Annotated in this window: 98 protein-coding genes (1 of these 98 cut by a window edge); 36 read left to right on the top strand and 62 right to left on the bottom strand. The window is 38.8% G+C overall.

Going from position 1 to position 115,343, the window contains the following annotated elements; all coding sequences use genetic code 11:
* Nucleotides 1-82: 82 nt before the first annotated feature.
* The 13 genes from AC012T_RS19055 to AC012T_RS18995 form a co-directional block, all read right to left on the bottom strand.
* On the bottom strand, nt 83-1,531 hold the full coding sequence (locus tag AC012T_RS19055) for a Ni/Fe hydrogenase subunit alpha (protein WP_487060304.1): 1,449 nt from the start codon (nt 1,529-1,531) through the stop codon (nt 83-85).
* A gap of 208 nt (nt 1,532-1,739) precedes the next feature.
* Nucleotides 1,740-2,141, bottom strand: coding sequence for a CP12 domain-containing protein (locus AC012T_RS19050; protein WP_487060303.1), 402 nt, complete (start codon nt 2,139-2,141; stop codon nt 1,740-1,742).
* Nucleotides 2,142-2,275: 134 nt separating this feature from the next.
* The gene (locus AC012T_RS19045; RefSeq protein WP_487060302.1) at nt 2,276-2,821 is read right to left on the bottom strand and encodes an NADH-quinone oxidoreductase subunit B family protein; all 546 of its coding nucleotides are present in this window, start codon (nt 2,819-2,821) and stop codon (nt 2,276-2,278) included.
* A gap of 81 nt (nt 2,822-2,902) precedes the next feature.
* Nucleotides 2,903-3,427 carry a DUF3122 domain-containing protein gene (locus AC012T_RS19040; protein WP_487060301.1) on the bottom strand — a complete coding sequence of 175 codons (525 nt, stop codon included), beginning with the start codon at nt 3,425-3,427 and terminating at the stop codon, nt 2,903-2,905.
* 69 nt (nt 3,428-3,496) lie between these two features.
* Nucleotides 3,497-4,213: a bidirectional hydrogenase complex protein HoxU gene (gene hoxU, locus AC012T_RS19035; protein ID WP_487060300.1), complete on the bottom strand. Its 717-nt coding sequence runs from the start codon at nt 4,211-4,213 to the stop codon at nt 3,497-3,499.
* A gap of 84 nt (nt 4,214-4,297) precedes the next feature.
* Nucleotides 4,298-5,899 carry a NuoF family protein gene (locus AC012T_RS19030; RefSeq protein WP_487066662.1) on the bottom strand — a complete coding sequence of 534 codons (1,602 nt, stop codon included), beginning with the start codon at nt 5,897-5,899 and terminating at the stop codon, nt 4,298-4,300.
* A gap of 66 nt (nt 5,900-5,965) precedes the next feature.
* Nucleotides 5,966-6,490: a bidirectional hydrogenase complex protein HoxE gene (gene hoxE / locus AC012T_RS19025; RefSeq protein ID WP_487060299.1), complete on the bottom strand. Its 525-nt coding sequence runs from the start codon at nt 6,488-6,490 to the stop codon at nt 5,966-5,968.
* A gap of 24 nt (nt 6,491-6,514) precedes the next feature.
* Entirely contained in the window at nt 6,515-7,045 is a 531-nt protein-coding gene (locus AC012T_RS19020) for a universal stress protein (RefSeq protein WP_487060298.1), read from the bottom strand.
* 319 nt (nt 7,046-7,364) lie between these two features.
* The gene (locus tag AC012T_RS19015) at nt 7,365-9,158 is read right to left on the bottom strand and encodes an ABC transporter ATP-binding protein (RefSeq protein ID WP_487060297.1); all 1,794 of its coding nucleotides are present in this window, start codon (nt 9,156-9,158) and stop codon (nt 7,365-7,367) included.
* A gap of 154 nt (nt 9,159-9,312) precedes the next feature.
* Entirely contained in the window at nt 9,313-10,353 is a 1,041-nt protein-coding gene (locus AC012T_RS19010; RefSeq protein WP_487060296.1) for an iron-siderophore ABC transporter substrate-binding protein, read from the bottom strand.
* A 1-nt stretch (nt 10,354) separates the two neighbouring features.
* Nucleotides 10,355-12,976 carry a TonB-dependent siderophore receptor gene (locus AC012T_RS19005; RefSeq protein WP_487060295.1) on the bottom strand — a complete coding sequence of 874 codons (2,622 nt, stop codon included), beginning with the start codon at nt 12,974-12,976 and terminating at the stop codon, nt 10,355-10,357.
* 130 nt (nt 12,977-13,106) lie between these two features.
* The gene (locus tag AC012T_RS19000; RefSeq protein ID WP_487060294.1) at nt 13,107-14,084 is read right to left on the bottom strand and encodes a helix-turn-helix transcriptional regulator; all 978 of its coding nucleotides are present in this window, start codon (nt 14,082-14,084) and stop codon (nt 13,107-13,109) included.
* A gap of 12 nt (nt 14,085-14,096) precedes the next feature.
* Entirely contained in the window at nt 14,097-14,234 is a 138-nt protein-coding gene (locus AC012T_RS18995; protein ID WP_487060293.1) for a hypothetical protein, read from the bottom strand.
* 113 nt (nt 14,235-14,347) lie between these two features.
* On the opposite strand from AC012T_RS18995, the gene AC012T_RS18990 reads away from it, so the two are divergent.
* Together AC012T_RS18990 and AC012T_RS18985 are read left to right on the top strand one after the other, a co-directional pair.
* The gene (locus AC012T_RS18990; RefSeq protein ID WP_487060292.1) at nt 14,348-18,775 is read left to right on the top strand and encodes a response regulator; all 4,428 of its coding nucleotides are present in this window, start codon (nt 14,348-14,350) and stop codon (nt 18,773-18,775) included.
* 87 nt (nt 18,776-18,862) lie between these two features.
* Nucleotides 18,863-19,249: a response regulator gene (locus AC012T_RS18985; RefSeq protein WP_487060291.1), complete on the top strand. Its 387-nt coding sequence runs from the start codon at nt 18,863-18,865 to the stop codon at nt 19,247-19,249.
* Nucleotides 19,250-19,519: 270 nt separating this feature from the next.
* On the opposite strand, the gene AC012T_RS18980 is transcribed toward AC012T_RS18985, so the two are convergent.
* A complete protein-coding gene (locus AC012T_RS18980; RefSeq protein WP_487060290.1) occupies nt 19,520-20,155 on the bottom strand; it encodes a MotA/TolQ/ExbB proton channel family protein in 636 nt (211 codons plus the stop codon).
* Nucleotides 20,156-20,700: 545 nt separating this feature from the next.
* On the opposite strand from AC012T_RS18980, the gene AC012T_RS18975 reads away from it, so the two are divergent.
* Both AC012T_RS18975 and AC012T_RS18970 read left to right on the top strand, forming a co-directional pair.
* Entirely contained in the window at nt 20,701-21,132 is a 432-nt protein-coding gene (locus AC012T_RS18975; protein WP_487060289.1) for a DUF6932 family protein, read from the top strand.
* A gap of 146 nt (nt 21,133-21,278) precedes the next feature.
* The gene (locus tag AC012T_RS18970) at nt 21,279-21,716 is read left to right on the top strand and encodes a helix-turn-helix transcriptional regulator (RefSeq protein WP_487060288.1); all 438 of its coding nucleotides are present in this window, start codon (nt 21,279-21,281) and stop codon (nt 21,714-21,716) included.
* Nucleotides 21,717-21,723: 7 nt separating this feature from the next.
* Here the strand turns inward: AC012T_RS18970 and AC012T_RS18965 are convergent, their stop codons facing one another.
* The 5 genes from AC012T_RS18965 to AC012T_RS18945 all read right to left on the bottom strand — a co-directional run bounded on the left by AC012T_RS18965 (nt 21,724) and on the right by AC012T_RS18945 (nt 26,119).
* Complete coding sequence (locus AC012T_RS18965; protein WP_487060287.1) at nt 21,724-22,461, bottom strand: DevA family ABC transporter ATP-binding protein; 738 nt, start codon at nt 22,459-22,461, stop codon at nt 21,724-21,726.
* A gap of 79 nt (nt 22,462-22,540) precedes the next feature.
* On the bottom strand, nt 22,541-23,722 hold the full coding sequence (gene devC / locus AC012T_RS18960) for an ABC transporter permease DevC (RefSeq protein ID WP_487060286.1): 1,182 nt from the start codon (nt 23,720-23,722) through the stop codon (nt 22,541-22,543).
* A 14-nt stretch (nt 23,723-23,736) separates the two neighbouring features.
* Nucleotides 23,737-24,072: a DUF2834 domain-containing protein gene (locus AC012T_RS18955; protein ID WP_487060285.1), complete on the bottom strand. Its 336-nt coding sequence runs from the start codon at nt 24,070-24,072 to the stop codon at nt 23,737-23,739.
* Nucleotides 24,073-24,158: 86 nt separating this feature from the next.
* Nucleotides 24,159-25,448, bottom strand: a complete 1,290-nt coding sequence (locus AC012T_RS18950; RefSeq protein WP_487060284.1) for an ABC exporter membrane fusion protein — start codon at nt 25,446-25,448, stop codon at nt 24,159-24,161.
* Between the two features lie 95 nt (nt 25,449-25,543).
* On the bottom strand, nt 25,544-26,119 hold the full coding sequence (locus tag AC012T_RS18945) for a TetR/AcrR family transcriptional regulator (RefSeq protein WP_487060283.1): 576 nt from the start codon (nt 26,117-26,119) through the stop codon (nt 25,544-25,546).
* A gap of 295 nt (nt 26,120-26,414) precedes the next feature.
* On the opposite strand from AC012T_RS18945, the gene AC012T_RS18940 reads away from it, so the two are divergent.
* Both AC012T_RS18940 and AC012T_RS18935 read left to right on the top strand, forming a co-directional pair.
* On the top strand, nt 26,415-27,638 hold the full coding sequence (locus tag AC012T_RS18940; RefSeq protein WP_487060282.1) for an RNA-guided endonuclease InsQ/TnpB family protein: 1,224 nt from the start codon (nt 26,415-26,417) through the stop codon (nt 27,636-27,638).
* Between the two features lie 141 nt (nt 27,639-27,779).
* A complete protein-coding gene (locus AC012T_RS18935) occupies nt 27,780-29,018 on the top strand; it encodes an HhoA/HhoB/HtrA family serine endopeptidase (protein WP_487060281.1) in 1,239 nt (412 codons plus the stop codon).
* Between the two features lie 534 nt (nt 29,019-29,552).
* Here the strand turns inward: AC012T_RS18935 and AC012T_RS18930 are convergent.
* The 3 genes from AC012T_RS18930 to AC012T_RS18920 form a co-directional block, all read right to left on the bottom strand.
* Complete coding sequence (locus AC012T_RS18930) at nt 29,553-29,828, bottom strand: hypothetical protein (RefSeq protein WP_487060280.1); 276 nt, start codon at nt 29,826-29,828, stop codon at nt 29,553-29,555.
* A gap of 627 nt (nt 29,829-30,455) precedes the next feature.
* A complete protein-coding gene (locus tag AC012T_RS18925; RefSeq protein ID WP_487060279.1) occupies nt 30,456-31,142 on the bottom strand; it encodes a LabA-like NYN domain-containing protein in 687 nt (228 codons plus the stop codon).
* Nucleotides 31,143-31,470: 328 nt separating this feature from the next.
* Nucleotides 31,471-31,998 (bottom strand): universal stress protein, encoded by a 528-nt coding sequence (locus tag AC012T_RS18920; RefSeq protein WP_487066660.1) that lies wholly within the window; start codon nt 31,996-31,998, stop codon nt 31,471-31,473.
* 439 nt (nt 31,999-32,437) lie between these two features.
* On the opposite strand from AC012T_RS18920, the gene AC012T_RS18915 reads away from it, so the two are divergent.
* The 6 genes from AC012T_RS18915 to AC012T_RS18890 all read left to right on the top strand — a co-directional run bounded on the left by AC012T_RS18915 (nt 32,438) and on the right by AC012T_RS18890 (nt 38,331).
* Nucleotides 32,438-33,121, top strand: a complete 684-nt coding sequence (locus AC012T_RS18915) for a phosphoribosyltransferase (protein WP_487060278.1) — start codon at nt 32,438-32,440, stop codon at nt 33,119-33,121.
* Between the two features lie 520 nt (nt 33,122-33,641).
* Nucleotides 33,642-34,508: a phosphate ABC transporter substrate-binding protein gene (locus AC012T_RS18910; protein ID WP_487066658.1), complete on the top strand. Its 867-nt coding sequence runs from the start codon at nt 33,642-33,644 to the stop codon at nt 34,506-34,508.
* A gap of 159 nt (nt 34,509-34,667) precedes the next feature.
* Entirely contained in the window at nt 34,668-36,680 is a 2,013-nt protein-coding gene (locus tag AC012T_RS18905; protein WP_487060277.1) for a HAMP domain-containing sensor histidine kinase, read from the top strand.
* 80 nt (nt 36,681-36,760) lie between these two features.
* Nucleotides 36,761-37,165 carry an ExbD/TolR family protein gene (locus tag AC012T_RS18900; RefSeq protein ID WP_487060276.1) on the top strand — a complete coding sequence of 135 codons (405 nt, stop codon included), beginning with the start codon at nt 36,761-36,763 and terminating at the stop codon, nt 37,163-37,165.
* Nucleotides 37,166-37,405: 240 nt separating this feature from the next.
* A complete protein-coding gene (locus AC012T_RS18895) occupies nt 37,406-37,612 on the top strand; it encodes a glycogen debranching protein (protein WP_487060275.1) in 207 nt (68 codons plus the stop codon).
* A 155-nt stretch (nt 37,613-37,767) separates the two neighbouring features.
* Complete coding sequence (locus AC012T_RS18890; protein WP_487060274.1) at nt 37,768-38,331, top strand: methylmalonic aciduria and homocystinuria type D protein; 564 nt, start codon at nt 37,768-37,770, stop codon at nt 38,329-38,331.
* On the opposite strand, the gene kdpC is transcribed toward AC012T_RS18890, so the two are convergent.
* From kdpC to kdpA, 4 genes are all read right to left on the bottom strand, one after another.
* On the bottom strand, nt 38,328-38,936 hold the full coding sequence (gene kdpC / locus AC012T_RS18885; protein WP_487060273.1) for a K(+)-transporting ATPase subunit C: 609 nt from the start codon (nt 38,934-38,936) through the stop codon (nt 38,328-38,330). The two genes, AC012T_RS18890 and kdpC, sit on opposite strands and share 4 nt — an antisense overlap.
* A gap of 151 nt (nt 38,937-39,087) precedes the next feature.
* Entirely contained in the window at nt 39,088-39,312 is a 225-nt protein-coding gene (gene kdpF, locus AC012T_RS18880) for a K(+)-transporting ATPase subunit F (RefSeq protein WP_487060272.1), read from the bottom strand.
* A 140-nt stretch (nt 39,313-39,452) separates the two neighbouring features.
* The gene (gene kdpB / locus AC012T_RS18875; protein ID WP_487060271.1) at nt 39,453-41,519 is read right to left on the bottom strand and encodes a potassium-transporting ATPase subunit KdpB; all 2,067 of its coding nucleotides are present in this window, start codon (nt 41,517-41,519) and stop codon (nt 39,453-39,455) included.
* A gap of 291 nt (nt 41,520-41,810) precedes the next feature.
* Entirely contained in the window at nt 41,811-43,496 is a 1,686-nt protein-coding gene (gene kdpA / locus AC012T_RS18870) for a potassium-transporting ATPase subunit KdpA (protein WP_487060270.1), read from the bottom strand.
* A 426-nt stretch (nt 43,497-43,922) separates the two neighbouring features.
* Between kdpA and AC012T_RS18865 the strand changes: the two genes are divergently transcribed.
* The 3 genes from AC012T_RS18865 to AC012T_RS18855 all read left to right on the top strand — a co-directional run bounded on the left by AC012T_RS18865 (nt 43,923) and on the right by AC012T_RS18855 (nt 46,226).
* Nucleotides 43,923-44,054, top strand: coding sequence for a hypothetical protein (locus tag AC012T_RS18865; RefSeq protein ID WP_487060269.1), 132 nt, complete (start codon nt 43,923-43,925; stop codon nt 44,052-44,054).
* Nucleotides 44,055-44,456: 402 nt separating this feature from the next.
* Complete coding sequence (locus AC012T_RS18860; RefSeq protein ID WP_487060268.1) at nt 44,457-45,551, top strand: sensor histidine kinase; 1,095 nt, start codon at nt 44,457-44,459, stop codon at nt 45,549-45,551.
* 9 nt (nt 45,552-45,560) lie between these two features.
* Complete coding sequence (locus tag AC012T_RS18855; RefSeq protein WP_487060267.1) at nt 45,561-46,226, top strand: response regulator transcription factor; 666 nt, start codon at nt 45,561-45,563, stop codon at nt 46,224-46,226.
* A 142-nt stretch (nt 46,227-46,368) separates the two neighbouring features.
* Here the strand turns inward: AC012T_RS18855 and AC012T_RS18850 are convergent, their stop codons facing one another.
* The gene (locus AC012T_RS18850) at nt 46,369-47,433 is read right to left on the bottom strand and encodes a potassium channel family protein (RefSeq protein ID WP_487060266.1); all 1,065 of its coding nucleotides are present in this window, start codon (nt 47,431-47,433) and stop codon (nt 46,369-46,371) included.
* A 156-nt stretch (nt 47,434-47,589) separates the two neighbouring features.
* Between AC012T_RS18850 and AC012T_RS18845 the strand changes: the two genes are divergently transcribed.
* The 3 genes from AC012T_RS18845 to AC012T_RS18835 all read left to right on the top strand — a co-directional run bounded on the left by AC012T_RS18845 (nt 47,590) and on the right by AC012T_RS18835 (nt 51,320).
* Nucleotides 47,590-48,873: an acetylornithine/succinylornithine family transaminase gene (locus AC012T_RS18845; protein WP_487060265.1), complete on the top strand. Its 1,284-nt coding sequence runs from the start codon at nt 47,590-47,592 to the stop codon at nt 48,871-48,873.
* A 144-nt stretch (nt 48,874-49,017) separates the two neighbouring features.
* Nucleotides 49,018-50,073, top strand: a complete 1,056-nt coding sequence (locus tag AC012T_RS18840) for a YwqG family protein (protein ID WP_487060264.1) — start codon at nt 49,018-49,020, stop codon at nt 50,071-50,073.
* A gap of 182 nt (nt 50,074-50,255) precedes the next feature.
* Nucleotides 50,256-51,320: a YwqG family protein gene (locus tag AC012T_RS18835; protein WP_487060263.1), complete on the top strand. Its 1,065-nt coding sequence runs from the start codon at nt 50,256-50,258 to the stop codon at nt 51,318-51,320.
* Nucleotides 51,321-51,373: 53 nt separating this feature from the next.
* Here the strand turns inward: AC012T_RS18835 and AC012T_RS18830 are convergent, their stop codons facing one another.
* Entirely contained in the window at nt 51,374-53,425 is a 2,052-nt protein-coding gene (locus AC012T_RS18830; protein ID WP_487060262.1) for an amylo-alpha-1,6-glucosidase, read from the bottom strand.
* 139 nt (nt 53,426-53,564) lie between these two features.
* Between AC012T_RS18830 and AC012T_RS18825 the strand changes: the two genes are divergently transcribed.
* The 3 genes from AC012T_RS18825 (at nt 53,565) to AC012T_RS18815 (ending at nt 56,542) form a co-directional block, all read left to right on the top strand.
* Nucleotides 53,565-54,176, top strand: a complete 612-nt coding sequence (locus AC012T_RS18825) for a peroxiredoxin (RefSeq protein WP_438891548.1) — start codon at nt 53,565-53,567, stop codon at nt 54,174-54,176.
* Nucleotides 54,177-54,274: 98 nt separating this feature from the next.
* Nucleotides 54,275-54,811, top strand: a complete 537-nt coding sequence (locus tag AC012T_RS18820; RefSeq protein ID WP_487060261.1) for a peroxiredoxin family protein — start codon at nt 54,275-54,277, stop codon at nt 54,809-54,811.
* A gap of 1,041 nt (nt 54,812-55,852) precedes the next feature.
* Nucleotides 55,853-56,542, top strand: coding sequence for an Npun_F0296 family exosortase-dependent surface protein (locus tag AC012T_RS18815; RefSeq protein WP_487060260.1), 690 nt, complete (start codon nt 55,853-55,855; stop codon nt 56,540-56,542).
* 146 nt (nt 56,543-56,688) lie between these two features.
* Here AC012T_RS18815 and AC012T_RS18810 read toward each other — a convergent pair whose 3' ends face one another.
* The 11 genes from AC012T_RS18810 to alaS form a co-directional block, all read right to left on the bottom strand.
* Nucleotides 56,689-57,678: a DnaJ C-terminal domain-containing protein gene (locus tag AC012T_RS18810; RefSeq protein ID WP_487060259.1), complete on the bottom strand. Its 990-nt coding sequence runs from the start codon at nt 57,676-57,678 to the stop codon at nt 56,689-56,691.
* Nucleotides 57,679-57,839: 161 nt separating this feature from the next.
* Nucleotides 57,840-58,385: an AAA family ATPase gene (locus AC012T_RS18805; RefSeq protein WP_487060258.1), complete on the bottom strand. Its 546-nt coding sequence runs from the start codon at nt 58,383-58,385 to the stop codon at nt 57,840-57,842.
* A gap of 34 nt (nt 58,386-58,419) precedes the next feature.
* Complete coding sequence (locus AC012T_RS18800) at nt 58,420-59,709, bottom strand: glucose-1-phosphate adenylyltransferase (protein WP_487060257.1); 1,290 nt, start codon at nt 59,707-59,709, stop codon at nt 58,420-58,422.
* Between the two features lie 240 nt (nt 59,710-59,949).
* On the bottom strand, nt 59,950-60,642 hold the full coding sequence (locus AC012T_RS18795) for a class I SAM-dependent methyltransferase (protein ID WP_487060256.1): 693 nt from the start codon (nt 60,640-60,642) through the stop codon (nt 59,950-59,952).
* Nucleotides 60,639-61,016, bottom strand: a complete 378-nt coding sequence (locus tag AC012T_RS18790) for a VanZ family protein (RefSeq protein WP_487060255.1) — start codon at nt 61,014-61,016, stop codon at nt 60,639-60,641. Before AC012T_RS18790 ends, AC012T_RS18795 begins: the two co-directional genes overlap by 4 nt.
* 99 nt (nt 61,017-61,115) lie before the next feature.
* Entirely contained in the window at nt 61,116-61,376 is a 261-nt protein-coding gene (locus AC012T_RS18785) for a hypothetical protein (protein ID WP_015215350.1), read from the bottom strand.
* 87 nt (nt 61,377-61,463) lie between these two features.
* Entirely contained in the window at nt 61,464-62,048 is a 585-nt protein-coding gene (locus AC012T_RS18780; protein ID WP_487060254.1) for a Uma2 family endonuclease, read from the bottom strand.
* A gap of 52 nt (nt 62,049-62,100) precedes the next feature.
* On the bottom strand, nt 62,101-62,838 hold the full coding sequence (locus AC012T_RS18775) for a hypothetical protein (protein ID WP_487060253.1): 738 nt from the start codon (nt 62,836-62,838) through the stop codon (nt 62,101-62,103).
* 7 nt (nt 62,839-62,845) lie between these two features.
* Nucleotides 62,846-63,211, bottom strand: coding sequence for a hypothetical protein (locus AC012T_RS18770; RefSeq protein ID WP_487060252.1), 366 nt, complete (start codon nt 63,209-63,211; stop codon nt 62,846-62,848).
* Between the two features lie 10 nt (nt 63,212-63,221).
* Entirely contained in the window at nt 63,222-64,325 is a 1,104-nt protein-coding gene (locus AC012T_RS18765) for a hypothetical protein (protein WP_487060251.1), read from the bottom strand.
* Nucleotides 64,326-64,424: 99 nt separating this feature from the next.
* Nucleotides 64,425-67,067, bottom strand: coding sequence for an alanine--tRNA ligase (alaS, locus tag AC012T_RS18760; RefSeq protein WP_487060250.1), 2,643 nt, complete (start codon nt 67,065-67,067; stop codon nt 64,425-64,427).
* A 170-nt stretch (nt 67,068-67,237) separates the two neighbouring features.
* Here alaS and AC012T_RS18755 point away from each other — a divergent pair, with 170 nt between their 5' ends.
* From AC012T_RS18755 to AC012T_RS18745, 3 genes are read left to right on the top strand one after another with little or no spacing between them, the layout of a single operon-like run.
* Entirely contained in the window at nt 67,238-67,468 is a 231-nt protein-coding gene (locus tag AC012T_RS18755; protein ID WP_487060249.1) for a type II toxin-antitoxin system HicA family toxin, read from the top strand.
* Nucleotides 67,465-67,692, top strand: coding sequence for a type II toxin-antitoxin system HicB family antitoxin (locus AC012T_RS18750; RefSeq protein ID WP_487060248.1), 228 nt, complete (start codon nt 67,465-67,467; stop codon nt 67,690-67,692). The genes AC012T_RS18755 and AC012T_RS18750 overlap by 4 nt, the downstream gene beginning before the upstream one ends.
* Nucleotides 67,693-67,699: 7 nt before the next feature.
* Complete coding sequence (locus AC012T_RS18745) at nt 67,700-67,909, top strand: hypothetical protein (RefSeq protein ID WP_487060247.1); 210 nt, start codon at nt 67,700-67,702, stop codon at nt 67,907-67,909.
* Nucleotides 67,910-67,918: 9 nt separating this feature from the next.
* Here AC012T_RS18745 and AC012T_RS18740 read toward each other — a convergent pair whose 3' ends face one another.
* The 3 genes from AC012T_RS18740 to AC012T_RS18730 form a co-directional block, all read right to left on the bottom strand.
* Nucleotides 67,919-68,668 (bottom strand): Uma2 family endonuclease, encoded by a 750-nt coding sequence (locus AC012T_RS18740; protein ID WP_487060246.1) that lies wholly within the window; start codon nt 68,666-68,668, stop codon nt 67,919-67,921.
* Nucleotides 68,669-68,703: 35 nt separating this feature from the next.
* Entirely contained in the window at nt 68,704-69,384 is a 681-nt protein-coding gene (locus AC012T_RS18735) for an ATP-dependent Zn protease (protein ID WP_487060244.1), read from the bottom strand.
* A 226-nt stretch (nt 69,385-69,610) separates the two neighbouring features.
* Nucleotides 69,611-70,873: a hypothetical protein gene (locus AC012T_RS18730; protein ID WP_487060243.1), complete on the bottom strand. Its 1,263-nt coding sequence runs from the start codon at nt 70,871-70,873 to the stop codon at nt 69,611-69,613.
* Nucleotides 70,874-71,337: 464 nt separating this feature from the next.
* Here AC012T_RS18730 and AC012T_RS18725 point away from each other — a divergent pair, with 464 nt between their 5' ends.
* Nucleotides 71,338-72,120 (top strand): SDR family NAD(P)-dependent oxidoreductase, encoded by a 783-nt coding sequence (locus AC012T_RS18725; protein WP_487060241.1) that lies wholly within the window; start codon nt 71,338-71,340, stop codon nt 72,118-72,120.
* Nucleotides 72,121-72,226: 106 nt separating this feature from the next.
* On the opposite strand, the gene AC012T_RS18720 is transcribed toward AC012T_RS18725, so the two are convergent.
* From AC012T_RS18720 to AC012T_RS18690, 7 genes are all read right to left on the bottom strand, one after another.
* On the bottom strand, nt 72,227-73,006 hold the full coding sequence (locus AC012T_RS18720; RefSeq protein ID WP_487060240.1) for a photosystem II electron transport protein, Sll1252 family: 780 nt from the start codon (nt 73,004-73,006) through the stop codon (nt 72,227-72,229).
* A 69-nt stretch (nt 73,007-73,075) separates the two neighbouring features.
* Nucleotides 73,076-73,576 (bottom strand): hypothetical protein, encoded by a 501-nt coding sequence (locus tag AC012T_RS18715; protein ID WP_015215366.1) that lies wholly within the window; start codon nt 73,574-73,576, stop codon nt 73,076-73,078.
* A 61-nt stretch (nt 73,577-73,637) separates the two neighbouring features.
* A complete protein-coding gene (locus AC012T_RS18710) occupies nt 73,638-74,015 on the bottom strand; it encodes a hypothetical protein (protein ID WP_438891523.1) in 378 nt (125 codons plus the stop codon).
* Between the two features lie 344 nt (nt 74,016-74,359).
* Nucleotides 74,360-76,264, bottom strand: a complete 1,905-nt coding sequence (locus AC012T_RS18705) for a TolC family protein (protein ID WP_487060239.1) — start codon at nt 76,262-76,264, stop codon at nt 74,360-74,362.
* 118 nt (nt 76,265-76,382) lie between these two features.
* Nucleotides 76,383-77,927, bottom strand: a complete 1,545-nt coding sequence (gene kaiC, locus AC012T_RS18700) for a circadian clock protein KaiC (protein ID WP_487060238.1) — start codon at nt 77,925-77,927, stop codon at nt 76,383-76,385.
* Between the two features lie 70 nt (nt 77,928-77,997).
* Nucleotides 77,998-78,312 (bottom strand): circadian clock protein KaiB, encoded by a 315-nt coding sequence (kaiB, locus tag AC012T_RS18695; protein ID WP_323313817.1) that lies wholly within the window; start codon nt 78,310-78,312, stop codon nt 77,998-78,000.
* Between the two features lie 92 nt (nt 78,313-78,404).
* Nucleotides 78,405-78,989 carry a KaiA family protein gene (locus AC012T_RS18690; RefSeq protein WP_487060237.1) on the bottom strand — a complete coding sequence of 195 codons (585 nt, stop codon included), beginning with the start codon at nt 78,987-78,989 and terminating at the stop codon, nt 78,405-78,407.
* A 654-nt stretch (nt 78,990-79,643) separates the two neighbouring features.
* On the opposite strand from AC012T_RS18690, the gene AC012T_RS18685 reads away from it, so the two are divergent.
* On the top strand, nt 79,644-82,994 hold the full coding sequence (locus AC012T_RS18685; protein WP_487060236.1) for an ATP-binding protein: 3,351 nt from the start codon (nt 79,644-79,646) through the stop codon (nt 82,992-82,994).
* A gap of 158 nt (nt 82,995-83,152) precedes the next feature.
* Here AC012T_RS18685 and AC012T_RS18680 read toward each other — a convergent pair whose 3' ends face one another.
* From AC012T_RS18680 to AC012T_RS18665, 4 genes are all read right to left on the bottom strand, one after another.
* Nucleotides 83,153-84,970: an ArnT family glycosyltransferase gene (locus AC012T_RS18680; RefSeq protein WP_487060235.1), complete on the bottom strand. Its 1,818-nt coding sequence runs from the start codon at nt 84,968-84,970 to the stop codon at nt 83,153-83,155.
* 101 nt (nt 84,971-85,071) lie between these two features.
* Nucleotides 85,072-85,515 carry an HNH endonuclease gene (locus AC012T_RS18675; protein ID WP_487060234.1) on the bottom strand — a complete coding sequence of 148 codons (444 nt, stop codon included), beginning with the start codon at nt 85,513-85,515 and terminating at the stop codon, nt 85,072-85,074.
* Nucleotides 85,516-85,527: 12 nt separating this feature from the next.
* Nucleotides 85,528-85,782 carry a hypothetical protein gene (locus AC012T_RS18670; RefSeq protein ID WP_487060233.1) on the bottom strand — a complete coding sequence of 85 codons (255 nt, stop codon included), beginning with the start codon at nt 85,780-85,782 and terminating at the stop codon, nt 85,528-85,530.
* A gap of 246 nt (nt 85,783-86,028) precedes the next feature.
* Complete coding sequence (locus AC012T_RS18665) at nt 86,029-86,655, bottom strand: hypothetical protein (RefSeq protein ID WP_487060232.1); 627 nt, start codon at nt 86,653-86,655, stop codon at nt 86,029-86,031.
* Between the two features lie 228 nt (nt 86,656-86,883).
* Here AC012T_RS18665 and AC012T_RS18660 point away from each other — a divergent pair, with 228 nt between their 5' ends.
* The 4 genes from AC012T_RS18660 (at nt 86,884) to AC012T_RS18645 (ending at nt 92,478) form a co-directional block, all read left to right on the top strand.
* Nucleotides 86,884-87,216 (top strand): DUF565 domain-containing protein, encoded by a 333-nt coding sequence (locus AC012T_RS18660; RefSeq protein ID WP_487060231.1) that lies wholly within the window; start codon nt 86,884-86,886, stop codon nt 87,214-87,216.
* A gap of 23 nt (nt 87,217-87,239) precedes the next feature.
* Nucleotides 87,240-88,292, top strand: coding sequence for a glycerate kinase (locus AC012T_RS18655; RefSeq protein WP_487060229.1), 1,053 nt, complete (start codon nt 87,240-87,242; stop codon nt 88,290-88,292).
* A 172-nt stretch (nt 88,293-88,464) separates the two neighbouring features.
* Nucleotides 88,465-91,455 (top strand): ATP-binding protein, encoded by a 2,991-nt coding sequence (locus AC012T_RS18650; protein ID WP_487060228.1) that lies wholly within the window; start codon nt 88,465-88,467, stop codon nt 91,453-91,455.
* A 9-nt stretch (nt 91,456-91,464) separates the two neighbouring features.
* Nucleotides 91,465-92,478 carry a diguanylate cyclase domain-containing protein gene (locus AC012T_RS18645; RefSeq protein WP_487060227.1) on the top strand — a complete coding sequence of 338 codons (1,014 nt, stop codon included), beginning with the start codon at nt 91,465-91,467 and terminating at the stop codon, nt 92,476-92,478.
* Nucleotides 92,479-92,615: 137 nt separating this feature from the next.
* On the opposite strand, the gene AC012T_RS18640 is transcribed toward AC012T_RS18645, so the two are convergent.
* Both AC012T_RS18640 and AC012T_RS18635 read right to left on the bottom strand, forming a co-directional pair.
* Complete coding sequence (locus AC012T_RS18640) at nt 92,616-94,067, bottom strand: protein adenylyltransferase SelO (protein ID WP_487060226.1); 1,452 nt, start codon at nt 94,065-94,067, stop codon at nt 92,616-92,618.
* Between the two features lie 225 nt (nt 94,068-94,292).
* Entirely contained in the window at nt 94,293-94,859 is a 567-nt protein-coding gene (locus AC012T_RS18635) for a GNAT family N-acetyltransferase (RefSeq protein WP_487060225.1), read from the bottom strand.
* Nucleotides 94,860-95,006: 147 nt separating this feature from the next.
* Between AC012T_RS18635 and bioB the strand changes: the two genes are divergently transcribed.
* A complete protein-coding gene (gene bioB, locus AC012T_RS18630; protein ID WP_487060224.1) occupies nt 95,007-96,011 on the top strand; it encodes a biotin synthase BioB in 1,005 nt (334 codons plus the stop codon).
* A gap of 143 nt (nt 96,012-96,154) precedes the next feature.
* Here the strand turns inward: bioB and petL are convergent, their stop codons facing one another.
* Nucleotides 96,155-96,247: a cytochrome b6-f complex subunit PetL gene (petL, locus tag AC012T_RS18625; protein ID WP_487060223.1), complete on the bottom strand. Its 93-nt coding sequence runs from the start codon at nt 96,245-96,247 to the stop codon at nt 96,155-96,157.
* Nucleotides 96,248-96,464: 217 nt separating this feature from the next.
* On the opposite strand from petL, the gene aroB reads away from it, so the two are divergent.
* The gene (aroB, locus tag AC012T_RS18620; RefSeq protein ID WP_487060222.1) at nt 96,465-97,562 is read left to right on the top strand and encodes a 3-dehydroquinate synthase; all 1,098 of its coding nucleotides are present in this window, start codon (nt 96,465-96,467) and stop codon (nt 97,560-97,562) included.
* Between the two features lie 207 nt (nt 97,563-97,769).
* Here aroB and AC012T_RS18615 read toward each other — a convergent pair whose 3' ends face one another.
* The 3 genes from AC012T_RS18615 to AC012T_RS18605 all read right to left on the bottom strand — a co-directional run bounded on the left by AC012T_RS18615 (nt 97,770) and on the right by AC012T_RS18605 (nt 102,535).
* Nucleotides 97,770-99,026 (bottom strand): cytochrome P450, encoded by a 1,257-nt coding sequence (locus AC012T_RS18615; protein WP_487060221.1) that lies wholly within the window; start codon nt 99,024-99,026, stop codon nt 97,770-97,772.
* Between the two features lie 32 nt (nt 99,027-99,058).
* On the bottom strand, nt 99,059-99,742 hold the full coding sequence (locus AC012T_RS18610) for a hypothetical protein (RefSeq protein WP_487060220.1): 684 nt from the start codon (nt 99,740-99,742) through the stop codon (nt 99,059-99,061).
* Nucleotides 99,743-100,312: 570 nt separating this feature from the next.
* The gene (locus tag AC012T_RS18605; RefSeq protein ID WP_487060219.1) at nt 100,313-102,535 is read right to left on the bottom strand and encodes an ATP-binding protein; all 2,223 of its coding nucleotides are present in this window, start codon (nt 102,533-102,535) and stop codon (nt 100,313-100,315) included.
* A 453-nt stretch (nt 102,536-102,988) separates the two neighbouring features.
* Here AC012T_RS18605 and AC012T_RS18600 point away from each other — a divergent pair, with 453 nt between their 5' ends.
* The 3 genes from AC012T_RS18600 (at nt 102,989) to AC012T_RS18590 (ending at nt 106,088) form a co-directional block, all read left to right on the top strand.
* Complete coding sequence (locus tag AC012T_RS18600; RefSeq protein WP_487060218.1) at nt 102,989-103,774, top strand: HAD family hydrolase; 786 nt, start codon at nt 102,989-102,991, stop codon at nt 103,772-103,774.
* 163 nt (nt 103,775-103,937) lie between these two features.
* Nucleotides 103,938-105,113 carry a DNA double-strand break repair nuclease NurA gene (locus AC012T_RS18595; RefSeq protein WP_487060217.1) on the top strand — a complete coding sequence of 392 codons (1,176 nt, stop codon included), beginning with the start codon at nt 103,938-103,940 and terminating at the stop codon, nt 105,111-105,113.
* Between the two features lie 69 nt (nt 105,114-105,182).
* Nucleotides 105,183-106,088 carry a hypothetical protein gene (locus AC012T_RS18590; RefSeq protein WP_487060216.1) on the top strand — a complete coding sequence of 302 codons (906 nt, stop codon included), beginning with the start codon at nt 105,183-105,185 and terminating at the stop codon, nt 106,086-106,088.
* A 232-nt stretch (nt 106,089-106,320) separates the two neighbouring features.
* On the opposite strand, the gene ychF is transcribed toward AC012T_RS18590, so the two are convergent.
* Genes ychF through AC012T_RS18575 form a run of 3 tightly spaced genes read right to left on the bottom strand, consistent with a single transcriptional unit; the run spans nt 106,321 to nt 112,992 of the window.
* Nucleotides 106,321-107,412, bottom strand: a complete 1,092-nt coding sequence (gene ychF / locus AC012T_RS18585) for a redox-regulated ATPase YchF (protein ID WP_487060215.1) — start codon at nt 107,410-107,412, stop codon at nt 106,321-106,323.
* A gap of 38 nt (nt 107,413-107,450) precedes the next feature.
* Complete coding sequence (locus tag AC012T_RS18580) at nt 107,451-107,597, bottom strand: hypothetical protein (protein ID WP_487060214.1); 147 nt, start codon at nt 107,595-107,597, stop codon at nt 107,451-107,453.
* A complete protein-coding gene (locus tag AC012T_RS18575; protein WP_487060213.1) occupies nt 107,578-112,992 on the bottom strand; it encodes a trifunctional serine/threonine-protein kinase/ATP-binding protein/sensor histidine kinase in 5,415 nt (1,804 codons plus the stop codon). The genes AC012T_RS18580 and AC012T_RS18575 overlap by 20 nt, the downstream gene beginning before the upstream one ends.
* Nucleotides 112,993-113,980: 988 nt before the next feature.
* Here AC012T_RS18575 and AC012T_RS18570 point away from each other — a divergent pair.
* Nucleotides 113,981-115,343 carry the 5' portion of an MBL fold metallo-hydrolase gene (locus AC012T_RS18570; RefSeq protein ID WP_487060212.1) on the top strand. 323 nt of this gene lie beyond the right edge of the window, so the window shows 1,363 of its 1,686 coding nt (coding positions 1-1,363); its start codon is at nt 113,981-113,983; the stop codon falls past the right edge of the window.

Below are 115,343 nucleotides of genomic sequence, written 5' to 3'. Positions count from 1 at the left end.
GAGTAATGATTTTATCTCACGCAGAGGCGCAGAGACACGGAGAGCAAGAGTTTGAGAAGTAGAAGTTTTAACTTCCATGTAATTAATTTCGGTAAATTTTATTAACTACAGTTCCATCTTTAGACACTATTTCAACCAATAAAGGCATTTGTCCCATTGCATGAGTTGAGCAACTTAAACAAGGATCAAAAGCCCGAATACCAGCCTCTACACGATTTAACATTCCTTCTTTAATCTCATCACCTTGGATAAAATGACGGGCAATTTGAGCTACTGTACGATTCATGGCTAAGTTATTTTGACCAGTCGCAATAATCAAATTGACTTTCTGCATTAAACCATTTTCATCAACACGATAATGATGAAATAATGTTCCTCTTGGTGCTTCACTTACACCCACAGCTTCTAATTGATTAATACCAGCTTCGGCACGGAGATGAGTTGATAAAATATCAGGGTCATCAAGTAAAATCTCTATTTGTTCAATACTAGCTAAAATTTCAATTAAACGAGCATAGTGATAGAAAAAAGATGATTTAACAGTTCCAGTTCCATGACTGCGAAACTCTTTTAATTCTTTATCAGCTAAAGATGTACCAATGTGACTGCAAATATTCAATCTTGCTAATGGTCCGACGCGATACATTCCACTATCTAAACGACAATGATCCTGAGTATCGGGATAACCTAAAGGACGATAGTAAGGAGATTTCAAATAAGAATCTGCTTGAACTGCTTCACCGATAAATTCATGATAGTTACTGGGGTCAAGTTTATCAGCAACAATATTACCAGCACTATCAACAAAACGGAGATGTCCATCGTAAGTTTCCCATAAACCTTCAGAAGTCACTAACCCCATAAATAAACTCGGAAAATTACCAAAAGTTTGCGCTTCTTTTGCATATTTTTCCAGCAGCTTTTTAAATAAATCTATGGCATTAATAATAGTACTGCGTGCTTCAGGAATGCGTTGTTGAATATGGGTGCGATTTTCTGCTGTTAAAGGGTCACTAACTCCACCAGGAACTGCCCAGGAAGGATGGACTTTTTTACCTCCTAATAATTCAATTATTTCTTGACCAAATTGACGTAATCGAATCCCACCTCTAGCTAATTCTGGTTCAGCAGCAATTAAACCAAATACGTTGCGGTTGGCTGGTTCGCTATCCATACCTAATAATAGGTCTGGGGCGCTCAGGTGAAAGAAGCTGAGGGCATGGGATTGGACAATTTGACCTAAGTTCATCAACCGCCGGAGTTTGGTGGCTGTTGGTGGTATTGTGACAGAGAGAATGCGATCGCCTGTTTTTGCTGATGCTAACAAATGACTCACCGGACAAATACCACAAATCCGTGCGGTAATTCCAGGCATTTCGGCTAAAGGACGACCAACACAGAACTTTTCAAAACCGCGAAATTCTGTTACATGAAACCGTGCATCATTAACTTGTCCATCATCATCTAAATAGATGCTTATTTTCGCGTGTCCTTCAATGCGAGTAACCGGATCAATAATTATTTTTTTCATACAAAATAGGTAATAGGTAATTGGTAATTGGTAATTGGGTAAGGATTCAGGATACAGAATGTTTGATATAGGAGGGAACAGAAGAGAAAAATATTCTTATCATTCTTTCTTTCTAACTCCTGACTCCTGACTCCTGACTCCTGACTCCTGACTCCTGACTCCGAACTCCTGACTCCGAACTCCGAACTCCTGACTCCTGACTTACGAATTACAACTCATAAATTCTTGCTTCTGCTGCTTCTGGATACTCATCACAGTAATCTTCAAAAGCAGTTTTTAAAGGCTTCTCGGCTCGTTGGTGGGCAATTTCGGCTTGTATTTCTTCTACTACATCCCAAGCAGCTTCTAAACCTAATTCAGGATTCACAACAATACAAGGTTTAGTCATGATTTCATAAACACGGACTTTATTCGGATCTTTGCTATAAGCAATTACCTTATAAACAATATCGCTTTCTGTGATGATTCCATAAGCATCTTGTTCATGGCGACGATCTACAATTAATGCTCGCCAATCTCTAGCTTGCATTAATTTCACTGCTTCTGTTACTGTTGCTGAACTGCGAATCATGGCAACATCTTTGGTCATTACGTCTGCTGCTGTTAACATATTTTACCTCTGAAGAATATGGATTATAATGAACCGCGTAAAGCCTTCGGCATAGCTTCGCTTACCGCGTAGCATCTCGAAGAGAAGGCGCGAAGGAAGAAAGAAGAAGAGAAGAAAAATAATTTATGCTGATATTAGCCGAATTTAATCATTTCTCGTCCTTCCATTTGGGGTTTTTCTCCTTTCAATAATGGTTCTAAGGTGGCACGAATGCGGGGGGCTGAAGGCGGACAACCGGGTAAATAAATATCAACTGGTATGACTTGATGTACAGGTACGACTTTATCTAGTAAGGGTGGAACTATTCCCGGTGCGTGGGGAATTTGCTGGTTAACATCGGCTGATTGAATATAAGCAAGTTGGAGGACAGGTTCAGCACCACCTAAGGGATTACGCAAAGCGGTGACGTTTCCAGTAACAGCACAATCACCGAAGGAAATTACTGTTTTAGTGCGTTCTCTAATTTTGTAAATTAGTTCTAAATGTTCTTCATTTGCGATCGCACCTTCAACCAATACCAAATCTACACCTTCTGGATATTCCTTAATATCAGCTATGGGACTATAAACTACATCTACTTGCGCGGCTAAATCTATTAACCATTCATCTAAATCGAGAAAAGACATATGACAACCAGAACACCCACCTAACCATACTGTCGCTAATTTCAATCGAGTCATTTTTCTGTTCTCAAAATCTGATTTTTGGGTAAATTAATTACGTTTTTTTATCACGCAGAGGCGCAGAGGCACAGAGAGGAATCAAGAGTTTGAACTACTCAGAACTGTAATCCATTCCTTGACTACAGATGCGGGAACTGAGATATTGATAAAGTTTGAACCAGGTAGAGGTATTCCCAGTGTTAACTTTTCATTTGGTAATTCTGGTAAAATATTTGTCAAATCATATTGACCTATGGTTGGTGCTGGGGCTTCATCTAAAAATACATCAGTAGCGTTCCAAATTTTACCTGTTGCTGAGGTGATTTTTAAAGGTTGGGGATGAATTAATTCGGCAGAACCGGGAAAGCCAATTAATCTAAGATTTACATTAGATGCTTGACCAGGATATATTTGTTTAAATAAGACAACCTGCCAAACTTTTCCTGATTGATCATCTAATTTTACTTGTGAGCGATAAAGAATTTCTCCCGGTGCTTCTTCTAATTGAGTGACAGCAGCATTTGCTTTCTGGGATGTGAGGTTTCCTAAATCCAGGAATATAAATGTTGTCAAAATCCCTAAAAATAGCATCTGCCAAAATATTTTCCCAATCCAGTTTAACATTATGTTCCTCTTTTAGTAATTGGTATTTACTGACAGATAATTCTTTGTTTTCTTCCATTTTCAAATATTCTAAAAATTCCATTGTTTTTTCTCCCTGGCTGTAACTAAAAATTCGATTTTGCCACGATCATGTTTCATTTCCCCTACACTTGAACCTTTATCAAATAATGCCCCTGTGGGACAGGCATTAACACATTTACCGCAAGAGGTACAAGTTTGAGAAGTTCCCCAAGGCTGATTTAAATCGGTAATAACGTGCGATTTGTAACCTCTTCCTGCCATATCCCAAGTATGTGCGCCTTCGATTTCATCACAAACACGAACGCATCTGGTACAAAGCACACAACGATTATGATCAATGCCAAAAAGATGATGAGAAGTATCAACAGCACGTTTAGGAAATTGATATTCTAACCGGACATGATCCATGCCCATTTCTATTGCTAAATCTTGGAGTTCACAATTACCGTTAGCAACGCAAACCGAGCAAATGTGATTACCTTCGGCAAATAGCATTTCAATAATGGTACGACGGTATCGTTGTAAGCGATCGCTATTTGTATTCACCTCCATCCCTTCAGAAACCTTTGTCACACAAGCCGGTTGCAATTTATTACTCCCAGAAATTTCCACCAAACACAACCGACAAGCACCCACATCCCCCACACCTTCTAAATGACACAGTGTAGGAATATGGATACCAGCCTCCTGCGCTGTTGTCAGTAAGGTTTCATCCTCACGGGCGCTGACTAATTCACCATTTATCGTTAAAGTTTTTACAGTCATAAGGGTAATTCGTAATTCGTAATTTTCAGATTGGTGATTAGTGAAATTCTTACCTGTTCCCTATTCCCTTCTTACTGTCACCTGTCACCTAATCAAAGCCAAATACTCATCGTGAAAATAACGCAAAGTGCTAAAAACCGGATTTGGTGCAGACTGTCCTAAACCACATAAACTAGTTTGTTTCACCATGTCGCAAAGTTCCTCCAGTAATTCCAAATCAGTCTGTGCAGCTTCCCCTTTGCTAATCTTCGTTAATAACTGATATAACTGCACAGTTCCCACCCGACAGGGAATGCACTTACCGCAAGATTCATCCATGCAAAATTCCATAAAAAAGCGGGCGACATCCACCATATTCGTACTTTGATCCATGACAATCATTCCGCCAGAACCCATCATGGAACCTAACGCAGTCAAGGATTCGTAATCTACAGGTGTAGCAAATGCTGACGCAGGTATACATCCCCCGGAAGGGCCACCCGTTTGTACTGCTTTAGCAATACCATTATCAGGAACCCCTCCCCCCATTTCTTCTACTATCTGCTGTAAGGATGTCCCCATAGGAACTTCAATTAAACCAGTATTGCGGATTTTCCCAGCTAAAGCGAAAACCTTTGTACCTTTACTTTTCGCAGTACCGATATTCGCAAACCAATCTGCACCTTTACGGATAATTGGCGCAATATTGGCAAAGGTTTCCACATTGTTTATTAACGTTGGATAGCCCCATAAACCGGACTCAGCGGGGTACGGTGGACGGGGATGAGGGACACCGCGTTTACCTTCAATAGAAGCCATTAACGCCGTTTCTTCACCGCACACATAAGCCCCTGCACCAATGCGAATATCAATTTTAAAATCAAAAGGTGATTCAAAGATTTGCGAACCGAGAAGTCCGAGGCGTTGACTTTGGCGAATTGCAGTTTCGAGACGATGAATAGCAATGGGATATTCTGCCCTTACATAAATATAACCTTGGGTTGCACCGATCGCATAAGCTGCGATCGCCATTCCTTCTAAAACTCGATGAGGATCACTCTCTAGTACACTCCTATCCATGAATGCACCAGGATCACCTTCATCCGCATTACAAATGACAAACTTTTTCTCACCCGCAGACTTAGCCACCGTAGCCCATTTTAAACCCGTGGGATAACCAGCACCACCTCGTCCCCGCAAACCACTTTTAGTAATTGTCTCAACTACCTCACTGGGTTTCATTTCTCGCAGAACTTGGTAAAGCGCCTGATAACCCTCTGCTGCAATGTAAGATTGAATCCGTTCTGGATCAATTTTGCCACTGTTTTCCAACACAATCGGTAATTGATTTGTAAAAAATGGTTGAGTTAAATCACCCGGTTGTAAGTTGGTTGCTTCCCCATTTACACCAGCAATAATCTGTGTTGCATCTTCTGGAGTGACTTTTTCATAAAGTTTTGACGCTGTGTGGTTTTCTGAGATATCCACCTGAACTAACGGCCCTTGACAGCACAGACGCATACAACCGACACCCGTAACTTGGATAGTATCTTCCAACCCCGCAGCTTTCACAGATGTATCAAGATTGTCTTTGATAGCTTGGGAATTAGAAGAGAGACAACCCGCCGCCGTACAACAACGAATCTGTACAGGTTTAGTTTGGGAACGTTCTGTTTGACTTATTTCTAATAATTCATGTAGTTCCATTTGACATCGACCAAATTTAAATATGTGTCTTCCAGAATCCTTGTAGAGACGTTCCATGGAACGTCTCTACTTTGTTACCAGATGTCCATTTTTCAGCCATTCTCCCACTTTCTCGCAGACTGATTCCGGGGTTTGATGACCTAAAACAGCACCATCAAACACCACCGCTGGCGCAATTCCACAAGCACCCAAACACCTAGCTGTCATCAGAGAAATTTGACCATTTGGAGTTGTTTCCCCCGCGTGAATTTGGGTAGACTTCTCCAAACTAGCTAAAATCGCCTGAGCGCCTTTTACATAACAAGCAGTACCCGTACATACCACACAGTTATGCACGCCCTTGGGTGCTAGGGAAAACAAATGATAGAAAGTTGCCACCCCATATACCCGACTAGGTGGTAATTTGAGGCTATGGGCAATGTAAAGTAATAAATCCAGTTCTAAATAACCAAACAGTTCCGAAGCCCGATGGAGAATTTCAATCAGTGCATCCTGTTGATACTGATGACGCTTGATAGTTGCATCTAGCATCTTCAAACGTTTATCTCCACTAGGATGACTAGAAGATGGCGATGAAAGAGAAGTTTTCATATTACCAAATTACCAATTACCGCTTTAACTAACTGCGGTGGTAGCTTCTGTGAACATTTCTGCTGATTTGGCACGAACGGGAAGATGGATAACATGGACTGAACAAGGAGCATGATGCAAAACATAGTTACTCACACTACCCATAAATAACTCCGTCAGTCCAGAATGGCCACGCCGCCCCATTATTATTATGTCAGCATTCCAAGCTTTAGCCAAATCACAAATCATCCGACCTGGACTACCAGAATTTTGGGTAAATTCCGTATTGATACCTAAGGTATTTGCTTGGGAAGAAAAAGACTGTAACATTTGTAAACTTTCTGTTTTAAATGCTTCCCAGTTTTGCTGATATAGTTTAAAGTTCTGCTCGTTCCAACCTGGATAGTAGTCAACATGAGGAGCAATCATAATATCAGGACTACCACTTTCTTCCAGAGAGAGGACGTGTAAGAGCATTAATTTAGCTGATGTTAACTTTGCTAATCCCAAGGCTTGCTCAAAAACATCTCTACCCATTTCTGAGCGATCTAATGCAACTAAAATTTTATTAAACATACAATACCTCTATTTTGATAATTACTCATAATTGCTGTTTGTGCTTTTTAGTTAAAGACTTGGTTCCAATACTGTTATTGACCGTGCTTTGATCACATCTTTTTTGTGGGCAGTTATTTTCGCCATACTTTACGACTCTGTAACTTCTTCCTACGCTTACTATTTATACGCAAACAATTTGAGGAACTTGTGAGGATAAGTAAAAATCCGGCAGCTATTCCCATACATTAGACATAGGATTGAAAAAGAATGTAGAGACGTTCTATGGAACGTCTCTACAAGGGTTATAGAAAACGCACATTTAATTCTCACCAGATGTCTAATGAATCCCAGATTGTACGCGCCACAAAAGAGTATAAATACCATCAAGCGCGAGTAACTCCTCATGCTTACCATGCTCAACAATTTGACCATGATCCATCACATATATGCAATGACTGTGACGAATTGTGGAAAGACGGTGAGCGATCGCAATAGTTGTTCGATTTACAGTAATTTTATCTAAAGAGCGTTGAATAGCTGCTTCAGTTTCATTATCCACCGCAGATGTCGCCTCATCCAAAATCAAAATCGGCGGATTTTTCAAAACTGCTCTGGCTATAGCTATCCGCTGGCGTTGTCCTCCAGATAACTTTTGTCCACGTTCCCCAACTATTGTTTCATAACCTTGGGGTAGCTGGATAATAAAATCATGTGCCTCAGCAATTTTCGCTGCATTAATTATTGCCTCATCAGTAGCATTAAAAGTACCGTAGGCAATATTTTCAGCCACCGTACCATGAAATAAAAATACATCTTGACTAACTAAGCCAATAGTACGACGCAAATCAGATAAATTCAACTTTTGAATATCCATTCCATCAATACTAATTGAACCATTAGCAACATCATAAAATCGCAATAACAATTTAACTAATGTGCTTTTACCAGAACCAGTAGAACCAACAACCGCAATAGTTTTTCCAGCAGAAATGTGTAAGGATAAATCCTTAATTATTGTTGTACTATTTCGATAAGCAAAAGTAACATTTTTAAACTCAACTTCTCCCTGTACTTCCTCAACAACTAAAGGCATATCTCCCGTAATAACTTGGATAGGAGTATCTAACAAATCCATCACTCGTTTTGTGGAAGCCATCGCCCGTTGATAGCGGTCAAAAGTTTCTCCTAAAAATACCAATGGCCACAATAATCTTTGGACTAAAACTAATAAAACACTATAATTACCGATAGATATCCTACCAGAATAGGCTGCCATACCTCCTAGAAATAATAAAGCCGTAAACCCAACTAAAACCAACATTCTAATTACAGGCACAAAAGCCGCAGAAAGTTTAATTGCTTTGGCATTACTTTTTTTATAAGCTTCGCTTTCTGTTGCTAATCTGGCACTTTCATAATTTTCGGCTGTGAAACTTTTAATTGTGGTAATACCACTAATATTATTAGCTAACCGAGAATTTAGGAAACTTACTTTTTCTCTAACATCAGCATAACGAGGTTCAAGACACTTTTGATATACTAATGAACCCCAAATAATAAACGGCATTGGTAGCATTGCTGCTAAGGTGATATTGAGAGGTAAAATGAAGAATGCACCACCAATTAAAATTATAAATGAAGTGGTGACTTGGATAATTTCATTAGCTCCCCCATTTAAAAAGTCTTCAAGTTGATTGATATCATCACCAAGAATAGACATCAAACCGCCTGTGCTACTGTCTTCAAAATAAGCTGATTCTAATTCTTGTAAATGATTGTAGGCATCTAAACGTAAATTATGTTGAATATTTTGGGCTAAGTTACGCCAAATTCTATCATAAGCATACTGAGAGAGTGATTCAAATATCCAAACAATCACTGTGATTAATGAAAGTAGAGCAAATTGCCATATTACTTCTTGAATGCCTAATTTGCCAATCAAAGAATCTTGCTTTTGGACTAATATATCTACTGCAACACCAATTAACCAAGGTGGTGCTAAATCTAAAATTGTATTAATTACAGAGTAGGTAGAGGCTTGATAAATTTGTCCCTGATATTTTTGTCCGTAGTGGAGTAATCTTTGGAGGGAAGAGCGTTTATTTGATAAAGGATGGAATTTTGATGTCATTGTCAGAGTTAAAATTTAATGATTTAGGTTTTTTAGTGAGTCATTGCAATGGCAGTTGAGCAAAAATTGAGTATGATTCCAAGCATTTCAAAGCCAACTAATAACTTTTAATTTTTATTATTGACGGGTGATTAAAAAGTTAATAAATATTAACTTATTTAGCTAAGGGTGAGAGTTGCTCTTGTAAAGATTTGAGAGTTATCTGTGTACCACTAGGTGAAGGTAAACCCAGACAAATATAAGTAGGAATAAAATAGACTTGGTTTTTTTTACTAGCACTTAATGACTGAGCTAGAGTATTAGTTTTCCAAGACTCTTTGACAGATTGTAATTGAGTTTTGGCAAAATTATGAGTATTATCTATTCTGCTTAACTCAACAATATTATGTCCTTGAACAATAATTAAATCGGCATCTAGTTGGGGTAAAACCTCTAATGAGATCGGTTGAGTAATATTTGTGGGTGTAGAGTTAGAAATAGTAACCAGTTTAAATCCAATATCCTCTAATAAACCCCCACAAAAATCTAAAGGAGTAACCAGATTAATTGAAGAGTTGAGTTGTTCTGAGGACACCATGAGGACTTTTGGATAGGCTTTAACAACGGGTGCTAAGATTTGACGGGTGGTTACTATTTGCTGTTCATGGTCTGCTATGACTTTTTTTGCCTGATGAGTGCGTCCTAATACTTGAGCGATCGCTTGTAGAGAATCTTGCCATTTATTGCTGCTGCCAACATAATCAAACAGCAATGTAGGAGCAATTTGTGATAATTGACTATACTGTGGCTGATTTCCCCGAATATCCCCCAAAATTAAATCTGGCTTAAGTCTGATGATAGCTTCTAGGGATGGATTACTACTCATCCCCAGGTTAGCGATCACGTGCGTGATGCGATCGCCTAAATAAGGAATCTGTTCTTGAGGACGATCGAAATCACCGCGACGATTGCTAAATATTTCAGCGTAGCCAATGGGCTGCACATCTAATGATAGTAAGATATCTAACATCTTCGGATTGAGAACTACAATCCGTTGCGGTTGACCACAAACCTTTGTTTCACCCCCCAAATGTCCCACTGTTTGACAATTACCTGCGGGGGTGCGATGGGTAAATAATACCTTAGTCGATTGGTGATGACAACCTATAATTGACACCAAACTACCTAATAGCAATAATCTCAAAATTCCTCTCATCCTAAAAACTCACCGAAATTGAACCCACAACTGTAAATGGTTCTCCAGGAAGTCCTGCATTAGTGCGGCTACCAAATCCCCCCCGACTGTTTATATATTCAATATCAAACAAATTGCGGAAATTAAGGGCAAATTTCCAGTTATCTCGACGGTAAAATAATGCTGCATTGGTGAGGAAATAGCTATCTAGGGTAAAACTGTTATCTAAATTTCCCGGACGTTCCCCAACGTAATTAATCCCGATTCCTCCACCCAACCCTTTTAAATTCCCGCTTTGAATTTCGTAGGTTGTCCACAGACTGGCTTTATGTTGAGGAATTCCTGTTAATCTGCTACCCACAGGAATAGTATTATCTTTAGTTACCGTTGCATCCGTATAACTGTAGGAAGCAATAATATTCCAACCAGGTAAAATTTTTCCTGTCAAGTCTAATTCTAAACCTTGGCTACGCTGTTCACCTGTGGCAATGGAAATACCAAAACCTGGAAAATTCGGATCTTCCGTAGCAACATTCTGTTTGGTAACGTCGAAATAAGCTAATGTCGCTAACAAATTTCCATTTAATAGTTCCGTTTTCACCCCTAATTCAAATCCTTCTCCTAGTTCAGGTTCTAAGGGATTACCATCTGCGTCAATGTCATCCACACTGGGGTTAAAGGATTGGGAATAACTGCCGTATAGGGAAACATTAGGAATTGGTTGATAAACAATACCGATTCTTGGTGTCCAAGCAGAATCATTTTGATTTGTATCACCACCTGGATAGAATAAAGCGGGTACATTCTCATTTCTTTGTGCGACTGTTTCATAGCGCAACCCTAGCAAAAGATTCAATTTGTCAAAAATTTCGATTTGATCTTGTAGATAAATTCCTAAGCGGTCAATTTCGGAGTTGCGATCAAATAGTAAGGTATCAAATTCTGGTCGATTTACGCCATAGGTGGGATTAAAAACATTGATGGGGAATAACGTAAAGTTAGCCAAAGCAAACCGACTGGTATTAGTGCGACTCAAATCTGCACCAAATAGTAAAGTGTGTTTGAGTCCCCCAGTGGTAAATTTGCCGACAACGTTAGTTTGTAATGAGTAATTGCGAGAATTGAAATCATCTAAAGCAAAAATTCGCTGGAGTTCGCCAGTTGTTTCATCAAACCCCAGAAATATGCTGAGTTTATCAGAGAAAATGGTAGAATCTGTAAAGCGAAAAGCATTGCGAATTGACCAATTATCGCTAAATTTGTGGTCTACAGATAAATTCAGACTCAAGAAATCACGCCGGAGGAAATCATCTGGTTCATTGAAAATCCTACTACGCGGAGTATTAACAACGCCATCCCCAAAAGCCACTGTACCTGAATCCCAAGGCTGTTCCCGGTTGGAGACTTGTAAATCAAAAGCTAACTGAGTGCGATCGCTAATTTCCCAAGTTAACGCCGGTGCGATAAAAAATTGCTTAAATTCTTGATCAAAATCTCTAAAACCATCTCGCTGAGAATAAACAGCATTCAAGCGATATAGTAGCCGTTTATCATCTGTTAAAGGCCCAGAAATATCTATCTGTGGACGAATTAAGCCATCAGAACCAAATTGTAATTCTCCTTGATAAAAGGGTTCAGATAGAGGTTTTTTAGTGACTACATTAATTAAACCTCCAGGCTGAATCTCACCATAGAGTATGGATGCTGGCCCTTTTAACACCTCAATTTGTTCTATGTTGGCGACTTCGGGAATTTCAGCAAAATCATACTGACGAAAGCCATTTTGCAACACAGGTGCTTGGTCAAATCCCCGAATACTATAGTTTAAATCGCTAAAGGTATCTGTACCGTTATAGACAACACTACTAGAATTTTGTAAAGCTTCCTCCAGGCGTGTTACTTGCTGCTCTTCTAATACTTGGCGAGGAATCACCTGAATTGATTGGGGAATTTTCAAAATCGGTGTATCCGTTCGCGTGGCCGTAGTAGCATTTGGTGCGAAATACTGGTCTTGTTCTCCCGTGACTACTAACTCAATTGGCTCATCCTGCGGGGCTATTGGTTCTTCTTGCTGTGTCTGTGTCGCAGTTATCATAGATGCTATGGCAAAAATCAATCCTTCTTCCCCATCAAACAACTCAACTGTAGGCAAAACTTGCTCACCCACCACGATCAAGCGCACACCATTAGCATCAATATTTGTAACTATAATTTCCGTAATTCCCGACATCGGTTTTTCTGAACGGAATGTGAAAGCTTCTCCCGATGCTAAACGCAACTGAACATTAGGGATATCTGCAATAAAGCTACTACCATCACTGCGATTTGTGACTTGCAGTTGTTCCCCTTGGGTTGTTTCTAAAATTACTTCCACACCTTTATCCGTGGGATTTGCCTTGACTCCTGTAATTAGCACGGTTTGAGTATCAGGAATTGGTGATTGAGAGAGTAAACTGTTAACTCTGGTGCTGAAAGACTCTGTTTCGCTTGGTATTTTACTTCTATTGTCAACTGTATCTTGTTGCTTTTCTGAGGCCAATACCTGTCTAGGTTGGTGGAATACACCAGAAATGATCCCAAATAAACTGACTACCAGCCAAAGATAAATCTTGAGCGATAGTGCCAACCACTTGCTACTTTTCATACCACTCCTCACACCACTATAAGAATCCTACTTATTGCATATCTTTCTTAATTGCAATAAACCAGAGTGTAGAAGAGTAGAGCTAATTTAGTCTATCCCCAAACAGTCTTAATAGTCCTGAAACAAGCTTTTAGCCCAAACAACATTCCCGTGGGGTGATGCCAAATTTGCGTTTAAAGGCAGCAGAGAAATGTCCCAAATGAGAATAACCCACAATATTAGCCACTTCAGCAACTGTGAAACTACGATTCTGTAACAGTTGATGTGCTTGTTCCATACGCTGATTTGTCAAATAACCAAATACGGTTGTACCGAATTGTATTTGAAAACCTCTTTGCAGGGTACTTTCACTCACACCTACCTGTTGTGCCAACTCTGACAATAGTGGTGGATTTTCCAATCTTGCTTGTAAAATTTCTTGAGCATGATGAATCTTGGCAATAGTTTCTTGTTTCAATCGTGGTGGTAATTGCCTGAGCGGATGATCTTGCAAAACGGGAGCTAACTGCAAAGCTATTAATTCAATGACTTTACCTTGCAAATACATCCGCTTGGTTATTCCTTGATAGGGACAATTAATTATTTGCAGCAGCACACCTTGAATGGCTGGATGAGTTTTGGAGTAAAGTAATGTTTGGCGATCGCTTTCTTTGGCGAGAAATTTCAACTGAGGTAGCATTTCTCCATCCTTTCCAGGGAAAAAAGTCTTCAATAACTGGGGTGGCATTTCTATGTCAACACCTATCATCCTTTGGGAATGGGGATAGAGTACATCCATTTTGTGCTGAACCCCACCGCCAGAAATCAAGGTATGCCCTTCCCCAATATGCCCATAAGTATCTGTATACATCCCTAAAGCTAAAGCACCAAACTGGAGAGGATGATTACTAACTGGAATTTTCAGTACAATATCCTGATGATATTGCTTATCGAAAATACTTAGTAAAAGTTGAGGATAAACTTCAATTGCTCGATAATAGCCTCTACCGAGATGTTTGGGCATTTCATCAAGATATTCAAATGCGTCTAAAGCTGATTTGGCGGTATGATTTCCCTTACTTGCCTTCCACAGTTCATTGTAGTCTTTGATGGTGAGGGCAATAGTCATTACTGGCAAATGTTAAAATTTAATGATAAATACTATCAATAATTTTACCACCAAATTGAGTGAGAGTAATGCTGAAGAGAAAGACTTGAGCGATCGCTCATCCCGACGATCTGTGACAGCATTTCCGAGTTCGTTAATATCTCTGTTCAACCCTACTTTTACCCCATTTAGTGTAATCTGTTTGAACTAACTCATTTCTGTGGCTATTGAATTTTTGCCTTTTTAGCAACTATAAAAACCATTACTTCAGGAAAGCTTTTAAAATGAAAATTTTAGTTGTCGAGGATGATGAGTTAAACGCCTATGCACTTACTGCTGTTCTCACTGACCAAAATTACGCCGTTGAAGTAGCAGCTGATGGTGATGCAGCTTGGGATTTAATCGAAACATATGATTATGATTTAATTCTTTTAGATGTCATGTTACCCAAACTTGACGGTATTAGTCTATGTCGGCAGATCCGGTCTAGTGGCAGACAAGTACCAATTTTATTATTAACAGGGTGCGATCGCTCTCACGAAAAAGCCACAGGTTTAGATGCAGGTGCAGATGACTATGTAGTTAAACCTTTTGACCAAGAAGAGTTAGTAGCTCGTGTCCGAGCATTATTACGCCGGGGTAGTGTAACTTTAGCACCCATCTTAGAATGGGGTAACTTACAACTAGATCCTAGTAGCTGTGAAGTCACCTATGGCCAAAATCTCATCTCCCTCACCCCCAAAGAATATGCACTCTTAGAACTATTCTTGCGAAATCAGCGCCGGGTATTTAGCTGTGGGATGATTTTAGAGCATCTTTGGTCCTATGAAGACACACCAGGAGAAGAAGCCGTCCGCACCCATATCAAAGGACTGCGAATGAAGCTCAGAAACGCGAATGCACCGCAAGATTTAATCGAAACTGTATATGGCATTGGCTATCGCCTCAAACCCCAAAAAGAAGACAGCAAAGAAGACAATTCTCAATCACAACAGCAAACACTCACAGCTATTGCAGATATTTGGCAGCGATTTCGGGAACGGGTAGATGAGCAGGTAAGTATATTAGAGCAAGCCGCACAGACTTTAACTCCAGAATTGCTTTCCCAAGCATCCCCAGAAGCTCACACCCTCGCCGGCTCATTAGGTACATTTGGTTTACCTCTTGGTTCAGAGTTAGCCAGAAAAATTGAAAAATTACTGAAATCAGGAAAAACATTCACCAAAACAGACATTACCAATCTGCAAAATTGGGTAAAGTTACTGCGTCAAGAAATTGCAGTCAAAAACGCAGAAAATGTACCCCCATCATCAACTAACAATGAACTCCCTTGGTTATTAGTAATTGAGGATGATGCCAATTTAGCAGAGCAAATCAAAACAGAAGCGATTAATTGGGGGTTAAACGTCTCAATTGCCACCAGCTTAAATGCAGCGAAAAATCAATTTTACCGACTGAATCCTAGTGTGGTGTTACTAGACCCTCAAGTGGGAGCAAACCAAGAAAATAGCGGTAAATTTCTGGCTGAAATTTGCCAATCTAAACCCACAATTCCAGTATTAGTATTTACTGATCAGACTAATTTTAGCGATTCCTACGGAGCGCTGCGCTATCGCTTGCAAATTGCTCGCAATGGCAAACACACTTTTTTACAAAAGCCAATGCCACCCCAACAGATATTAGCCGCAGTTCAGCAAGTCCGGCAAAACTCCCCCCATACAGAAGCAAAAATCTTAGTCGTAGATGATGACCCGCAGATTCTAGCACTACTACAAACCTTACTCACCCCTTGGGGTCTAAAAATCATCCCTCTGAGCGATCCCCGTCAATTCTGGCCAACCCTAGAAACACAAAAGCCAGATCTGCTCATATTAGATGTAGAAATGCCCTACATCAACGGCATTGAACTTTGCCAAGTAGTTAGGAACGATCCCCAACATCATGAGTTACCAATTCTCTTTCTCACCGTCCATAACGATGCAGAAATTATCAATCAGATATTTAGCTCCGGTGCTGATGATTTCGTCAGCAAACCCATCATTGAATCAGAATTAGTTACCCGCATTATCAATCGCTTAGAAAGGGTGAGACTATCACGACAAATGGCTCAAACCCACAATACCCAAATCAGCAATATTACCCAACAAAAACACATAGAAATAGAAATTCAGCGCATAAATCGCACCTTGCAAACATTAACTGCTTGTAATCAGGCACTAGTCCGCGCTAAAAATGAATCTGACTTACTCCAACAAATTTGTCACATTATTGTCGAAATTGGCGGTTATCGTCTGGCCTGGGTGGGTTTTGCCCAACAAGATCTCACCCAAAGCATCCTACCCGTAGCTCAAGCAGGTTATGACGCAGGATATTTAGAATCTCTGAACCTCACTTGGGCTGATACAATCCGAGGACAAGGGCCTACAGCTACAGCAATTCGCACAGGAAAAACCTCTATTATCGAAAATATTCTCTCAGATCCCAGTTATCAGCTTTGGAAGTGTCAAGCTCATGAACGGGGTTATGCCTCCTCAATTGCTTTACCTTTAATTGCTGATCATCAACAAACTTTTGGAGCTTTGAATATTTACGCCACATCTACAGAAGCTTTTGATGCAGATGAAGTCAAACTACTCCAAGAACTAGCCGCTGATTTAGCTTATGGGATAGTGGCTTTGCGAAATCAGCAACAACGACAAACAGTAGAGTTAGCGCTCCACAAAATTCAAGATGAACTAGAATTAAGAGTAGCAAAACGCACTGCTGAATTAATTACAGTCAATTACAAGTTGCAGTCAGAATTAAGTGAGCGACAACGGACACAAGAAGCACTCATTATTTCCCAAACCCGATTTGAAGGAATTTTGAGTATTGCTGATGATGCCATTATTTCTATTGATGGTCATCAATGTATTACTTTATTTAACCAAGGTGCAGAAAAGATTTTTGGCTACTCTGCCGAAGAGGTTCTCGGAAAACAGCTAGATTTACTTTTACCCATGCGTTTTTCTGAACAACATCGCCATCATGTCACTGATTTTGGTAAATCTCCCAGTCCGGCTCGGAGAATGGGAGAAAGACGTGAAATATTTGGTCGCCACAAAGATGGTACTGAATTTCCGGCTGAAGCATCTATTTCTAAATTAAATGTTGGCTCGGAATCGGTTTATACGGTTATCCTGCGTGATATAACTGAACGTAAGCAAGTAGACCGAATGAAGGATGAGTTTGTATCTGTAGTCAGTCATGAACTTCGTACTCCCCTCACTTCAATTCACGGTTCTTTGGGAATGTTAACCAGCGGTTTGTTACCAACAGATTCAGAACAAGGTAAACGTTTACTGCAAATTGCTACCGATAGTACTGATCGCTTGGTGAGGTTGATTAATGACATTCTTGACATCGAGCGCATCGAATCGGGTAAGGTGAAGATGGAGCGAGAAAACTGCAATTTAGATGAACTAATTAATTCAGCTTTGAATATAATGCAGCCTTTAGCTAATAAAGCGGGGGTAAATTTATCTATTTCTAGTTTATCTGTCCAACTTTGGGCTGATCCAGATCGTATTGTCCAAACTTTAACTAATTTATTGAGTAATGCCATTAAATTTTCTACTTCAGGTTCTACTGTTTGGCTCACAGTACAACAACAAAAAGATGAAGTTATTTTAACAGTTAAAGATACTGGTCGAGGAATACCATCTGATAAATTAGATAGTATTTTTGAGCGATTTCAACAAGTTGATTCTTCAGATTCACGTAACCATGAAGGTACGGGTTTAGGTTTGGCAATCTCTAAGAGTATTGTGCAGCAACATGGTGGCAAAATTTGGGTAGAAAGTGTTTTAAATGAGGGCAGTAGTTTTTACTTAACTCTACCAATTTGGCAATTTGCTCAACCTGAATTAGAAAATTCTGATTCTGAAGAAATGCTAATTAATAATCAATATTCTCCTTTGGTGTTAGTTTGTGATGATGATGTTGTGATTCGCACTGAATTACAAACTTTGCTGGAGCAAGGAGGATATCAGGTCATGACCGTTGCTACAGGTGAAGAAGCAATCTCTACAGCAATTACTCAACATCCAGATGTTATTCTACTAGATTTGCTCATGCCGGGAATGAATGGCTGGGAAACAATGGCAGTATTGAAAGCACGGGAAGATACTCAAAATATCCCCATTGTGATTTGCAGTGTTTACCAACCCAGTAACAATAATCAAGCTAGTGCTAATTTTGTGGATTGGTTGAGTAAACCTGTAGAAGAAATATCTCTGTTACATTCTTTGAAAAAAGTAGTAGCTGAACCTGCGAGAAAAGTCAGGATTTTAATTGTTGAAGATGATAATGATCTCGTCGATTTGTTGGTAACTTTATTTAAAAGGCATGATGATATTGAGACCTTCTTTGCTAAAACAGGTAAGGAAGCTATTCACCTTAGCCAAAAAGTTAATCCTGATTTACTAATTCTGGATTTAATTTTACCGGAAAGCGATGGGTTTACAGTAGTAGATTGGCTTAAACAACATAATCAACTTTGTACTATTCCCGTGGTTGTTTATTCAGCTAAAGATTTAGATGATTCGGAACGCCATCGACTAAAATTGGGGCATACAGAATTTTTAACTAAAGGAAGAGTTTCAACTTATGAAGTTGAACAAAGGGTGCTGTATTTGTTGCAAAAAATTACTGGAGGAATTGGTAATAGGTGATTGGTGATTGGTGATTGGTAAACTTCCTTCTTTTCCCACTCCCCAAGATGAGATAAAATTTAAAATTGATGAGGGGTGATAGTAAAAATGACGAACAAGCGAATATTAATAGTTGATAATGAGCAATATATTCAAGAAGTGGCAAAGATTTGCTTGGAAACTGTTGCTGGTTGGGAAGTATTTACGGCTGGTTCTGGAAAAGAAGGAATACTAAAGGCTGAAAATTATCAACCAGATGCTATTCTTTTGGATGTGATGATGCCTGATATGGATGGACTGGCTGCTTTTGAAAATTTACAGGCTAATCCAGCTACAAAGGCAATTCCGGTGATTTTTTTAACTGCAAAAATTCAAATAGCTGATCGTCGTCGTTATGCTCAATTGGGAATTAAAAGTGCGATCGCTAAACCGTTCGATCCGCTATCATTAGCAGGACAGGTAGCAGCAGCTTTGGGCTGGAGTTTGAAAAATTAGATGCAACGAAACCAGAGAATTTAAGATATCAAGAATAATTAACCGCAGATAAACGCAGATAAACGCAGATAAAGACGGATAATTCAATTAATATCAACGTGAGTTCGACATAAGATAATTTGTGGAAAACTCGCCACAAGTAGGAGTCTCAAACCCTTATTCTCTCGCCCTTAAAAATCATAACTCCGTTCGCGTAGCGTCTCCGAACTCCTAACACCGAACTCACGTTAATATCATCATTCTGTGCAGCCTCACATCAAATTAGTCTGTTTAACGATCCCTTCTTTCATAACGACGACGGTAGAGTAATTCTAACTGTCCACCATATTCTTGAATCCAAGCAATCTGACGTATATATAATCCCCGAAAGGTATTCGCAAAGAAAAGCGTAAAAATAGCCACGACTAATCCTGATGCTGTGGATACTAATGCTTCACTAATTCCCGCTGTCACACCCGCTGTTTTACTACCACCCACATCACCAATATTTAAAGAAGCAAAAGAAGTAATTAACCCCAAAACTGTACCAAGTAAGCCTAACAGAGGTGCAAGACCAATAATTGTATCAAAAATGTTTTGGAATCTTTTCAGTAAAGGAATCTCTCCCTGTGCTTCACTTTCTAAAGCCAAGCGGAATTCTTCTGGGGTTGGTTCTTCCAATTCTAAAGCAGCTAAAAAAATGCGGGCGATGGGTAAATCAATATTTTTCTGCAAATTATCTAAAGCACTAACTACATTACCTTGACGATAAAAATTTAGCACTTCCCTGACCACCCGATTTTGACGACCACTCAGCTTTACCCAAAAGGTGATCCTTTCCATAATTAGTGCGACTGCTAACACGGAAAAAAACAGCAGTGGCAACATGACAACGCCACCGGCTTGAAACAGATTACTAATTTCCATTTACTATCTTGTAAATCCTGCACACAGCTAGATTAACAGATTGTTGCCCAGAAACAAGTATCGGTAGGGGATGTCTCAATACTTATCGGTTAAGCTCAAAAAATAGAATTACGTAGGTTGGGTTGACGCTAGGAAACCCAACATTTGTGAGCATTTGTTGGGTTGCGCTGTCGCTTAACCGAACAGTATTGGGGGATGTATGGGGTTTGGAGTGCGTTATTTTACAATCCTGTCTGTATTTCTGGGTTAATGGCTGCGAGTTTTTTGGTAGAGATTAATTTTGAATTTCTTGTTAGATTATATATTGACACAACAATTTTGTTGTTATACTATTAAGGGTAGAATAATTTTGTTGTATTCAACTGCAAAATTGTTTTATTAACCTTCTACTAGTGCCGATATATTAATCTATAAATTATTATCAAAGTCTTGTAAATAACAAGCCAATGTTTGATTTATGTTTAAGTATAATCGGTTAATTTTAATGGATATTATCTGGAGGTATTGATTTATGGGGTTCGCGCAATCTTTCCTAAAAATTAATTATGATTTTTACATTCGACCAAAATGGCAATTTATTACCAGGTATTCATTTGGCTACTTGGGAGGAAATTGAAGAGTATCTAGCTTACAACAAACGCCGACAAAATCTTTTGTCTGGACTCAAACAAGCGTGCGAGATATTAAAGCAATGTGGTTGTAACAGAATTTATATTGGCGGAAGTTTTGTAACTACTAAAAAACTTCCTAATGATTTTGATGTTTGTTGGGAAGATGAACAAGTAGATTTTAAACTCTTGCACAAACTAGACCCTGTTTTGCATCCTAGTAGCAGAAGATCGGCACAAAAAAATAAATATGGTGGCGAGTTTTTGATTGCTAACATAACTATTGAAGATCCATTTACTACTTGTTTGGAATTATTCCAGCAAGACCGTAATGGTAATATCAAAGGTATAGTTGCAGTTAATCTGTAAATATAGAATGCGAAATAATTTTTGCTGGTCTTGATTATTTAACCTTCAAAATCAGCAATATAAAACAATGAAATAAATCGGCATTATCTAATTAATTTTTATTAGGTAATTCCATTCTTGAACAAATGAGTTATAGGTTAAACATTATGATTTTCAATGAATGGCAGTACAATATTACTAAGGCACAGATGAAGAAATTCGAGTTAGCAATGGCTCAATATGCTAGTAAACCAGTTCCAGAAGATGAAAACCAAAAACTACGCTACCAGGCTCGTATTGATTCACTACAAAGTCAAATTGAGGAGTTTATTCAAGAGATAGAAGAATACGAAAATCTCAAAAATAATCAAAATAAAATTGAGCGATTGCAATATGATAGTTTAGAAAAATTACCCGAAGCATTAATCAAAGCACGAATTATTCGCGGACACACTCAAGAAAGTTTCGCCAAACTTTTAGGAGTTAAACCTCAACAGGTACAACGTGATGAAGCAAATGGATATGCTAGTGCTAGTTTGACAAAACTTTTGAAAATTCAACATACTCTAAATCTGGAAATTCGGGAGGAAATTATCTTTAAATAAAAGAGTATTAACTTACTTTGACTCCAATATCTACACCATCACTCTTCAATTGTCCATCTTCCATGTAAATAATGCGATCTGCAATATCCAGGATACGATTATCGTGGGTGACAAGCAAAATCGTACAACCTTGTTCTTTAGCTAATTTTTGCATTAATTCCACCACATCACGTCCAGATTGTTTATCTAAGGACGCTGTGGGTTCATCAGCTAGAACTATTTTAGGATGACTAACTAAAGCACGTGCGATCGCAACTCGTTGCTTTTGTCCCCCCGATAAACTCTCTGGATAGTAATCAACACGCTCACCTAAACCCACTTCTGCTAACATTTCTATAGCTTTGGCGTTAATATCTCCTTGCAGATAATCCTCATGCAACTCCAAAGACATCCGCACATTTTCTTTCGCTGTTAAAAACGTCATCAAGTTATGCGCTTGGAAAATATAACCAATCTGACGACGCAATTTAGTTAATGATCCCTTACTCGCACCACTCATTTTCTGACCCAATATTTGTAAACTCCCCTCTTGCGCGGAACGTAACCCACCCATAAGTGATAATAATGTTGTTTTTCCCGAACCAGAAGGCCCCGTCATAATCACAATTTCACCAGTCTTAATCTCTAAATTGATGTCAAATAACACTTGTTTTTTGAGCATCCCTTCACCAAAATAATGATTGAGCTTGGAAACAGCAATTACCGTTTCTGAAGCAACATTGGATTTCGTCGAGACTTGTAACATAGAATTTTTATCCGTTTTAACTAATCAAGACTACTTCTTTCTAACTCCCCTCCACGAAACAGCGGGGTTCTCAGAAAGCCTAAAAAACATCCGCAGGGTCAGCAGAACCTAGTTTTCGGATAGCGATTGCCCCCGAAATACTACACATAACCACAGTCAAAATAAAAACATTAACTGCCCGGTCTGCTTTCATAAAAATGGGTAACAAAGTGGCAGAATAAGTGACTTGGTACAGACCGAAAGACAGGAAAAATGATGGTAAAAAACCCAAAAAAGCTAAAAGTAATGCTTCTTGTAACAAGACAATCAAAAAATAGGTATCTGTATAACCCATTGCTTTGAGAGTGGCGTATTCTGGTAAGTGTTCGGAAACATCAGAATAAAGAATTTGATAAACAATGACGATACCAACAATAAAACCTACTCCGACACCCATACTAAAAATAAAACCAATACCTGTACCATTAGCCCAATAACTTTTTTCTTTTTGAGCAAAATCTTCAGGTGTTCCCACTTGAACAAAGGGATTTTTGGGATCTGGATTTAATCCTATTCTCAGTTGTGCTTTGACTTTTTCAATATCAGCACCAGGTTTGAGAGTAATTAAACCCACTTCAATTTGATCTGCTTTCCGAGTAGGAAATAGTTCTAAAAAAGTCGAATCACTAGCAACAACATTACCATCAGCCGCAAAGGAAGCACCATTACTAAATAAACCTTTGACGCTAACAGATTTACTATTTAATTCTGTTTGAAAATTACCTGTTTTTTTAAAGATATCACCTACTGCACCATATTCAGGACGACCGGCTTGATCAAACATCACTTGATGCAGTTGCTTGAGGTAATCTTTATTTTTTTGCACTTCAGGAAATATCAAACCTGGTTGTGTGGGATCTACACCCCAAACTAAGATAGCCCTATCAATTCGTGTTTCTGGATTTCGCCACTGTCCAGTACCAATGTAAACAGAGTTAACTGATTTTACGCCATCATAACTCAATGCTTGATACAGTCTTTCTCTAGAAAAGCTTTTAACTGAAAACAGCGTTTCAAATTGGGGATTAATTAAAACTAAATCAGCTTGTAAATTTCGATGTGGTTGAATAGCTGCATCAAATAACGCACTTTCAAAACCCATCTGAATAAACATTAGCATATCTGCAAAAGTAATCCCAGCGACTGCAATAGCCAGCCGTGTCTTTTCTTTCATTAACTGTCGCCAAGCTAGAGGCGTTTTGCGAAATAATTGAGATACCATTTTGTAACCGCCTCTTAATAACTAAGTTTGTCACTTTGTTGTTCTATCTGCCGTTGTCGCATCAACAAAAATAAGGGCAGACCAAAGGAAACGCCAACCATAAGATTAAAAGCAATGTAAATCCATAGATTTGGCATTTTTAGTCGTGTTCCTTCCCCAAATACAAATACCCAAAATACGAGGGAAGAAACAATAACATCCATTCCAAAAAAACCAGATATTCTATTAGCAAAAAGTTGTTCAAAAAACAGTTTTATATCAAGACTATGCTCTAATATAAAGGGAATAAACTGAGAATATGGAAGAACTAAGCCGAGAATAGCAAGCGATATGTATATAGATTGAATCATGATTAAATTCCCCCCAAAGTAGTTTTTAGGTTGCAATTAAAACTAGTTGATAACGAACATTCGTTATATTTAATAGCAAATCAACTTTACAATTCGATTGCCGTTTGCACTTGCAAGTTAGTTAAACCTGCAACTTTTTTACTGTCTTCTGGGGTAAGGCGAATTTTTACTTCAATTACCCGACTATCGAGGTTTTCACCTGGTTGATTGCTAAACACATTTTGACGGTTAACTTGTAAGCCAATTTGTGAAACTGTTCCCCGCAGTTCACCTGTAAATGAGGAACTCGTAATTAAGGCTTTTTGCCCTAATTTGACTTTACTAATATCAGTTTGATAAACTTCTGCCACTGCCAGCATTTGGTCTGTTTGTGCGAAGTCTGCAATTCCTGCATTCTCTATTTTTTCGCCAGCACGGGTATGAATTTTGAGTATTTGTCCGTCCATTGGGGCGCGGATATAGGCTGCTTCTAGGTCGGTTTGGGCGCGTTTGAGGGTAGCGATCGCACTTTCAACTTCTGTTTGTGCTAAATTCACATCCACAGGACGAACTTCGGCAATACTGTTCAGCGTGGCTTTGGCTTCGCTAATTTGTTTATTACTGGTGGCATTAATTCGAGTTAATCCAACTTTGGCTTCTGCTAGTTGCTTGGTAGCGGTGGAATTGATACGGTTGAGAATTGCTTTAGCTTCCCCTAATTGCTGTTTGGCAGTTTCCACATTTAAACGTTTGCTGTCAATCACAGAATTAGAAACAGCACCTTCAGAATATAACTGTTGATAGCGTTGAGATTCGGATTCAGCATTATTCAGTTCTGCGGCTAATTTATTAATAGTTGCTGCTTGAGCAATTCTATCACCTTGCCATTGAGCTTCTATACGAGCAATATTTTCTTGTTGGGCTTTTTTATCGCCTTCAGATTGGGCTTTTATGCGTTCGAGACTTGCTTGTTGTGCTTGAATATCTCCCGATTTAGCTCCAGCTTTGATTTGCTCAAGTTTAGCTTGGGAAACTCTAACTTGTTTCTCACTTTGTTGAACAGCATTTTGCAAGTAATCGCGTGAATTTAAAACCGCAATCACTTGTCTAGCTTTGACTCTATCACCCTCTTTAACTAAAACTTCCGCAATGCGATCGCCATCTAATGCTAAAGGTGCAGACAAGCTAATCACTTCTGTCTCTGGTTCTAGTCTGCCTAAAGCAGTCACTTTTATCGGCGTAGGTACAGCTTCTGCTGATTCCGATGTGGAATTTTTACCAATTTGTCCAAAATTATAAATACCGTAAGTCGTCATCCCGGCTATAATAGCAGTAGTAGTGATGAGTAAACCGATAAACCCTTTATTTGCAGGTTTGAATAACAGTTTTTGATTCATTTCTATTTACCAAAAGACTCCCCAGTCACCTATGATTTTTGCTGTAAATAAGCAGTAGCCACCTATGATTTTTGCTGTAAATAAGCAGTAGCCACCTATGATTTTTGCTGTAAATAAGCAGTTAACATTTTTTCTAACAAAGCGCATTGCTCAGGAAAGTTAATTGTTTCATTACCCCATAATTTTTCTAGAATTACACCATTGACAAAGCTTAAAATAAAAGATGCCAATACTACATCTTGAATGCCTAATATGTCACAGGCTACTTGTTGACATCGTTGGTTAGCGTGTTTGAAAACCGTGCTATTACTCAGCATGGATTTTGAGTCTTGATGTTGACAAAAATTAACCCAGACATAAGTCCATTTAATTAGGTATTCCTCGTTTTTGACAAGATAATTACCTAAGGCTGTCATCAATTCAGATAAGTTATTCTTTCCTCCCAATTCTGCTAAAGCTGTAATGACATCCTGTTGAGTAATTTCTTCTACCAGTTGCTCAAATAAAGCCTGTTTACTGGGGAAATAGTGATATAAAGTACCAGTAGAAACATTTAAGCTTTGAGCAATTTGCCGCATGGTTATAGCGCCATAACCTTTTTCGGCAAATAAATCGAAACACTTGCCGAGTAATTCTTTGCGGTATTGTTCGTGATCAACAATTTTCGGCATAACTCAGCTTATCTATATCGAACGCTCGTTATTTTTTAATAAATCACATAATATGAGACTTGTCAAGATTTGACCAATAATTTCTTGATGCTATCAGCCTTCGGATTGATAGGGGCTACCGCTTATCAATCTTTGCGATAATTAGGGTATCAAATTTTGAAGATTGCTATAATGTCAACAGATTTTTATGGATTTGTTGGAAAAATTCATATTTGTGAGTGTTGTAAATACTCATTGATTTTCTAGCCAAATATACTCATAAATGGTAGAATATGCTCACATTTAGGGAAGATAGATGAAATTAGTTGAACGTCACATCATCAAGAAAACTCATCAATTCTATCAACAGATAGATGAGTTGTGTTGGCGTTCCAAAAATCTCTACAATTACGCTAACTACTTAGTCAGGCAATCATTTATCCTTGAGGGCAGTTATTTAGATAATACAAAAATATACCATCAAGTAAAGCAGCATGAATCATACAAAGCACTACCCAGTAAAGTCAGCAATCAAGTTTTGATAGTTTTGCATCAGAATTGGAAATCTTTTCTCCATGCTACCGCAGTTTATAATCAAGACCCATCTAAGTTTTTAGGTAGACCAAAATTACCCAAATACAAGGATAAAACTAAAGGACGAAATATTCTGACTTATGAATTAGGTGCAATTTCTAAACCGGCTTTGAGAAAAGGAATCATTAAACTATCGCAAACAAATATACAATTCCCCACAGCAACAAACAATATTAAACAAGTAAGAATTGTCCCCAGATGTGGGCAATATGTAATTGAAGTAGTTTATGAAAGGGATGCTAAACCACAGCAATTAAATCCTAACAGGGTGGCAGGTATTGATATTGGATTAGATAATTTAGCGGCGTTAACTGCTAATCTTCCAGGATTTAAGCCTGTACTTATCAATGGAAAACCTTTAAAATCAATCAATCGTAATTACAATAAAGTTAAAGCTAAACTTCAATCTCAACTCAAGGGAAATGCTCACACATCTCACCGGATAAATGCACTAACTTGTAAACGGAATAATCAAATAGATAATTACTTGCATAATGCTAGTAGATGGATTATTAATTATTTAGTTAAAGCCGGAATAGGGACGCTAGTTATTGGCAAAAATGAGCAATGGAAGCAAGAAATAAATCTCGGTAAAACCACAAATCAGAACTTCGTTAGTATTCCTCATGCTCGATTTATAGAGCAATTGAAATACAAAGCTGAATTGGTAGGAATTACCGTTTTGATTCATGAAGAATCTTATACTTCGGCTGCTTCATTTTTGGATTTAGATCCCATTCCTGTGTACAAAAAAGGAGAAACATACAATTTCAGTGGTAAGCGAATACAACGCGCTTGGTACAAATCTCAAAATGGTAAGCTGATTCATGCGGATGTTAATGCTAGTCTGAATATTGCTAGAAAAGTAGTCCCTGCGGCTTTTAGCTTAGGGATAGAGGGTATTGCAGTTTACCCATTCCGGGTAACACCGGGAAAAGTAGCTTGAGGATATTTGTCCATAAAACTACTAACTGTATCCAAATATAAAGACTGGAAATTTTCCCAATACTGCTACACTTTTGCAACAAAAGCATCAAAAATAATATCTACCTTAATAATAGTCCTCAATATTTATCCCGTACATCAAATGTCAAAACAAACACAAGACCAAGATAATCTTTTACCCAAAAGCCATCATGATGCACCCTGGAAAAAGGCAGCGGCCTCTCTATCCTTGGTGCTGCTGGGATCAGGTATGACCTTAGCAGGTGGTTATCTAGCTGGAAACCAACAGCAGCTATCTGAAAATGCATCCAAACTAGCAGTAAGCCGAGTCAATGCGGCTTCCCCATTACCAGCAAATACAGATCCTAATTTTATTACTCAAGTTGTCGAAAAAGTAGGGCCTGCGGTAGTGCGAATTAACTCAGCCCGCACTGTTACAACTCAGTTACCAGAGGAGTTCAATGATCCATTTTTCCGCCGCTTTTTTGGTTCACAACTACCAACGCAAGGAAGAAATCGGGTAGAAAGAGGTACTGGTTCTGGTTTTATTCTCAGTGCAGATGGTCGAATTCTTACCAATGCTCACGTAGTTGATGGTGCTGATACAGTGAGTGTCACTCTCAAGGATGGGCGTACCTTTGACGGTAAAGTAATTGGGAAAGATGAATTAACTGATGTTGCAGTTGTGAAAATTCAGGCGAATAATTTGCCAACAGTGACTATAGGTAATTCTGACCAACTACAACCAGGACAATGGGCGATCGCAATTGGTAATCCTCTAGGGTTAGATAATACCGTCACTACAGGCATTATCAGCGGCACTGGACGCTCTAGTAATCAAGTTGGTGTTCCCGATAAACGAGTAGAATTTATTCAAACCGACGCAGCAATTAACCCCGGTAACTCTGGCGGCCCTTTGCTAAATGCTCGCGGGGAAGTCGTTGGTATGAATACGGCTATTATTCAAGGAGCGCAGGGTTTAGGATTTTCTATTCCTATTAACACAGCACAACGCATTTCTAATCAACTTATAACTACAGGTAAGGCTCAACATCCTTATTTAGGAATTCAAATGGTGGGTTTAACACCTGAGTTGAAGCAACGTCTCAACTCAGATCCCAATAGTGGTTTAAGTGTGAAAGAAGATAAAGGTGTGTTGATAGTCAAAGTTATGGTTAATTCACCAGCGGACAAAGCCGGAATACGTGCAGGTGATGTCATTCAAAAGCTCAATGGCCAATCAGTCACAGATGCGGCTAGTGTGCAGAAAGCTGTCGAAAAAGCCCAAATTGGCGGAAATTTGCGTCTAGATCTGCGTCGAAATAACCAGAATATCAACATAGGTGTTAGTCCTGGTACTTTTCCCACGCGAGTTCAGTAATAATTTAAAATTAGGGGCGGAATCATTCTGTCCCTAATTTGAAGTTTCGTCAGGAAGGTGGATTCACTGACAATTGTTTGTAGTTTGGATGAAGCGACATAAGTAGGGCTTGCTGAAAAAGTCTTTCCGTTAGGGCTAGAAGTCAGGAGTCAGGAGTCAGGAGTCAGGAGGAAGAATTAGAAGGAGATCAGAATATTCTCAAATCTGGGTAAATGAACGGTTTTTGATGATTTCATCGCTTATTTCTTGCACCTTCTTTTACTTTTTCAGCCTGAAACTGTTGATATATATAGGTTTTTGGTTTATATGCCTAACGGCACGCTTCGCGAACAGCAAGCCCTAAGTATACCAGCAAAAGTCAAACAGTTTTTCAGGTTTTGAAGGATTCTCAAAAATTCTATTTTTCCTCTCCTGAATTCTGACTCCTGACTCCTGACTCCTGAATTCTGACTCCTGACTCCTGACTCCTGACTCCTGACTCCTGACTCCTGAATTCTGCTGTAGCTATGTATCTAAATATTTATGCGTGGTTATTTAACTGAGATAGTAAGAAATACTACAAGCAAATATTGCTAAAAGTACAGGAATTACAGTACTAAATTCTAGCTTGCCATTCTTAATAATTTTTAAACACCATAGAGGAATCATTAAAGGCCAGAAGATAGTAGTTGTTAAACACATAATAAATGATAAAAATTTATCTTCTGGAGTAGATGCAGGGTGACGCAGGGAAAAACTTAACCAATTGGTAAAAAAATAGCAAGTCATTAACAGATAACTAATCACTAAAGTCAATTGGATCTGATTCACGTTTTGCACTCCTTAGATTATGCGAGATCCAGTAATAATGTCTGTATTCAGGTTATTAGTATAGTTTGTGCAGTGAAGATGCATAAGTTTGCAAAGAGACTTTCGTATTTAATAACTTTGAAGCTAACTATACATTCTGCTTTCATGTCAATATGAATCGAATCCTAAAAACACCTTAATCAGTATTGTCACTGAATTTCAAACTTCAAAAATTAGGACAGTAATTATACATAGCAATATTAACTAACTATTCTCACCTTGGTATAGCACAGATCTAAAAGAAGGTGCAAATAAAATGCAGTATTTGCTACTTTATGAGTTGATGTAAGCAGTTGCACAAAATCAATGATCTGGTGAAGGAAGGGAAGTCTTAATGATGAACAGGCAACAAAAAATAGGTTCAAAAATATCTACATAATTCTGCGTTGCTCAACACCATTTGTGGGGACAATTCATACATTTTCCCCACAGCTTTTCTACTCCTATCTCTACTGAAGATGACTAAATTTGGTGGTTGTTCTGGAAACATCTCCACAGCATTGATCCCATTGCGACTGATCCGACAATAAAATTCTTCTTTTTATAAAGCTAGTTGGGTTTCTATTAGTGCAGCAAATGTTTGAGTATTTAAATTTGAGAAGTGGACGAAGTGCGATAACTATAGCCAACTTGAGAATCCTTTTGAATATGTTGTTTAATGCTGTCGAAGTCGATGAAGTAATCAGCTACATCAATCAAGCTATCACTAGTCATTGTTTGCAGACCAATCACTTCTACTCTAGATCCCAAGCTGCTGACAGCGCTGACGGCATAGGCTAAATCACCATCACCACTGACTAAAACAGCAGTATCGTAATAGGGTGCTAGAGTAATCATATCAACGGCAATTTCTACATTGAGATTGGGTTTTTTGCAATTTTCGGCAACTGCAACTATCTCTTTAGCGACAACGCGATATCCATTGCGACGCATCCATAATAGAAACCCTTGTTGCTTTTCCTTGCTGGCATCAACTCCAGTATAAAAGAATGCACGTAATAATCGAGAACTCTGTGTTAAACGACACAGCAATTTAACGTAGTCGATTTCAATGCCTAGTTGCAAAGCTGCGTGAAATAGGTTTAAGCCATCAATAAAAATTGCCACTCGACCACGACCCCGATCATCCTCATTGGGAACATCGGTAATGATCTCTTGTGGCTTGATTTCTCTGCCTTTGACACCATTTTTTATTGTGGGTGGCCCTTGCCAATGTGGTTTTTCTTTAAGTTCTTTATATTCGTTTGTTTTCTTGTTAAGATTAGTAAAACTCATAGATACCTCTAGATTTTAAATTTGGGATGTATTTGATAAATTACTAATACTAGTATAGTCTGTACCCAGTTAATAACCGTAGTCATAAAAGCAATAGGAAATTGTATACAGACACTAGCTACAAATTAATTTAACTCATTAAGACTGAGCCATATCTTAAATTAAAGTAATGGATGAGAGTAAATACAGCTATAGTACTATAGTGCTGATTGATATTGTGGTTCAGACTCAGAGGTGAGCAGCCTTTCTTTGCCCATATTTGCAGAGGAGAAACAGCAAAGTTTTTTTGATCTGTCTTAGCTTAAATATTAAGAAATTGTGAATTTTTTTAGATGGAAGTTACTTGAGTGTTTTTGCTATTTGGGATGTTAGTAGGAATTAAACCTTGTACGGTGAGAACCGAGCAATGAGCATGATGTAGTACGTAATTGCTAACACTGCCCAAGAAAACTTCACTGATTCCAGTTATTCCTCTACGACCGACAATAATGAGGTCAGCTGGCCAACTTAATGCTAATTCACAAATTATGCGACCTGCGTCACCTACAGTTTGGGTCATCTCAGTTTTGACACCGGCATTAACTGCTGTTTGAGTGAGCGATCGCATCCAGTCGAGTCTTTCTTGCTTGAGTTGATCCCAAGCTTGCATATACTGATTGATGTTTTCAGTATACAAAGTGGGATAAATTGTTTCTGGTTGCAAAAATATAGGATTGAGGTAAGGATCTTCTAAGGGAGATAGCACATGAAGCAGCATTAAGGCTGCATTGCTTGTTTTTGCCAAAAATAGGGCTTGCTCGAAAATATACTGACTTGTTTCGGAGTTGTCTAAAGCAACTAAAATTTTGTGAAACATAGTGAATATTCCTTGAGGAGTAGGTAGCAATAAGCCAGCTTGAGCTTGGGTTTCGACAAGTCTTAAGTTTGGTTTTATTCTGCCCATCTACTTATATACAAACTATTTTAACCTTTTTTGACCGGATCGTTATTTCTGATCACCTGCATTTTGGATCTACCATATAAATAGGAGAGGATGTTTGAAAACTCTACAGTTGTATCGAGATTCCTTCTCACATCCCATCAAAACTGGAGAATAGCCTCATCGCCGAATTAAGCTGTTGTGCATTTAATTTGTATAAGTCTGGCGGGCAAGATGCCCACCCCACAGGATTTAAGCATTTTAGGATTATCCAATCTAGGTGCGTAACAGCTTAAGCAATATATTAGTTTTTTCTGGCGTTGCAGATGAGGAGAAGTTGTTAGTCATCCAAAATCATTACCAGGTGGTGATAGTGATGGTGAAAAGATTTTATAATCGCACAGAAGCAGGACAAATTTTAGCGCAACATTTAACAGCCTATGCTTACCGAGAAGACCTGCTAGTATTGGGTTTGCCTCGTGGAGGTGTGCCTGTTGCTTTTGAAGTAGCCAAAACCTTAAATGCACCTCTGGATGTCTGTATAGTCAGAAAACTCGGCGTACCTGGCCATAAAGAATTGGCAATGGGTGCGATCGCAATGCTTACCGGAAGTATTGCTGCTGGGGGTATAGGAGTACTAAATTATGATGTCATCAATACCTTGGGAATAGACAAGAAAGTTATTGAGATAGTAGCTGCTGAAGAATTGCAAGAATTAAAACGACGCGATCGCACTTATCGGGGTGATGCTCCTCCTTTAAACGTCAAAAATAAAACAGTGATCTTGATAGATGATGGCATTGCTACTGGCTCAACCATGCGGGCTGCGATCGCAATCCTCAAACAACAGCAGCCTACAACCATTGTTGTTGCAGTTCCAGTTGCACCAACAAGCACTTACCAAGAGTTGCAGCTAGAAGTAGACGACATAGTTTGTTTGCAAACTCCAGAACAAATGTCTGCTATTGGATGTTGGTATGAAGATTTTTCCCAGACTAGCGATGAAGAAGTACGCGCACTTTTAGCCAAGCAATCAGATGTGAGAAAAATATCAGATTGAATTTAGCTATATACCCAGTATCTTCGTGATAAGTTTTGCTTACTCTTACTCAGAGTAATTACGGTGACAAAGTGTTGTTTGAGAACCTATCACCCTAGGACTATTTTGATGTTGATCAAGGTAGTAGGGCGAAATTTTTGTCTGTATTAACGTGAGTTCGACATAAGATAATTTGTGGAAAACTCGCCACAAGTAAGAGTCTCAAACCCTTATTATCTCGTTGAAAAATCATAACTCCGTTCGCGTAGCGTCTCCAGAGGAGAAACTCCGAACTCCGAACTCCTAACACCGAACTCACGTTGTATTAGCTCATCCTATGATGGTATGAGCGATTTCTTTTATAAGAGTATCTACTTAGCTAGATAATCTACTAAGTAGTAAAAAGCATCCTCCGTAAGATAGATATAGTTTACATAAAGTAGATGCAATTGACACCCAATTTCATTATGATGAATAGAAGTTTGCTAATAAAAACATCTTAGATATGAATATTGGTTTAGAGAACTTTGGAAACTCACCCATGAAAAAGCTGGCGCATTCAATGACCATCGGATGTATAGTTTTAGGGTTGTACAGTTGCGCGTCAATCAACTCAACTACACCAACAGCCTCTAGCCCATCTGCTAGTCCCACAAATTCTTCAAACGAAAAGATCATCAAAATTGGTGGTTCCAGTTCCACGGCAACAGTGTTAAAACTGTTGGCACAAGCTTACCAAGCCCAAAACAACAACATTAAAATTGAGTTTATCTCTAATACTCAGTCAGAAGGAGCGATCGCGGCTTTAAAAAACGACATCATTGATATCGCTGGTAGTAGTCACAAACTCAAACCAGAAGAAAATAACGGTCAAATTCAAGAGCTTGAAGTGGCAAAAGATATATTATTAGTTGCTACAAACAACAGCGTTAAAGGTGTTAATAATTTATCTACTAAGCAATTAAAAGCCATTTATCAAGGTGACATTACCAATTGGCAAGAATTGGGTGGAGCCAATGCCAAGATTATTGTGTTGGATAGACCTGAAGACGAGTCAGCAAAAAAATTATTGCGAAAATACTATTTAGGAACAGACAAGACTACCACTAAAGCTATTGTTTTGAATAAAGAAGGACAATTAATTGAAACCTTACAAAATACACCTAATTCCATTGGTGCGTTTTCTTTGGCATATTCTGTAATCAATCAACTACCAATTAATCGTCTCAGTCTCAATGGTGTTGCACCCACAGTAGAAAATTTCAGAAGTGGAAAATACCAAATGGTACGTTACATCAGCATAAACTCGGATAAAAAGCCTTCAGCCTCTACTCAAGATTTTATTAATTTTATCTTCAGCGAGAAAGGTAAAGAAATTCTGCAAAAAAATGGTTTTATCCCCAATTAATCAATTAAATAATATATAGGAATCCTATTTGATTTTTGATAGCTTGCGTGGCGTAGCCATACAGAACTCCGTACATACTGAAAGCCTTCTTCCCTGTTCCCTGTTCCCTGTTCCCTGCCTCCACGAAAAATTCATGAATCAAATCGGATCACTATAAATATGCAGAGATTTTTTAAGCGGCTGAATCTGAGCCAAAAAATTGTCATACCACTACTCATAGTTTACTTGAGCGTATTCACATCGGGATTAGTAGTAATAGGAAATTGGTTTACAAAAAGTTTAGAGAGAAATTTTAGTCAAGATTTGGAGAGGTTTACTGAACGAGTTGATCAAGATTTTCAGTATGAACAACAAGCTCTACAAACTAAAATCGAACTAATCGCTTATCAAAATAGGCTTCAGCAAGCTATTGAGCAACAAGATACAGGATTACTATTACAGGTATTATTGCCACTGAAGACAGTATTAAAATTGGATTGGTTGAAGGTAATTGATACTAAAGGCAACATCCTCACAGACTTGCGTAGCATTTCACTATCTGAGATGAAAGTATCAGATCAAGTAATTACCAGTAGTGCCAGTAATGGAGCGCAATTAATTGATTTCCTTGATGTGGAAGATGGGCAAAAAATTCTCCAGAGTGTGACTTATTCAATCAAAACACCAACAGGATTACTAGGAGGAATCATTATTGGCAACTTAGTAGATGATAACCTACTGAAAAAAATTGTGGTTGGTTCTTCCAAACACCTAATTACCCGAAAAAACAATCATATAATTGCAACAACCCTATTGATGCCGCAGCATGGTAATTGGCAATTGCCTGATCCTGGATTGCCCGTGACAGAAATTATGATTGACAACCAGAAATATTTAGCCAAAAGCATCTTAGTTTCTGGAAATAGTCAGGCTTTGACCACTACAGTATTGTTGCCCACATCAACGCTAAAAATGGAGCAATGGAGACTATGGCAACATTTAGGATTCTTGTACTTGTTGGGTAGTGCCATTGTGGCCATTGCCGGATTTTTAACTGTGCAAACAATTACTCGTCCCTTAAAAGTTGTTACACAGATTGCACAACAAGTCACCCAAGAATCTAATTTTGATCTTCAAGCTCCTGTCACAACTCAAGACGAAGTTGGGATATTAGCCATTTCTTTTAACCAGTTAATTCAACAGGTAAAGCAACTGTTAATAGAACAATATGAAGCCAACCAAAAACTAGAGGACTACAGCCAAATACTAGAAGAAAAAGTAGAGGAACGCACCCAAGCACTGCGGCAGAAAAATATAGATCTTAATGAGACTTTAAAAGAACTCAAACTTACCCAGTCCCAATTAATTCAAAATGAAAAAATGTCTTCATTGGGACATATGATTGCTGGCATTGCTCATGAAATCAACAACCCTGTTAATTTTATTTATGGCAATCTCAAGCATAGTGAAGATTATACTAAACAACTACTATGGTTAGTTCAACTTTATCAAAAATATTACCCCTACCCAGAATCAGAAATTAAAAATGCTCAAGAAGAAGCTGATATTAAATTTTTAATGGAAGATTTTCCGAAAATCTTCACTTCTATGAAGATTGGAGCCAGTCGTATACGGGAAATCGTTCTCAGTTTACGAATCTTTTCTCGTTTGGATGAAGCTGAGTTTAAAATTGCCGATCTCCATGAAGGAATTGATAGCACCCTGTTAATTTTACAACACCGTCTCAAATCCCAAAACATAGATGCAAGCGGGAATTCAAATCAACCTCGTCCTCAAATTACAGTGATAAAAGAGTATGCTAACATATCTAAAATCAGGTGCTTTCCAGGGCAATTAAATCAAGTATTTATGAACGTCTTGGTCAATGCTATTGATGCTTTAGAAGAAGCTTTTCAAAATGGTTGTTGCCCAGAACCCGTAATTCGTATTTCTTCAGAGCAGGTGAATGAAAATGTCGTTGTTCATATTGCTGATAATGGCACAGGGATTCCAGAAGAAATCCAACCTCATCTATTTGACCCATTTTTCACTACAAAACCTGTCGGCAAAGGTACTGGTATAGGATTGTCGATTAGCTACCAAATTATTACAGAGAAACATGGTGGTTCCTTGCATTGCATTTCATCACCAGGTCAAGGTACAGAGTTTGTAATTGCCATCCCTATTCATTAGACTTTAGACTTTTTGCAAAATTCCCATAATTACTGATATTAGTAACAGTTAAACTATAGTAATTCTATCTGATAAATTCTATGCGTTTACCCGACGAGCCAGATTTGCCAGTCCAGATTAATATTGTCCCGATGATTGATGTCATCTTTGCAATTTTGACGTTTTTCATCATGTCAACTTTATTTTTAACTCGGTCGGAAGGATTACCAGTTAATTTACCGAAAGCAGCTACAGCAAAATCACAATCAGCAGCAGTACCGATTACGGTAACGGTAGACCAAGGTGGTAAAATTAGCTTAAATCGTCAAGAAGTAACCCTGAAGAGTTTGCCTGAAAATGTGCGGGAATTAATGGGTAGTAATACAGAAGTAGTAATCATTATTAACGCTGATCAGAATGCTACTCACGGTCAAGTTGTGGGAGTTATGGATCGTTTGCGTCAGGTACAGGGAGCAAAATTAGCGATCGCAACTCAAAGACCTTAATCAGGTAATTGGTAATAAGATTTTACCTTTACTCATTACCTATTTTTCCGAGATTGCTGGGAGACTCTACAATTGATGATTCTTGACTCCGAACTCCGACCTCCGACCTCCGACCTCCGTTCGCGTAGCGTCTCCGTTCGGCGAAGCCGTGCCGTAGGCATAGGAGAAACTCCGACCTCCTGACTCCTGTCTTCTATTTATTAATCATCGTTTTAGCAAAAGATATTGAAGGAAAAGGCTATGACTATTTGGGTAAATGAGCAAATTGATCCATCGGGGATGATTTATGCCTGTATTGCTTGTTGTAATGAGTCTCAAGCTAAAGATTGTCATGAATCATTTCAAAAAGGTTTAACCGAAAAGCAAAAAGCAGATGGTTGGGTTGCACAATTACGGTTAGTCAATTCTTGGGATGAGGTTCCGGTTAATGCTTTAAAGCTTAGTTAAATCGGTATAAAATTGGTTATGAAAATTGGATGAAATTTGGATGTTTGTTTTGCTCAACTTTAAAGATCAACAAAATGGGATGATTTTTTGGAAGTTTTCAAGGTTATCATCATATTCAAAGAATAAAATAATAAATTTGCAAAACCCGCATAAATGTGGTGAATTATCCCAGCGTTTGCACTTCAGAGCAAAACTATCCCATTAATTTAGTTGGCAAAACGGGACAAGCTGTTCAAATTTCCATTCATAATCCCAGTCAGTATATCTGTGCCAACTGCGAACAGATTTTACCAGATTGGAAACAGCAACAGTTTTTGTGGGTAGTGGTTGTATTGCAGCAATCAAGATATCAATTAGAGGAAAAGACAGCACAAATAGAAACAGAAAAAGAAAGATTGCGGGAAAAATTTATGCGGTTTGGTTGTGACGTGGCATTTAATTTGCGCGATCGCGGTTATTTAACAGACATCATTGATCCCCGCACTGGCTATCCTTTGCTTTCCCATCCTGGCCCAGTTCCCCACGATGATACAGCAGTAGCTAAAGCTTTACTAGATTATGCAGTTATTAAAAACCAATGTTGTGTACTGGTTCACCCTCAATGGGGTACTGCGGTTTATCCCAGTATTTTGCTTTCCGAAGCACCCCCAGAAATGATTGAATTGGTCACGAAAGCGATCGCACCACTGCATGGTTGGATGGAAGTTGAAATTACCTAACTCATTTTATCCAGTGCTAGATTTAGCTTGAAAACATTCACCCCAGGTTCACCAAAAATACCCAAAAACCGACGATCAGTGTTTTGCAAAATCAAAGTTTCCAACTTCTGTAGCTGAACTCCTCGCGCTTTAGCTACCCTGGCAATTTGCACCTCCGCACCTTCAGGAGTAATATGGGGGTCAAGACTAGAAGCAGAAGTATAAACTAAATCAGCAGTAGGTTTTACACCCGCTCTTTTCAGACGATTTATTTCACCTTCATTCCCGTTAATGCGTTTTAACAATTCTGGATTACTGGGAGCGAGGTTACTAGCACCAGATACCCCAGTTTTCAAAATACCCGCATCATCATTTTTTGGGTTTGCAGTGCTGTAGTTAGTAGTACTGGGACGACTCCAGAAATACTTTTCGCTTGTAAATGGTTGACCAATTAAAGCAGAACCAATTACCGTTCCTTGGGAATTTGTAATTAAGCTACCGTTAACTTGATGAGAAAACGCGACTTGTCCCGAAATCAACATAAATAACGGATAGATAAAAGCTGTTAACAACCACAAAACTAAAGTTGAACGAATTGCTTTACTAATTTGATATCTCTGACTCATTTGAAAATTTCTCCATTTACAAAATATCAAATATTTTTAGGACTAACGAACCGCAGAGGACACAGAGAATTAAGAGATTGGGAGAGTTTTTGCGTAAGTCCTGATTCTCTTGAACTGCGCTATTACTTTACCCCAACTTAAGCATGAGTAATTAAAATTTCTCAGGTTGAAAAATTACAACGAATAAATAAATACAAAGAGACAGGGTAACAAGTCCTAACAAAGTGATCGTGTAAGCTGAAAACCTTGATTCTGCTCCTGGTGCCGCTGCTTGTACTGCTGGTGCTAGTAATACATTTAAACAAAGCAGTAAAAAGAGATTTACAGGAATACGATTGCGTTGGCAAGTTGCAAATATTTCTGATAATTCGTTCATGGTTTTAGAGGTTTATGGAGTTTAAACGCAAAGGGACGCTGAGGTTAGCGCAGAGTAACGCGGAGTTTATATTAAGTTCATAGTTTCATGCAATTCTTGTGGTCTGGGCATCTTGCCCGTTCTTATTTCCTGATCATATTTTAAGCCAGTCCTACAGATGAAATGAGAACATCTATGATTTTGATGGCGATAAAAGGAGCAACCACACCACCTAATCCATAGATAAAAATATTGCGTTGCAAAAGTTGATCAGCAGTTAGGGATCTAAATTTTACACCAGTTAATGCCAAGGGAATCAAAGCCGGAATAATTAAAGCATTGTAAATCAAAGCTGATAAAACAGCAGATTGGGTACTCACTAAACCCATAATATTGAGACTACTTACACCTATTCCTGGGAAAATAGCAGGAATAATTGCAAAATATTTAGCAACATCATTAGCAATAGAGAAAGTAGTCAATGCGCCACGAGTAATGAGTAATTGTTTCCCAATAGTGACGATATCTATTAATTTGGTTGGGTCAGAATCTAAATCAACCATGTTAGCCGCTTCCTTTGCAGCTTGTGTCCCAGAATTCATTGCTACACCGACATTTGCCTGAGCTAAAGCTGGAGCATCATTAGTACCATCTCCAGTCATTGCGACTAATTTTCCTTGGGCTTGTTCGTTACGAATTACCTCAATTTTATCTTCTGGAGTTGCTTCGGCAATAAAGTCATCTACACCTGCTTCTTTAGCAATTACAGAAGCAGTAATGCGATTATCTCCTGTGAGCATAATGGTTTTAATACCCATCCGGCGCATTTGATCAAATCTTTCTTGAATACCTGGTTTGATAATATCTTTGAGGTAAATTACACCATAAATATCACTATCTTGACAGACCGCTAATGGCGTTCCACCTAATCTAGAAATTCGCTCATAAGCTACATCTAGTTCCGGGGTTAATTTTCCATTTCGAGAACGAACAAATCCTTTAATTGCATCTACAGCACCTTTACGAATTTGCACTCCATTTGCTAAATCAATACCACTCATGCGGGTTTTGGCTGAAAATTCAATACCTTCTGCTTGTTTCGAGTCGAAATTTAATTTTGCACCTAATTTCTCTGCTAACTTAATAATTGATTTTCCTTCAGGTGTTTCATCAAATACACTAGAATCAAGGGCAATTTGGGCAACTTCCTGGAGTGAGTAACCTTGAACAGGAATAAATTCCTCCGCCATGCGGTTTCCTAAAGTGATTGTTCCTGTTTTATCTAAAACTAAAGTGTTAATATCTCCGCAAGCTTCTACAGCCCTTCCAGAGGTAGCAATGACGTTAAATTGAGCTACTCTATCCATTCCCGCAATTCCAATTGCGCTTAACAATCCCCCAATTGTAGTCGGAATTAACGCTACTAATAAGGCGATTAATACCGCAATACTCACGGGTGATTTGACATAAACTGAAACTGTAGGTAGGGTGACAATTACCACTAAAAAAACTTGAGTTAAAACTGCTAAAAGTACAGTTAAAGCAATTTCATTGGGGGTTTTACTGCGGGAAGCACCTTCTACTAAAGCAATCATGCGGTCAATAAAACCTTGACCTGGTTCTGATGTAATTCTAATGATCAGTTCATCAGAAATAATGCGGGTTCCTCCAGTTACGGAACTAGCAATATCAGTCCCCGGTTGTTTTAAGACTGGTGCTGATTCTCCGGTAATAGCTGATTCATCAACAGAAGCCAAACCAGCAATTACTTCTCCATCTGCGGGAATAAAATCACCAGAGATAACTTTAATTTGGTCGCCACGACTTAAGCTAGTGGAATTAACTTCTTGAATAGAACCGTCAGGGAGGATTTTTCGGGCTGTAACATCAGCTTTTGTGGCACGGAGGGAGTCAGCTTGAGCTTTGCCTCTTCCTTCGGCTACAGCTTCAGCAAAGTTAGCAAAAACAACGGTGAAGAACAGAATTATGGTAATTAGTCCGTTAAAAAGTCGCGGGTTGTTACCAGTTGTTATCCCAAATAAATTGGGGTCAATTGTCACTAAAACTGTAATAATCGTACCCACCCAGACAAGAAACATGACTGGATTTTTCAGCATATTGCGCGGGTTGAGTTTGACAAATGCTTGTTTAAATGCCCTGGAGTAGAGTCCCGCCGTTTTGGCTTTGGGTGTATGTTTACGTTGTTGTCGAGTTTTTGTAGTTGTCATGGAATTTTAGTTTTTTTTGTAACGCAGAGGAGCGCGGAGGTCAGCGCAGAGATACGCAGAGGTTTTATCGAACAGAATTCAGGAGTCAGGAGTCAGTAGGGTATTCTGTGCGAGTGGCGGATGAATAACCGGGTTTAAGACCCCACCAAGTGGTAGATTTGGTGGTCTTTAATCAGTCGCAGGTCTGTAGCTTGCTTCCCGCAGGATGTTCTCGACTGATAGCGCAGCGTTAGCGAGGAACGAGCGTCTTGATTCTGACTCCTGGCTACTGACTCCTGACTCCTTCTTCAACTACCCACCTCTGCTAATCAAAAATGCTTCGGCAATGGGGCCTAAAACTAGTACGGGGAAGAAGGTGAGCGCCCCAAGAATTAAAATTACGCCGCCGGTGATGCCGGTAAATAGTTTGGTGTCGGTTCTCAAAGTACCTGCGCTGATGGGTACAAGTTGTTTGCGAGACATACTATCTGCTAACAGTAGTAGAGCAATTATGGAGATATAACGCCCTGCTAAAATGCTGATGCTGGTGCTGAGGTTCCACCACAAAGTTCCATCTCCTAATCCTTCAAAACCAGAACCGTTGTTAGCTGCTGCGGAAGCATATTCGTAAACTACTTGGGAAACTCCATGAAAACCTGGGTTAGTAATTCCTCCTAGTGCATCAGGAAAAGCAAATACAATTGACCAAGGAATTAAAATGGCGAAGGGGTGAATTAATAAAATTACGCTGGCTAGGACAATTTCTTTTTTCTCTATTTTGCGTCCTAAAAATTCTGGGGTGCGTCCTACCATTAACCCTGTTAGGAAGACTGCCAAAATTAAGTAGAGAAATAAATATGCTGTCCCGGTTCCCTGTCCTCCCCAAATAATTTGTAGGAAGAGGTTAAAAAGAGTGGCAAATCCTCCTGGTGGCATGAGGGAGTCGTGCATTCCATTGACAGCACCGCACATGGTGGCTGTGGTCATTACTGCCCATAGTGCTGTTTGCGCCCACCCAAATCGGACTTCTTTGCCTTCTAAGTTGGGTTGCTGTTCTCCTAATAGGTTGTTAACGAGGGGATTTCCTTGATATTCACCAAATGCGGCTACACCTACTAAGACAATAAAAATTACAAAAACCATCCAAAATACTAACCAGGATTGTTTAATATTGTTAGCAAATACGCCATAAGTGTAAATAAATGCTGAGGGAATGGATATCATTGCCCAGGTTTCTAATAAGTTTGTAAATCCGTTGGGATTTTCATAAGGATGGGCTGAGTTGATGCCAAAGAAGCCACCACCGTTTTCACCAATTTGTTTGATAATTTCAAAGTGGGCAACGGGACCTCGTGCGATCGCTTGTGTTGCCCCTTCTAATGTGGTCGCTGTTGCCACTCCTGCAAGGGTTTCGGGTACTCCTGCCATCATTAACAACAATCCCCCGACAACGGACATAGGTAGCAAAATCCGGGTAATTGATTTGGTTAAATCAATATAAAAGTTGCCTAATGTCCTACCAGTTAAACCGCGAATAAAGGCGATTCCTACCGCTAATCCTGTGGCTGCTGAGGTAAACATTAAAAAACCTAAAGCAAATGTTTGGCTGGCATAACTGTAGGTTGTTTCACCAGCATAATGTTGTTGATCTGTGTTGGTCAAAAAGGAAAGTGTGGTATGCAGTGCTAAATGCCAACTCGGCGCACTTAAACCTGTGGGATTTAATGGTAGCCATCCCTGAAGCACTAAGATTAAATAAACTAAAATCCCCATGATGAGGTTGCTATACAGCACTGCTTGGGTATATTGCCAGCCTGTCATTTCATCATGGGGACGCACTCCACTTAAGGTATAAATTACTTTTTCTAGGGGATTTAAAACTCTATCAAGCAGTGTTTTTTCTCCTAGAAAAACCTGTGCTATATATTTCCCAAGTAAGGGAGTTGTTGCTATGACTATTAGTAATGTCAAAGCAATTTGTATCCATCCTTGTAACATTGTTTTAGAAAATCTCCTGATACATTAATTTGCAATTTCCATAATCTACTCTTTGGTTGAGTAGTTAAACAGAATCATCAAAATAACATTCTCTATGCTGTAATAATTTGTATCATCAATTATTTTATGAATAAAAACAAGTAATAGAGGGATATAAAACGGAGTTTATTTTTCTATATATAAATGTTTGGCGCGTTTAGATAATATATATATCAACTGTTTATTTTTTAGATAAACACTTGCTGAATGGTAAATAATTGGGCATTAATCAGTGTAAGATTAAGTTGTGTTCCTGTATCGTGCTGTAAGACGAACCGCAGAGACGCAGAGAGCGCAGAGCTAAAAAGAGATGTTTGTTTAGGGCAGGCTTGAGTGTTCACATCTGAATTTGGAATTGCTATATAGGGTTTGCTGAAAAAGTTATCTGTGTTCGCGCAGCGTGACGTAAGTCATGGGCTAGGAGTCAGAATTCAGGAGTCAGGAGTCAGGAGTCAGGAGGAAGAATTAGAAGAAGAGAAGAATCGTCTTGAATCTCTTCAAGTGATAGGTTTTTGCTAGTTTCAACGCTTATTCCTTGCACCTGATTCACCTTTTTAACCTTCAAACTCTTGATATATCTAAGTTTTAGCTTTATTAAGCAAGCCCTATATAATTTTTTTAGTAAGAATTCAGGATACAAAATGTTTGATATAGCAGGGAACTCTTAACAGTTAGGGGTAGAAATTTCTTCCTTCTTCTTTCTTTGTTCATCCTTCATCCTGACTCCGAACTCCGAACTCCTAACTCCGAACTCCGAACTCCGAACCCCGAACTCCTAACTCCGAACTCCGAACTCCGAACCCCGAACTCCTTCATCCTGACTCCGAACCCCGAACTCCGAACCCCGAACTCCGAACTCCTTCATCCTGACTCCTGACTTTTTTTAAATTCACACAATAAATAATAGTTATTGTTTCCTAAATGATATATTTTCACGCTAAATTACCTAATCAAGAATCGTTTTTAGGCAAATATTTGCTCATCACTGTTTTATTTATAATTGCGCTAGTTTTGGAGTATTCTACACCAACTGAATATGTGTTTGGTTATCTCTATACGGGGCCAATTTTGTTAGCGAACTCCTGGTTGGGAAGGCGTGGAAACTTTCAAGCTACCTTTATTGCTGTGTGCTTAACTATGTTCAATCTTGTAGTACCAGGAGGTGAAGAGATGAAGATTTCTACTATAGCCAGTCGAGCGATCGCAGGAATAGCTTTGATTGTCACAGGTGTTTTGAGCGATCGCTTACGTCGTTCGGAAGATGCGATCGCTATCACCCGTGCTAAGTTAGAGGCTCAAGAGGAGTTATCTAGAGTGCGAGAAGACTTTGCTTCTACCCTCACCCATGATTTAAAAACGCCGTTATTAGGCGCAATTGAAACTCTCAAAGCTTTTGAACAAGAAAAGTTCGGTGTCGTCTTACCAGCACAGCAAAAAGTTTTGGCGACAATGACACGCAGTCATCAAACTTCCCTACAACTGCTAGAAACTTTATTAGATATTTATCGCAATGATACTGAAGGTTTAAAACTGGTCTTAGCACCTGTAGATTTAGCTATCTTGGCAGAAGATACCGCTGCTACTCTCTCAGAGTTAGCTTCTAGTCGTCGCGTTTATCTCTCACTTAACTATGGTGACTCTAATTGGCGACAATCGCTTTGGGTTAAAGGTGATGCCCTCCAACTGCAACGAGTTTTTACCAATCTTCTCATCAATGCTATCAATCATTCTCGACGTGGTGAACGTGTGGAAGTGGTGTTAGAATCCCAAGCTTCCTATCAAGTAGTGAAAATCTTGGATACGGGTGCGGGTATTCAACCTGAACAGTTCCCCCATTTATTTGAACGATTTTATCAAGGACACAGCAATCGTCAAGCAAAAGGTTCTGGATTAGGACTTTACCTCTCTCGGCAAATTATTGAAGCTCATAGCGGTACAATTTGGGCAGAGAACAGAATACCCATCGGTGCTATGTTTGCTTTCAAACTCCCTGTTAACCATTTTAGTCCTCTTTAACTGTGCCAGATGCTATCTACCTCAATCAAAATTCTCCTAGTTGAGGATGATGAACTCTTCCGCTTAGGCTTGCGCGTGCGATTGCAACAAGAAACAGGGTTAGAAATTATTGCTGAGGCTGAAGATGGAGAAACAGCGATTGAGTTAGTCAACCGACATTCTCTTGATGTAGTGCTTTTAGATGTAGGATTACCAGGAATTGGGGGAATTGAAGCCTGTCAGCAAATTAAACAGAAATATCCCTATTTACCAGTTCTGATATTAACTTCCCATTCTCAAAAATCCTTGATTACGCAATTAATTGCCGCAGGCGCTCAAGGCTATTGTCTCAAAGGAATTCCGGCTGAAAAATTAATTTTAGCACTTCGTTCTGTTACCGCTGGGGCATCTTGGTGGGATGAAACAGCAACGAAAGAAATTCGGTCTACTTTTACATCTGATTCTAGCCAAATTGACTCAGAAAATAGCTTAAAACCTGCTAATCCACTCACTCAACGAGAAAGAGAAATTCTCACACTGTTAGCAGCCAGAAAAACAAATCAAGAAATTGCCCTGTCACTCTACATTACGCCAGGAACAGTCAGAGTACACGTCCATGCCATTTTGCAAAAACTAGAAGTTAGCGATCGCACTCAAGCCGTTGTTGTCGCTTTGCAAAAACAATTGATAAATTAATTCCTAATTCCTATTATTTAACGAAGTTAAAACCCTCCGAACTCCGAACTCCTGACTCCTGACTCCTGACTCCTGACTCCTGACTCCGAACTCCAAACTCCAAACTCCGAACTCCTAACTCCTAACTCCGAACTCCTAACTCCTAACTATTCTTCGGTCTTCGTAGTTGCTGAGAATTAATCGGGCCAAGGATTTGGTTGAGACTCTGCAATTGTTCAGCCGTACCCATACAAATTAAAGTATCTCCTGGCATTAAAACTGTATCTCCAGTTGGCCCACCGATCAGATTGCCATCAGTACGACGAATAGCTAAAACTAAAGCCCCGGATTGCGATCGCAATTTCGCTTTTTGCAAACTTTGTCCTACAAAAGGACACATAGTCGGGTCAAGTAAAAATTCTTCCATATATAACTGGCGGTCTGCACCAGTCAAAATCCCATCCACAAAGTCCAAAACTTGAGGTCTAAGGGCTGCTGCTGCCATTCGCTTACCACCGGTAATATAAGGGGAAATCACCGCATCTGCACCGCCTCGTTGTAACTTTTTCAAAGCTTCTTCTGTACTTGCCCGTGCGATCGCTCGAATACCAGGATTTAATGTTTTGACAGATAAAACTATATATAAATTTTCCGCATCAGAAGGAAGTGCAGCCACAATACAAATTGCTTGTTCAACGCCAACTTTCAGCAGCGTATCATCTAAAGTTGCATCACCTTGATATGCAGTGTAACCCTCTGCCTGCGCCCTTTGTACAGATTCCATCTCCGCATCAATGACAACAAAATTCACCCCTTCGGCTCGAAACTCCTTGGCAATTTGTCGCCCAGTGCGGCTGAAACCACAAATGATGTAATGTCCAGAAAGGGATTCCATTAAGCGCCTTTGTTGCCGTAGTCGAATTCCTTCTTGAAAATAGCCTTGAATTACAGCTTCTGTAAATCTATTGACAATGTAACCGATATTAACTACACCCATCAAAATCAAAGCAATTGTAAATAACCTGCCGCGACTACCTAGCGGGTGAGTCTCGCCATAACCTACAGTTGCCAAGGTGATCACAGTCATATAAGCTGCATCTTCCCATGACCAGCCTTCCACCAACCAATACCATAAAGTCCCAATGAGGAACACAAAGCCAAGGGCCACTGCCCCAGCCATTAATTCTTGTTGAATCCGTTTATATTTTTGCTCAAGGGTAGAATACACAAATTTTTTTATTGCTGACACTCGTTTGAGGATATCTGAGCGTTAAGCTAAGAGAAAGAGATATTTGCGGGAAATAATTAGAAATTTTCAGAAATTTTTAATTATTTATAAAAAACTAGTAGAGTATACGATAAAGGATTTTCAGGAGGAGCGGTAGTGAGTTTCCAAACTCTAGTTGAACAAGCCACGATCCCCCCAGAGTCAGGTATTATGCCATCTACACCTTTCGATGCGGATAGCTTCAACGAGGCTGTCATGTCCACATACGCCCGGTTTCCATTGGCTTTAGAACGGGGCGCGGGCTGCCGTGTGTGGGATACCCAGGGTAAGGAATATCTGGATTTTGTTGCCGGCATAGCTACTTGTACTTTGGGACACGCCCACCCAGCAATGGTAGAAGCGGTAACACGCCAAATCCAGAAACTGCACCATGTTTCTAATTTGTACTATATTCCCGAACAAGGTGAATTAGCCAAATGGATTGTTGATCATTCTTGTGCTGATAGGGTATTTTTCTGCAACTCTGGCGCTGAAGCCAACGAAGCAGCAATTAAACTAGTACGGAAATATGCTCACACGGTTTTAGATATTGCTAACCCGATCATTTTAACTGCCAATGCCAGTTTTCACGGACGGACTTTAGCCACTGTTACTGCCACCGGACAGCCCAAGTATCAAAAGTACTTTGATCCTTTAGTACCTGGTTTCTACTATGTAGATTACAACGATATCAGAGCAGTAGAAGCAGCCGTTACCGAATTAGATGAAGGTAATTATCGTGTTGCGGCAATTTTGATTGAACCATTGCAGGGAGAAGGTGGTGTACGTCCTGGGGATGTTGCCTACTTCAAGAGGTTGCGTCAAATTTGCGATGAAATCGGCATTTTATTAGTATTCGATGAAGTGCAAGTGGGAATGGGACGCAGTGGCAAGTTATGGGGATATGAACATCTGGGTGTAGAACCGGATATTTTCACTAGTGCGAAGGGACTAGGTGGGGGTATTCCTATCGGTGCAATGATGAGTAAGAAATTCTGCGATATTTTCCAACCAGGGGAACACGCGAGTACATTTGGCGGTAATCCTTTTGCCTGCGGTGTGGCTTTGAGTGTCTGCCAAACCTTGGAAAAAGAAAACATTTTGCAGAATGTGGAAGAACAAGGCGCACATTTGCGAGAGGGATTAAGAGCGATCGCTCTCAAATATCCTCAGCATATCTCAGAAGTGCGCGGTTGGGGTTTAATCAACGGCATGGAAATCAAAGCAGATGTTCCCTTAACTGCACCTGAGGTTGTTAAAGCTGCTATGAATGAGGGTTTATTACTCGTACCCGCAGGGCCAAAAGTAGTCCGATTTGTACCTCCTCTCATTGTCACAGCAGCAGAAGTCAATCAAGCATTGCAAGCTGTAGAAAAGGCATTAGCTAAAGTTGCAGCATAATTTGTAATTCATAATTCGTAATTCATAATTCGTAATTTAAGAATTATCAATTACGAATTTTTTTCTAGCGTAGAGATTAAATTCCTAACTTCAATTTATTTAAGTATTAACCAAGCACTAACAAATAATTTCAGGTGAATTATCATGAAATGCAATAAGAAATTTGTTTGGTATTTCAAGGAGAGAACTTCTATTTACCTAGATGACTGTAATGTTCTAGATGGAGGGGAGCTTTTCCAATTTCCTTCGGAAGCAGAAGCAGAAGCTTTTTTTGACCAATGTGTTCAAAAATTACTAGCAGAGGGTTGGCGCGAACAATCTATTGCCAACGACGAAGAAAACAAAGATTTTACACTATATCAAGTATATGAAATGTATTTAGGATTGCAATCACGGCTAGATGAATTTGCTAATTCAACCGCCAAACCTTATATAGAAATAACTGCACATTCAACAACAGAAACTACTTTATGGCAAAGTAAATTTGGCGGTTTACCTTATTTTCCTAAACATTTGGAATATCCCACAAGCCCAAGAGGTATTCCCCTTAATCTTTTAGCACAAATCAACTTTGCAGAAACTCCTAAAATAGAAGATTTACCCGAAAAAGGCATTCTTCAGTTTTATATTGAAACATCAGAAGAAACAACCTTTGGACTAGGAGATAATCCGCAATTAGCCCAAACTACTTTTCGAGTTCTATACTTTCCTGAAATAGATTTAAATATTGATAATTTACTAAATAATTTTGATTTTTTGCCAGAATTTGTGGGTCCATTAGAAGAACAATTTTTAGCTTTGAAGTTCGCTGTCAACTCTCATCCTATGTCTGTTCATGATTATCAGTTTAAGGAATGTTATAAAAGATATTTTTCTATCTTTCAACAGAGTAATTTAACAGAAGCTATGAAGATGTCTTTAGAAGAAATGGCTGATGATTTCAGATATGAGTATAGAGAAAAATATGAACATTTATTCCAAGGACACCAATTAGGAGGATATCCAAAATTTGTACAGGACGATAGACGTTGTTGTTTTATGCAAGAGGAAGGTTATGACTTTCTGTTATTCCAAATGGACTCTGAGGATGATGACTCCATTATGTGGGGAGATATGGGTGTAGGTCACTTTTTTATTCAGCCTTCTGCACTCAAACGTTTGGATTTTTCTAAGGTTCTTTACACCTATGCTTGTAGTTGAAAAACGTTATAGTAATTTTGTTGGATGCATAAACTGTGATGATGGCATATTTAAAGACACAACAAACTAGTAAACAACCTTCTTTTTTTTGCTATGATTTTGCTAAAAAATCTCATATCTAATATTTTTTTATTTCCAAAATATTGAATTCAAATTTTTTAGAACATTTCCGGTTAAGTTTTATGAAACGCAATAAAATATTTAGATTAAATTCATTCAGAACTTCTATTCATCTAGACGGCTGCAATGTTACACATGATCAACAACTTCATGAATTCTCTTCTGAGACTGAAGCAGAAGCTTTTTTCAATCAAAGTATTCAAGAACTACTCACACAGGGTTGGTGTGATAGCGAATCTATCCCAGTAGACGAAAATGACAAAGATCTTACCCCAGATGAATTATATGAAATGTTCTTAGACTTAAAATCTCGTGTAGATGAATTTGCCACGGCAACTGCCAAACCCCATATCAAAATTACTCCATATTCAACTCCAGAAACTACCTTATGGCAAAGTAAATTTGGCGGTTTACCATATTTTCCTAAACATCTTACCTATCCCACAGCCCCAGATGGTAATCCCCTGAATCTTTTAGCACAAATCAACTTTGCAGAAACTCCTACTTTAGAAAGTTTACCAGAAAAAGGTATTCTTCAGTTTTATATTGAAACATCAGGTAAAACAGCATACGGAATAGATTATGCTCTGCCATTGGCACAAACAACTTTCCGAGTGCTTTACTTTCCTGAACCAGATTTAAATATTGATAATCTACTAAATGATTTTGATTTTTTGCCTGAACCTAGATGTTTTCCATTACAAAAAAAACTCTGTTTAGCCTTGAATTTTTCTATGCAATCAACTCCTATGAGTACATGGGATTATCGTTTTATATCCTTAGTTAAAAGCTATTTTTCTACCATTTTCCAACAGAGTAATCTCACTGAGGCAATAGAAAATTCTTTAGAAGAACTGGTAGATGATTTCATGGAAGAATATATAGAAAAATATGAATACTCACTAGAAGGACACCGTTTAGGTGGGTATCCCCAATTTGTACAGGAAGATGAGCGTCATCTGTTGTTAGAAGAAGAAGGTTACGATTTTCTGTTATTCCAAATGGACTCTGATGATGATAACTCAATAATTTGGGGAGATATGGGAGTTGGTAACTTTTTTATTCAGCCTTCTGCACTTAAACGTTTGGATTTTTCTAAGGTTCTTTACACCTATGCTTGTAGTTGAATTAACCCATAATTGTAGAGACGTTCCATCGAACGTCTCTAAGCTCAAGAAAGCTAGGTTTTAAAGTGCCGAATCACTTCAGCCACAGACCAAGCTTGTGCGATCGCACCTCTTGATATATGCGGTGCATCACCATCGAAAATTTCCGAAATTGAACCCAAACAACCATCAGAGAGAAAGTGATTAATTAGCGGTTCCCAGTCAAAAGGTATCGTTTCCTCCGGGTAAAAACGTTCCCAAGCTCGGATATATGCACCAATTAACCAACACCAAACAGTACCTTGATGATAAGAGCGATCGCGCTTTTCTGAATTTCCCTCATATATCCCTACATATTCTGGATCACCAGGATCAAGACTCCGCAAACCATAAGGAGTCAACAATCGAGCAGTGGCTAAATCTAAAACTTGGCAACTTTGCTGTTGCGAAAAACCGCAATGGTGCAAAGATAAAGCCAAAACAGCATTAGGGCGAATTTGCGAATTCCGTCCATCATCTGGATCAATAAAATCATAAAAATAGCCTAATTGCGGATTCCAGAACTTTTGTAACGAAACTTTTACCTGTTCTGCTTGCTGTCTATAGCGTTGTGCTTGATGAGTTAAACGCACAGAATTTTCTATATCTATTTGGCTCAAACGTTCAGCCCATTGACTCAACCAACATAAAGCCGAATACCAAAGAGCATTGATTTCTACAGCTTTCCCGCGACGGGGTGTCACCGGTAATCCCCCAACTACCGCATCCATCCAAGTCAAAGCTACACCATTAGCATCCCAACAAATTAGCCCATCAGTGGCATCAAGTTGAATATTGTAGCGAGTTCCACCAACAAAGGCTTTGTGAATTTGCTGGACAACGGGAAATTGCTCTACTAAAAACTGCCAATCTTGAGTAGCTTCTAAATAAAGTCCTAAAGTTTCAATCCACCACAATGCGGCATCAATACTGTTATAAAACGGTTCGCTATCAACATCAGGAAAGGCATTGGGTATGAGTCCATAACGACAATAACGCCCAAAAGTTTTTAAGAGTCCTTTTGCTATCTCAAAACGCCCTGTAACTAAAGTCAATCCTGGTAAAGCAATTAAAGTATCTCGTCCCCAATCATTAAACCAGTGATATCCTGCAATTACTGTGGGGCCAGCAATGGAAGCACGATAAACAATAAATTGATCACTAGCTTTAAGTAGTTTTTGCTTAATAGGTGATTGGTGAGTAAAGGATGAGTAATTTTCCCCCCTGCCTCCTGCCTCTTCTCCTCTCCAGCCGAAAATTTGCGAAAGTCTCTCTTGTTCTGCCTCCACGGCTTCAGAAAAGCTATCGGGAGAGAGAATTGGTTGCTGGGGGTCAGGTAAACCTACTTTTGCTTCTAGGGTGAGAATATCTCCTGGTTGGAGATTAACTGTTAAATAGCCTGGACTATAAAGGTCTTCGCGATCGCATAAACCCCGTTTTTTTTCTTCTGGTAAACCATAATTCCAGTACCAAACTCCATCAGCTTGATACTCTCCTTTTGTCCAGCGTAGATACCAAGGTGTACCAAATTGTCCGCAATTGTTCGCTTGTAGACAAACTAGCTGTGGACTCACCAATTGGGAAAAATGTAATTTCTCGCTTTCATTTTGCTGCTGATGAAAATCGCGATCGCCTATCAACAGTCTTAACCTTAAAATCCCCGCTTCTTTACCCTCATACCGATACTGAATCAAAATCCTTTGAGCATTGATATTTGGTAATTTATTCTCCCTTTCTCCCCCCACAAACCCATAAGGCATCACTAACTGTCTAGTTAACTGCCAGTTTTCTTCACCCCAAACCCATTTAGGAACTGGGTTAATATCGAAATGGCGTAGCATCTCATAGCCTGTTGGCTCAATTTTTTGACCACTGTCCCAAAAATTTGTCCCCAGTGCTATCACTTTACCGGGTATTTCTAAGCTGCCTTCTAAATGGGAAAACAGTAATTTGCGCCCAGAAGGTGGATTTGTTGCCGCAAATAGCCATCCATGATAAGTCCGTGTATGCACATCCGCAACTGTACCACTAGCAAAACCACCTAAGCCATTGGTTAGTAACCATTCTCTAGTATCTAAATTAGTCATTGGTTACTCAAAATCGTTATGAGTATGATATAGTTGTAACAGATCGTAATTAAACTGTGACAAGCTTAGATGGGTGAGTTGTAACTTATCTAAAGTCCCAAGCTAAGAAATGGATATAAGTTAAAGGAGAATCAGGTTAATGACGCTCACTTACGGAACAGTAGACTGCCTCCGGGTTGGTCAGCAGGCTCCCGACTTTGCAGCAACAGCAGTGCTAGACCAGGAATTTAAAACGATTAAACTTTCTGAGTATCGGGGTAAATATGTTGTTTTATTTTTCTACCCCTTAGACTTTACCTTTGTTTGCCCCACGGAAATTACAGCATTTAGCGATCGCTACGAAGAATTCAAGAAGCTTAACACAGAAGTTCTCGGTGTTTCCGTTGATAGCGAATTTTCCCACCTAGCTTGGATTCAAACAGATCGTAAAGCCGGTGGTGTTGGTGACTTAAACTATGCCCTAGTTTCCGACATCAAGAAAGAAATTAGCGCTGCTTACAATGTTCTCGACCCCTCAGCAGGTATTGCTTTGCGCGGTTTGTTTATCATTGATAAAGATGGTATCATTCAGCACTCCACTGTTAACAATTTAGCTTTTGGTCGCAGTGTTGAAGAAACTTTACGTACATTACAAGCTATTCAACACGTTCAAACTAACCCGGATGAAGTTTGTCCTGCTGGTTGGCAACCTGGAGAAAAAACAATGGTTCCCGACCCAGTTAAGTCCAAAGTTTACTTCGCAGCAGTTTAAGGAATTGGGGACTGGGGACTAGGTATTGGGTACTGGGTAAAAGTTTTTCCCAATTACCAATCACCAATCCCCCATGAATTCTTAATATTTAATTATTTATGTTGACATCAACAGATTTTACTGGCTTATTCAATGAGCGATTCTTTCGCAACCTGTTACCAAAACCAGCATTAGATGAATTTAGAATAGGGGTGGGAACACCAGATTTTAAATTATCTGATATTACAAATAATCGCACCTTAAAACTATCTGATTATCGAGGTAAACAGCCTGTCTTACTGGCTTTTACCCGGATTTTCACAGAAAAACAATATTGCCCTTTTTGCTATCCCCATATTAAAGCCTTAAATGAAAATTATGAAGAGTTTAAGAATCGGGGTATAGAAGTTTTGATGATTACAAGTACCGACAAAAAGCAAAGTCAAATAGTTGTCCAAGACTTAGGCTTAAAAATGCCCTTATTAAGCGACCCTAGTTGTCATACATTTCGGACTTATCAAGTAGGACAAGCTTTAGGAGCGCCTTTACCAGCACAATTTGTATTAGATAAAGATGGAAAATTGCTTTATCGGCATTTATTTTCATTTTTAGATCACAATGCCACTGTAGAAAGATTGTTGGAACAGTTTAATTAAGGTAGAGTTCAAAGTCGGCATTGCGATCGCTTGATTGCAAGTCCATCATAGCAAACTACCCAAACGACACCAGAGATGATAAAAGGGTTTGGGATAATGTTAATGGCAAAGGTGATATAAGTAGGTGGGCATAAATATTTATCGTTGAGACAAGGCAGGAGGCAGAGGGCAGGAGGCAGAAGGGAAGAGGTTTTTAGGCAAATTTACATTTCGTTGCATACTTTAGTTTTTTAGTGTCTACCTACTTAGTTTCAGTTTTTGACTTCTACTGAAAAATCCAGGTACAAGACGGCGTAAATACGCATCCCTTTAACAGCCTTCTGCCTCCTGCCTCGCCCGAAGGGGAAATTTTTCATTAAGAATTAAGATTAAGATAAAAATCTGGGATTGACTGTGTATTCAGCAATTTTACAGAATTAATTGCAAAAATTTAGCCCTAAATTTGTGTCTAATAGGACTTACGCAAGATGTGCATGAAAACCTGATTATTACGTAACAGTAATTCATGTAGCTTGCTTGCCCGTTGCGGTATTATCGCTACTTTCGTTCTGTTTTGCATAAGTCCTGTCTAAGTATAAAGACGCAAAAAACCGTAGAATGTAAAAAAAGTAAAGTTGCCCAAAAACCTTTTCCCTTCTACCTTCTGTATTCTGCTTTGTTATAACAACAATTTTTAACCCAGCCTACTTCACAAAAAATTACGTAAATATAGCTATAAATATAAACTGGCTTTCTTGTACAAAATTTATCCTATCTCCTACTTAAAATACTTTCACAATTGCAGCCAATAGTCTTCACTTAATCTTTAATAATAAATCCGTACAAGTACAGTATATTTTTATATCAATAACCATCAAAATAATATCATAGAGCTTCGAGAGAGATTAATCTTTTACGGCTTGCAAAATTCAAATCATAGACAAGACAGATAATCCTTGTGTCTAGGTCTTTGAAGTCATAAATCCAGCTTATTTATAGCTAGGTTTTGAGAAAAAATCCGTTTCCATCCAGTTGATATTTATTTAGAGGTTACTTGTTAGAATGCTGCAAAAATTATCCTTGGCTTTACTGGGAATAACTGCTGTGGTCATGAGCGCAAATCCAGCTAGTGCTGTTAGCATGATAGAAAGCCCCGGTATGTTCTCTACTTACTCTGATACCAAAACCATCACCTTTGATGACGGCACAGCAAATGACCCAAATGGTTTTGTTACCTACTCCAATATCACTACTAATATTGTTCAAGGTAGTGTATCTAGTCAATATGCTTCACCTTATGGGGATGATACAAAATATCTAACAATTTCTCCATTAGGTAGTAATGTCGCAGGCGACAGTGGGTTTGTTAATATTAAGTTCAAAGAAGCTGTTGATTACTTCGGTTTTTATGCCGGCTCATTGGATAGTTACAACTTTATTGACATTTACAACGGTAATCAGTTGTTAAAGTCTTTTAGTGGCTCAGATGTGCCAAATGCTGTAGCTGATGGTGACTGGACTAGCACTAAATCTAATAAGTTTATCAATCTTGTTGGTGACGCAGGTGAAAAATTTGACCGAGTTGTGATGCGTTCAGACGGTGTTGCCTTTGAAACAGATAACCACGCCTATAGATTAGCTAATAGGAGTGTTCCAGAATCTAACATGATGTTAGGTGTATTGGCAGTAGGTGCTTGTGGTATGACTTCATTATTCAAACGCTTACAAAATAAAGTGACAGTGAAAGGGTAGATTTATAGATTTATTTGGTAAGCGTAAAAATTAAATATGAGAGTGCTGAGATTCTCAAATCTCAGTTCCCTAATTTATAACTGCTATGTGTGTAACCTGACATAGCAGTTTTTTAGTTTAACGAAATTAGTTCAGTTAAGAATTGGTTATAATTTAACTTGTGCCAAATGACTGCGGGGATGATAGGTACGGATAGCCCGGATTTTTTCATAATATTCCCTCTCTTGCGGACTGAGGTCTTTTGGAGGTGCGATCGCAACTTTCACAAACTGATCACCACGTCCACCCTTAGCCAGAGGCCAGCCTTTACCACGTAAGCGCAGGGATTGACCAGAGCGTACTCCTGCGGGCAACTTCACATTGACATTACCATCGGGTGTGGGTACATCAATAGCAGCACCCAAGGTAGCCTCATCCGGTGTAATTAGCACTTCGCAAACTAAATTATCACCCTCAAGTTGGAAAAAAGAATGGGGTTGCAATTCCACCTTTAAATACAAATCTCCCCGTTGTTGAGTCATGGGGTTGATTTGACCTTTACCCCGCAGCCGTAGACGAGTCCCAGATTTAGCCCCGGCAGGGATGCGAACATCAATTGTTTCGTTACCTAAACCGAAGCGTTTTTGGACACCTGCAAAAGCTTCAGCAAAAGTTAAGCTGATCACAGCTTCGGTATCTTGGATAGCACTAGCACCTGCATCTTGAAAACCAAAATCATTAACACCACCAAAACCGCCACTGGGTCTACTTGTAGAAGTGCGATAAGAGTAACTTTGTTTTCCTGTGCGTGGGCCAGCACCACCAAATAACTCATTGATAAAATCATTAAAGCTGCCGTATTGACTGAAGTCAAAGCCACTCATATCAACACCAGCACCACCTCCAGGGAAGCCTTCACCAGCCTGTTTCCAGTATTGACCATATTGGTCGTACTTTTTGCGCTTATCTGGGTCAGAGAGAACTTCGTAAGCTTCATTAACTTCTTTAAATTTTGCCTCTGCTTGCTTGTTACCTGGGTTAACATCCGGGTGAAACTTGCGGGCTAGTTTACGAAAAGCTTGTTTAATTTCTTCTGGAGTGGCAGTTTTACTGATTCCTAAAATTGAGTAATAGTCTTTGAAGTCGGTTGCAGCCATCTACCAGCCTCCTGTAAAAATTTAGGTTATGTTTTTTTCTAAGATATTGAGATTGACTGTTTGCCAGATATAAGGGCAAAAGATTCTGATATTAAATTAACAAATAATATGGGAAATCAAGTGTGGTTGTCGCTCACAGTCTCAGCGCAATTCCCGTACTCTCACCAATCTGGAAAGCAAATCAGTCTATCTAGTCCTTCTTCTAAGCTGGGGGGCGCATCCCGGAGTTGACGGTGCATTCGCAAAATAATTTCTTCAGGAACCTGGCGATCGCGTTTTTGATTACGTACTAAACACATCCAGACTGGAGTTCTCACCCAGATCCCAGTAATGTGTGTAAAGCCCAAATCACGGGCTAATTCTATGAGTTCACGGCGATTTCTCCTTTGGGCGTTGGTGGCATCGAAAATAGTGGGGATACCTACAGTTGTAGCTTGCTGAAATTGCCGTTCTATTTCCCGCCAAATCAACAGCCATGTCCCCTGAATTGCTTCTGAACCAAAGAGTTGCCCCCGGATGGCATCTGTAGAAATTAGCTGCATCTGGGGGCATTGTGTCAGTAATTGTTTTGCTAATGTTGACTTACCGCTACCAGGAAGACCAATCAGTAAGAAAAGTACCAAGTATTGAGTACTAAGTACTGAGTGCAAATTTGGGAGCGTTGAGTGAGAAGTTAGGAGTGAAGAATAATTAGAAGTTTTATCCATAATTCAATTACTCATAACTCATAACTCATCACTTTTAGATAATTGTACCGTCAGCAATTACAGCATTTTTGAGGACAACTACAATACCACTCCGGATGAAAAAGCCTTGCTTTTCACGTTCGGCTTCCTGCACATTGTCTTTATTGATAATTTTCACATCGTGACCAATGCGGGCATTTTTATCAATGATGGCACGGCGAATGATGGTATCTGTACCAATGCCTACAGGGATGTCACCTTGTTCTAGGCTACATTGGCGTTCTACAGACGGTTGGTAATAATCTGCACCCATAAGTAGGGATTCTTCAATCACACATCCTGACTCAATCCGCGATCGCACTCCCAACACTGAATGCTGAATCCGGCAATTTTTCAAAATGCAACCTTCACCAATCATTGATTCGGTTATTTGGCAATTTAGCAGCTTTGAAGGAGGTAAATACCGCGCACGGGTGTAAATTGGAGATTCCTCATCGTAGAAGCTAAAGGGCGGCATTGGTTGCTGGGTTAGAGCTAAATTGGCATTATAAAATGCTTCAATTGTTCCAATATCTTCCCAATAGTCATCGAAGAGATACGCCTGGACGTTGTGATCCTTTGCCGCATCAGGGATAATTTCTTTGCCAAAATCAGTCCGTTCTAAAGATTCTTTCAATAACTTGATCAAAACATCTTTTTTAAAGACATAAATCCCCATAGAGGCGATATATGGCTGTAATTCGGCTTGTTCTTTTGTCAATCCCAGCACGGTCGTATCGACACGCATTTGGGCTAAATCGTCACCCTTGGGTTTCTCACTAAAGTCAATCACCCTACCTGCATCGTTGATTTTCATCAAACCAAAATCCGAAGCACGGCGATCGTCAATAGGAATCACAGAAAGAGTAATATCCGCATTAGTATCTCTGTGACGCTGGATAAACTGGCGGTAATCCATGCGATATAGGTGATCACCAGAAAGAATCAAAAATTCTTCTACATCCCAATCCTGTAACATCCAGATGTACTGACGCACCGCATCAGCCGTACCTTGGAACCAGTTAGGGTTTTCTGGTGTTTGCTGTGCAGCCAGCACTTCTACAAAACCTTCGCTGAAACCACTAAAATTGTAAGCACGAGCAATGTGACGATTCAGAGAGGCTGAGTTGAATTGTGTCAACACATAGATTTTAAAAATTTCTGAATTGATGCAGTTGCTAACAGGGATATCTATTAAGCGGTACTTACCAGCAACTGGTACTGCTGGTTTAGCACGGAGTTTGGTTAGCGGATAAAGCCGAGTACCCGCACCCCCACCAAGAATGATTGCTAAGACTTTTTTCACAAAATTTCTCCGAACTGCCTTTCAACTCTCATCTACAGTTTAGGACTGTATGTGGCAGCTGATAAGGGGGGATCAAAGAATCTTGCGAAGGAATTTTTGAGAATGCTGTTGGTAATGAATAACGTTACTAAATCAGAGAGAATATTAGAACATTTGTATTAATAAATCAGAAAACTTCATCAAAATCTCTGTTTCTGGATTTCAATAACGATATTTTGCTTAGTATCAACGAAAATATTGCTAGAGAGCAGAATTTACATCAGTCTTTTGATTCATTTGATGGGGTGATGGTGTGGTGTCTTTTGCTTTTACCCCTATCAATAGAGCTAATTCTAGCCACTTCCAGTAACAGTCAACATCTGTAAAACCAATCTTTCGTAACCAAACCAGTTGTGTTTCCACATCTAAAAGTTTATTTGAGGGGTCGTCGTTTTCTATTTCGATACTGAGTGCTTGTAAAAACTTCTCATGTACTGTAGGTGTTGACGAAGCTACGTGTTCTAAGTTACAAAAAATACCACCTGGTTCCAGACGTTGGAAAATTTCTGCATACAAGGAGAGTTTGCGTTCGTGGATGAGATGATGAATAGCAAAACTAGAAACAATTGCATCAAATAAACCTAAATCTGGTAAAGGTTCATTTAGATTATGGCTGATGACTTGTACAGTTTTATCTTCAAAAAACCTCTGTTTCACTGCTTCTAGCATAGTAGGAGAAAAATCAATTGCTATGCTGTTCATCTGGGGACGATCAATTTTAAGCAATGCTAATAAGCGTCCATCTCCAGTTCCTAAGTCAAGTACGCGTTTAATATTCTGAGGAACTTGTGCTAACAAAACAGCTTCCCCTTCAGTGCGGTGGGGTATTTTGTCTGCTTTTCCCAAATAGCGTAAAGCGTGTTCTGATGTTGTCCAAAGATTGATATTATTCATGTTAGTAATTTTGGAAATTTTTCGGCTAACCAAGTAAATACAATAATACCCAAAATATCAGCAGCTAAATCTATAATATCAGCACTGCGATAAGGTACAAAAGATTGTACTATCTCATCAGAGATAGAAACTAATAAGACTATGAATGGTGCAAGTGGTAAAGGAATATTAAATATTTTAAACTTACGTTGATTTAATGCTTGATGACCGAGATAAGCTGCCATTCCTAATAAAAGAAAATGCATAATCGTGTCATAATGGGCAAATATTGCTAGTTCCGTAGGTATGATGCGGAGGTAAGCTGAGATAAAAATAGAAAGTAAAATTCCCAAATAAACCCAAAACGCAAAAACCCAACGTTGATGAGTTGTCATTTGTCTGATTTTGAATGGTGTTTTGCTGAATACAGAGATATCAGCACACATTCCGCAAATTGCAAACTTGGATCTTGGGAATTTTAATCTAGCTGTTAACTAAGCGTGCAAATTGGCTTGTTCTTGTAACCAAGGATCTACGGGTTGTCCATCTTTGCGTTTTAGTTCTATTTCTATGACCATCACTTCTTTAGAACCAGGAGGTGCGGGTTTTTTGTGGAAAATAATCTCGTAGTCTGCTGGGTTGTGTTGACGTTCTTGCAACCATTCTTGTACTTTGGTGATAGCAAAGAATGATTGTCCTTGTTCAAACATTCTGGTAATTTGTAACTGTAATGTGTACGGATTGATGCGACTCATTTTTATTGACTCCTTTGGTATTTTAAATTATTATAGTCTCACGCAGAGGCGCAGAGGCACGGAGAGTAAGATTGAGTTGGGAGTTTTTTATTCTTCTGTATTAAATTCAACTTTATCATAAATATCTGCGAGAGTGATTTGGCAGGGAACAGAGGCTAAATTTAAATTTTCATCTGCATCTACAAATTCTGAAAATATCCATTTGTTATTATCTGTTCTAAAATATTGTTCAACCTGCATTGTGTATTGATCAATTAAAATATATTCTTGTAAAGTAGAAATTGTGCGATAAGCTGCGAATTTTTCATCTCTATCTTTGCTTCTGGTAGATTTGGATAATACTTCTGCAATCATCACAGGATTTACTAAAGTGTCTTTTCTTCCTTCTTCATAAATTAAGGGATTTTTCACAACCATAACATCAGGATAGGTGTGAATTTTTTTGTCAGGTATCCAAAGACGTTGATCTGTAACAAAGACTTGATAAGGTTGTCGTTTGAGAAGATAATTAAGTGTACCACTGAAATTAAGTGCAAGTTGGTTATGATTTGGTGTTCCGCCGGTCATTGGTATAATTAATCCATCAATATATTCATGACGTATTTCTGAGTTTACCTCTAGTTCTAGGTATTCTTCAGGTGAATAGTAGCGTGTTTCTTGTGCAATAGTCATAATTTTAATCCTCTATTAACTTTACCTAAATAAATGATAAGATTGATTATAATTAATTATCTTCGTAAAGACTTTTTAAATGTGCAGGTAAATCTATTTCCTGGCAATTTTCAACAGGAGCAGTAGGAAGACCACTTAATTCAGATAAATCTCTAATTTTTCTAGTTAATACTTCAATCAAAGTTCCATTTTTTGTTAATTCAAATAAATCTTCTTTGTCTAGAACAACTATGATTTTATTTGTTTTAGCATGAAAAATTATTTGGCGCAGCCTACAATCACTTACTTTTCTTTGCCGTGGTTCTCCTGCTTTAGGAAAGCCTGATGCTCCATTTAATGTTACAAAAATTCCCAGACCTGCACCTCTTAAATTATGTTCCATAATGCTACATAATCGAGCAAATTGGTGATCTTCTAAAGGTTTTTGTGTTGCTTTTGCTTCAATTACTATATCTCTCTGATTCCAATCAAGATATAGCGTATCGCAGACTTCTTGCCATTCTAAATCATCGCCACTAACTAGCAAATCATACTGAGGTCCTGCTGACTGAAAACTTTTAATTGATTGAACACCTTCTAGTCCTTTAAAAACTAGCACTACAATCTGTTCTAGCAGCTTACCAGCTTTCTGCGATTCTTGATGTGTCAGAAGATTATTAAGTATATCTAGATATTCAGAAATTCTTGTATCCGCTTTATACCAATAAGAACGCCATTTAATCCCCCTTTCTTTTAAGAGTTTACGTGCCTTAATATACTCTTTAAGAACGTCATCATCTGAAATAGGCATAGATTAATTAAACAAATTCATGTTGTTGCATAAAATGTGCCATGAAATCATAAGATAACTCATTATAATCATGTACAATCTTTTCACAAAGTGGGCAAACCCAGGGTAAATTAGGAAAGCCTTGACCAAACGGAATTGCACCAGCTGGTACATCTGGTTCACAATTATGATATATAAGCAGTTTCATTTCACAGAGTCCATCTTCTTCAAGTATCGTTAAGATAGCAAGAGCATCAGAGTATTCTATACCCAATCGCACAGCAAGTTGATGCGGCATTGCTGTTGTTAATGCCGTCATAAAATGCTTACTCAGTTCAGCCTTCTGATTTTCAGATAAGAAGTCCAAATGACCCTTGTGGATGAAGCTAGTCATAACTTTAGCCTTAGAATCCAAGTTCTTTTAGCAGAAACTCAAGAACAGAGGTACTACCACCATAGCATTTTAGGTGCGGAAAAGAGTCTTGAGTTTTGGAATTTGGTTTAAGTCCAAAATAGCAATGTGTTTTGATGAGACATTTTACTGCAACTTTTTTTAACTTTTCTGTCTCTATTTCAGTTGCAGTTAGTTCCTTACTTAGTTGAAATTCATAAGATTTAGTACCCCACTCTTTGATTAAAGTTAACAAAATCGCATTTTCAGCATTATTGATCTTTTCAGGATCACCGGACAACCCAAGTATATTTAAAACAGAATAAGCTAACTGTTGCGATAGAGCTTGTAATCCCTTAACATCAATCTCCTGAACTCCTGCACTACGAGCATTTATGGCCAGTCCTGATGCTTCTGCTCTAATATGTAAGTGTCGCCATTTGTAGGGAACACAATTGAGATACTTATCCCACATATCATCTAGAACAAGTTTATGAAGATTAGGATGTTTCCAGTTGGTTTGGCAATTATTAGCTAATTCATCAAAAAACCCAGGAATGTGATTCCAGAAAGGGAATTGAGTACGTTTTTCTATATGTTCATCTGTAGTTGAACTATAAGTAAATCCGTCCCAGGATAAAGCTATGTACTTTTGGCCTACCTCAGCAATTACAGACCAGCGAATATAGCGTTTATCTAGTTCACTAGCAGTTCCAGTTCCTCGTTGAATATAATCAAAAATTCTATAAATTCTGATATACCACTTTTTATTTGGTTGACTTGCTTCCTCAATTGGTCCGTACCAACCATCTTTGCCAAATTCAGTTAGCAGCGATTTAGCAGAATTCAGATTCGGAGTAATAGTGCATGAACCTGATTTTAAACTCAACCATGTTCTTGACTGTTTTACATAAGGGAGTAATATTTGTTCTGGAGTAAGCTTACCTTTTTCTAGTGCATCGGCTATGTGTATAGCTACATTATCCTTTTTCAAATTACTAGTCCCTGATAAAATGAGTCGGAGAGTTTCAACAGTAAACTCCGTACTTGACAGAAATTTCTCACAAAAGTCTTTACCAGGGGTATACCCATTATCAACAAAAGCATTAATATTCATAAAATATTGGTTAGGATATAGCGTTGATGCACTGGAAATGGGGTTAAAAAAATAGCATAGCAAAAGATAGGGCAGGCAAGATGCCTACCCCACAAGATGTTAACTTAGAGATGTTTCCAACTCGGTTTTTGCTGTTTCTAAAGCTTCTGGTAATTTGGTTGCGTCACGTCCCCCAGCTTGGGCTAAATTGGGTTTTCCACCACCACCACCACCACAGATTTTTGCTATAGTTCCGACAAATTTCCCAGCTTGTACACCTTTTTTATTCACTTCGGGACTGAAAGCTGCAACTATACTCACTTTCCCGGCTTCGGGAACTGAACCTAAAACCACCGCACCGTTACCGATTTTTTGCAATAATCTTTCCGCAGCAGCTTTTAATGATTCTGCGTCCACGTCTTCCATTTGGGCAATAATTATCTTATGTTCACCTACTGTTTCCGCAGTCTGTAATAAGCTGTCAGACTTGACTATGGCTATCTGTGCTTTCAGGCTTTCGATTTGTTTTTCGCTGTTGCGGAGTTCGGTTTGCAGAGTTGTGATTCTGTCTGGTATCTCTTCTGGTTTGACTTTAAAGCGATCGCACAAATCTTTCGTTACTGTATCACGCACATTCAAATAATCCAATATCGCCGCACCAGAAACCGCTTCTATTCTTCTCACTCCAGAAGCTACTCCCGCTTCTGAAATAATCTTGAAAACGCCAATTTCCGCAGTATTGCTAACGTGAGTTCCCCCGCACAGTTCCATTGACACACCAGGGAAATCAATCACACGCACATCATCACCGTACTTTTCCCCAAACATCGCTACTGCACCTTTAGCTTTTGCTTCCGCTATAGGCAGTACTTCTATTTTAGCAGCATGAGCTTCTGAAATCCAAGTATTTACTAATTCTTCAATTTGTTGAACTTCTTCAGCAGTTAAAGCGCGAGGACAGTTAAAATCAAACCGCAATCTATCAAAAGAAACCAAAGAACCAGCTTGAGAAATTCCCTCATCAACAACTTTCTTTAACGCAGCTTGTAATAAATGAGTTGCTGTATGATTAGCTTGAGCGCGACGACGACAAGCGGTGTCAATTTGGGCGGTTATATTGTCACCAATTCTAATTGTACCTCTTTCAATACGTCCGAAATGAATAAAGAAATCAGATTCTTTTTTTACATCTTCTATTCTGATTAAAACACCGTCACCGGAAATATATCCCTTATCTCCGATTTGTCCACCTGATTCAGCGTAAAAAGGAGTTTTGTCTAAAACAATTTGTACTTCTGTTCCTGCTTCTGCTGCTTCCTCAGAAACACCTGAAACTAACAAAACTTCGATTTTTGCTGTTGTCGCTGTTGCGGTATAACCGATAAAATCTGTTGAATGGATATGTTCTGCAAGTTTATCTAAAGAACCTTGAACAGTTAAATCAATAGTTTCATGTGCAGCTTTTGCGCGTTCTACCTGTTTTTGCATTTCTACGTTGAAACCTTCAACGTCAACAGTGAGATTATTTTCTTCTGCGACTTCTTGGGTTAATTCTAATGGGAAACCGTAGGTATCATATAAGGTAAAAGCACTTTCACCATTAATAGAAGTTTTTCCTTGCTGTTTCACGGTTGCGATAATTTCAGCTAACAGCTTTTCTCCTCTATCTAGCGTTTTGAGGAAATTCACTTCTTCTCTTTGCAATTCGGCTTTAATAGCAGCTTCTCTTTTTCGCAAATTTGGGTAAACTGATTCAGAAAGAGAAATTGCTGTTTCTGCAACTTGGTTAATAAATTCTCCAGAAATTCCAATTAATCTCCCATGTCTAACAACGCGACGAATTAAACGCCGTAAAACGTAACCTCTACCAACATTAGAAGCGCGAATTTCATCAGCAATCATGTGAACAACAGAACGGACATGATCACCAATTACTTTTAAAGAAACTTTGATATTTTCATCACTTTCGTAATAATCAATTTTGGCAATTTTCGCCGCAGTTTCAAGAATTGGGAAAATCAAATCTGTTTCATAATTATTTGGCACTTTTTGGAGGATTTGTGCCATTCTTTCCAAACCCATTCCCGTGTCAATATTCTGATTTTGCAACGGGGTTAAATTCCCAGAAACATCCCGATTATATTGCATGAATACCAAGTTATAAAACTCGATAAATCGGGTATCATCTTCTAAATCAATATTATCATCACCTAATTCTGGGTGAAAATCGTAATAAATTTCCGAACAAGGTCCACAAGGGCCTGTAGGGCCAGATACCCAAAAGTTATCATCTGCACCCATGCGTTTGATGCGTTTTTCGGTGACACCAATATTATCGCGCCAGATGTTAAATGCTTCGTCATCTTCCTCAAACACGCTGACAACGAGATTTTGAGGAGAAATCCCAAAAACTTGAGTTGATATTTCCCAACCCCATGCGATCGCTTGCGCTTTAAAATAATCACCAAAGCTAAAATTACCCAACATCTCAAAAAATGTATGATGGCGCTTAGTCCGTCCCACATTTTCGATATCATTGGTGCGGATACATTTCTGAGAAGTCGTAGCGCGTTTAAATTCCGGTGTCCGCTGTCCCAGGAATATCGGTTTAAATGGTAACATTCCCGCAATAGTCAGCAGCACAGTAGGATCTTCTGGAACCAGGGAAGCACTCGGAAGCGGTTGGTGTCCCCGTTGGGTGTAGAAGTCAAGGAATAAAGCGCGAATATCGTTACCGCTAAGATACTGGGGAGTTGAAGACATGAGTGTTTAAGAAATCAAATTTAATTAATTTGGTAAAATCTGCACAAAGCATCATTACTATTTATAACTTATGACAGGAAATATTAAATATAGTCAGCTTTCAGTATCTTTCATCAGAGTTTTTTATTACTGATGAGTATCAAATTACATATACCTTAATAATATTTCCGTTGAAAAATGCCGAAAAAATTAGAGAATTAAAAAGTTTACTCAAAAAAGCCGGTTTTGTTTATCGTTCAGCAAAAGGAAGTCATACCCGTTGGTATCATCCTTTATTACCAGAAGATCCTATTACCATATCTGGTAAAGATGGAGATGATGCTAAACTCTATATAGAAAAAGAAATTAACGAAAAGTTAGCTAAATTAAAATCAATTCAAGAGGAGGAGTCAGAAGAATGAATTTACCTTATACTATCATTATTCAATGGAGTAGTGAAGATAAATGTTATTTAGTTCATTTACCTGAATTTCCTACTCAAAAATATCATACTCATGGTGATACTTATGAAGAAGCTGTTAAAAATGCTCAGGAAGTAATAGAAATGCTAATTTCTGAATATCAAGAAGATGGCAAACCTTTACCCTTAGCTAAATCTTTAGAACAATTGATTAATGTGGCTTAATTAATTTATGCAAGTAAAACTTTTAGATCAACTTTCTGCTTCTGATGCTGCTCTCATTTTAGAACGATTACCGGAAAAAATTAGAACAGCTTTAATTAACCATGTTGCGGAAATTGAATATCCTGTTGAAGCTGTGATTGAAATGGCTATAGCTAGTTTCCTGGATACAGAAGCATTAGGTTTTGCAGACTGTAAACCAGTAAGAGGAAAATATTAAACAATACATCTAATCTATCTCAGGTTCAACACCAAGCGCACGTAATTGAGCAATTAATCTTTCTGTTTTTTGTCTTTCTTGATCTGCGCGTTTTTTTTCTAATTCTGTGGGAGTTAGTACCCAATTTCCATTTTTATCATACCAACGCAACCAAGGCATATTTACATTTTTGTAACTACCTTGCCAAACTCCTAAACCCAATTCTATACTGGGTATCCAGAACCGGGAATTTGATAAAGTTGCTTCAGTATAGCGATCGCCATTTAATTGAAACATTCTAAATTCAGATTTATAACGATCAAAAATTGCGTAATAAGGTACTCTTAAAATCTGCTCATAAATTTCCCATTTACCCGGTGGTTTTTCCACATCTCGCAATGTTTGACCTAAATCTTCTTTTTCTGTTCCTGGTGATAATAATTCTACCACAATATAAGGATTAACTCCTTCTTGCCAAACTACATAACTTAATCTTAAATCCTGCTGATCACCATACAAATAAGGTACACCCAAAACCGCAAACCAATCAGGACGTTTATACCACAATGGATGACGAGAATCATAATACAGATTCATGTCACTGGCTGTAAATATTTCCTCAATCTTATAATTAGCAGGAGTAAATGTTTCTGATAATAATTGTGGTTGCAATAAATGAAATTGATCTGGCAAACCTTTCTCCTCTGGATCTTCACTGGGTAGATCATACATTGTGGGTAATGTTTCTTTCGGGGAAAGTGGCGGATCTGTTTGATACATTTTTCACTATCCTCAAGCTATAATTTATATTTCTATTATGTCGCACTTTCACGAATCACCTTTTTACACTCCTCAACATCAACCCCCTTTCTCATTGCTTTTACCAAAGCTTGATAACCTTCCCAATTTTCTTGAATCAGATTTTTAGCTTGCAGCAAATGAAAACGCTGTTTTTGTTCAAAAACTGTATCCGCAAAACCCAAAGCTTGCAAAAACTGGTTTAACTTGGCTTTATCATCATCACCACCCTCAGCAGAGTTGAAGACCAGATTTTCTGCGGCAATTCCTGCCATCCAAATATTACAATATCTGTCGCACATCGAGATAGTAATTTTCCCTTTTTCCAATTGTTTGGCAATTTCGCTATCTTCCAAAATCACCCCACCTTGTCCTGGTTGTCCTATTTTCCAAGCTTCCCACGCGCTGAGAGTGTAGCCTGTGACAGAAATCCCCAACAGGTGAGCGACGAGAAAATGACCTGCTTCATGATGTATAATTCGTTCTCTATACTCTGGAGAAAATCGCGCTAACCAATCTAATACTACTGTCCCCCCCTTCCCCTGAAAGCTGAAATTGTCCAAAGTCGCAATACCCAAAAACGCCACAGTAACTAAAGCCGGTATTGTCGGTGACAGGTGTACTAAGGGGCCTAACAGAGTTGAGAGGGTGATGAAAAAGACAGATATCGCAATTAGATTGATCGCAGTTTGACTCATGGAATTTATTTAAAGTACGGTTTAATTTTTTTATTATGAAGCGTTTATTGACAGCAAATGTTAATATTACCTCTATTATAAAGCTTATGCACACTTCATATATGTTTTTCCCAAAACCCTTGTAGAGAAGTTACATGGAACATCTCTACATTATTTATCCCCAGATGTTTCATGCACAGAAACTAATTAATTATACTTTTTATTGAAAAAATATAAATACCACAAATCACTGTATTTGCTGAAGTTTTTTATTTGCTAATGTCAATAATCGCTGTGATTCTGTGTAAGAAGTTGTCCCTGTTTGAATAGTATTTAAACGAGTTATTATTCCCTGGATTTCGGCTTTCATGACATTTTTATCAGTTGGTGGAGAAGCAATCAACCTTTGAATTTCGCTATTAGCTTGATTCAGAATTTCTTTTGACTCGCTTTCAGATTGAAGACGACTTTTAATAATTCCCAAGTTAGTTTGATACTGTGCTAATAATTTTTGTGCTTCTACATAGTTTGGTTCTTGTACTCGAATATTCTCTAATAGGTTAATTGCTTTTTCCCATAAATTACCAATTTGTTGCCACTCAAGCGCAGAATGGGGAGGATTTTGGGACGCTTTGGCAGCTGCTAATGCAAATTGCTTTGCACCTTCAATATATGTCCCGCTACTGGTATCACTCACCGTTTTTTGTTTAACTTGATATGCGGCAATTAATTTTTGTGCATCTAAATAACGGGGATTATCATTGGGAACTTGTTCGAGTCGGTTAATTGCTTGTAACCATAATTCTGATGCAGTTTGAGATTTTGTTGGTTGTATTTTTTGCGCTTCTAAATCAAATTCTTGGGCAGCAGCAATAAAATTACCAACCCGCGCATTTTGAAAATCGCGTTTGTAGGCTATAAGTTGAGTCTGTGCCGTTTTACCTGCTAGAGTTTGTCGAGAAATTTCCTCTAATTGATCTATAGCTGTTTGCCAAGATGCGATCGCTTTCTCTCTATCTTTTGTAGTTGTAGCTTGTTCATATTGCTGTTTTGCATCTGATAAAGCTGTTCTTGCATCATTCAAAGGAATCAAAGCATTTTTATCTTGAAAAACTACAGCATCTAATCGCGCTACCCGTTGTCGTGCTTGTTCAAATTCATCTAAAGTAAACCGCCAACTACAACTGAACAGGCTACAATAACGTTGAGGATAATAACCCAAAAACCATACTGGCAAATTCTCCAAGTGTTTTTTTGCAGCTTTGACTTTTTCCCCACCCAGTTCAATATCCGCACTGCTAGTAGCTTTACTAATTAACTGATCTGCTTGTTCCAGAGAATCAATAGCACCTCGATAGTGATGATCCATACTCATAAAGCTAGGTAACAGCAGCAAGGGTGCTACCTGTGCCACAGGTTTGCGAATCATGGGGTATGGCAAGTTCACAACCCATAACACCCCAGCAGTACCTGCGATGAGAACAGCCACAAATTTGATTTTACCCAACATAGTCATACCTAATCTTCACTAAATCTATTATTCCCATGTACGGCTTAAAATTATACATATAGGGGAATTCAGTGAGATTGTAAGAGGTTGTTTGAAAAGTCTCAATCCATACTAACCCTGGCGACTAGAAGTCGCACGCCACTTGCTACAAGTCGGGGAAACCGCCCAAAGCAGTGGCTTGGCTACACAGACAAAACCCACCTCCGTGGGTTTGAAACAACTGTTTTTTGGTTAGTCCACGCAGGTGGACTTCGTTTGTGTAGTAGCGAATTATATTCGCCCAAAACTTTTCAAACATCCTCTAAGGTGCGTCAAACCAATAAATTGGTTAATATCAAAAAATTTTCGACTCTGACGCACCCTACAAAGCCATGCCAGTTGCGTATGTCCTGTTGTTGACAACAAGTGGGAAAAACAGTTGCTACTATAAATAAGGTGATGCAATAAATCAGATAATATCTAAAATGTCAACAGCTTTAATTACCGGTGCATCTGGGGGAATTGGCAAGGCTTTTGCTGAAGAATTAGCCGCACGCAAAACAAATCTTGTTCTTGTTGCCCGTTCTGTCGAAAAATTAACCCAAATAGCCACAGAATTGCGAAAAAAACACCAAATAAAAGTAGAAATCATTCCTAAAGATTTAACAGAACAGAATGCAACTAATGATGTATTTGATGCCATAAAGAATCAAGAATTAACAATTGATTTGTTAATCAATAATGCTGGTTTTGGCGATTATGGCGATTTTGCCGAACGGGAAGGAGAACGGCAATTAAATATGATTCAATTGAATATTATGGCATTGGTCGATTTAACTCACAAATTTCTACCTTTAATGCGGCAAAGACGTTCTGGTAGCATAATTAATGTTTCCTCAATTGCCGGATTTCAACCAATGCCTTATCTTTCTGTTTATGCGGCAACTAAGGCTTTTGTTCTCAGTTTTAGTGAAGCATTGTGGGCAGAAAATCGTGATTATGGTGTCCGCGTCTTGGTAGTTTGTCCAGGGCCAACAGAAACAGACTTTTTCACAGAAGCTCGTTTTCCTTCCAAGTTGGCAGGTTCAAATAATAAAATAGCGACTCCTGAAGCAGTTGTGCGTGATGCTTTGCAAGCTTTAGAAAAAGGTGATTCGACTGTGGTTAGCGGTGGTTTGGCAAATCAATTAATCGTCAATATGCACAGATTTTTACCAAGAGAATCTCTGGTAAGTGCGATCGCAAAACAGTTTAAAAATAATGGTTAGTTGGTGATTGGTGATTGGTGATTGGATGCAGAAATATATTACTTCCCTTGCTTCCTCATCTTCTTCTGTTCCCTATTCCCTATTCCCTATTCCCTATTCCCCATTCCTACATATACCTAGTCAATTGCATACGGTAACGGTCTTTTTTAGTAACGGCGATTTCGCCAACTTCTAAACGTCCTTTACCGCGAATGGCAATTAAATCGCCTGATTTAAGTTGAAAACTGGCTTGGGTGACTTCTTTCCAATTGACACGAACATCATTAGAGTCAATTAAATCGACCATTTTGCTGCGGGACATTCCAAAACCGGCGGATGCGATCGCATCTAAACGTAAAGAAGCCTCCACAGTGGTTAATTCTTTTTTCTTAGGTTCGCGGATTTTTAACTCGTTGATATCAATTCGCTGGGTTTTCACAGGGACTGAACGCACCTGCTGGAGACTCATCTCCAAAAATTCTGTCAATTCGGGGACGACTATTACCTGAGATCCTCTTTCTCCTAAGACGATAATATCTCCCGTTTTTTCGCGGACAATTCCTGTCCCCAGCATCGCACCTAGAAAGTCTCGGTGATTGGCTGTATCAAATAGGAAATTACCCGCAATTTCTAAAGCTGCGATCGCAACTTGAGATTGATCTAAAGGTAGCTCAGAACGTGCGATCGCAATTCTTTGACGTTCAGCTTGGGGATATCCACCCCACGCCACTAAATGCACCTCTGTTAATCGGCTAAATACCCGTTGAATTTCTGCCAACTCTGGCGGAGACAAAAAATCAGTATAAACTACTTCCCAGGTCTTAATAGCTTGCTCTGCCTGGTCAATCACACGAGCTATACTATCCCGGTTTTCAACACTTTTTAAAAGTTCTTCTCTAGGTAACATGGGTATTGAGGAAGAGGGAAAAAAAATTCATTACTCAGCACTCGGTACTCGGTACTCAGTACTGACTAATTAGTTTGTTTCTGCATAACCTTGGAGATTTTCTGGCTCAAACTGGCGTAATATGCGAGTAGCTTGGCGAGTCAAAGTTTCTGAACCCTGAACTACAATTATGTATTTGCCAGCATTTAAGCGGTTGCGGTAGGGTAAAGCATCTCCACCACCTGCAACTAAACCAACTCCACCGCCAACAAACACGCTACCCATCCCACCAGCACCAGCACCCAATAAACCACCAACGACATGATTACCAATTTCTCCAGCCCAAGCAAAGGTATCTAACCCAGTAATTAAACTGAAGGTAAAACCAGCAAAAAAGCCAAATGGTACTAACCAGAATGACATTAGTTTTGCTTGTTTTAGCGCTTGCTCTTTGGGATCAATTAATCCAAACTCGTCGGCGGTTTTGTATCCTCTACCGAGGATAGTACTATTTATCCCTTCTCTTTCTAAGCCTAAGTAAGCAGATTCAGCTTGGATGCGGTCTGCTAATACGGCAACAAGGTAATTCATTGATTTTAAAATGGTTATTTGACTGAGGTTTGCCTTAATTAACAGCGTATCAGCACCAATGTTATTTTAGCGAATCTAGTGGCGCACAAAAATTATTTACGCCTTGCTGAATAATATATATCAAAACTGGGGTTGCCAAAATTTTCGGAAATGAAGGGATTGTTTTTAAATGTGCCATCATTTCTACAATTGAGCCATTCAATAAGTCATTTCGATATTCTTGTTCACAAATGACTGCACGCCATTTTTTTGCTAAAGCTTCTAACCACTCGGCATTTGTTTGTTCTGGTTCTTGTCCAGCCCGAATTGCTAGGCTCATGGCTGCATCTTCTAAGTCCCCTTCACAGTCCTCAATTAAGTCTAGCGCTTCCATAGCCTGGGGATCATCTGCCAATTGAGAGCGAAACTGGGCGATTTCTTTTGATGTTACTTTAGTCATGGGAAGAAGAAGGAGTTCAGGAGTCAGGAGGCAGGAGTCAGCCCTTCGGCTTCGCTCAGGGCAAGGAGGCAGGAGGCAGGAGGAAACTTTCCCCTATTTTCCATCTCCCTTATCTTCCCATTTTCGCATTTTTCCTGTCCCCGTAACAAATATAACCTTTTTAACTAAAAAGCCTCATTTTGCAGTTTATTTACTGTCAATGAGGCTTTTTGTTGCTTGTTATTGAACAGGTAACGGTAGATGGAGACTTTAACAGGAATTTTACCAATTACCCATTACCCATTACCCATTACCAATTACCAATCACCCATTACCAGCCTACACTAGATGACTAGCAACTTGAGTTACTGATTAAAAGCTCTGGAGGTGACAAAGCGTTGTAGCTCAGTCAGAGCGCGGTTGTAGTCCAAAATTGCTCGAATACGATTACCTTCGGATCTGGTGAGGTCATTTTCTGAGTTAATGACATCAGTTTGAGTTCCTACACCTGCTTGGAATCGCAAACGGGCTAACCTTAGAGCCTCTTTAGCTTGTTCTAGAGCCACATTAGCAGTTTGTACATTCTCTAGATTAGATCGCTGGGTAGAATAGGCTTGTTCTACTTGAAAGCGAATTTGATTGCGTTGTTCAGAAAATTGAGTTTCTGCGATCGCAATGTTAGATTTTGCCTGAGACGCTCTAGCTTTTGCTGCTCCCCCATCGTATAAATTTAGGGTTGCTTGCACGCCCACTGAATAACCATCGCTAACGCTGGTACTATCATTGAACACATCGAGCAGATCATAGCTGGCAACTAAACTAACCTGTGGTCCCAAAGCAGCTAAAGCTTGTTTTCTTTGTTGCTCGCTAATTTGACGCTGTGCCAACTGTTGTTGTAGTTCGGGACGGTTTTGATAAGCCAGAACAATACTCTTTTCCAGAGTTTCGTTCCACAAACCAGCCAATTGCACAGGATCAGCCGCGCTGATATTTACTGACTGGGAAATATTTAAACGAGTGGCTAATCGACGACGGGCAATTTGTTGCTGGGAAACAGAATTTGTCAGGTCTTGTTGGGCATTAGCTAAATTTACCTGCGATCGCAACACATCGAACCGAGTTCCCACACCAGCACGCTCTAGAGCATTCGCATCTCGCAAACTAGCCTCAGCATTCTGCACAGCCGACTGAGAAATACGTACTTGTTCATCTGCTTGTTGCAAATCATAGTATTCTCTAGCCACATTCAAGCGAATGTCCTCAATTTGCCTTTCCACATCCAATTCCTGAATGCGTACCTGTTCCTCAGCCTCTCTAATCGCCGCATTCCGTCTGCCAGAGGTATAAAGGTCATATCTCAGTTGTGCTTGACCACTGAAACTAGTATCAGCGCTGGCATCTGGGGCATTGGGATTCAACTTTTGTTGTTGAGTAGCTGCCAGTGTACTAGAAGCACTACGACTATTAGTGACACTGCCACTCAATCCCACGGTTGGTAACAAAGCGGCTTGTTGCTCCCTGACAGAGCCTTTACTGCGTTCCAACTGCAATATTGACACCTGCAAGTCATTATTATTGCGCTTTGCCAGTTCTAGAGCCTGTGACAAACTAATTGGCTGATTTGTCTGGAGCCTCACTTCCTCTGGTTCAGTTGGAAACAACAGAGGATTATGACTAGGATTGAGTTGCTCAGGAGTCTCAACAGAGCCTGTTGGTACAGGGGTGACAGTTTCTGTATTTTGATTAGGTGGCTCTGAAGTATTAGGCGTTCCCGATTCAGTGGGAACAGTCACTTGGGCTACCCGATTAATATTGGCCTTTTTTTGTGAACAGGCACTTAAGGCTAGGAGCAAAGCTGCTTGGCTTTTCTGCCCTGCCTGTAAACATTTATTTTTTGCTGGTAGCTGTGCTACCTTGCCACCAGTAGCCGTAACCGGTAAAACTGTTTTTGATATTTTTTCTACTGGTACTTTGGCATTGTTAACAACAGCCATTTCTGGAACACTATGGTTAACCAAAGGTTTGCCACCCAGGTTCCTGAAATCAATGGCAGGTACTAAAACTGGAGAACTGTCAACCGCAGTATTAGGCAGTTGCCTATTGATGTTGTCTGCGATCGAAGTTTTCACATCATTTGCAGTCAACACACTAGGAGAAGACACCAGCTTTACCTCACCTACTTTTACGGTACCAGCCCAAGCCGACTGAGTTGTTAATACCGCTGCTGTTACACCAGGTAAGAAACTATAAAATAATTGCTGTCCTTTCACCGCATCTCCTCACACGAAAATCTATACTAGCGGCAGAAAACTTGTCTCCACACAGAATATAGCACGATACTAAATGAAGCAAAGAATATAGCACTATACCGAAGTTTAGAGCAGAACTCTATTTGTCTTCAAAACGTTTGACAATGCGAGAAAGTTCCGCCTTTTCGTCTATGCTAACGCGGGTAGGCGCTCCGCTGACAATTCGTTCATAATTACGGAAAGAATCTTTAATATTAGGCCCGTCAGCCGTAATATTGTACTCCCGAATCCCCTTGTCGTGCCACGAACCCCGCATTTTGAAAACGTTAATTGCCCGCGACATTTCTCCATGAATTTCTACGTACTGCAACATGATAATTGTATCAGTAATCGTGGAAATATGAGAATCAGTAATTGAATGTGACCCCATAAACTGGTCACTTGTATTGGTAAAGAAACCAGTAATTTCTTCTTGTTTGGCATACCCTGTCACCCCGATTACAAACTGCCGAAAAGCATTATTACTAACGCCTCTAGCCATTGCTGAAAGGGAATCAATGGCAATACGGGCTGGTTTAAAATCGGCAATCTCTGATTTAATAATTTGTAAGTGATCTTCTAATCCCGTTGATTCGGGATAGGTACAAATTATTTTTAGTAATCCTTGGTCTTCTAATTCTTCAAAGTCAATTCCCCAAGAATAAGCATTGCGAGACAGTTGAGCGCGGGATTCTTCGTAAGCAAATAATATTGCTCGCTCACCGCTAACACAACCATCTTGAATGAATTTGCTGACTAAGAGAGTTTTACCAGTACCAGTAGCCCCTGTGGCTAAAATAATTGAATCTTTAAAGAAACCACCACCACACATTTCATCCAGGGTTTTGACTCCTGAAGATACGCGGACATTTGAAGATCTTTGTGTTAAACGCATTGCGCCTAAAGGAAAAATGTTGACTCCTGCGTTAGTGATTGTAAATGGATATTCACCCTTCATGTGAGTCGTACCGCGCAATTTGAGAATTTCTAGTGTGCGTCGGCGACGTTCTCCTTCTAAGACGTTGCGAACAATTACTACATTGTCAGAAACAAATTCTTCTACACCAAAAGATGCTACTGGCCCATATTCTTCACCACGCTCAGTTGTAATTATAGTAGTGACACTAAGTTGCTTGAGACGTGCTACTAATCGAAATATTTCCCGCCGCACTACTCCCACAGCTTCATATTGCTGGAATACTGCTGTGATGGAGTCTATGGAAACACGGTTAGCTTTGTATTTGCGAATCGCATATTGTAAACGCTCAATTAAAGCCGAAAGGTCAAAATTCCCAACAATATCTTGACCTTCAGGATCAGGTGATGCGTCGAGAATAAATAGTTTTCCTTCTTCAATTAGTCGTGGCAAATTCCATCCAAAAATATGGGCGTTTTTTATGATATCGCTTGGTGATTCCTCAAAAGTTACAAATACTCCTGGTTCATCAAAGTAGGTGATACCATTATAGAGAAATTGGAGAGATAATAAAGTTTTCCCTGTACCAGAAGTGCCACTGACTAAGGTTGTTCTACCCACTGGTAAACCGCCGTGACTAATGTCGTCAAAGCCCTCGATCATTGTGCGAATTTTCTCTACACCCCCAATTGGTGGATTTAGTTTTTTTTGTTGCTCTTTGTCACTCATTGCTGATCACATCAGGGTATTTAAACTGTTTTTTAAACTTACTAAAGCTTTTATTATGTTCAGTAATATCTTACTCTTCCCAGTCTTCTTCACTTAATTCTTCATAGAGTAAGTCTAATCCTATCAATACTCTTTCTCTATCTGAAAGATCACCGATAATTTTACGGACGGGGGGTGGCAATATTTTAGATAATGTTGGTGTAGCGAGTATTTTGTCTTCTTCGGCTAGTTGGGGGTTTTTGAGGACATCTATGACTTTTAAAGCATAAACACCTTGAAACTCCTGTTCTAATATATTTTTAAGTGTGTTTAACGCCCGCACGGAGTTGGGTGTATTCCCAGCTACATACAGCTTGAGAACATAAGTTTTTCCGACTTTATTCATAAATTTATAGACTAGGTATGAGTATAGGAATACAAAATATGCTGATGCATTTGCCTGAATTGACCGCAAATGCCAGTTATAATTCGCTCCATTCAGTTCATTTTAGAAACCGAACATCTATATGCTTCACACAGATTTGCCAAAATATCTATCAAGGTGAGTCGGTAATCTAGTAATGTTTCATCACTTCTGCCTTCTAACCTTAGTTGCTTGGAAAATTCGTCAATTAGTTCCATGTGCATTTCTATAATTCGTGGCACAGGAATATTAGCATAAAATAAGGCGTTGATAAATTTATCAATTATTATCTTTAGATTTTTGTCTGTGGTAAAGTAATTTATCAAAATGAGGCGGTAATCTGATTTAAGTTTATCTAGTATTTCCTGCTTCTCGGCAGGACTCATTTCCTGAAACCATTGTTCATTACACGCTAAAACATAACTATATTTCTGGCTGTGAGTCAATTGTGCATTTATGTTTAACTGTCTTATTTTTTGTAAAGAGGGAATTTTTACAGGAGCAGTAACAGCCAGTGGTAATGCAAACAATTGAGTAATAATACTCTCTAGGAAATTCCATAACCGCTCAATTAAACTGTGATGAGTATACAGAACGGGATGATTATCTAAATATTTTTTAACATCAGATCGCCAAATCAATAATATAGGTAATATCATTTATTGTTTATATTTTATTTGAGATGATCGTTCAGACTATGGTGTCTGGGCTAATTTATTCGGGTAAAAGCTTTTGAGTAAAACCTGGTTAAAGAGCGCCTTATGTCAACAAATATTGAAGAATTGCTACTTTATAACCTATCTAAATCAGGTGAATGGTATAACTTAACTAAGTAGCTGATGAAGAATTGAGCAAAAAGGATAGAGTAGCTAATTTCCTAATCTGAGTTATGTATATCTATCTGAATGTAGATTTTTTCATTTCACTCCTTGATAAGATACATAAACGAACTTAAAGTATTGTCGCATTCTAAATCATTATAATTCCTCAAGGTTCTAAAGCGAATCTTTGGAGCGATAATTGTTTTAGCTGTAACTATAGATGAGGAGTTTAAATACCAGTATTCTGACTGGTGGAGATGGCCACTCTGGCAACAGGGTGAGCAGAGGGAAGTATGGAGGCTCTGGAAACTGTGGGAGGCAAGTGATTGTCTGTCAGAGCCAATTTAGTTGCTTCATTTAATTTTGAATTGTAACCAGAGACGCTTATATGAGTCTTCTTGAAGGATATTGCTTCAGGTATGGAAACCATCAGCACTTTGGCAGATGTTGAAGCCAGAGGCGACGACAGGAAGAATGACCCCCCTAAGCCTTATGTTAATGCTACATTACCCGCTTTATGACTTTCTAGCAACCGTACCCAGCTGCCCAGAAACGAGTACTCTGGCAGTGGTGCTGGAGATTTTGGAGAAGGAGCAGTGCGATCGCCTGGTAGTGGTGAATCAACAACAATGCCCAATCGGATTGTTGTACTCTGCCAGTTTAATCCCGAAATTATTGGCAGCAGCCAATGGTGAAACGTTTTTAAATCTACAACAGCCGATATCTAAGTTGAGTTCTAGTCTGATTTCGCCAATACAAACAATACCAGCCTCTGAGCGGCTAGAAAAATTTAGTTTGTTTTTGCCATGCCAACAAAGCCAAAAAAATAGAAATTTAGATTGGGTATTAATTGACTCAGACGGGAAGTTTCTGGGGCTGCTAGATAGCCCTAGACTACTACGTTTTTTAGCTAAAGAGAAAGCAGTAATTGTTGCGGGTATTCCTTCAACTCAGACAAAGAATTATGCTGGGTCTAAGACTCGTCGCTACAAGCAAAATCAACATCAGTTACGCAGACAAAATCCATTAGTGCAGTTGCTGGAAAGACTACCTTGGCCTTTGATGTTACAAACGAGTAATGGCGAAGTGGTAACACAAAATCCAGCTTGGTGGCAACAATTGGGAGTTTTCAAAGATCTCGAAGGAATCAGGCAAGAAGTAGAAACTATTCTTGCTCCTGTTCATGTTAAAAATCAAGAAAAAAATCAAGAATACGTCCACCAAAAAGCGGTGAAAGTTTACCCAAATGGGATAGGGGGTGAAAACGAAGATCCAAACACATTAATAAAACGGCATCTTAGAAGTGAAGGAATTAATTCAACAGATTCATCTTCAGTTTTACCTATCACGCAGGAGCCACAAATAACTGCAAACTCTACATCTAGTCGCTGCTTTTTGGATACTCAACTGGGTACTTGTACTTGTGTTGTCGAAGTGCAGAATGGTCAGGAGCGAATTTGGCAGTTTACGAAAATTCCCTTAGATAGTCCTGATTTGAAGGTTTTAAGTGCTGATTCGGAAGTGACGCTCAGAAGTGAATATTCAGAACTTGGTAATGATGATTTGTGGTTAGTTTTAGCAACTGATGTAACTGAACAACAACAACTTTTTAAAGAACTAGCAGCCAAAAATGCCGATTTGATTCAACTAAATCGGTTGAAGGATGAGTTTTTAGCCTGTATTAGTCATGAATTGAAAACACCACTAACAGCAGTTTTGGGTTTATCACGATTGCTGGTAGATCAACAATTAGGAGAATTGAACGAGCGACAAGCGCGTTATGCCAGCTTAATTCATCAAAGTGGACGACATTTGATGAGTGTAGTTAATGATATTTTAGATTTAACGCGGATGGAAACTGGACAGATGGAACTAAATCCGTCTCCAGTGCAAATTAGGGAAGTGTGCGATCGCGCTTTATCAGAAATAAAAACACTCCACAATCAACCAAGCAAAGTCATCCCATCCTCTGCATCAGAAAGTCAGCATTCACCAGATCACCGATTTAGCCTCACCATTGAACCAGGTTTAGAACAAATCGTCGCAGATGAATTACGATTGCGGCAAATGCTGGTACACTTACTTTCCAACGCCTTTAAATTCACCGAAACCTCTGGAGAAATAGGACTGCGGGTCAATCGTTGGGAAGGATGGATTGCCTTTACAGTCTGGGATACAGGCATTGGCATTCCCGAACACCAACAACATTTAATCTTCCAAAAATTCCAACAACTGGAAAATCCCCTCACGCGTCAGTTTGAAGGTACTGGTTTAGGACTAGTATTAACAAGGGCTTTAGCTCGTCTACATGGCGGAGATGTCAGCTTTTTATCTCGTGAAGGCAACGGTAGCCAGTTTACATTACTCTTACCACCTTGCCCTCCCAAAACCAGCTTTGCCGAATCAGATGGGGGAAACAGCGAATCACATCAACCAACTTCCTCCCAACGGTTAGTGTTAGTAGTAGAGGCAGTAGCTCGATATATTGAAGACCTCACCCAACATCTTAAAGGCTTAGGTTATCGGGTAGTAATTGCTCGGTCAGGGACAGAAGCACTAGAAAAAGCTCGTCGTTTACAACCAATAACTATATTTTTGAATCCGTTGTTACCCCTGTTATCAGGTTGGGATGTGCTGACTTTGCTAAAATCTGATACTGCAACTCGCCATATTCCAGTGATTGTCACCGCTACGGGAGCAGAAAAAGAACAGGCATTTGCTCACCGAGCCGATAATTTCTTGAGTTTACCAGTAGAGCATCAAGCTTTAGTACCTATTTTAGAAAAATTATGTGCAGCACCAGAAGTTGAGCAGATAGGTTTAGAAAATCCCGAAATCACAACTACAAAAACTCCGCTGCGGATTCTCAGGTTGGTAAATCCAGAATTAGAAGCGGTCAATCCCCAACCCTCCCTGCGAGAACATCGAGTTATTGAAGTAGATGACTTAGATCAGGCAGAACTTTTAGCACGGGTGTGGCAGTTTGATGTAATTTTACTAGATGTGGAAAGTTCCACAGCCCAAAATTATCTCCAACAGTTGACCAACCACCCCCGATTAGCAGCTATCCCCCTGGTAACTTGTGATGTTGCGACTACTTTGACAGCTTCCCAAATACCCGGATTATCTGTGTTCCCTTATTTAACTCCTTTAGGTAAGGAAAGTGCCAGTCCCAAAACCAAACCTGATGCTTTATTGTCAGTACTACAAATTGCTTCTGCTATTGGCTGTCCTCCCAATATCCTGGTAGTTGATGTAACGATGTTACGCGATTTGCCACAGGTCAGAGGCAAGCCGATTAAGGGTTATCGGGGAGAAAAAAATTCTGCAATGAGAGACAATAAGCGATCTGCTGAAAGCAGCAGCGCTTCGCTATCGCTCAAAAATGAGTATAGTCATAATGATTCCTCAATGAATACTGAACGAGGATCTGAATGGTTCCAAGCTTTAATTCAGTACTTACAAACCGCTGGCTTGAAAGCAGCTATGGGTAACTGCTGGGCAGAAGTGCTACAACAACTCCGTCATCAAAGTGTTGATTTACTACTAATTTGTTTAGGTGAGTCTGCTATTCACAAAGAAGTACAAAAAGCATTAACTACTTTGTCAGATTTACCGTTTAATTTGCCGCCAATTTTAGTACTGGACAAAACATTAAATCAAGTAACATATCCAGAAATAGCAACACAGAAAAACAATGGATATCAGTCCAGACAAAATAATGAAGTTAGTGAATTAGAACAGCTTCCCGGCAGTATTGCTACCCAGATTTTACCTCGTTCAATCTCAATGGAAGATTTATTAAGTCAAATTAATCAGGCTTTAGTTAAAGGTAATAGGTGATTGGTGATTGGTGATTGGTAATTAGGAAACTTTTCAATGTTAAATCCAAAATCCAAAATCCAAAATTCTTCTACCTCCTGACTCCTGACTCCTGACTCCTGACTCCTGACTCCGAACTCCGAACTCCGAACTCCTGACTCCTGACTCCTGACTCCTAATTATGAAATATTCAGGTTGTTTTGTTTAATTTTCTGCAAGGGAATACGAATGAGATTATAAGCACCTTTGGTGGCTATATTCTTGTAATCGTCTGGTTGAAAGTTCATTTCAATCAACTTTTTATGCTCAGTTAGGAGTAGTAGTGATGGTGGTTTGACTTTTGCGGAGGCTTGATTTTGAATATAGTCTAGAGCCTCTTTGGAAAACTTCAGGTAGTTGACGGTGGTTTGAGAGTAGAAAGTCACTGTAGGCTTTTTGAAACCAACCATAACTAATTCTTCATTGGGTTGTTTTTCTTGGACAGCGATCGCAGATAATTCTCTTAAAGGTAACTGACGCTGTTGATCCATGATCAACAAAGTAGGCATTAACACCACGGATAAAAATGCCACGAAGCCTATTAAATTAATTGCAATGATGGGACGTGGCTGATAACTCAATATGAAAGCAGCAATAATAATCGCAGCAATAAGCCAAATTATCCCTCCCAAATTTGTTAACCCCAAATTTTCGATTTTTTGGTATAAATATGGTGCGGCAGGATCAGTACCTACTATCTTGGATAGGTTAAATAGTCCTATTGATAACGTTGATAAAAAGGCCACATTTACCCAGCTACTAATATTGAAAGATTTCAGAGGTTTGGGAATTTGGGGATTTGGAAAAAGGTCACTCCAAAACAATGCTACCAGGATAGCTGCTGCTGGCATTAGAGGTAATAGATAGCTGGGGAGTTTAGTGACAGCAATACTGAAAAAGCCGAAGATACCCAGAAACCAGAAACCAGCAAATAAACCCAATTGTTGAGAACGTTCTTGATCTAGCCAGTGCCTTCTCTGCAAAAATTCTAACCTAGCTAGGGATGCAGGTATAAAAACTGAGTATGGTGCAAAGCCCAACAACACCACTAAAAAGTAAAAATACCAAGGGGCTGAGTGACCGTTAACAACTTCTGTAAAGCGTTCTATATTGTGATACCCAAAAAAGGCATTAATAAAATTCCAGCCATTGCGCCAAGTCACCAAGACATACCAGGGCGCAGATATAGCGAAGACTATGCCCATGCCCAAAATCGGCCGCATTTCTCGCCACAGATCCCAGAATTTACCCAAATATAGGGCAAAGGCAATCATGATTAGTCCTGGTAACACAATTCCCACTGGCCCCTTAGTCAAAATTGCTCCAGCAATCAGCACATAACAAGCTAGATACCATTTATTAGGGAAGGGGGAAGGGGAAGAATTTTGAGCGTATCCTAGAAAGAAGCATAACAAAGCTGAGGCCATACAACCGGTGAGCAACATATCAGAAACACCGACTCTAGCCCAAACAATCATTTCGGGATTAAATGCCATTAAAGCCGATGCAACAGCGGCTGTTAAGTAACGACGAGTAGGATTGGCTACTTGCTCTAATTGATCTTTTTTAGCAAAATGCCACTGGACAACGTAAAATGCCAAAGCAGTTACAGCCGTTGCTGCTAGTGCAGAAGGGATACGGGCTGCCCATTCATTCACCCCCATCATAGAATATGCGATCGCTTGACACCAATAAATTAACGCCGGTTTGTCAAAACGAGTTTCACCATTGAAAAATGGGGTAATCCAATCACCTGTAACTAGCATTTGTCGGGAAGCTTCCGCAAAAAGTGGCTCAGTCTCATCAATCAAGCCAATATTGCCCAAATTCCAACCAAAAGCTATCCAGTTAATCAACAGCAACCATACAATCGAAATAGTCACAGCAAGGGCTGGACGCTGTTCTATCTTATTAAACCATTGGTCAACAGGGCTGGTAATGCTCAATTTTAGCTTCATAAATCCATACTTATAGACACGGTGAGTCGCATCTTTCTCATCCACAATAATTCAAAAGTCGTTCTTAAGTTCAATTTTGTTCTCTGAAGTGGCACTTTATTTTAGAAATTGATTCTTTTCAAGGCTAATGGAGAAGGATATCTTTTTTTGGAAATTAAGATTTGGCGTTCTAATAAACGGGGCTGATCATTAAAACCTAATATTCTTGCTGTTACTTCTCCTATATTTGTTATGGATTCAATCTGAAAACCATTGATTTTGAAATGTTGACCCCAATTATCCCAACGAGGATGGTAAAACCTGATAAATTCCTTAGTTTCCCAAAGAATTGAACCGATATCGCTTCCTTTAAAACGATTACAAAATACACAACAATAAGCTAAATTATCTTCATTGGAAGAACCCCCATGTTTAATACTGACAATATGATCTAAGGTACAACCTAAAACAGTATCTTTTTCTTGAATCAGACAATATTCACACAAAAAATCAGCCCGACTTGCTACTAAGCGACGTAGTTCTTTATTCAAATAAGGACGATCCATATTCAGGTTTAATTACTCCTCTGTAACGAATTCATAAGCATGAGCTTTTGCTAGTCTAATTAAATGTTCAAGTACCATATAATGATCAAGTTCTGATTTATCTTCAGCAGAAAAATTTTCGTTTTTTTCACGAAATATTAAATCAGCGACTCGTTCTTTTACTGACTCTGATGCTTGAAATGCAATTAGAGATTGAGGTGTAACTCCACCTGCTATAAACTTAATAATTTCGTCATAAGCTGGATTCAGAGGTATAGATGTATTCATAGTTCAATTATTTACTCCTTAATCTATTATTAAGCTATTTTTGCAACTTGTACATTTTTGTCTCTCATTAATTCCCCATTATGGAGGGAGCATCCCAAATGTGTAAGTTTACTGTCATGCTGAATGAAGCGAAGCGCAATGAAGCATCTCGCGAGATTCTTTCCTTCAGAACGCTACGCGAACGCTTCACTCCGTTCCGCTCAGAATGACAATTTGCAATGTTTTTGCAAAATTGGGATGCTCCCATTATGGAGTTAGTTCCAATTGCCATTCTTTAGTTTGGGAATTCCATTGTGGTGAGGGAGTTTCGCCAACAACATAGGGTCCCCAATAGCTGCGGGAACCATCTTGGGCAAAAGCTACTAAAATATCTCCTGTCTCTAGTTTTAAATTACCCTCTGGGAGAGATAAAACTAAACCCTTTTGACTACCTTCGTGGGGAGCAAAATCCCAATGAGCCGGAATATTATATTTAGTTTTGTTAGTCGAGGATTTTTTGTCTGTTGACTTTCGTGCTAATAGGGCTAGACGTACAGGTTGATTTGTTTGATTGCTCATTCGCAAACTGCCTAAGACTTTGCTTTTATTAGCGGAGCTTATTTGATAGGCCGATACATCAGGTGAATTTTCTGCACTGGGTTTTTCTGATTGCTGGCTGGGAGTAGTGGTAATATTGTCTGCACCGGCAGATATAACTTTTTCGGAACCTAGAGGTGCGGGTATTGTTTGCTCTAATGTAGATGTTTGTTCTGGGGCTAGATTTGGGTTGGCAGGTTCAAAGGATACACTCATTCCCAAGCATCCAGCTAGAATTCCTAGTAGCCCAAATGCACAAGATATAACAGCAAAGTTACGATACATGGAAGTTTTCATAATGATACTTTTTAGAGATAATATTTTTTAGGCTTGATCCTTCTCAGTTTTCAGTTGAGAGTTTTATCATTTGGGTTTAAGTTAATGTTGCTTGAATAGATAAATTTTCTGAATGTAACTGTATTGATTTATAATGCTATAAAATTCAATTTAAATAAACCTAATCTGAAATTTATACCTTCAGTATGGCAATATTTAAACATTTTTTGATTTTTCCCAGTCTCATCAATGCAAAATACTCGTCTTAACAACCTGTTAGATACTATTGCTAGGCTCGTGGGGCAATGGTTTGTAAATCCTTGGCGGCGACTATCGCTTCTGCTAATTAATTTTTTATTTGGTTTCTTTCTGGGATCAGCAATATCTACTACCACTGGACAAAGAGGGGTATTAGATATGGTGATAGCGGCTATTTTAGTCCTATTAACTGAGGTTACTAGTAGAATATTTTACAGCCGGGGCTTTTTGGCTAAAAAGGCACTTTGGGTAGAAGCACTGAATTTTTTAAAGGTAGGTTTCATCTATAGTCTATTTGTGGAAGCCTTTAAGCTAGGGTCTTGATTTTTTTAGAGGAGGTGCTAGTTATGGTCAGTGAGTGGCTGAATGAAATTTTGATCACAGGTGCTACAAATGCATCTTGGCAACTTTTAGCACAAAGGGCTGCACTAGAAAATACTGAAACAGCAAAGGTTTTTGATATCACTCCGGTAAATGTATCTCAAGTCCTTCAAGAGCGATCGCATCTACTATCCCTAGTGTTACCTTCTTTTAGGCAATTCTGCCAAAATACCTTGCAAATTCCGCCGCAGAGAATGTTACAAGTGTTGTGGGATTTGTGGCTACCTTTGGGGATCAAAATAGCATCAAGTCGTCAAGAGTTGGGTAGACCCTTCGTTCAGGGGATTTTAGGTGGACAAGGGACTGGGAAAACCACAATGTCCCAGATTCTCAGCTTGATTCTCCAGCAGTTGGGATATCGTACTTTGAGCTTATCTTTGGATGACTTGTACAAAACTTATAGCGATCGCCTGGCTTTAATGCAGCATTACCCCCGTCTGATTTGGCGTGGTCCACCAGGAACCCACGATATCGACTTAGGTTTAATTTTACTCGATCAGATTCGTCAAGGCAAGAATCCTGTCAGTGTTCCCCGTTTTGATAAATCAGCTTACTCTGGTGCAGGCGATCGCACAACCCCAGAAATTGTCTCCACAGTAGATATTGTCTTATTTGAAGGTTGGTTTGTCGGTGTACCACCAATTGATCCAGCAGCTTTTACCAATGCACCACCACCCATCATTACAGATGATGACCGGGCTTTTGCTGCTGATATGAACCATCAACTCAGCAATTATCTCCCTCTTTGGCAGCATTTAGATAGTTTAATACTTCTATATCCCACCGATTATCGCTATTCTTTAAAGTGGCGTAAACAAGCAGAAAAACAAATGATTGCTGCTGGTAAATCTGGTATGACCAATGCACAAATAGAAGAATTTGTGCATTATTTTTGGCTCTCATTGCACCCAGAATTATTCATCAAACCATTGCTGCAATCTCATCTTGTTGATTTAGTTATCGAACTACTTTCTGATCATTCTTTTGGAAATATATATACTTTTAAAGTAAAAATATAGGAATCTGAATGCTTATGAAATTAAGAATAGATAAAAGTAATATTTTTTCAAAATCATAAAATTTCATTCAGAAAGCCTTTACCATCGTAATTTATGTATTCTCCATTGAATACTTACATTGTAAATTAATTGAAGCAAATAATAATTCAATTCACAGACTGAAAAAATAAATATGAATCACACCTATTTTCAAATCCCGAAAACACTCGACTTGAGTAATTATGAAAAAGAGCCAATTCATAATTCTGTATACATTCAGCCTCATGGTGTAATTTTTGCTTTACAAGAACCAAATTTTAAAATCGTACAAGTTAGTGAAAACACCATTGATTTTTTTGGTATTCCCGCAGCATCTTTACTTAATCAATATTTAAACAGTCTATTATCTCCAGAACAAATACAATTAATTACTAATATTTTACAAAAAGATCAACTACCCTGTATACAATTATTAGAAATAACAACTCAAACCCAAGCAAGTTCCACAGTCTATTTAGGTATACTTCATCGCTATACTGATGGTTTAATTCTGGAAATAGAACCTCATTCATTTCCTCAACTTCATCCCTTATTAAAATATACCCACGGTTTAGAAAAAGCCATATTTAACATTGCTCAAGCACCTCATTTATCTGCTCTATCTCAAATTGTTGCTCAAGAAGTTAAGAAGATAACTCAGTTTGACCGAGTAATGATATACAGATTTGAAGCAGACTATAGTGGAGTCGTTATTGCCGAAGACAAGCAAAGTCATTTAGAAAGTTATTTAGGATTACATTATCCAGCTTTTGATATCCCTCTATCAGCTAGAACACTTTATTATAAAAATTGGCTGCGATTAATACCAGATGTCAATTATCAACCAGTAAAAATTATTTCCAGCACTCATGAATCTCTTGATTTAAGTAACTCAATTTTACGAAGTATGTCATCATGTCATATAGAGTACTTGCAAAACATGGGCATTACTGCTTCCATGTCAATTTCAATAATTAACGAAAATAGGCTTTGGGGTTTAATTTCTTGCCATCATTATTCACCCAAATATATTGATTACGAAATCCGCAAAAATTGTGAAATCATTGGTCAATTTGCCTCTATTGAATTAATTAATCAACGGGAACAAGCATTAAATTTCTACCGTCAACAAATCAAATTAATTCAAGAACAGCTAAATCATAATTTAACCAATGAATTAGATTACATTGGCAATATTTTTAAGCGTAATGAATCAAGTTTATTAAATTTATTTAGAGCTACTGGTGCTGCTGTTTTATTACAACGACAATTAATATTCATCGGTAATACTCCCTCCACACAAGATACTCAAAAGCTAGTAGACTGGATACTAACTCAAAACAATCAACAAGAAATTTTTTACACAGATTCTCTCTCACAACTATATCCAAATGCTACTAATTTTAAAGATATAGCCAGTGGTATTTTATCAGTTTCAATAGTTCTCCATCACAAGTCTTATCACATCATTTGGTTCAGACCAGAACAAGTCCAAACTGTGAATTGGGCAGGTAATCCTAACCAAGCAATATCTGTTGATTCAGATAATAAAAAGTACCTCACACCACGCAAATCCTTTGAACTATGGAAACAAACAGTTAAAGACAAATCCCTTCCTTGGGAAGCATTTGAAATTGAAGTAGCACAAGAAATGAGAAATAGTCTCATGCTTGCCGCACTAGAGTTTTCCCAACTAGCATTGCAACAAGCCGCTGAACAGGCAGAAATTGCTAACCGCGCTAAAAGTCAATTCCTGGCCAAGATGAGTCATGAATTACGAACTCCTCTCAATGCTATCTTGGGTTTTACTCAAATATTAACCCGCAATAGCTCATTATCTGAAGAAGACAGAGAAAATTTAGAAATTATTAGTCGGAGTGGAGAACATTTACTAGCTTTAATTAATGATGTTTTGGAAATGTCTAAAATTGAAGCTGGTCAACTTACCCTCAACGAAAGTTATTTTGACTTACATCGTCTAATTTACTCCATTCAAGAAATGTTTGCCCTCAAAGCTGCGGATAAAGGATTGAATTTAATTACTGAATTTAGTACAGAGGTCAGCCAATATGTTTTTGGTGATGAGGGTAAGCTTAGACAAATACTTATTAATCTCATAGGTAATGCTATCAAATTTACCATTTCTGGCCATATTGCCATCAGAGTATCCTATCCTCAAGACTCTGTATCTTTAGCTGTAGAGATAGGGAAAGTAACTGTTGAATTTAAAGTTGAAGATACAGGAGGAGGTATTGCTGTTGAAGACCAGGAATTAATTTTTGAAGCTTTCTTACAGGCTAAAGATGGAAGACAGTTTATGCAGGGTACTGGACTGGGACTAGCAATTAGCCGTCAATTTGCCAGACATATGAAAGGTGATGTGAGAGTTGATAGTATTTTAGGACAAGGTACAACTTTTACTTGTCACGTTCAACTTAGTCTAACTGATAACATTGATGTTGTTCCTCCTATCCAAAATATCAAGCGAGTAATTGGTCTAGAACCAGGACAACCTCAATATAAAATCTTAATTGTTGAGGATATTTTAGAAAATCGACAGCTAATTGTCAAACTACTCAAATATGTTGGTTTTGATGTCTGTGCAGTAGAAAATGGCTTAGAAGCAATTGAAATTTATCAAGAATGGGAACCCGATCTGATTTGGATGGATATTCAAATGCCTGTGATGAATGGATATGAAGCAACTAAGAAAATTCGAGCCATGACTCAGGGCAAAAAATTGATGATTATTGCTCTGACTGCTAGCGCATTTGAAGAAGACAAACAAGCTATTTTACAAGTAGGTTGTGATGATATTGTTGCCAAACCTTTTGAAGAAAATATTCTTTTTGAAAAAATGGCACAATATTTAAATTTACGCTACATCTATGCGGATAGTAATCACTCAACACAATCGCATATAGATAATCACAAATTTAAACAATTAAACGCATCAGATTTAAAATTTATGGCTCATGATTGGATTACACAAGTTCATGAAGCAGCCTTGATAATTGACGATGCTCAACTCCATGAATTGTTTAAACAAATTCCTGCTCAATATCAATCAATAGCTGACACATTAAAAAATTTAGTTGATAATTTCCACATAGAAACAATTATTAATATCACTTCTCCTGAGTAAAATCTAATCATGTATTTAAATAGATGCTATAACGATTGTAGTCTAATTCTGATTGTTGATGATAACCCAGATAATCTCCGCTTGCTATCTAAGATGTTAGAGTCTAAAGGATTTAAAGTAAAAAAAACAGTTAGTGGTCAAGTTGCAATTCAAGCAGCGAAAATAGAACCTCCAGATTTAATTTTACTAGATATTAATATGCCTGACATCAATGGGTATGAAGTTTGTCGGCAATTAAAATCTCACCCAGAGACAGCAAATATTCCTATAATTTTCATTAGTGCTTTAGATCAAACTACAGATAAAATTATGGCTTTTGAAATTGGTGGAGTAGACTACATTACAAAACCTTTTCAAGAATTAGAAGTTTTAGCAAGGGTTAAAAATCAATTAATTATTTACCAACAACATCAACAACTTATTGACCAAAATAAACAATTACAGGCAGAAATTAAGGAACGTCAACGAATTGAAGAAGCTTTAATAGCAGTCAATCACCAGTTACAACTTTTCGCTATTTTAGATGGATTAACAGGAGTTGCCAATCGGAGAAAATTTGATGAGTATTTAAATTTAGAATGGCAACGACTAGCTCGTGAAAATTTGCCTCTATCTCTATTATTATGTGATGTAGATTTTTTTAAAAATTATAACGATACTTATGGACATTTAAGCGGCGATTATTGTTTACAGCAAATAGCTAAAACATTAAAATCATCGGTTAAATATCCAACTGATTTACTAGCTCGTTATGGGGGAGAAGAATTTGCAGTAATTCTCTCAAATACAAATTTTCAAGAGGCTATAGGTGTAGCCGAAGAAATCCGAAAAGAAGTATATAATCTCAAGATTCCCCACTCTCAATCTAGAGTTGATAGGTTTGTAACTGTCAGTATTGGAGTCACCACTATTTTTCCTAATATAGAAACTATACCCAATACTTTAATAGAGATTGTTGATCAAGCACTCTACACTGCTAAAGCACAGGGAAGAAACAGAATTATAGCTAAAAGTATCAGGTGAGATTCTGTTTAATCTTATTAAATAAAACATATATGAATCCAGTTTGATTATTGTAGCTCGAAAAATAATATGATGGAGACAGAAATAATCTCTATCTCTAGTCTCCAGACAATTTTAAATATGGACTAATGGCTATTTTAGACTTGGAATTGCTCAACTAAATTATAAAAAGGTTGCCAATTATCGTCTTGAACAATTGGTTCCCAAATTGATTCAATTACAGGTCTTAGCAAGGTGGATGGCGGATTATATTTAGCTAGAGTTTTGGCAGTATTTTCCATTTGATTGGGATCAAACTGATTGAGAATTTGATGATAAAGTACGCACCAATTATCAAAAATTGGGGATGCTCCCAAGGCAGGGACAATTTCTGATGTGTTCATCACAAATGCAGGTTCGTCTCGCCATTTGCTCGAAAAAGTAAAAGCCATATCTGAGAAAAACTGATGATAACTAATTTGACTTTCTTGTAAAAAAGTAATTGTTAATGCTAAGAGTTCATCAGCTTGAGCAAATTTACAATTTTCAAAACCCAACTTTTTCAACATTAAAGTCCGATATTCTGCCTGATAATATTCGGCAAATCTAGCTAAACTAGTTTGCAAGTCACTGATATCAATTACTGCTTTTAAAGGTTCTTGCAGCATTTCTAAATTCAAGTGACAAATACTAGGTTGTTGTCCGTAGCAATAGCGTCTATAATAATCGAAATATGCAGCGGTAAAGTGGAGATCATAAGTAGGAATAAAGGCATAAGGCCCATAGTCAAAGCTCTCTCCCGTAATCGACATATTGTCAGTGTTCAAAACTCCATGACAAAAGCCAGCAGCCATCCACTGTGCTACCAGTTCTGCTACCCGCTGCACTAGTTCAGCATAAAATAGGGCATATTTATCATTTTCAGCATTTAGATGTTGGTAATAAGTTTCTATTACATGATCTAGTAGTTTTTTAGTTAAGTCAGGACGCTTTAAATAGTGAAGTCGTTCAAAAGTTCCAAACCGGATATGAGATTTACTCATCCGTATCATTACAGATGAGCGAGTAGGGGAAGGTTCATCTCCACGCCAAAGACCTAAACCTGTTTCAATCATACTCAGACAGCGGGAGGTTCTCACACCCAAGCGTTGTAGTAGTTCTGCCGCTAGAACTTCTCTGACTCCACCTTTGAGGGTGAGCATTCCGTCACCACCACGAGAGTAGGGTGTTGTCCCAGAGCCTTTTGTGCCAAGGTCGTATAATTCGCCATCAGTGCCGCGTACTTGTCCATAAAGAAAGCCTCTACCGTCACCCAAGCGCGAGTTATATTCACCAAATTGATAACCGTGATAACGCAGTGCTAATAAAGGTTTACGCCCTTCAAATTTGCCAAAAGCGCTAATAAAATCTTCCTCTGTGACTGCTTGGGGATCAATTCCTAACCGGGGTAGTAGTGCATTATTGCGCCAACGCAGAATATGTTGGGGAAATTCTGCTGCTGCAACTTCGTCATAATAGTCATCACCTAGAGATTCTAAGGCGCTTTCGTAGTTAAGGGTGAGAAAGGGATTACTAGAATTTGTGTGATTTGCAGTTTTAGGCGGTGTCATTATGAGCAAATTTAAACTGATCTTATCTTAATTTTACAAAAAAGTGAACAGATAAGAAACTTTAGTTCTGAGTTTAAAGCTTAGTAAAAAAGATGTTTTTACAAGATGCGTAGCACGAAAAAACAGTGTCATTATTTCAATCTCATGTTTTTATGAGTTTTTTCTGTTAAGAGTTGCCCGGTTCCTGTTCCCTCTGAATTCTGCCTTCTTACTCCTAACTCTGACCTATGGTTTCCAGTTAGGATTAGTCAAGCTGGTGAGAATATGATCTTCCCATTGACCGTTAATCAATAAATAGTCTCTAGCATATCCTTCTATGACAAAACTAAGTCTTTTTAGCACGTTACCGCTACGGCGATTGTGTGGCATATAATTGGCCATGATGCGGTGAAAGTTTAACTCTTGAAATACATATTCAGTTGCGGCTTTTAAGGCTTCTGTCATGTAGCCATGACCTTGGGCATTTTCCGCTAGATTATATCCAACATTACAAAAACTAGCGGCTCCGCGCACAAAACTGGTAAAGTTGACAAGACCAATAATTTCTGTGGGTTTTATTTGGGGATAAATAAATAGTTTTAATGAGTAATCATTAATAAATTCTAAATGATCTTTGTCGATCTGATCTTGCCAATATTCTGCTGTAAAAAAACCATCAATCCAAACTGGGGAGAATGGGGTAAGATAGACTTTGTTAATGGTGAAATATTTAAGAATTTGGGGAATATCTTCTGGTATCGCTACTTGTAATAATAGGCGATCGCTTGTAATTAATGGCAGTTCTAAATTCATATACTATAAATTAGTAAATCTGTATATTTAAAAATATGCTGAAGAAGTTGTAAATTTATTTTGTGCTGGCTGTACTTGACTGTAATGTTATGTTAATAATCACAAATACAGTTGTTGATAAATCCAATCTATAAAAGGATAGTGAAGGTGGGAATACGCTACGATTGGCAGCAAGCGGAGATTTTGGCAATATATAATACACCATTTCTAGAGCTTATTTATCAAGCTGCTAGTGTACATCGCCAATTTCATGACCCAAAACAAATACAAGTTTGTAAGCTTATCTCTATTAAAACAGGTGGTTGTCCAGAAGATTGTAGTTACTGCGCCCAATCTTCTCGCTATAAAACAGAGGTAAAGCCAGAAGCATTGTTAGAAAAAGAAACGGTGATTAACATTGCTAAAAAGGCTAAAGAAACAGGTGTGAGTCGTGTCTGTATGGGTGCTGCTTGGCGGGAAGTGCGGGATAATTCCCAATTTGATGAAGTTCTGGAGATGGTGCAGGATGTCACGGCTATGGGTTTAGAGGTATGTTGCACTTTGGGAATGTTGACAGAAAATCAGGCCAAGCGGTTAGAAGATGCGGGATTGTATGCTTATAACCATAATTTGGATACTTCTGAAGAGTATTATAGTACGGTGATTACTAGTCGGACTTATGGCGATCGCTTGCATACTATTGAAAATGTCCGCCAAACTAATGTGACTGTCTGCTCTGGTGGCATTCTTGGCTTGGGTGAAAGCGTAGAAGATCGGGTAGGAATGTTGTATACACTATCCAATTTGCAACCACATCCAGAATCTGTACCCATTAATATTCTCTCACAGGTTCCCGGTACACCTTTGGCAAATCAGCCAGAAGTTCCGATTTGGGAAGTGGTACGGATGATTGCTACCGCTAGAATTGTTATGCCTACTTCCGATGTGCGTTTAAGTGCAGGTAGGGCGAAACTCTCCCAAATTGAACAAGCTTTATGCTTTATGGCTGGGGCTAATTCCATCTTTTCCAGCGATGATAATAAGATGTTAACGGTGACAACTCCCTGTCCTGATTATGATGCAGACCGGGAAATGCTAAATTTGCTGGGTTTAGAGATGCGTCCACCATTCCAAAAGCAGGAAAAAACACCTGTTGCTGCGGTTAGACAATAGACATCTGGTGAAAATTAAATATGCTTGATCTGTAACCTCTGTAGAGAAGTGCCATGAAACTTCTCTACAATTTTTTCTGGAGATGTCTAATAAAATAAGGAGCGAAAGGGCGGGGTTTCCCCACCCCTACAGGTATTTTCGGCTTAAATGATCTTGGCAGAACGCAGACCAAACAGTAAACCGACAGCTATACCCATGAACGCGCCTAAAAATACAATATATTCAACTACAGCCATTTGAGTTTCTCCAAATTAGTTACTTACTTTCTATTGAATCATGGGAACAGGGAACAGGGAACAGGGAACAGGGAACAGGTATTATGAGGTGATTGGGAAGAGGAGGGTATAGGGTTTAGATTTTAGAGAATAGAAAATACTTCTTCATTCTCCTGACTCCTGACTCCTGACTCCTGACTCCTGATTCTTGACTCCTTCTTCTAAATAGGTTTAGAAAATGACTTCTGTAATTAAAGTAGATATACCAGAAAAATCTTATGACATAGCTGTTGCACCTGGGAGTTTAGATCAACTGGGTGAACAAATGGCGAGTTTGCAGCTAGGCAAGAAAGTTTTGCTAGTTTCTAACCCGATGATATTTAAACATTATGGCGAAAGAGCGATCGCATCCTTACAAAATGCCGGCTTTGAAGTCGTCAGCTACAACCTCCCACCAGGTGAACGCTACAAAACCCTCAACTCCATCCAAAAAATCTATGATATAGCCCTCGACAACCGCCTAGAACGTTCCTCTACAATGGTCGCTTTAGGGGGAGGTGTAGTGGGTGATATGACCGGATTTGCAGCCGCTACATGGTTAAGAGGAATTAACGTCGTCCAAGTACCTACCAGTCTCTTAGCAATGGTAGATTCGGCAATTGGTGGTAAAACCGGGGTAAATCATCCCCACGGCAAAAACTTAATTGGCGCATTCCATCAACCGCGCCTAGTCTTAATTGATCCAGAAGTCTTAAAAACCCTGCCAGCGAGGGAATTTCGAGCGGGAATGGCGGAAGTGATCAAGTATGGCGTAATTTGGGACGCTGAACTGTTTACCCAATTGGAAGCGAGTAAACACCTTGACCAACTCCGCTATGTAAAATCCGACCTGATAAATTACATATTAACCCATTCTTGTCAAGCGAAAGCAGATGTTGTCAGCAAAGATGAAAAAGAATCTGGACTCCGCGCCATTCTTAACTATGGTCACACTATCGGTCATGCGGTAGAAAGCTTGACTGAGTATCGTTTACTTAAACATGGGGAAGCTGTAGGCATTGGTATGGTATCCGCAGGAGAAATTGCCGAAAAATTGGGACTTTGGCAAAAAGCAGACACAGAACGTCAAAACGCTTTAATTAAAAAAGCTGGTTTACCGACACAATTACCAGCAGGTTTGGATATTGAAGCTATTATTGATGCTTTGCAATTAGATAAAAAAGTCAAATCCGGTAAAGTGCGGTTTGTGTTACCAACCCAAATTGGTGCAGTGAAAGTTACTGACGAAGTACCAGCAGATACTATTCGGCAAGTATTAAAAGAAATGGCAGGTTAGAAGACGGAGTTCGGAGTTCGGAGTTCAGGAGTCAGGAGTCAGGAGTCAGGAGTCAGGAGTTCAGGAGTTCAGGAGTTCGGGAGTTCAGGAGTCAGAAGTTTGATCTCGTTCCCAGTCTCTGACTGGGAATGCTATAAAGAGGCTCTGCCTCTACTATCACAACCAAGCAGAGCCTTTGACCGAAAATTTAGGTTTAAAGCCCCGTCATTATTGACGTGAAAACACAATAGGTAATTCTTCCAAACCCCGCATTGCCAAATTTGGTATCCAAGTCAACTGTTCAGTATCCAGGCGGATATTTTGCAAGCGTTGGAGAATAGTGTTGATTGCAATTTTTGTTTCCAGACGTGTCAAAGCTGCACCTAGACAAACATGAATACCTTGTCCTAAGCCAAGATGACGATTTTCCTTGCGAGTTATTTCAAATTTATCTGGGTTAGAGAACTTAGCGGGATCATGATTAGCAGCGTGTAAAACGCAATATATTTTCTGCCCACTAGTAATTAAATGACCATCTATTTCAATATCTGCGATACCTTCGGTCAGCGGAGCGATCGCTCTACGAACTACACTAAAAGCAGGCCCGCAATATCGCAAAATTTCTTCTACTGTCGAATCAATCAACAGAGGATTCTCTTGTAACATCTGTAGCTGTTCAGGATTTTGTAACAAAGCCAACAATCCATTGCTAATCAAATAAGTTGTAGTTTCATATGCACCTGCCATAAAAGTAATACAGGTTGCTGTCAGTTCTTCAGCACTTAGCACACTACCATGATCTTCAGCAGCTATTAACTGATTAATTAAATTATTGCTAGGAGATTGACGGTACTCTGCAATCAGAGCATCAAAGTATTGAATACTATCTACTAAGCTTTGGTAAGTAGTTTCTACAACTTCCTCACTAGCCCAACCAGCCCCAAAGAGCATAAACATATTGCTACTCCAGCGTTTAAGTAGTGGAATATCCTCTTGTGGTACACCCAACAACTTCGCCGTGACCAGGGCTGGTAAAGGAACAGCAAAATCATCAATCACTTCCATTTTGCCACTGCATTGAATCGCATTGATTAATTCATCAGCAAAGTTTTGAATCAAAGGATGCAAGCTTTCTATAAGCTGTGGAGTGAATGCCTTACCCACTAAATTACGGAGTCGCGTATGTCTAGGAGGATCAGAAAATACCATCCACTGGGTAAAGTATTGATTGCAAAAATCTAGCTTATTTTTTATTACTAAAGATTTGCTTTTGCCAATCTTGCCACCTCTGTCTACAGAAAATCTTTGATCACGGATGACATTGTAAATATCAACGTAACGAGTGAGAATCCATGACTCCAATTGAGAATGCCAATAAATCGGATTTTCAGTCCGCATTTGATGCAAAGTTGCATCAGGGTTGGCAAAAAATAAGGGGTTAAGTAAGTCATACTTTTCCCCTTGTTGCAAAATTTCAGTTAGCATTGATTACAAACTACTCCTACAGTGAATCGACTCTATTCCATATCTGCTTCTTTACCCGCAGTACCTCTTTTTTCTCGATAAGCTCTTGTTAGGTCTACCGTTTCAGGAACAATCTCTACTCTCGGAGCAATGACTATATATCTTGAACCTAAAAACTTGGCTTTGAAATTCTTCATCCAACCGTGATGATTTAAAACATTTCGGGAATCGAATCCTACAATGGATATTCCACTGCGGTCATAACTTCCCGACAAGAGAAATGTCCAGTATGTTTGGTCTGGTAATACGCCAAACTTATATTTAAAAGTAGCAGCAAAGGCTAGATAACGCCTAAAATCCATTCCGTGTAAACCTTCGTCTTCATACATCCGTTTTGCAGCTACTCCAGTTTTGTACATAAGTTCTGGAGTTTTTGATGCAGATGTAACAAACCACTGATCTTCAGAAACCATTGTATTTTTGATCATGGTTTCATGCTCGAAATCTACATTTGCCTTGATCCCAAATTGTTGGCAAAGTTGCTTCATTGACATCTTGGCAGGCAAGTAGACAAGCAGTTCATTGTGACTATCTAATTCTTCTATTTCTTTCTTTGTAAACGGGCAAGGAGAAATGGGAATTTCACCGTATAAATGTTCCACATAATCATTGATTTCTTGCACATAATCACGATTATGAACTTGATTCGGTTGGATTCTAATATCTTGCAGTAGCATCTTTGAGCTCGTTATTACAAAAGAACATTTTTCTAACACAGCCTACGTTTAATAGAACTTTATTTATATTGAATAGAAAAGCGTAAAAATACTTATAAATTCTAAATATCAAGTTAGTGACCCTCATCGCAGTGAGCCATTAAAAATTAAGTTTTAGTGGTAAATTGATTAACAATTAAGAAAGATTATCAGTAAAACCCCTTGATTCTCCAAATCAATTAAGTATTTTTACATAAATGATATTCATTTTACGGAAAAATTACCAACATAATTACTTAAATATTAGTATGTAATTATCAGTAGATAAACCAAAACATAATTCATCTTTAATTTATGTATAATTTATGTAAAATTGACCGAAGAGACGAGAGAGCAGCTTACAGGGGTAAGTCCCTCCTTCGTCAATATCAGCACCCAGTACACCTGAGTTCGACATAAGATAATTTGTGGAAAACTCCCCCCAGTAAGAGTCTCAAACCCTTATTATCTCGCCCTTAAAAATCATAACTCCGTTCGCGTAGCGTCTCCGTTCGGCGAAGCCGTGCCGTAGGCATAGGAGAAACTCCGAACTCAGGTAGTACGCATGGGTAACTGGATGATAAACTCCGTTCCTTCTCCAGGGGTTGAGTGAAAATAAAACTTGCCGCCGTGTTTTTGGGTAATAATTTGATAGCTAATGGATAAACCTAAACCAGTTCCCTTGCCTACAGGTTTGGTAGTGAAAAATGGATTAAAGACATTGGAATTGTCTTCTTCTCTGATGCCCAGCCCATTATCTGTGATGTGAATACTAATCCAGCCATCTTGATATACTGTAGAAATCTTGATTTTGCTAGGCTGAGTGTTAATTTCATCTAGCGATCGCACTTTATCCCTTTCCTCTAGAGCATCAATGGCATTATTCAGTATATTCATAAACACTTGATTGAGTTGACCTGCGTAGCAATCAATCAAAGGCAACTTTCCGTACTCCTTGATCACCTCAATACCCATACGATCAGACTTAGCTTTGAGGCGGTTATTTAAAATCACCAGGGTACTATCAATACCTTCATGAATATCAACCTCTTTCACTTCTGCCTCATCTAAACGCGAAAAATTTCGTAATGACAACACAATTTCCTGAATCCGCGTCGTTCCCATTGCCATTGACTTGAGTATTTTGCCTAAGTCCTCTTCCAAAAATTCAAAATCAATCTCATCTAGTTTCTCTATAATTTCTACAGATGGTGCGGGTAAATAATCTTGATACAGTTGTGCTAAAGACAACAAATCTTCAGTGTACTGTTCAATATGGGTGAGATTGCCATGAATGAAATTGACAGGATTGTTGATTTCATGAGCTATACCCGCCACCATTTGACCGAGAGCAGACATTTTTTCACTCTGCACCATCTGAGTTTGAGTGTGGTGTAATTCTTGAATTGTTGCTTGCAGTTCAAGGGTTCGCGCCTCTACCCGTTGTTCTAATTCAGTATTAGACTGTTCTAAGTTTTGGTTAGCAGTTTCTAAAGCTGTAAAAGATTCTTGTAGTTGTCTGGCCATATGGTTAAAAGACTGACCAAGTATCTCTAATTCATTAATACCTTTTAGCTCTACCGATTTGTTGAAATCGCCATCAGCAATTACCCGACTTGCTTGACTCAAATCTAAAATGGGTTTAGTAATCCAACGAGATGTATAAATACCCATAAGAGATGCCACTACCAAAGTCGCCAGACACAAAAAGATGGTGTTACGTGTGTTCTCCTGAATTTGCCCCATAAAATCCGATTCGGGAACAGCCAAGACAACCAACCAGTCCAAACCCAACTGGTCGCGCCAAGGAGTGACTTTGACAAATTGGTTATTACCCTGAAAATTAAATTTCAACTGTTGTGGATCTTGAATCAGCTGCAAATTACTGGGTTTTTGCTGTAAATACTGTGCAGTTGCTCGAATTAGGGGGCTAGAACTGTCAGTTGCAGTGATCCTCTCAGTTTGAGTATTGACGATTTTGTAAGGCTTTGTAGAACTAGAATCGGCAATTAATAGACCATTACGCTCAATGATAAAAACAACGCCATTGTTGCTAACGTGAATCTTTTCTAGAAAATTACTGATATTAGAAAGCAGTAAATCAACCCCAAAGACAGCAAATAATTTACCGCTTTGATCATAAATAGGATAATTTGCGGATGCGGCAATAGAACCAGAGTTAAAAGCACCAATCCAAGGATGGACACCGCTCCAAATCGGTTTACCAGCTTTTACAGTCTCTGTATACCAAGGTTGTTCTAAGCCGTTGTAGTTATAAGTATTGAGTAGCGTCGTTTTATTACCTTGATTGTCCGTAGCATAGGAATAAATTGTCGATACTCCCTTAACTACCTTCGGAAATATTTCTAATGTCTTCAGTTTCTTATCGGCATAGTTACCAGCGCCAGCCCCTTTACCAGTAGCTAAAATGTAGCCGTTATAGCCTAAATTTTGATGAAGCTGCATCTGTTTCCAGAAATATCGTCCTCCAACTTCCAGGTTTTGTAAATTCAACATTCCTGTTTCAACAGCATCAGCATTCATCTGATTTAGTTGATTTGGAACTGCCAAGTAGTTATTCAAATGTTGATTGACTACGTTACTGGTTTTGTCCATAATTTGAGCTACTAACTCATTAACTGTTTTCTGCCCATTTTGGTAGGAGAGATACCCAACCAAACCCACAGTCACCGAAATTTGAATGAGAAAGGGAACAATTAACAGGAAACGTAATGAAATATTGACATGACTTGTAATTTTTAAAAAATTTCTCATACTACAAAAATATTTTATACGGAGTAAAGCAGCCAGCAAGCTTAGTTTTCCCATATTTCTCAACCAGTTTACTAAATATAAAGAAAAATAAGCATTTTTACTTATTTAAAGTAACTTGTGTTTTTGGCAGCACTGCCTATGTTAGGGCTTGCTTAATAAAGCTAAAACTTAGATATATCAAGAGTTGGAAGGTTAAAAAGGTGAATCAGGTGCAAGGAATAAGCGTTGAAACTGTTCATTTACCTATAACTTGACCAGATTCAAGACGATTCTTCTCTTCTTCTAATTCTTCCTCCTGACTCCTGACTCCTGAATTCTGACTCCTAGCCCATGACTTACGTCACGCTGCGCGAACACAGATAACTTTTTCAGCAAACCCTATGTTAGCTTGCATACCTAATTTTCTCTAAAGAATACGATAAGCTAAAAAAAGCAGTTTTCGTCCTCAAAACAATGACAGCAAATAGTCCTACGATATTAGCCTTAGATTTTGATGGAGTGATTTGCGATGGACTAATTGAATATTTTGAGGTAGCGTGGCGTACCTACTGTCAAATTTGGTCATCTGCTAACGACACACCACCGGATGATTTAGCTTTAAGATTCTATCGCTTGCGTCCTGTAATTGAAACCGGTTGGGAAATGCCTGTTCTAATTAAAGCCTTAATTGAGGGTTTTTCTGATGATAAAATTTTGCAAGCATGGGCAAATATTACTCCTCAGATTTTAGGTGCAGATAACTTAGAGGCAAAAGAAGTTGCCAAAAAACTTGACACCTTGCGAGATGAATGGATAGCCACAGATTTAGATGGTTGGTTAAGTTTGCATAAATTCTATCCAGGGGTGATAGAAAGACTAAAAATGACTCTTGTTAGTGGAGTGAATTTATACATTGTCACTACTAAGGAAGGGCGTTTTGTCAAGCAATTATTACAAAGAGAAGGAGTTGATTTAGCACCTGAATCCATTTTTGGGAAGGAAGTAAAACGCCCAAAATATGACACTTTGCGGGAATTAATTGAGAAAGCAAATACCAAACCAGCGAGTTTGTGGTTTGTTGAAGATAGACTGAAAACATTACAATTAGTCCAAAAACAATCAGACTTAGATCATGTTCAACTTTTCTTAGCAGATTGGGGTTATAATACTCAACCAGAAAGGGAAGCAGGAGCAGATGATTCACGTATTCAGGTAATATCACTTTCTCAGTTTTCTCAAGATTTCTCTAAGTGGATTTGATAGATTCAATCTGTTGTTAAATATGCCCTCAGACTAGCAGTCTGGGGCTACATAAACCAAGTCAGCCTCCACAGAGTGAAAATTAAAGAATTAAAATCATCAGTTATTGTTTTAATGGTTGGAATTGCAAATATTCAGGATTCAGAATTTAGTATTTATTTTTATGCTTGATTTAACAAAATTAGCGCGACAAATGCAAGGATTAAGTCAGCATCTTTCCTCAGAAGTTGCTGAAAGCAATCGGCGGTTGGAATTGGCAAAACAAAATTTAAAACAAGCGGTTGAATGTCAACAAGAATTAATTGAACGTCAAGAAAAATGGCGCGATCGCATCCTCTTTGCCAATGCTACACCAATGGAATCCCTAGAAACCTGTATTGATATCTCTATCCCCCCTAAAGTTCATACCGTCATCGCTACAGACGGTTCACAAATTGCCCCTAATCATCACGAAATTGCCTATTGTTATTTACTAAATATCGGTAGAGTTGTTTTACACTACGGTCAAAATCGTCACCCATTACTAGATAGTTTGCCGGAGGTATTTTATCGCCCAGAAGATTTATATATTGCCCGTCAGTGGGGTTTAAGAACCGAAGAATGGATGAGTCATCGCCGTACTGCTTCAGAAACTACGGTATTAGCAGAACTAGCTTGTAGTGCAAAAACAGAAGCACCAGCTTTAGCAATGGTGGATGGTTCTTTAATTTATTGGTTTTTAGATCAATTACCGATAGATGCTCGCGATCGCATTTTGCCCCCCATCTTAGAAGCCTGGCAACAAATGCGTCAAGCCCAAATTCCCATCATGGGCTATCTTAGCGCCTCTCGCAATATCGACTCCATGAACTTTTTACGGTTATTAGCTTGTCCCCATCCAGTACCTGATTGCATCACTCATTGCCCTAACCAATTAGAATATGTACCTTGTAAAATATTTGATTCCTTACGCGATACATCTCTATGGGCAACCCAACTCCAACCAGGACAACGTGGCCCTCTCTGGCGTAGCAATAACCGAATTTTAGAATTATACGCAGACCAAACCATTTATTTTTGTCACGTTAATGTAGGTGCAGAAATTGCTCGGATAGAAGTTCCTGTTTGGGTAGCAGAAAACACAGCTATGCTCGACCAAGCACTAGGATTAATGTTGGCACAAGTTCAGAAAGGATACGGTTATCCTGTTGCGATCGCAGAAGCACATAATCAGGCTGTAGTCAGAGGTGGTGATAGAAACCATTTCTTTGCCCTTTTAGAAAGAGAAATGATTAAAGCAGGTATCAAAAATGTTGGCACCTCCTACAAAGAAGCAAGAAAGAGGGGAAGTATTGCTTAATAAAATTAATTCCTTCTAAATAATTTTCCTGGGTTTGGTATGATGATAAATCTACTTAGATCAATCAATATGCCGAAATTTCTCAGATTAGTCATCATAATGGTAGTTTTGAGTGGATTATTATTAATATCTCAACAAGTTTCTGCACAAACTTGGATACCTGTGCGGGGTGGAATTCCCTTTGGTATTAGTGGCATGGCTTTGATAAATCAGAAAAATGATCAACTAGATTTTTTAATTGTCCATGACAACAAAAAACCAAATCAAGTACGTTTAGCAATTATTAGTTTTCATGGTAAAAATCGACCTCAATATTTACCCTTAAATTGGCAAAAAAATATTAAACTACCTATAGATTTAGAGGCATTAACATCTATTCCAGATACCAACAACTCTGATTTTATTGCTGTCAATAGTCAGGGTAAAGCTTATCATTTCCAGCTAGATGCCAACAAAAAAAATATAAATATTTTTAAAGAATTTGATTTACCAGAAATTACCCAAGACAGTAATTTTGAATCTTTCTGTTTACAAAAAATTGATAATCAATTAATTGCAGTTTGGGGACATCGTGGAGAAGGTGAGCAACCAGCAAAAATTTATTGGGGAAAGCTCAATTTAACTAAATATCAAATTACTAATGTAGGTTCAGCTAATTTTAAAGTACCTTTCCCTGGTGGTAATGTTCGCCATATTTCAGATCTAAAAATAGACTCAGCCGGTATTGTTTACATCACCTCAGCTAACGATTCTGGAGATGATGGGCCTTTTCAATCTGCTGTTTACATTGCTGGTTATTTAGCATTACATGATGAGCAAATAGAATGGCGACAAACTCAGCAACTTTTCTCTATCTACCGCGATTATTATCACAAAATCGAAGGATTGGAACTTCTCCCAGGTGCAGTCGGTGGACTAATTTTAGGAACAGATGATGAAAATATGGGTTCTTCAACCTACATCATAGGTGATTGAAGAAGGCAGAAGGCAGAAGGCAGGAGGCAGAGGGCAGAAGGTTTAGTTGAGATGGGGATTCAGGATACAGAATATTTGAGATAGCAGGGAACTCTTAACAGAAGAGAAAAATATTCTTCCTCCTGACTCCTGACTCCTGACTTCTTCCTCCTGACTCCTGACTCCTGAATTCTTACAAATTACTAGCGTTAACTATGAATTTTACCTTTGCGTCTTTGCGTGAGATTTTTATCTACACATTAAACCGGAATAATAACACATCTCCTTCTTGTACAACATACTCTTTACCTTCACTTCTCACCAAACCTTTTTCTTTCGCAGCATTCATAGAACCATGTGTTACTAAATCATTATAAGCAACAGTCTCAGCGCGAATAAATCCCCTCTCAAAATCAGAGTGAATAACACCAGCAGCTTGGGGTGCAGACATTCCCGCATTAATTGTCCAAGCACGAGTTTCTTTAGGCCCACAGGTAAAATAAGTCCGTAAACCTAACAGGGTATAAGTGGCACGAATTAAAGATTTTAAACCACCTTCTTTCACACCCAAAGATTCCAAAAAATCAGCTTTATCTGCTTCTGGTAATTCCACAAGTTCTGCTTCCACCTGTGCAGAAACAATCACAACTTGGGCTTTTTCTTGAGCCGCAACTTCTCGTACTCTTTCAACAAAATCATTACCTGTTGCTAAATCATCTTCAGACACATTAGCAGCATAGATAATTGGTTTATTGGTAAGAAGTCCTAAACCTTTAATAATTTCAGCTTCTTCTTCATTCAAACTTACTTGACGAACAGATTTACCTTCATTTAACGCCGCAGCTAATTTTTCCAAGACGGTGATTTCAAATTGTGCATCTTTGCTAGTGCGTGCTAGTTTGCGAGTTCTGTCAATACGGCGTTCAATTTGGAATAAATCAGATAAACCCAATTCTAAATTAATGATTTCAATATCTCTCGCTGGGTCAACAGAACCAGCAACGTGAATGATATCGTCATTTTCAAAACAACGCACAACATGAACGATCGCATCAACTTCTCGAATGTGTGATAAAAATTGATTACCCAGTCCTTCACCCTGACTTGCGCCTTTCACCAAACCAGCGATATCTACAAACTCCACCCGCGCAGGGACAGTTTGTACTGACGTGGCAATTTTGGCGAGAACGTCTAACCGGTCATCTGGTACTGAGACAATGCCAACATTCGGTTCAATAGTGCAGAATGGGAAATTAGCTGCTTCGGCTTTAGCGTTAGCCACTACAGCGTTAAATAAGGTTGATTTTCCGACGTTGGGAAGTCCGACAATTCCGGCTCTTAGCATTTTAGATTTTGGATGTTGGTTTCAATTACCAAGATAGTTCAAACAGGTTGAGGAATGGTTTGGGGAATTTTTCCGGGAACCGCTTGAGGAATTTTAGCAGAAACTGGTGCTGATTCGGCTAGAAAACAGAAATGTACTAAATTTGTCCTAGTAGCCTGGGGTAGTTCATGAGAGTGGAATTTCAATCACAAATTCTGTCCCCTTACCCAGAATAGAATTACAACTCAACTTGCCATTATGAGTTTCGGTAACAATTTGACGTGCGATCGCTAGTCCTAAACCTGTCCCTTTACCTACAGCTTTAGTAGTAAATAAATGATCGAAAATCTCTTGTTTGATGGCTTCACTCATCCCATTACCATTATCAGCAATCTGAATCTTGGCTTGGTGATTTTCCATTGATGTTGTAATTGTAATGCAGTTGGGATTTGCTTGAATGTCGCTAAAACTCCTCCCAGTATTTGATTCTTCTAAAGCATCAATGGCATTTGCTAGAATATTCATAAATACCTGATTTAATTGGCCAGGGAAACATTCCACCAGAGATAAATCACCATAGTTTGTAGTTACTTCAATCTCTGGATGTTGTTGACTAGCTTTTAGGCGATGCTTGAGAATTAAAATTGTGCTATCAATACCTTCATGAATATTAAAAGGAACTTTATAATCTTTATCCATGCGGGAAAAAGTTCTTAAGCTAGTGCTAATGTTGCAGAGACGATCGCAGGCTACTGTCATTGAGTTAATCATCTTGGGTAAGTCTTCCAAGCTATAATCTAAGTCAATTTTCTCGGCATGATGAATAATTTTGGGAGATGGATTGGGAAAGCTTTCTTGATATAGTTTTAAGTGTTCAAAAATATCATCCAAGCTGGGTTTAGCTTGTTCGAGAGTAGCAGAAATAAAGCCCAAAGGATTATTCATTTCATGGGCTACTCCAGCCACTAAGTTACCTAATGCAGACATTTTTTCACTTTGCACAATTTGTAATTGTGCTGCTTGTAAATTCTGTAAAGCTTGTTGTGCTTGTTGGTAAAGCTGAGAATTTTCTAGAGATATTGCTGCTTGGGAGGAAAGTAGTTTGATGATCTGTAGCCGTTCCTTAGAAAACACCCCGCTTGTTAACTTGTTTTCTAGATATATAATCCCTAACAAATGCCCTTGTTTAATAATCGGTGTGCATAATACACTTTGGGGTTGATATTGCAGCATATATTTCCCAATCACACCAGGAATATCTGTTTGGCAATTGTCTATAATTACAGTTTTTTGGGTATTTTTAACGTAATTGATGATTTTTTTAGGGATATCCTCACAAGTATCTAGTAGTTGTGAATCAAGAATGGTTTTAATATTACTCTGAGAATTTGAATGGTGATCGATAAAGGTGGTTGCGCGAACTTGCCATTCATTATCTTGGGGAAGAATGACTACAGATTTTTCCGCGCCAGAGTTTTCTAAGATAATGCGAGTCAGATGGGCGATAAGTTCCTGTAATTCCAGAGAACTAGAAATCGCTTGAGCTGCTTTGAGGACTGAAGCTAAATCTAGTACATCTGAAATACTAGTTCTCAAAGTGGAAGTAGATGAGGAAGTTGAGGTACTGACAAGAGTAGCTAAGGAGTCTAGGGCATTGAAACCAATTTTTTGTTGTTGCAGGATGGGTTGCAGCAGTTGAGGATAACGTTTTTCTAAGTCATCGTTTTTGGCTTTTGCACCCCAACGGGCATAGCAATAGTATGCTTCCTGCATATAAGCTGCGGCAACTTTTTCTTTGCCCCAGTCAAGGTAGAATTTAGTTGCCAGTTCATTGGCTAACCCTTCTTCGTAGCCATACTTGTTTGCTTTAGCTTGGGTAATTGCCTGATCATAAAGTTCAATTGCCTCGGTTTTTTGTTTGTTGAGTCTGGCTTTTTCTGCTTGGATGAGTAGACATTTGTGCAGAAGATTTTGAGGACAAGCTTTTGCCCACAGATTCAAGCGTTCTTCTAGAGGGATGAGTGCTTGTAAATGGTGTTGACGCTCAGAATCTTCGGAAGCTGCTTCAGCTAAAGCGAGGTGCATTAATGCCACATAAAAAACGCTGGAAGGAACTTTTGCATGACTGGAAATAGTGTTTTCAATAATGCTCAGTTGGGGGATTAAATCAGGGTATACAGCTTGATGAGCAAATAAATAGGCATGGCGAATTTTGACAGAATATAACCAAGCCAAATGATAGGGAGCATGGACGTATTTTTGCAAATACTGGGCTTCACTAAAGCTGTCATCATCAAAGGTAAACGACGTTTTGGTCAAACCAAGGAGTTGGCGGATCGGTTGAATTACTCCAACTGTTAAGGCATTCAGGTTATCTAAGCTTTTGATTTGATCCAGAAAAGCTGCGTGGTTTTGAGCGATCGCATACAAATCATCTAAGTTTTTACCATAGGTCAGGCGATCAGAACCACTCTGCATCATCATAAAGCCTACTGTTAGCCAGTTTCCAGCTTCCATCCCATATTTGTAAGCGTTGTTATAGTATGTATCCGCCTCTCGAATAGGACGATTCCAGCTATGCACATCAGCGGCAAAGATGAAATTAGTCATACCACGCACATCAGCATTGTCAAACTGTTCACAAAGCTGTACTGCCATTTCCCCAAACTGATAAGCAGTAGCGCAGTCCTTGAGGACACCATTAGCAATTAAGCCATAGCCAGCATAGCCAAAGGGAGACATATCGCTATTACCATACTGTAATGACAGTGTGGTCATCTTGGCGAGGGCGAGTAATGCTAAAGTCGGTTGACCATCAAGCCATGCAGCATAGAACAGAATTTGTAAAATTCGCAGTATTTCTGCCATCCTGGCATCTGTCATTTTGGGGGCGGCAAGAATTGACTCAATGGTATGCTGCTCTATAAATTGCTGAACCGTGGCGATTTCTGCATCCAGGCTAGATTGGATCATCTCTGCCTCTGTGGGCATTGTCCACCCCAGCAGCTGTAAACTTTGACGTTGAATAGCGATCGCTTCACCATTTCGTCCCTGAAGCTGGTACTGGGTCATCTGCACCCGATAAATTATGGCTTTATCCAGGGCAGTTTGAGCATATTTGAGCGTCTCCCCATACAGGACTTCGGCTTGGTCAAAGTTACTACAAAGATAAGCTGCTTCGGAACCATCACGATGCAAACTGTACATGAGTGTATAATTTTCATGCCAAGCATCTGGGGATAATAAACCCATCCCAATGGTGCAATAATCCTGAGCCGCTTGATAGGCTGCTGAGAGTTTAGCTTTTTGTCCAGCTTTTAAATTTAGATTAGCCAGTTGTTGTTTTTGCTCAGTGGTAGCAATAACAGCTTGCCCCAGATTCAATTGGTTGACAATATCAAAAATCCTCTCCTCCTGTTCCGTCTGGGATAACCCTTGCAGCAACAATTGACCAATTCGGTAATGTGTATACTGCTTTTGCTCTTCTGGAATCAATGAGTATGCAGCTTGCTGAACGCGATCGTGTAGGAATTTGTAGGTGACAACCTGAGAACCTTTTACCCCATCCAGTACTTCCCTCCCCACATAAAATTTATAAACTTCACTCTGGGGTAAAATCAGTCCTTCTTGTAATGCTTTCCATAGGACTGTAGCGGTTTCAGTTTCCGACTTTTCCCAAATAATCGCCAATGTCACGAGGTCGAATTGATTACCAATACACGCTGCAAACTTTAAAATCTCCTGTGTTTTTTCTGGCAATTTCTGTAACTGCAATGCCATAAATTCAACAACATCATCAGAGAGCGATAACTCCTTAACTGCAACAATATTACACTGCCAATTTCCCCCTTCCCAATCAAATTTAATTATTGCATCTTCATACAGTGCCTTCAGAAACTGCGTACTAAAAAATGGATTTCCCTGAGTTTTTTGATAAACTAATTCTGTTAATGGTTGGGCAATTTCTGCTGAACAACTCAGCGTATCTGCCACCAATTGATTTAAACTAGAGTTACTAAGGGGAGCAAGGGTAATAGTATTGACTGTGGCTTGGGCTTTCCTAATTTCTTCCAAACTGAACATCAAAGGATGAGCAGATGAAACTTCATTATCTCGATAAGCACCAATTAATAATAAATATCCTCCGACTGATTCACTCATCAGCAACTCTATCAACTTCAGAGATGCCAAATCTGCCCACTGTAAATCATCTAAAAACATCACTAAAGGATGTTCCTTAGTAGTGAATACCTGAACAAAATTATGGAATAATAAATTAAATCTATTTTGGGCAGAAGTTCCTGATAGTTTGATGACTGGTGGTTGTTGACCAATAATTCTTTCTAATTCAGGAATGACTTCAAGAATTACCTGTCCATTTTCACCTACAGCCGCTAAAATCTTACTTTTCCATGTTTGGATTTGAGCATCACTTTCTGTCAACAATTGCCCCATTAAATCCCGGAAAGCTTGGACAAATGCTGAAAAGGGAATATTGCGATTAAATTGGTCATATTTACCTTTAATAAAATAACCATGTTTTCTCACAATTGGTTTGTGAACTTCATTAACAACCGCAGTTTTCCCAATCCCAGAGAACCCAGCTATCAGCATCATTTCGGTTGTCCCGACACTGACACGCTCAAATGCTTGGATTAGTGTTTCTACTTCGGTTTCCCGTCCATAAAGCTTGTCAGGAATAATAAAGCGATCGCACAAATCCCTTTGTGCAATGGGAAAGTCTGTAATTGTCCCTGTTTCCTTCAGTTGCCGCAGGCAATTTTCTAAATCATACTTCAGCCCTAATGCACTTTGATAGCGGCCTTCTGCATTTTTCGCCATCAGTTTTTTGACAATTTCTGATAATACAGATGGAATAGTGGGATTTATTTCATGTATTAAAGGTGCGGCTTTCGCAATCTGACAATGTACCAATTCCATCGCATCTTCTGACTGAAAAGGTAATTCTCCCGTCAGTAATTCGTAAAATGTTATACCCAAAGAATAAAAATCTGTCCGGTATTCAACACACCGATTCATCCGTCCAGTTTGTTCGGGGGAAATATAAGCTAGAGTTCCTTCTAAAACATTGGCACTGATTAAACTTTGAGTTTCTCGTGGCAGCAGAGAAGAAATACTAAAGTCAATTAATTTAACTTGTTTAGTTTCAGGATTAATTAAAATATTGGCTGGTTTTATATCTTTATGAATAATGCGGTGACGGTAAATAATATCTAAGATGTTGCATAAAGATATAGCTACGTCCAGAAAATTACTGAGAGATAGTTTTTTCTCATATTTTTGTATCCATTCATTGAGAGATACTCCCCCAAAGTCTTCCATCACTAAAGCATAACTATTGTTGTATACTTCTAAGCTGTAAGTTTGAATAATTTCAGATTGCTGGAGATTTTTGGCAATGGTGTACTGATTGCGAAACTGCACCAACTCATTAAAAGTGGGAGAAGGATTTTTCAGCAGCTTAATCACTACTGGTAAGGAGTCAATTACTCTAACTCCTTGATAAACAACAGTTCTAGAACCTTGATATAGTTCTTCCTTAATCTGGTATCCCGAAATATCAATTTGAGTGCTAGCCATATGACTACATCCTGGAGGTATGATACTTTATTATTCCCAAATGATGTAGGAAATCATGGATCACTCACATCAACAAGAAGAAAAGGATCAGGGAGCAAGAGGAAAGACCGTGACGAGGCTTAGACTCCACCCTGTATCAGCTTCCTTGGGGCTTATACTCCCTTTTCACCTGACTGGAAGAGGCAGGGGGAAAGGTTTAGAATAGAATCTAAATTAATGAGATAAGTAATGAAACAGAATTAATTACACAACTGATTTTTCTGTTCCCTGTTCCCTATCTAAACGAGTGAATTTAATGTTGTCCGACTACTTAATTATACTTATTGCCCAATTTCCCCAAGCATAGTAAAGATTTTCTAGTGATTCCACATCAAGACACAATCACACTATTAATATAAAAAGGTCTTGAATCAAGGATGGTAAACAGATGGATGTAAAGCTGATTTTAGTGGGATTAACAGTTGTATTTACCTTTGCGTGCTTATTTTTCGGCACAAAAAATGGATATTATGATTCAGACAACTATCATGGCAATGGTTCTGCACATTGATATAGGACTAAAGCTGCGTGTCACACCAGAAATCTATTGTAGGGTGCGTCAGATATCAAAAATCTGTTTATTTACTAGATTCATGCAGTCTGACGCACCTTACCAATGTACCAGTTGCGGAAGTCCTGTGATATGAGCGATGATTCAGATTCAGCTAAACCCCGTAATAAAAAATTTAACTGCGGGTTAAGTCAAGGGTTTTCCTGTGAAAATCAACACTCAATGCCGTTACTTAGATAGAGTGAGTGTACAACTATCTTATTTGCGGTGCTAGTCTAGATAAAGACTATATGCCGCAATTAATCTATCAAAGGCGGCTTGCTTAGTCGTGTCTGCCTGTGGACGGGGTTAAATACCGACAGTCCCGGAGGAAGCAGGAAATAAACCTCAATGTCTGGATAATTCCGGTATTGGATTAGTTTTATGGAGCAGGAGAGCATGAGGAATGATCTGTCGGTATCCTCTGGCCCTGATGCTGGGGAAACAGCTAATGAATTAGAATGCTTACCCTATAGCGTTCAGCATCAAGATGAAGGTGTATGTCTACTAGTGCGAATGGGGCCACACCGCATTTTGTTAGATTGTGGTTTAGCGGATATCTCATCCCTTTCTAAAGGAATTACTAAATCAGCACAGAGAGGTAATTCACCATTACCAGTAGATTTAGTATTGATTAGTCATGCTCATCCAGATCATGCTAGAGGTTTGTTGGCTCTAAATCAAGCTTTTCCACTGTTACCTATCTATGCTAGTGAGGTGACTAGCAAGTTACTACCACTAAATTGGCCAGAACAAGATCCCCAAGAAATTCCTTTATTATGTCAGGCGCTGCCATTACAATCGCCTATAGAAATTCAAGAAAATCTTGTAGTAGAGTTATTTCCCGCAGGTCATTTACCAGGGGCTGTAGCTATTCTCCTCACCTACCATACCCAAGAACGTGATTACAAGTTACTTTATACGGGTGATTTCTTTTTATCCAATTCTAGATTAGTCGAAGGGTTACGTTTAGAGGAATTACGGGGTTTAAATATAGATGTGCTGTTAATTGAAGGTAATTATGGAACATCCCGTCATCCCCACCGACGCAACCAAGAAAATCAATTAGCAGAAAGAATTAATCGAGCCATCACTGATCATTGTTCCGTAATTTTACCTACACCTGCTTTAGGGTTAGGCCAAGAATTGTTAATGCTGTTACGCTCTCATCACCATTTTACCGGTAAAGATTTAGATATTTGGGTTGATGGTGCTGTTGCTACTGGTTGTGATGCTTATTTAGAACTGTTATCCCATCTTCCTTCATCAGTCCAGAACTTTGCCCGCCATCAACCTTTATTTTGGGATGAACGAGTGCGTCCTCGTGTGCGGCGGTTAAAAGTAGAAAATTTGGCTACTTTGGGTAGTTCCCCTTGTATTGTTCTTACGGATTCTACAGCGGATTTGAGTAAATATTGTCAACCTAATACTGGCCCTTGGCTAATTCTCTTACCAGAAAAAATTGATATCAAAGTTAATCAAGAATATTTAGCAAAAACAACTGTTGATTGTTATCTTTTGGCTCAACATAGTGATGGCCCTGGGACAACACAGCTAATTCATAATTTACGACCCCAGCACGTCGTTTTTGTCCACGGTTCACCTGCTTACTTAGCTGACCTAACTGGTTTAGAAGAGTTACAAAATCGTTATCATGTCCATTCTCCCGCAGCTGGCATTTTGGTAGAATTACCAATTGGGGAAACATTTTTACAACCTTCTGCACCTGAAACTAATTATGAAGGTGAGTTGACAGAGCTAG

This window comes from Anabaena sp. EIM26 (genome assembly GCF_057568715.1).
The sequence above is the reverse complement of the archived record's forward strand: the minus strand, read 5'-3'. Positions and strand labels throughout refer to the sequence as shown.

What these genes read in the sequence shown, in the direction of transcription:
- AC012T_RS19055 (WP_487060304.1), bottom strand. Translation starts at nt 1,531, where the DNA reads ATGAAAAAAATAATTATTGATCCGGTTACTCGCATTGAAGGACACGCG.
- AC012T_RS19050 (WP_487060303.1), bottom strand. Translation starts at nt 2,141, where the DNA reads ATGTTAACAGCAGCAGACGTAATGACCAAAGATGTTGCCATGATTCGC.
- AC012T_RS19045 (WP_487060302.1), bottom strand. Translation starts at nt 2,821, where the DNA reads ATGACTCGATTGAAATTAGCGACAGTATGGTTAGGTGGGTGTTCTGGT.
- AC012T_RS19040 (WP_487060301.1), bottom strand. Translation starts at nt 3,427, where the DNA reads ATGTTAAACTGGATTGGGAAAATATTTTGGCAGATGCTATTTTTAGGG.
- hoxU (WP_487060300.1), bottom strand. Translation starts at nt 4,213, where the DNA reads ATGACTGTAAAAACTTTAACGATAAATGGTGAATTAGTCAGCGCCCGT.
- AC012T_RS19030 (WP_487066662.1), bottom strand. Translation starts at nt 5,899, where the DNA reads ATGGAACTACATGAATTATTAGAAATAAGTCAAACAGAACGTTCCCAA.
- hoxE (WP_487060299.1), bottom strand. Translation starts at nt 6,490, where the DNA reads ATGAAAACTTCTCTTTCATCGCCATCTTCTAGTCATCCTAGTGGAGAT.
- AC012T_RS19020 (WP_487060298.1), bottom strand. Translation starts at nt 7,045, where the DNA reads ATGTTTAATAAAATTTTAGTTGCATTAGATCGCTCAGAAATGGGTAGA.
- AC012T_RS19015 (WP_487060297.1), bottom strand. Translation starts at nt 9,158, where the DNA reads ATGACATCAAAATTCCATCCTTTATCAAATAAACGCTCTTCCCTCCAA.
- AC012T_RS19010 (WP_487060296.1), bottom strand. Translation starts at nt 10,353, where the DNA reads ATGAGAGGAATTTTGAGATTATTGCTATTAGGTAGTTTGGTGTCAATT.
- AC012T_RS19005 (WP_487060295.1), bottom strand. Translation starts at nt 12,976, where the DNA reads ATGAAAAGTAGCAAGTGGTTGGCACTATCGCTCAAGATTTATCTTTGG.
- AC012T_RS19000 (WP_487060294.1), bottom strand. Translation starts at nt 14,084, where the DNA reads ATGACTATTGCCCTCACCATCAAAGACTACAATGAACTGTGGAAGGCA.
- AC012T_RS18990 (WP_487060292.1), top strand. Translation starts at nt 14,348, where the DNA reads ATGAAAATTTTAGTTGTCGAGGATGATGAGTTAAACGCCTATGCACTT.
- AC012T_RS18985 (WP_487060291.1), top strand. Translation starts at nt 18,863, where the DNA reads ATGACGAACAAGCGAATATTAATAGTTGATAATGAGCAATATATTCAA.
- AC012T_RS18980 (WP_487060290.1), bottom strand. Translation starts at nt 20,155, where the DNA reads ATGGAAATTAGTAATCTGTTTCAAGCCGGTGGCGTTGTCATGTTGCCA.
- AC012T_RS18975 (WP_487060289.1), top strand. Translation starts at nt 20,701, where the DNA reads ATGATTTTTACATTCGACCAAAATGGCAATTTATTACCAGGTATTCAT.
- AC012T_RS18970 (WP_487060288.1), top strand. Translation starts at nt 21,279, where the DNA reads ATGATTTTCAATGAATGGCAGTACAATATTACTAAGGCACAGATGAAG.
- AC012T_RS18965 (WP_487060287.1), bottom strand. Translation starts at nt 22,461, where the DNA reads ATGTTACAAGTCTCGACGAAATCCAATGTTGCTTCAGAAACGGTAATT.
- devC (WP_487060286.1), bottom strand. Translation starts at nt 23,722, where the DNA reads ATGGTATCTCAATTATTTCGCAAAACGCCTCTAGCTTGGCGACAGTTA.
- AC012T_RS18955 (WP_487060285.1), bottom strand. Translation starts at nt 24,072, where the DNA reads ATGATTCAATCTATATACATATCGCTTGCTATTCTCGGCTTAGTTCTT.
- AC012T_RS18950 (WP_487060284.1), bottom strand. Translation starts at nt 25,448, where the DNA reads ATGAATCAAAAACTGTTATTCAAACCTGCAAATAAAGGGTTTATCGGT.
- AC012T_RS18945 (WP_487060283.1), bottom strand. Translation starts at nt 26,119, where the DNA reads ATGCCGAAAATTGTTGATCACGAACAATACCGCAAAGAATTACTCGGC.
- AC012T_RS18940 (WP_487060282.1), top strand. Translation starts at nt 26,415, where the DNA reads ATGAAATTAGTTGAACGTCACATCATCAAGAAAACTCATCAATTCTAT.
- AC012T_RS18935 (WP_487060281.1), top strand. Translation starts at nt 27,780, where the DNA reads ATGTCAAAACAAACACAAGACCAAGATAATCTTTTACCCAAAAGCCAT.
- AC012T_RS18925 (WP_487060279.1), bottom strand. Translation starts at nt 31,142, where the DNA reads ATGAGTTTTACTAATCTTAACAAGAAAACAAACGAATATAAAGAACTT.
- AC012T_RS18920 (WP_487066660.1), bottom strand. Translation starts at nt 31,998, where the DNA reads ATGTTTCACAAAATTTTAGTTGCTTTAGACAACTCCGAAACAAGTCAG.
- AC012T_RS18915 (WP_487060278.1), top strand. Translation starts at nt 32,438, where the DNA reads ATGGTGAAAAGATTTTATAATCGCACAGAAGCAGGACAAATTTTAGCG.
- AC012T_RS18910 (WP_487066658.1), top strand. Translation starts at nt 33,642, where the DNA reads ATGAAAAAGCTGGCGCATTCAATGACCATCGGATGTATAGTTTTAGGG.
- AC012T_RS18905 (WP_487060277.1), top strand. Translation starts at nt 34,668, where the DNA reads ATGCAGAGATTTTTTAAGCGGCTGAATCTGAGCCAAAAAATTGTCATA.
- AC012T_RS18900 (WP_487060276.1), top strand. Translation starts at nt 36,761, where the DNA reads ATGCGTTTACCCGACGAGCCAGATTTGCCAGTCCAGATTAATATTGTC.
- AC012T_RS18895 (WP_487060275.1), top strand. Translation starts at nt 37,406, where the DNA reads ATGACTATTTGGGTAAATGAGCAAATTGATCCATCGGGGATGATTTAT.
- kdpC (WP_487060273.1), bottom strand. Translation starts at nt 38,936, where the DNA reads ATGAGTCAGAGATATCAAATTAGTAAAGCAATTCGTTCAACTTTAGTT.
- kdpF (WP_487060272.1), bottom strand. Translation starts at nt 39,312, where the DNA reads ATGAACGAATTATCAGAAATATTTGCAACTTGCCAACGCAATCGTATT.
- kdpB (WP_487060271.1), bottom strand. Translation starts at nt 41,519, where the DNA reads ATGACAACTACAAAAACTCGACAACAACGTAAACATACACCCAAAGCC.
- kdpA (WP_487060270.1), bottom strand. Translation starts at nt 43,496, where the DNA reads ATGTTACAAGGATGGATACAAATTGCTTTGACATTACTAATAGTCATA.
- AC012T_RS18860 (WP_487060268.1), top strand. Translation starts at nt 44,457, where the DNA reads ATGATATATTTTCACGCTAAATTACCTAATCAAGAATCGTTTTTAGGC.
- AC012T_RS18855 (WP_487060267.1), top strand. Translation starts at nt 45,561, where the DNA reads ATGCTATCTACCTCAATCAAAATTCTCCTAGTTGAGGATGATGAACTC.
- AC012T_RS18840 (WP_487060264.1), top strand. Translation starts at nt 49,018, where the DNA reads ATGAAATGCAATAAGAAATTTGTTTGGTATTTCAAGGAGAGAACTTCT.
- AC012T_RS18835 (WP_487060263.1), top strand. Translation starts at nt 50,256, where the DNA reads ATGAAACGCAATAAAATATTTAGATTAAATTCATTCAGAACTTCTATT.
- AC012T_RS18830 (WP_487060262.1), bottom strand. Translation starts at nt 53,425, where the DNA reads ATGACTAATTTAGATACTAGAGAATGGTTACTAACCAATGGCTTAGGT.
- AC012T_RS18825 (WP_438891548.1), top strand. Translation starts at nt 53,565, where the DNA reads ATGACGCTCACTTACGGAACAGTAGACTGCCTCCGGGTTGGTCAGCAG.
- AC012T_RS18820 (WP_487060261.1), top strand. Translation starts at nt 54,275, where the DNA reads ATGTTGACATCAACAGATTTTACTGGCTTATTCAATGAGCGATTCTTT.
- AC012T_RS18815 (WP_487060260.1), top strand. Translation starts at nt 55,853, where the DNA reads ATGCTGCAAAAATTATCCTTGGCTTTACTGGGAATAACTGCTGTGGTC.
- AC012T_RS18810 (WP_487060259.1), bottom strand. Translation starts at nt 57,678, where the DNA reads ATGGCTGCAACCGACTTCAAAGACTATTACTCAATTTTAGGAATCAGT.
- AC012T_RS18805 (WP_487060258.1), bottom strand. Translation starts at nt 58,385, where the DNA reads ATGGATAAAACTTCTAATTATTCTTCACTCCTAACTTCTCACTCAACG.
- AC012T_RS18795 (WP_487060256.1), bottom strand. Translation starts at nt 60,642, where the DNA reads ATGAATAATATCAATCTTTGGACAACATCAGAACACGCTTTACGCTAT.
- AC012T_RS18790 (WP_487060255.1), bottom strand. Translation starts at nt 61,016, where the DNA reads ATGACAACTCATCAACGTTGGGTTTTTGCGTTTTGGGTTTATTTGGGA.
- AC012T_RS18785 (WP_015215350.1), bottom strand. Translation starts at nt 61,376, where the DNA reads ATGAGTCGCATCAATCCGTACACATTACAGTTACAAATTACCAGAATG.
- AC012T_RS18780 (WP_487060254.1), bottom strand. Translation starts at nt 62,048, where the DNA reads ATGACTATTGCACAAGAAACACGCTACTATTCACCTGAAGAATACCTA.
- AC012T_RS18775 (WP_487060253.1), bottom strand. Translation starts at nt 62,838, where the DNA reads ATGCCTATTTCAGATGATGACGTTCTTAAAGAGTATATTAAGGCACGT.
- AC012T_RS18770 (WP_487060252.1), bottom strand. Translation starts at nt 63,211, where the DNA reads ATGACTAGCTTCATCCACAAGGGTCATTTGGACTTCTTATCTGAAAAT.
- AC012T_RS18765 (WP_487060251.1), bottom strand. Translation starts at nt 64,325, where the DNA reads ATGAATATTAATGCTTTTGTTGATAATGGGTATACCCCTGGTAAAGAC.
- alaS (WP_487060250.1), bottom strand. Translation starts at nt 67,067, where the DNA reads ATGTCTTCAACTCCCCAGTATCTTAGCGGTAACGATATTCGCGCTTTA.
- AC012T_RS18750 (WP_487060248.1), top strand. Translation starts at nt 67,465, where the DNA reads ATGAATTTACCTTATACTATCATTATTCAATGGAGTAGTGAAGATAAA.
- AC012T_RS18745 (WP_487060247.1), top strand. Translation starts at nt 67,700, where the DNA reads ATGCAAGTAAAACTTTTAGATCAACTTTCTGCTTCTGATGCTGCTCTC.
- AC012T_RS18740 (WP_487060246.1), bottom strand. Translation starts at nt 68,668, where the DNA reads ATGTATCAAACAGATCCGCCACTTTCCCCGAAAGAAACATTACCCACA.
- AC012T_RS18735 (WP_487060244.1), bottom strand. Translation starts at nt 69,384, where the DNA reads ATGAGTCAAACTGCGATCAATCTAATTGCGATATCTGTCTTTTTCATC.
- AC012T_RS18730 (WP_487060243.1), bottom strand. Translation starts at nt 70,873, where the DNA reads ATGTTGGGTAAAATCAAATTTGTGGCTGTTCTCATCGCAGGTACTGCT.
- AC012T_RS18725 (WP_487060241.1), top strand. Translation starts at nt 71,338, where the DNA reads ATGTCAACAGCTTTAATTACCGGTGCATCTGGGGGAATTGGCAAGGCT.
- AC012T_RS18720 (WP_487060240.1), bottom strand. Translation starts at nt 73,006, where the DNA reads ATGTTACCTAGAGAAGAACTTTTAAAAAGTGTTGAAAACCGGGATAGT.
- AC012T_RS18715 (WP_015215366.1), bottom strand. Translation starts at nt 73,576, where the DNA reads ATGAATTACCTTGTTGCCGTATTAGCAGACCGCATCCAAGCTGAATCT.
- AC012T_RS18710 (WP_438891523.1), bottom strand. Translation starts at nt 74,015, where the DNA reads ATGACTAAAGTAACATCAAAAGAAATCGCCCAGTTTCGCTCTCAATTG.
- kaiC (WP_487060238.1), bottom strand. Translation starts at nt 77,927, where the DNA reads ATGAGTGACAAAGAGCAACAAAAAAAACTAAATCCACCAATTGGGGGT.
- kaiB (WP_323313817.1), bottom strand. Translation starts at nt 78,312, where the DNA reads ATGAATAAAGTCGGAAAAACTTATGTTCTCAAGCTGTATGTAGCTGGG.
- AC012T_RS18690 (WP_487060237.1), bottom strand. Translation starts at nt 78,989, where the DNA reads ATGATATTACCTATATTATTGATTTGGCGATCTGATGTTAAAAAATAT.
- AC012T_RS18685 (WP_487060236.1), top strand. Translation starts at nt 79,644, where the DNA reads ATGTTAATGCTACATTACCCGCTTTATGACTTTCTAGCAACCGTACCC.
- AC012T_RS18680 (WP_487060235.1), bottom strand. Translation starts at nt 84,970, where the DNA reads ATGAAGCTAAAATTGAGCATTACCAGCCCTGTTGACCAATGGTTTAAT.
- AC012T_RS18675 (WP_487060234.1), bottom strand. Translation starts at nt 85,515, where the DNA reads ATGGATCGTCCTTATTTGAATAAAGAACTACGTCGCTTAGTAGCAAGT.
- AC012T_RS18670 (WP_487060233.1), bottom strand. Translation starts at nt 85,782, where the DNA reads ATGAATACATCTATACCTCTGAATCCAGCTTATGACGAAATTATTAAG.
- AC012T_RS18665 (WP_487060232.1), bottom strand. Translation starts at nt 86,655, where the DNA reads ATGAAAACTTCCATGTATCGTAACTTTGCTGTTATATCTTGTGCATTT.
- AC012T_RS18660 (WP_487060231.1), top strand. Translation starts at nt 86,884, where the DNA reads ATGCAAAATACTCGTCTTAACAACCTGTTAGATACTATTGCTAGGCTC.
- AC012T_RS18655 (WP_487060229.1), top strand. Translation starts at nt 87,240, where the DNA reads ATGGTCAGTGAGTGGCTGAATGAAATTTTGATCACAGGTGCTACAAAT.
- AC012T_RS18650 (WP_487060228.1), top strand. Translation starts at nt 88,465, where the DNA reads ATGAATCACACCTATTTTCAAATCCCGAAAACACTCGACTTGAGTAAT.
- AC012T_RS18645 (WP_487060227.1), top strand. Translation starts at nt 91,465, where the DNA reads ATGTATTTAAATAGATGCTATAACGATTGTAGTCTAATTCTGATTGTT.
- AC012T_RS18640 (WP_487060226.1), bottom strand. Translation starts at nt 94,067, where the DNA reads ATGACACCGCCTAAAACTGCAAATCACACAAATTCTAGTAATCCCTTT.
- AC012T_RS18635 (WP_487060225.1), bottom strand. Translation starts at nt 94,859, where the DNA reads ATGAATTTAGAACTGCCATTAATTACAAGCGATCGCCTATTATTACAA.
- petL (WP_487060223.1), bottom strand. Translation starts at nt 96,247, where the DNA reads ATGGCTGTAGTTGAATATATTGTATTTTTAGGCGCGTTCATGGGTATA.
- aroB (WP_487060222.1), top strand. Translation starts at nt 96,465, where the DNA reads ATGACTTCTGTAATTAAAGTAGATATACCAGAAAAATCTTATGACATA.
- AC012T_RS18615 (WP_487060221.1), bottom strand. Translation starts at nt 99,026, where the DNA reads ATGCTAACTGAAATTTTGCAACAAGGGGAAAAGTATGACTTACTTAAC.
- AC012T_RS18610 (WP_487060220.1), bottom strand. Translation starts at nt 99,742, where the DNA reads ATGCTACTGCAAGATATTAGAATCCAACCGAATCAAGTTCATAATCGT.
- AC012T_RS18605 (WP_487060219.1), bottom strand. Translation starts at nt 102,535, where the DNA reads ATGAGAAATTTTTTAAAAATTACAAGTCATGTCAATATTTCATTACGT.
- AC012T_RS18600 (WP_487060218.1), top strand. Translation starts at nt 102,989, where the DNA reads ATGACAGCAAATAGTCCTACGATATTAGCCTTAGATTTTGATGGAGTG.
- AC012T_RS18595 (WP_487060217.1), top strand. Translation starts at nt 103,938, where the DNA reads ATGCTTGATTTAACAAAATTAGCGCGACAAATGCAAGGATTAAGTCAG.
- AC012T_RS18590 (WP_487060216.1), top strand. Translation starts at nt 105,183, where the DNA reads ATGCCGAAATTTCTCAGATTAGTCATCATAATGGTAGTTTTGAGTGGA.
- ychF (WP_487060215.1), bottom strand. Translation starts at nt 107,412, where the DNA reads ATGCTAAGAGCCGGAATTGTCGGACTTCCCAACGTCGGAAAATCAACC.
- AC012T_RS18575 (WP_487060213.1), bottom strand. Translation starts at nt 112,992, where the DNA reads ATGGCTAGCACTCAAATTGATATTTCGGGATACCAGATTAAGGAAGAA.